The following is a 113,936-nucleotide window of genomic DNA, read 5'->3' on the forward strand; positions in this document are numbered from 1 at the left end:
GCTTCTCCGAACTCCGCCACCACGTCTACGAACAGATCCAGCTCGCCAAGAAGGGCTTCCGCCCCGAGGATGCCATCGCCCGGTAGGGCTACGCCGACCACACCAACCGGGACAGTGTGCCCCGGCGGCCGCGACGCACGACGGTGCTGCGGTTGCCGGGGCGCACTGCGTGGTCAATCAATCCGGACACCGGCCCCGCCGTCGGCCGGGCCGTCAGTCGGCGTCGCGCTGCCGGTGGTGAAGACGTCTCCTTCGGCACCCAGGACGAACTGGTCGCCGGGCACGGCGTTGCGGAGGACCTGCACGACGGTGTCCGTATCCGTGGACACGCAACCCCACGACTCCGCCATGCCGGCGTGCAGGAAGATCGCGAAGGAGAGGCCGGGCCGGGCCTCGGTGTCCGGGGGCCGGTTGAAGTTGACCACGACGGCCTGCTCGTAGAGCCCTTCCTCCATCAGCTCCCACAGGCCTTCGTCCGGCCACTGGCCCTCACCCTCGAAGTACTGGTTGAAGTGCGGTCCCGGCCGGCCGCCCCAGTGGCTGTCGGGCGACAGCTCGTGGTATTCCAGCTCCGTTCCCGGGTCCACTCGTCCGAACCCCTCGGTCATCGTGTAGGACCCCGTCGGGGTCTGCAGGGTATTGACCTGGGTCGTGTCCACGGGGCCGAACCCACCGGAGCCGATCCTGGCCGGCCGGACCCATTCCTCCGCGTATCCGCCCTGCACTCGATGGCAGCTCGTCAGGGTCGCCTCGGTGGTCTCGCGCTGGTGGCCGAGGGCGAACACCACGCGTTGGGCGTCCCCGGTGTCGAAGCGGACCTCCCCGTCCGAGAGGCGGCGGCACGGTCCCGAGGTGGCCGGCGTCGGCTCCATCGGCTCCTTCGATGCCGGCGCCGTGGGCCCACCGGACGGTCCACCGGCCGGCGGGGGCGCCACCATGCAACCGGCGACGGTCGCGGCGATCGCCACGGCGATCATCACGACTGCGGTCGGCGCCGTGACCGATGTGGTGCGCCGGTTCCGGCGCAGGGGGCCCTTCATGCCTCCATTATGGGCCGCGCCGAAGCCACCCGACGCCGCCCGAAGCTGCCCGACGCCGTCCCGGTTCCGGATCGGCCGCCTCGACACCGTCCCGAGCGCAGGAGCCTCCTTCGCACCCTCGCGAGGCGGTCGCCTCCCGTGGTCCGTCCACATTCCCCTCTGACTGGGCTATCCAGGTCCCGGTGGAGGAACCCGACTCATCGGTCCGAGGGTTACCCGCCAGTAGATCTCTGAAGTCCACGTGGAGATCGGGTACCGGACAGGTGAAGAACCAGTAGACCGTATGCATACGGTCTTAGAGGGCAGCACGTGCCCACCGGCCGCTATCCCGTAACGCTCCTGTTACCGGCCGGTGGGTACGCACATGCGGGGCACGGGTCTGCATGCCTCCGGACCGTCGAGCGGTCCCACGACAGGCCGAAGAGACCGGGGATGAGGAATCACCCCGTACCGACTCATGGGGGAAAATTGTCGCAGGACCACCGAAATGCCACGGCGAACGATGAACCGACCCCGACGACCTCGGGTGGGGGACGCGGCAACGCCGTCCTGACGGCCGAGACCGAACACGGTCGTACGCAGGATCCGGCCCTCACGGACGACCTGGCCTGCTACTCCGGTGGGCCGGCCGCCGCACCCCGGACCCTCGTCGACATCCTGCGGGAGACCATCGCCAGCTACCCGGGGGCCCAGGCCGTAGACGACGGCACCACCGCCCTCAGCTACGCCGAGTTCGGTGAACGGGTGGACGAGATGGCCCGGCGACTGTGGTCCATGGACATCGGCGCGGGAGACCGCGTGGGAATCCGTGTGCCCTCCGGCAGTATCGACCTCTACGTGGCGATCCTCGGGACCCTCACGGCCGGTGCCGCCTACGTGCCCGTCGACGCGGACGAGCCGGACGAGCGCGCCGGCACGGTCTGGGCCGAGGCCGGGGTGTGCGCCGTCGTGACCGAGGGCCTGACGATCGCGGCCCGGCCGGGCGTGGCCACGGTGGGCGGGGCCCCCGAGCCGCATCCGGAGGACGACGCGTGGATCATCTTCACCTCGGGCTCCACGGGCAAGCCCAAGGGCGTGGCCATCACCCACCGGTCCGCTGCGGCCTGGGCCGACGCCGAGGCGCAGATGTTCCTCCAGGGCGAGCCGCTGACGCGGGGGGACCGGGTGCTGGCCGGACTGTCGGTGGCGTTCGACGCCTCCTGTGAGGAGATGTGGCTGGCCTGGCGCAACGGTGCCTGCCTGGTGCCGGCACCACGCTCGCTCGTCCGTTCCGGTGAGGATCTCGGCCCCTGGCTGGCCGAGCGGCGCATCACCGCTGTCTCCACTGTGCCCACCCTGGCGGCGATGTGGCCGCAGGAGGCCCTGGACAACATCCGCCTGCTGATCTTCGGCGGCGAGGCCCTGCCGGGTGAACTCGTGACGCGGCTGGCCGGACCGGGGCGGGAACTGTGGAACACCTATGGCCCGACCGAGGCAACCGTCATCGCCTGCGGCGCCGCGCTGGATGGGAGCGGCCCGGTGTCGATCGGGCTGCCGTTGCGGGGATGGGAGCTGGCCGTCGTCGACCCCCAGGGCAATCCGGTCCGGTGGGGCGAGACCGGTGAGCTCATCATCGGCGGCGTCGGGCTGGGACGGTACCTGGACGCGGACAAGGACGCCGAGAAGTACGCCCCGATGCCGGCCCTGGGTTGGGAGCGCGCCTACCGCAGCGGCGACCTCGTGGTCGCCGAACCCGACGGTCTGCTCTTCGCCGGTCGCGTGGACGACCAGATCAAGCTCGGTGGCCGCCGCATTGAACTCGGTGAGATCGATGACACCCTGAGCCGTCTGCCCGGCGTGGCCGCCGGCGCCGCCGCCGTGCAGTCCACCCCGAGCGGGAACAAGGTTCTGGCCGGCTACCTGTTGCCTGAGCCGGGAACCACCCTGGACCTGGGTGCATTGCGGCGCCGTCTGGCCGAGCAGCTTCCGGCCCAATTGGTGCCGGCGCTGGCTGTCATGGACGAGTTGCCGCTGAAGACCTCCGGCAAGGTGGACCGCAAGGCCCTGCCCTGGCCGGTGCAGCAGGCCGACGGCTCGGGGCACCAGCTGAGCGGGACCGAGGGCTGGATCGCCGACCTGTGGGCTGAGCTGCTCGGCCCGCTCCCACTGGACGGGGACAGCGACTTCTTCGCCTCGGGAGGAGCCAGCCTGGCGGCGGCCCACCTCGTCGGGAAGCTGCGCGCCCAGTACCCGGACGTGTCCATCGCGGACATCTACGCCCACCCCACCCTGGGAGCGCTTGCTGCGCACCTGGAAGGCCTGGAGTCCGGCGAGGATGAGGAGCGCGAGCGTGAACCCACCCCGTGGTGGACGGGGCTGGTCCAGCTTCCCGTCATCCTGGGTCTCTACGGGATCACCGGTCTGCGGTACCTGACCGGCATCGGCATCGTGTGCTGGTTCCTGTTCAACGTGGCACCCTTCCCGACCCTGTGGGTGCCCAATCCGCCGGTGTGGATCCTGATCACCGCGTGGGTCGTGCTGTTCAGCCTGCCCTCGCGGATCCTGTTCGCCGCAGGGGCATCGCGGCTGCTGACCGCCGGGATCGCGCCCGGGACCTATCCGCGGGGCGGAGCGGTCCACCTGAGGATCTGGGCCGCCGAACGGATCGTGACCTTCGGCAAGCTGGAACCGATCATGGGGACCTCCTGGGGCATCACCTACGCCCGTCTGCTCGGCAACCGGATCGGGCGGGACGTCCACCTGGATGCCATGCCGCCGGTCACCGGCCTGATGAGCGTCGGCGCCTGCGCATCGATCGAGTATGAAGTCGACCTGGGCGGGCATTGGCTGGACGGTGACCACCTCCACGTCGGCGCGCTGGAGATCGGCACGGGAACCCGCGTGGGCACCCGATCCGTGCTCATGGACGGCGCGTGCCTGGAGGAGAACGCCGAGGTCGATCCCGGGACCGTGGTCTCCGGCCGGGTCCCGGCCGGTGAACGCTGGGCGGGCTCGCAGATGGAGTACATCGGCGAGGCCGGTGACGAGTGGCCGGTGTCCGGCCGGCCCCATCACGGGCGCCGTGGGGTCCAGCTGCTCTTCCCGCTGTCCCTGTTCGGCATGGGCCTGCTGCCGATGGTGTCGGTGGTGCCGGGATCCCTCGTGGTGATGTGGACCGTTCAGTTCCAGCAGCTGACACTGCTCTCCGACGTGCTGTGGGCCCTGGCCGCGGTGGTCCCCGTGTTCGCCGTGATCACGGTGCTGACCTTCCTGTCCCTGATCGCAGGGGCGGTCCGATTGCTGTCCCGGCTGATCGTTCCCGGAATGCACCCGTTGCATTCGGCGGCCGGCTGGGCGGTGTGGCTCAGCAACCTGTTGCTGGCCAAGACCCTCATTGCGGTCTATCCGATCTACGCCAGCGTCCTGACCCCGCTGTGGTTCCGACTCCTCGGTGCCCGGGTGGGACGCCACGTGGAGATCTCGACGATGGAGTCGATCCCGCACCTGACCGTCCTGGGCGACCGGTCCTTCATGGCCGACCACTCGATGGGCACCTCCGCACGGGTTCGCCGGGGGTGGATGCACGTGGGTCCGTCCTCCGTGGGGAGCCGGTCCTTCGTCGGCAACTCGGCCGTCATCGGTCCGGACCGCCACGTTCCGGACCGCTCCCTCGTGGCCGTGCTCTCCTCGGCGCCGCGGGACATGCCGGAGGCCTCCAACTTCTTCGGACGCCCCCCCGTCGAGCTGCCCCGGCCGGTCGACGGCGCAGACTCCGGGTTGACCTATGACCCTCCCACGAAGCTCGTCGCCGCCCGTGCGGCCGTGGAAACCTTCCGCCTCCTGCCGTTCATGATCGCCGCCTGGCTGGCCCTGGCCGCCGTCTGGGTCATCTCCGAGATCCTGGACAACGGCGGGTTCTGGGCTGCGGTGGCACTGTCAGGGCTGGTGATGCTCGCCAGCAGCACCGTGGCCTGCATCATCGCCCTGGTGGCCAAGTGGGCCCTGGTCGGGCGGTTCAAACCCGGCCGGCACGCCCTGTGGACGAGCTTCATCTGGCGGAACGAGCTCGCGGACGTGTTCTCCGAGTCCCTGGCGGTGCCCGGGCTGGTCAGGATGAGCCTGGGCACACCGATGCTCAACATCTGGCTGCGGCTCATGGGGGCGAAGGTCGGCCGCCGCGTGTGGTGCGAGACCTGGTGGCTGCCGGAGTTCGACGTCATCGAGATCGGCCACGGGGTCAGCATCAATCGGGGCACCGTGCTCCAGACCCATCTGTTCCACGATCGCATCATGCGGATCGATCCTGTCCGGATGGAGGATCGTTCCACCTTGGGCCCGAACAGCGTGCTGCTGCCCGGAAGCGTCGTCGAAGACGGTGCGACCGTGGGTCCCGGCTCGTTGGTCATGGCCCAGGAGACCGTCCCGGCCCACGGACGCTGGGCCGGTAATCCCATCAGCCGCTGGGACCGGAAGTGGACCGCGTCAGCCGGCCCATCCGTGGCCGTTCCCGCCCCGTCCGGCTCCCTTGGCACCGATCCGATCAACCGCACCACCACGACTGAAGGGCAAGCACGATGAGTATGGTTCCCGACAGGTTCGACACCGACTCGACCACCGCCAACGCCCCGAACGCGGCCTCCGCTGCGTTCGGCCGGGTCATCACCGCCATGGTGACGCCGTTCGACCACGCCGGCCGGCTGGACGAACGGGGCACGGAATGGCTGGCGGCGTGTCTGACCCGCGACGGCTGGAACGATTCCGTGGTGGTCAACGGCACCACCGGTGAGTCCATCTCCACCACCGACCGGGAGAAGTCCCGGGCCATCCGCGCCGCCAAGCGGGGTGTCGCAGCCCACGGCGGCAAGGTGATCGCCGGCGTCGGGGCCGGGAGTACGGCCCACAGCATCAAACTGGCCAAGGAGGCGGCCTCGGCCGGGGCTGACGGGCTGCTCGTCGTGGCACCCTATTATTCCTGCCCGGGCCAGACCGGACTGCTGAAGCACCTGCTGGCCGTGGCCGATGCCACCAAGCTTCCGGTGATGATCTACGACATCCCCAAGCGCACCGGCATCGCGATCGAGACCGAGACGGTCCTGGCCGCCGCGCGGCACCCACGCATCCTGGCCGTCAAGGAGGCCAAGGGTGACCTCGAGGGGGCCACCGAGGTCATGGGGCAGACACACCTGGCGTACTACTCGGGTGACGATGCGCTGAACCTGCCCTGGCTGTCCGTGGGGGCCACCGGTTTCGTGTCGGTGGTCGGCCACGTGGTGGGTGACCAGCTCACCCAGCTGTTGCAGCATCACGTCCACGGCCGGAACGCGGAGGCCCTGGCGCTGCACCGCCACCTCATGCCGATCTTCCGCGGGATGTTCTGGGCCCCCGGTGCCGCGTCGGCCAAGGCTGCCCTCGGTGACCTGGGGCTACCCGGCGGACCGGTGCGCCTGCCACTGGTCGATCTGACCGAGGAGCAGCGGCGCGAGCTGCGCCATGTCCTGGCCGGAACGGTCACCGAGATGGGCGCGCCGGCGGATCCCGCCCGGGTGCCCACCGGCTGGCTTCCCGCCGAGGCCGCGGCCGGACAGGTCGGCCGGTGACCCCGACGGACGGACCAGCGGATCGCCTCGGCACCCAGGACGGGGCCGTGGCTGCCGTGCCACGCCGGTCGAGGCGGATCGTCGGCCTCGACGCCGCCCGCGGGCTCGCGCTGATCGGCATGATCTCCATCCACGTCCTGCCTGAGATCACCGAGGCCGGGGAGCCCACCCTGATCTGGGAGATCGGCTCGGGCATCTCGGCCGCCTTGTTCACGTTCCTGGCCGGCGTCTCCCTGGCGCTGATGACCGGCGGCAACAAGCCGGTGACCGGCGAGGCCCTGGCGGCCAAGCGGGTCGGCATCGCCATCCGGGCCGTGGTGCTCATCGTCATCGGGCTGATGCTGGCGATCCTCGACCCGCCGGCCGGCATCATCCTGACCTACTACGGTGTCATGTTCCTCATGGCCATACCTCTGCTCGGGGCGCCAGCGCCGATGATCGCCACCGTGGCCGGCGTGTTCGCGCTGGCGGGAACGTTGTTCATCCACCTCGTCGGCAACGCGATGCCGAACCTGGACGGTTACGACCCATCACTCGGGTCCCTCGTCGCCCAGCCGGACGGCACGATCGCCGCACTGCTGGTCACCGGCACGTACCCCGTCCTGGCGTGGTCCGCCTTCCTCTTCGCCGGCCTCGCCGTCGGACGGTTCAACCTGACCCTGCGGGACACCCACCTCAGGCTGATGGTGGTGGGTCTGACCATGGCACTGGCCACCTGGCTGGTCTCATGGTTGTCCATCGAGGTCCTCGGCGGGTTCGACCGGGTCCTCGCGACCACGCCCGGGCTGACGGAGGACGAGCTGGTGCGGTCACTGACCTGGGGGCTGGAGTTCACCACCCCGGACATCAACTCGGGCTGGTGGCTGCTGATGCTGTCACCGTACTCGGAGACCCCCGTGGAAGTCCTCAATACCCTCGGCTGGGCCCTGGCCTGTCTGGGAGCCATGCTCTGGCTGGGTCAGCGGATCGGGCAGTGGCTCCGGCCGTTGGCCCTGGTCGGCTCCATGACGCTCACGCTCTACGTGGTCCACCTGATCTTCCTGGCGACCGGACTGCTGCAGGAGACCCCGTACATCTCGTTCTGGCTGCAACTGAGCCTGGCTCTGCTGTTCGTGGTCCTCTGGCGCAATGTCACGGAGCGGTCCCAGGGCCCGCTGGAATGGATGACCACCACGGCCTCGACCGCTGGGCAGCGGTGGTACCGGAGTCGAAAGTCCTGACGGTCCTGAGCGGAAAGCCGGCCGCAGGGGCTAAAATCGAGATGTGACCATTGATTTCGCAGCCCGGGAGCAGGCCGGCCGTGCGCTCTACGAGCAGCGGATGTCGTTGCTGCCTGGACTGGGCCAGCCGCCGGCGCCGGCCTGGGAGGACCTGTCGGACGGCGAACGCGAACGCTGGTGCCGCCACACTGACGGTCCGGTGCCGGGCCCCGGCCCGACGCGCACCCGGCCCGTGACGCGGCCACCGGGTGTCATGGCCGACGGCGTGGACGGTGCCCGCGTGGACGACGCGACGCTGGCGCGCGGAGCGCAGGGCGGACGCCGATCTCGGTAGGCTCGCACCATGACGGAGAGCCCCCGAAGCAGGCGGTCGGAAGGGGACAGCACCCTGGACCGGCTGATCCGGATCCTCGGCGCCTTTGACGCCGAGCGATCCACCCTCTCGATTGCGGCCCTCGCCCGCCGCGCGGCCATCCCCCTGCCCACCGCCTACCGCTGGGTGGATCGGCTCACCGCGGCCGGACTGCTGGAACGCTCGGGCGGTGACGTCCGTCCCGGGATGAAACTGTGGGAACTGGCCTCGCGCTCCTCGCCCGGGACCTCGCTGCGCCAGGCCGCCATGCCGTACATGGACGACGTCCAGGCGGTGCTGCGACAACACACGCAGATCGCGGTGCTGGACGCCCACGGGGTGCTGGTCCTCGAGCGGCTCTCCGCGCGCGGCGCCGTGCCCAACCAGGCCACCGTCGCCGGCCGCATGCCCACGTTCACCACCTCGCTTGGGCTCGTGCTGCTGGCCTTCGCCCGGCGCCACGTCACGGAATCCCTCCTCGCTGACCACGCCGCGGAACTCGGCGCCCCGGTGGCTGGTCCGGGACACGATGCCGGCCCCGGCAACGCCCGCGGGGTGGTCAACCCCACCGAGCCCGTGCTGCGCCAGCAACTGGCGGAGACCCGCCGCCGGGGTTGGGCCTCGGTGGACGGGCAGATCGACTCGGAGTCCACCGGCGTCGCCGTGCCGGTCCTCTCGCCAGAGGGCCATGCCGTGGCGGCACTCGGTGTGGTGGTGCCCCGCTCCTCGGAATTCCGGCCCGGCCTGGCTCCGATGCTGCTCGCCGCGGCTCGCGGTATCAGCCGCGCGTTGGGCCCCCAGGCGGCCATGCCGGCGTCGGACACGGTGTTCCCGCAGCACCCGCCAGTGGCGCTGCCGGGCACCGGGGGGTGACCTGCATCGCGGTCAGCCTTCTCACTCAGTGAGAATCGATCCGTCAAACGTCTGTACGCTCCATCACACTGGTGGCAGAAGGCCCGGCTCTGCAGCCTGCGGCCGTGACGACATCCCCGCGCGTTGAGGCCAGGCCCACCCGCGGAGCCCGCACCACGAAGGAGTTGGAATGGCAGCCAGCGCAGACAGGGCAGATACACCACAGCTCACCCGGACGAAGGTGGGCATCGTCGGAGGCGGCCCCGCCGGGCTCCTGCTCTCCCACCTGCTCTCGAAGCAGGGCATCGATAACGTGGTCATCGAACTGCGGGACCACGAGACCATCAAGAACACCCACCGCGCGGGAATCCTGGAACAGCAGGCCGTCAAGATGCTGACGGAGTCCGGCGTGGACGGCCGCGTGCTGGCTCACGGTGACGAGCACGAGGGCATCGACCTGCGCTTCAACGGGGAGTCCCACCCGCTGAACTTCCCGGACCTCGTGGACGCCACGGTCACCCTGTACGCCCAGAACGAGGTGTTCATCGACCTGGCCGCGGCCCGGAAGCGGGACGGCGGTGACATCCGCTACGAATCCGAGGTCATCGAGGCGGCTGACCTGAAGTCGGACACCCCGAAGATCCGCTACAAGGACGTCTCCGCCGGTGCCGACCCGGACGTCGTCCACGAGGTCCACTGCGACGTCCTCGTGGGCGCTGACGGCTCCCGCTCCTTCTGCCGCCGCGCCGTGGGCCAGGAACAGGGCCACCAGGACTTCAAGATCGAGTACCCCTTCGCCTGGTTCGGCATCCTGACCGAGGCCCCGAAGTCCTCGCCGGAACTGATCTACGCGAACTCCCCGCACGGCTTCGCCCTGATCTCCCAGCGCTCCGCGAACGTCCAGCGGATGTACTTCCAGTGCGATCCGGCGGAGAAGACCGAGGACTGGTCCGACGACCGGATCTGGTCGGAGCTGCAGAAGCGCGTGGACGGCCCGGACGGCTTCCAGCTCAAGACCGGCCCGATCTTCGACAAGACGGTGCTCGGCTTCCGCTCCTTCGTCCGCGAGCCCATGAGCCACGGCAACATGTTCCTGGCCGGTGACGCCGCGCACACCGTCCCGCCGACCGGGGCCAAGGGCCTGAACCTGGCGTTCGCCGACATCAAGGTGCTGTTCGAGGCCCTGGACTCGTTCTACGCCACCGGCTCCCGCGAGCTGCTGGACGGTTACTCCGAGACCGCCCTGAAGCGCGTCTGGAAGGCCCAGAACTTCTCCTACTGGATGACGTCCATGCTCCACACCCGCAAGGACGCCCACCCGTTCGAGACCAAGCGCGCCCTCGGCGAGCTCGAGACCGTCACCTCATCACGCTACGGCCAGCAGTACCTGGCCGAGTCGTACACCGGCTGGCCGCACGCCTGACCGGTGCCCGACGCCGGCCCGCAGGCCGGCGCTGGAGGGGACCGGCCGACGTCGGGCCCGGTCTCCTCACCGCACCACCGTCCATCAACCGCCCACTGCAGAACCCAGAACCGTAGAAAGGAGCAGCCCGTGAGCAATGACATCACCGAGAACACCGGACCCGTCGTCGAGGACGACGAGACCTTTGACAACAGCCACGTGCTCGACCCCGCCGCGACGCAGGACTCCCAGGAGACCATCAGCGCCGAGATCAAGGACATCCACGACTCGGCGTCCGGGGAGACCCAGCCGCGCGTGAACTTCCCGCCGTACCGCAGCTCCCTGCTGCGCCACCCCACCAAGGACATGCACCACACCGACCCGGAGACCATCGAGCTGTGGTCCCCGGCCTTCGGCCACCGGGACGTCCACACCCTGGAATCCGACCTGACCGTCCAGGGCAACGGCGAGCCGCTGGGCGAGCGCATGGTGGTCCGCGGCCGGGTGCTGGACGGCGACGGTCGCCCGGTGCGCAACCAGCTGGTGGAGATCTGGCAGGCCAACGCCTCCGGCCGCTACGTGCACAAGCGCGATCAGCACCCGGCGCCGCTGGACCCCAACTTCACCGGTGTGGGCCGTACCATCACCGATGACAAGGGCTTCTACGAGTTCACCACCATCAAGCCGGCGCCGTACCCGTGGAAGAACCACCACAACGCGTGGCGTCCGGCGCACATCCACTTCTCGCTGTTCGGCACGGACTTCACCCAGCGCATGATCACCCAGATGTACTTCCCGGGCGATCCGCTGTTCAGCCTGGACCCGATCTACCAGTCGATCACGGACCAGAAGGCCCGCGACCGCCTGGTCGCTACGTACGACCACAACGTCTCCACGCACGAGTGGAACACCGGCTACTACTGGGACATCGTCCTGACCGGCAGCAACCGCACCTGGATGGAGGGCGACACCGATGCGCATTGATCAGAACCAGTTGGCCGCGGCACGCGACGGGAGCGAGAAGCTGGTGGCGACCCCGGGCCAGACCATCGGCCCGTTCTTCGGCTACGCCTCCGGGTACGAGAACGTGCACATCCCCTTCCGGGACGGCCAGCACCTGGTGAACCCGGCCAGCCCGAAGGCCGTGCGCCTGACCGGCACCGTCTACGACGGCGCCGGGGACCCGATCCCGGACGCCATGATCGAGATCTGGCAGGCCGACGAGAACGGGCAGATCCCCCAGGAGACCGGCTCGCTGGTCCGCGACGGCTGGACCTTCACCGGCTGGGGACGGGCCACCGCGGACAACGTGGGCACCTACACCTTCTCCACCGTCAACCCGGGGCCGACGGAGGAGGGCAAGGCGCCGTTCATCCACGTGGTGGTCTTCGCCCGCGGCCTGATGAACAAGCTGCACACCCGGATCTACCTGCCGGAGGACACCGCCGCCCTCGAGAAGGACGCGCTGCTCTCCTCCGTGGAGGCGGACCGCCGCCAGACGCTGATCGCCGAGCGCGAGGCCGATGGCACCCTGCGGTTCGACATCCACCTGCAGGGCGAGACGGAGACCGTCTTCCTGCAGTTCCCCGGCATCGAGTACCCGGTGCACGACTGATCCGGTTCTGCGGATGAGTGCCGGCACCACCCGGCACACCGCCGCCTGATGGCCCGGCGGGACCTGCGCCTCCGTGAAGAGAACGGACGCAAAGGCCCGCCGGGCCATCCGTGCGGATAGCCTAGAAACAACCCCACCACCCCAGGAGAGCGCCCACCGATGTCCACGCCCGCGTCGCCGTCAGAACACCAGGCCACCGCGTCCGGTTCAGCCGGCCCAGCCGGTTCAATTGGTCTGGCCGGGTTGTCCGGAGTGCCGGGGCTGACGGCGCTGGCCGTGGAGGCCGACGCCGGCCTGCTGGACCCCCTGTCCTCCGGCACCGCCGCAGTGCTCCAGTCCTCGGACGCGAACTACCTGCTCCACCTGCTGCAGGTCGAGGCCGCGTGGACCGCCGTCCTCGCCGAGCACGGGATGGCCACCGCCGGCCAGGCCGAGGCCGCCGCCGAAGCCGCCGACCCGCGCCACCTCGCCGACTACGACCTGATCGGGCTCGCCCACGCCGGCCAGAACGGCGGAAACGTCCTGATCCCGGCGCTGAAGGCCATGCGGGCCCGGGCCGCGCAGGCCGCCCCCGCCGAGCCCGGGGTCTCCTCCGCCATCCACGTGGGTGCCACCAGCCAGGACATCATGGACACCGCCATGATGCGGATGGCCGCCCAGGTCGCCGGGACGATCCTGGCGGACCTGCGCGCCGCCGTCGGGTCCCTGGCCGCGATGGCCACCGAGCACCGGGCGACCCCCATGGTGGCCCGCTCGCTTGCGCAGCACTCCCTGCCCTCCACCTTCGGCCTGCGGGCCGCCGGCTGGATGTCCGGACTGGCCCAGGCTGGCCGCCGGCTCGAGGCCGCCACCGCGGAACTGCCGATCCAGTGGGGCGGCGCCGCGGGCACCATGGCCGCCCTGGCCGGCCGCGTGGCCACAGCACGGGCTGACGGAACGCTGGACGCCGGCACCGATGCCTTCACCCTCGTCGAGGAGCTGGCGCAGCGACTGGGCCTGAAGGCCCCCGTCGGACCGTGGCAGACCAACCGCATGCCCATCACCGGGCTGGCCGCCGCGCTGGCCGATGTGGTGGCGGCCTGCGGGAAGATCGCCAATGACGTGCTGATCTCCGCCCGGATCGAGAACGGCGAACTCGGCGAGCCGCTGGTCGCCGGCCGCGGCGGGTCCTCCGCGATGCCGCACAAGCAGAACCCCGTGCTGTCCGTGATGATCCACGCCGGCGCCCTCGGTGCCCCCGGCGCGCTCGCACAGGTCCTCACCGCCGCCGGCGCCGCCAACGAGGAACGCCCGGACGGGGCCTGGCACGCCGAGTGGCCCGCCCTGCGCCAGCTGATGCGCACCGCCGGGGGAGCCGCCGCCCGGACGGCGGAACTCGTCTCCGGCCTGCGCGTCAACACGGACCGCATGGCCGAGAACCTGAATCGCGTGGGGCCTCTGCTGGTCTCCGAGCGGCTCATGGCCGAGCTCGCCCCGCTCCTCGAGGAGAGTGGCCCAGAGAGCGGCGGCAAGGCCGGCTCCGGCCAGGCAGGTTCGGGCAAAGAGCGGTTGCAGGAGATTGTGGACCGCAGCCTGGAGTCGCAGGTCGGCCAGCAGGATGGCCAGCAGCAGGTGAGCGACTTCCGGAGCCTGCTGCGCGCCGCCCTGCCGGACACCGTCTCGGACGCCGAGCTGGACGGCCTGCTGGACCCGGCCAACTACACCGGCGAGGCCACCACCCTGGTGGACCGCCTTGTCGCCGAGTACCGCAATTTCGCAGAATGGAGCACCACGTGAGCACACCAGAGATCACCGCCATCCGCCTCGCCGGCGAGGGCGAGGCCGCCCCGGACAAGGACGTCCTGTTCGTGGGGGCCGGCCTGGGCACCGGAGTCCAGGCCCTCTGGGCGGAGGCCGCCAACGAGCTGGCGGACCGCTTCCAGGTCATCGGCTGGGACCTGCCCGGCCACGGCCAGTCCCCGGCCCACAACGAGCCGATCGCCATGGCGGACCTGGCCAACGCCGTGGCCGACCTGGTGAAGGCCCAGCACGCGGCCGGGACCATCCCGGCCGGGGCCAAGGTCTACTACGCCGGCGTCTCCATCAACGGTGCGGTCGCCCTGCAGCTCGGCCTGGACCACGGTGACCTGTTCGACGGCATCGCCGTGATCTGCTCCGCCGCGAAGATCGGCCAGACCGAGGCCTGGCAGGAGCGCGCCACCTTCGTGGAGGCCGCCGGCACCCCGTCCATGGTGGCCGGCTCCGCCGAGAAGTGGTTCGCCCAGGGGTTCATCGAGCAGCACGCCGAGCGCACCACCCGCCTGCTGCACACCCTGCAGGAGGCCGACCGCTTCTCCTACGCCCGGCTGTGCGAGGCCCTCGGCGGCTTCGACGTGCGTGAGCGCCTCGGGGAGATCACCGTCCCGATCGTGGCCCTCCACGGGGCCGAGGACGGGGTCTGCCCGCCGGCCGACGGCGAGGCGATCGCGGCCGGCGTCGCCTCCGGTCAGGCCCATGTGCTGGAGCACGTGGCGCACCAGGCGCCGATCGAGAAGCCCGCCGAGACCGCAACCATCCTGAAGGAGGCCTTCACCGCATGAGCGAGAACCAGACCGGTCAGCCGGTGGGTCACCAGATGGACCGCACCTCCCAGGAGGTCTACGACGCCGGCATGGCCGTGCGCCGCGAGGTCCTCGGCACCGCCCACGTGGACCGGGCCGAGGCCAACAAGGACGAGACCACCGAGGACTTCCAGAACCTCATCACGCGCTACGCCTGGGGGACCATCTGGACCCGCCCGGGCCTGGACCGCAGGATGCGTTCGGCCGTCACCATCTCCGCGATGGTCTCGGGCGGATACTGGGACGAGGCCGCCATGCACCTCCGCGCGGCCCTGCGCAACGGCCTGACGCGGGAGGAGATCAAGGAGATCCTGCTGCAGACCGCCATCTACTCCTCTGTCCCCGCCGCCAACATCGCCTTCAAGCTGGCCCAGGAGGTCTTCGCCCAAGTGGACGAGGACCTGGCCGCCGGCAAGGACCTCTGAAAGGACCCCGCATGAGCACCCAGTACCAGGACGCCTACCTCTACGATGCCGTCCGCACCCCCTTCGGCAAGGTCGGCGGCGCCCTCGCCAAGACCCGCCCGGACGACCTCGCCGCCCTCGTGGTGGCCGAGTCCGTCAAGCGCGCTCCGAAGCTGGCCGCCGCAGGCGCGTCCGGCGCCGAGAAGATCGACGAGGTCGTCTTCGGCAACGCCAACGGCGCCGGCGAGGAGAACCGCAACGTCGCCCGCATGGCCACCCTGCTGGCCGGCCTGCCCACCTCGATTCCCGGCACCACCGTGAACCGCCTGTGCGGCTCCTCGCTGGACGCCGCCATCATCGCCTCCCGCCAGATCAACGTGGGCGAGGCCGACGTCATGCTCATCGGCGGCGTCGAGTCCATGTCCCGCGCTCCCTGGGTGCTGCCCAAGACCGAGCGCCCGTTCCCCATGCACAACCTCGAGCTGGCCAACACCACCCTCGGCTGGCGCCTGATCAACAAGAACATGCCCCAGGAGTGGACCGTCTCCCTCGGCGAGGCCACCGAGCAACTGCGAGAGAAGTACGGCATCACCCGCGAGCGCATGGACGAGTTCGCCGCGAACTCCCACCAGCTGGCCGCGAAGGCCTGGGACGAGGGCAAGTATGACAACCTGACGGTGCAGGTCCCGGACGTGGACCTGACCCGGGACGAGACCATCCGGCCCGACTCCACCGCCGAGTCCCTGTCCGGCCTGCGCACCGTGTTCCGCAAGGAGAACGGCATGGTCACCGCCGGCAACGCCTCCCCGATGAATGACGGTGCCTCCGCCGCCTGGCTCGGCTCGGAGAAGGCCTCGGACATCCTCGGCCTGCAGCCGCTCGCCCGCATCGCCGGCCGTGCCGCCGCCGCCAACGAGCCGCAGTACTTCGGCTACGCGCCGGTGGACGCCGTCAACCAGGCGATCAAGCGCGCCGGCATCACGTGGGAGGACATCGCGGCCGTGGAGCTCAACGAGGCCTTCGCCGCCCAGTCGCTGGCCTGCACGGACGCCTGGGGCGTGGACCTGGACATTGTCAACACGTGGGGCGGGGCCATCGCCATCGGCCACCCGCTCGGAGCCTCCGGCGCCCGCGTGCTCGGCACCCTGGCCCGCCGCCTCGAGGCCTCCGGCGACCGCTGGGGCGTCGCCGCCCTGTGCATCGGCGTGGGTCAGGGCCTCGCCGTGGTCCTCGAGAACGTCAACGCCCGCTGACCCCACCCCCTCACGTTTTCAGTCGACTTGGGGTGGGTCTGGGAGCCCAACACCCACCCCAAGTCGACTGAAGACCACACCCGCCGGCACGACGCCGGACCGGCACCTTCCGCGAGGAGGGCACCGGCCGGCGTCGTGCGCCAGGCCCGGTCCTGCCAACGCAGACCAGGCCTGACAGAAGAACCCCTCTCATCCCCGCTACAAGGAGGAACGATGCTTGAGTTCGTGGACTCGGCCGCCCAGGCCGTCTCCCGGATCACCGACGGCGCCACGGTGCTGATCGGTGGATTCGGCAATGCCGGCCAGCCGATGGAGCTGATCGACGCCCTGATGGATTCCGGCGCCACCGGGCTGACCGTGGTGAACAACAACGCCGGGCAGGCCGACGCCGGCCTGGCCCTGCTGATCAAGGAGCGGCGGGTCGCCAAGATCATCTGCTCGTTCCCGCGCCAGTCCGATTCCTGGCACTTCGACGAGGCCTACCGTGCCGGTGAGATCGAGCTCGAGCTCGTCCCGCAGGGCAACTTGGCCGAACGTATGCGGGCCGCCGGTGCCGGCATCGGCGGCTTCTTCAGCCCCACCGGCTACGGCACCCAGCTGGCCGAGGGCAAGGAGGTCCGCGAGATCGACGGCAGGCACTACGTGCTGGAGTCCCCGATCCGCGGCGACTTCGCCCTGATCAAGGCCTACGCGGCGGACCCCTCCGGCAACCTCGTGTACCGCAAGACCGCCCGCAACTTCGGCCCGGTCATGGCCACCGCCGCCGCCCACACGATCGTGCAGGTGGACGAGGTCCTCGAGGAGTCGCTGAACCCCGAGCACGTGGTGACGCCGGGCATCTACGTGGACACCGTCGTCGGGATCCCGACCGAGTCCGGCGTCAAGGAGCGCGAGGAGCGCGCAGCCCTCGCCGCCGGCCAACCCAAGCCCTGCCTGGCCACCAAGACCGCGGCCGAGCTGGCCGCCGAGAAGTGAGGATGAGCGAGATGAGCGAGTTCCGCAGCACCGACGCCCCGTTGACCCAGGACGAACTGGCCCAGGTCATCGCCGAGGACATCCAGCCCGGGTCCTTCGTGAACCTCGGCATCGGCCAGCCGACCACCGTGTCCAACTACCTCTCCCCGGAGAAGAAGGTCACGCTGCACACCGAGAACGGCATGCTCGGCTTCGGCCCGCAGGCCACCGGGGACCAGATCGACGGGGACCTGATCAATGCCGGCAAGATCCCCGTGACCGAGCTGCCGGGCGCGAGCTATTTCCACCACGCCGACTCCTTCGCCATGATGCGCGGCGGCCACCTGGACGTCTGCGTGCTGGGCGCCTATCAGGTCTCCGCCCGGGGCGACCTGGCCAACTGGTCCACCGGCAAGCCCGGCGCCATCCCGGCCGTGGGTGGCGCCATGGACCTGGCCATCGGGGCCAAGGACACCTACGTGATGATGGACCTCTTCACCAAGAAGGGCGACGTCAAGCTGCTGCCCGAGTGCACCTTCCCCCTGACCGGGGTGGGCTGCGTGTCCCGCATCTACTCGGACAAGGCCGTGCTGCTGCTGGACTCCTCCGGCATCGTCAAGGTTCGCGAGCTGCACGGCATCACCCTCGAGGAGCTCCGCGAGGCGCACCCCGAGGTCACCTTCGAGACGGTCGGGGCCTGATCCGCCACTCCTGATCTCGCCGGTTTGGCCTGATCTGTCGATGATCTCGGCACCTGTCACATCCAGAGGACATTGCCCCCGTGGGACCCGCGGGGGCAATGTCCTCTCGGCGTAGGTGGCTGTTTATCCACAGTTCGGACCGCCCCGCCTCCACGGCCCGTCGCCGAACGCCACGATGGAACAATGCGATCAACTACCATCGAATCCGAGCTCCTGCTCCGGGCAGAGGAGCATGACGGCGGCCGGAGCTCACGGGCACTGGCCCGCATGGCCCAACGCGGGGAGCTGGTCCGGGTGGCACCGGGCACCTATGTCTCCACCGTGCAGTGGTTCTGCCTGCCGGGGTATGACCGCCAACTCCTCGCGGTGGTCGCCCTGGCCCAATCACGACGCCGGCCGGTCACCTTTTGCGGTGCCACGGCCTTGCGCTTGCATGGGCTGCCGGACATCCGGTCCAAGCCGGTTCTGGATGTGCGGGCTGCCACCAGGAACCAGACCGGGACGCGGCTTCAGGTTTCACCGTTCGTCAACACGAAAGCGTCCCTGCGCATCATGACGGAGCTGCAGGCTCAGGGGCGCCTCGCGAGCAATGGCAGGAACGTGCCGATGCTGCCTCCGATCCGCAACCATTGGCTGCCGGGCGATGAACCGGGCGAGGACGTCGAGCTGACCGTCCGGCTCAGTGACGGCAGCCAGGTGGGCAGGATCCGGGCGGTGCCACTGGTTTCGGCGATGGCCACCGTCTTCGGCAACGAGGGCTTGGAGGTGGGGACGGCCGCCGCCGATGCCCTTCACCGATGGGCGGTGGATCCCCTGCTCAACCGAGGGCAGGTCCGGGCCGTCCGCTCGCAGCGGGGTCCGGACGGCCGGACCAGCCGAAACGGCGGAGGCGGGGGTTCGAGGACCGGTGGAGGGAGGGCGGATTCCGGCAGGGGAGACATCAGGAAGATCTCGCCGGAACGCCTCTCGGCAGAGCTCGGCCTTCTGCGCGATGACGCCGCCGCTCTGCAAGAGCTCGTCGAGGCGTCCAGGGCTCGGGTGAAGACGAAGGCCGCCGGGATCCGCTTCGACCGGCAATGGACGTTCGCCGATGGGCGAGCTGAATCGCCGGGGGAGTCCTTGACCCGGGCAGTGATTCACTGCTTGGGTTTCGAGGTTCCGGACCTGCAGTATCCTGTGCATGACCAGCACGGAGAGTTCCTTGGACGAGTCGATTTCTGGTGGCCGTCCATTCGCCTGGTGGGGGAGTTTGACGGTCATATCAAGTACGGCGGGACACTCGGAGCTGCGGAAGACTCCGGGAGTGCGGGACGGAACGCGGTGACGGAGGAGAAACGCCGCGAGGATGCCATTCGCCGTGAAGTGGACGGGTTTGCCCGGTGGATGTGGTCCGACGTCCGCAACACGAAACTCTTTGCCCAACTGCTCGAGGAGTTCCGAGTCCCCCGGCGCCCGTGAGCGGAGGGTGAGAGGGGATCGCCGCTTTTCAGCCCCCGGGTAGGCGAGCTTCCCCGCGACGGCTATTCACTTGTCACCATCACAGGACATTGCCCCCGTAGGACCCACGGGGGCAATGTCCTGTGGAACCAGATGATGGAGCGAAGGCAGCGTCAGCTGGGGATCAGTGCTCGTGGGTGGTGAGGTCGTGGTCCTTGGACTCGCGGGTCAGCACGAGGGCGATGATGGAGACCACGGCCATGGCACCCAGGAACGCGGCCACCGGCACGATCGAGGTGCCGCCGCCGGGGCCCGCATACAGGGTGGCCAGGATGGTGGGTGTGAAACCGGCGCCGAGCAGGGTCGCCAGCTGGTAGCCCAGGGAGGCGCCGGTGTAGCGCGATCCGGTGCCGAACTGCTCGGCGATGAAGGCGGCCAGCGGGCCGTAGATCATGCCGTGCAGGCCCAGGGCGATGGTGAAGGCCAGCAGCAGCACAAACCAGTTCGTGGAGGTGAGCATGCCGAACAGCGGGAACAGGAACCCGACGAACAGGATGAGTCCGGCGATCATGACCGGGCGGCGGCCGAAGCGGTCGGAGAGGTGCCCGAACCAGACCACGAAGAAGATCGAGAAGATCGAGGCCAGGGCGAAGGCGTAGAGCACCGAGGAGCGCTCGGTTCCTGCATCCGTGGAGTACTGGACGGCGAAGGTGGACAGCAGCACCTGCAGCCCGAACCCGCTGGCACCGGCGAACATGGTCAGCAGCAGGGCCTTGGGGCGGCGCAGGACCTCCCAGATCGGCAGCTTCCGCTTCTCGCCGGAGGCCTCGGCCTGGGCCGCGGCGGCCTCGAAGATCGGGGACTCGGTGATCTTGGCGCGGATGACCATGCCGACGACCAGCAGGGCGAAGGACAGCAGGAACGGCACCCGCCAGCCCCAGGACAGGAACTCGTCCTGCGGGAGGACGGCGGAGAACGTGCCGAGGACGAAGGTGCCCAGGGCGGCGCCGGTGGGGGCGCCGGCGTTGGTGAAGGAGGCCGCGAAGCCGCGCTTGCCGCCCTCGGAGTGCTCCAGGGCCATCAGGGCGGCCCCGCCCCACTCACCGCCGACCGCGATGCCCTGGCAGACGCGCAGGAAGACCAGCATGACCGCGCCCCAGCCGCCGATCGTCGCGGCGCCGGGCACCAGGCCGATCAGGGTGGAGGCCACGCCCATGATGAGCATGGACAGCACGAGCATCTTCTTGCGGCCGAGCTTGTCCCCGAAGTGGCCGAAGATCGCCCCGCCGAGTGGGCGGGCGAGGTAGCCGGCGGCGAAGGTGCCGTAGGAGGCAATGGCGCCGGCCAACGGATCCAGGCCGGTGAAGAAGACCGTGGGGAACACCAGCGCCGAGGCGGAGGCATAGAGCAGGAAGTCGTAGAACTCGATCGTCGAGCCGAGATAGCTCGAGAGGATGACGCGGCGGGACTCTCGGCGCTTGGTGGCCGGGTCGAGCGACGCCAGGTCCGGCGCGGCGGCCGTGGTGGTGTCGGTGGACATGGGGTGCTCCAGTCTGGGCGGGGAAGTGCGGTTCGTGCTGGACGGTGTCCCGGCTCTGCTGTGACCTGTAGCACGATACGTATATGAAACACATTTCGCTTGAGAAAGTCAACCATTGAGTTGTTCACGCCTTCGACGTGCTGACATTTTCGGTGCGGGCCCTGGTCGGGGGCCCTGGCGACGCCCCGCTCTGCTGGCGCAGGCTCGGGGCGCTGTCTTCCCGGAAGGCGCGCCCAGGGCGACGTCGGCTGCGCACCGGGTGTGCAGCCGACGTCGTGAGGTGGGGAAAAGGGGTGGGGCGGTGGCTCTGCGGGGCTGGTGGCCCGGCCGGATTGCTAGAAGGCGATCTTGAGCAACAGGGAGCGCAACTGCTTGCGCTCGCGAGGGGACAGGGTGGAGAGGGTGTAGTCCTCCGAGTCCTCAAGGATCTGCAGGGCCCGGGCGTGGAGGTCGCGGCCGGCATCCGTGGCGACGATGATCTTGGAGCGGCGGTCCCGGGGATCGGTCTCCCGCAGGACGGCGCCGCGCTGCTCCAGGTTGTCCACGAGGGCGACGATCTGGCTGGGGTCCAGGGCCAGGAACTCGCCCATCTCACGCTGGGACGGGTTCTGCCCACTGGCGGCGAGGGACAGGACGGAGAACTGGCGGACCTTCAGGTCCAGCCCCTCCAGCTGGTGATTGGCGTGGCTGATGCCGCGGCCGCGGGCGCGCGAGGTCAGGAAGTGGATCTGCTCGGCCACCTTGGAGCACAGGAAGCGCTCGATCCCGTCCGTCACTTCGCCAACAGTGTCACCAGCGCCAAGGCCGCCCTCTGGCGTCGACGCAGTGGGGGCGGCGGTTGCGGCGGCGGCGCTAGCCGTAGCGGCAGAGCCGTGGGGGGCCTTGTCAGTGGAAGTAGACATGCGTTTCTCGCAACCGTTCGTCACATCGTTGATTTGTTCAAGTGTAGCGGCGCAACCCCGGTGGCGGCCGGATCCAGAGTGCTGCTAGTGAATGTACATCATTGACTTTCTCAACGGTATGGGCTGTCATGGTCTCCAGAAGCGCCGACGGGCGCTTGCACCGAAGTACTCGAGCATCGTTCCGATCCGCCGATCTGAACCCCCACCACGCAAGGAGAACCCATGTCCCTGAACGGCAAGGTAGCCATCGTCACCGGATCCGGAGCAGGCCTCGGCCTCGCCTACGCGCAGGAACTGGCTCGCCAGGGCGCGTCGGTGATCATCAATGACGTGAACCAGGAGATCGCCGACTCCGCCGTCGCCTCGATCACCGAGGCCGGGGGCAAGGCTGCAGCTGTGGTGGCCCCCGTCGGCTCCTCCGAGACCGCCGATCTGCTGGTCAAGACCGCCGTGGACACCTTCGGGGGCCTGGACATCCTGGTCACCAACGCCGGCATCCTGCGGGACAAGTCCCTGCTGAAGATGACCGACGAGGATTTCGACCTGGTCATCAACGTGCACGTCAAGGGCACCTTCACGTGTGTTCGCTCCGCCTACGCCTACTTCAAGGAGAACGGCGTCGCCGGCCGCATCGTCGCGATCGGCTCCCCGACCGGCCAGCGCGGCAACTTCGGACAGACCAACTACGCCGCCGCCAAGGCCGGGATCGTGGGCATGGTCCGCACCTGGGCGATGGAGATGAAGAAGGCCGGCGTCTCCGTGAACGCCGTCATCCCGGTGGCCGCCACCGCCATGACCAAGACCATGCCGTTCTTCAAGGCGGCCGTCGAGGCGGACGAGCGCGGCGAGGCCATGCCGGAGTTCTTCCGCAAGGAGCTCGGCTTCGGGCCGGCCCAGGACGTGGCCGGCGTCATCGCCTTCCTGTCCTCGGAGGAGGCAGCCGGCATCACCGGCCAGGCCATCGGCGTCGGCGGCGACCGCCTGCAGGTCTGGTCCCACCCGGAGCCCGTGGCCACCGAGTTCCACGAGGGCGGCTGGGACTACGGGACCATGCTCGCCGAGGGCAAGGCGCTCATCGAGGCCCACCTGCAGTCCGTGGGCGAGAAGATGCCGGACCTGCCGGCCGAGCTGCAGCCCGAGACCGCGAAGTGAGCGCCGGCATGAGCGCCAACACCGGGAGCGACGGGACGTCCGTTCGCTACGAGTGCCGGGTGGATGTCGGGGCGGTGACCGCCATCGACATGCACGTGCACCTGGAAGTGGACGATTGCGGCCACGTGTCCATGCCCGAGGACATCATGGAAGCCTCCTCGAAGTACTTCAAGGCCGAGGAGCGCACCCCGTCGATCGACCGGATCGGTGAGATCTACCGCGAGCAGAAGATGGCCGCGGTGGTCTTCACCGTGGATGCCAGCACCCAGATGGGCCACGCGCCGAACTCCATCGACGACCTGGTGGCCGGCTGCGCCCGGAACAATGACGTGCTTATCCCGTTCGGTTCCGTGGACCCCCGAAAGGGTCCGGCGGCGCTGGTCGAGGCCCGCCGCCAGGCCGACGTGCTGGGGGTGCGCGGCTTCAAATTCCACCCCTCCGTCCAGGGCTTCGACCCCTCGGACGAGCAGTTCCGCCCCCTGTGGGCCGAGCTCGAGCAGATCGGGCTGCCGTGCATCTTCCACACCGGCCAGAACGGCATGGGCGCCGGACTCCCGGGAGGCCGCGGCATCAAGCTGAAGTACTCGAACCCGCTGCTGCTGGACGAGGTGGCGGCGGACCACCCGAACCTGCCGATCATCATGGCCCACCCCTCGGTGCCGTGGCAGGACGAGGCCAACTCGATCGCCACCCACAAGGCGAACGTGTACATCGACCTCTCCGGCTGGTCGCCGAAGTACTTCCCGGAGTCACTCGTGCGCCAGTCCAACAACGTGCTGTCCCGCAAGGTGCTGTTCGGCACCGACTTCCCGCTCATCACGGCGGAGAAGTGGATGCGGGCCTTCGCGGATCTGCCCCTGAAGGACGAGGTCCGGCCGCTGATCCTCAAGGACAACGCCGTTCGGCTGCTCGGTCTGGGCTCCGCCGCAGACTCCACCGCAGGGGCCCAGGATGCGTGAACCCGTGACCGGGACGGTGACCCCGTCTGACCTGTATGGCTTCGCCGAGCGCCTCACCGAGGCGGAGCGGTCCGTACTGTCAGAGTTGGTCACCGTCCTGGACGAGCAGGTCAAGCCGCACCTCAACGAGCACTGGGACGCGGCGACGTTCCCGGACGAGATCCGCCAGCCGCTGAGGGACCTGAAGCTGATGGACCCGCCGGCACTGAAGGCCGTCGGCGAGCCCATCAGGGACATCCTCACGGGCTTCCGGAACTTCGAGCTCGCGCGGACCGACCTGAACGTCTGCACCTACTTCAACGCGCAAGCCGGGCTGTTCCGCACCGCGGTGCGCCTGGGCGGCTCCGCGGAGCAGGTGGCGCAGCTGGATCCGAAGATCGTGGACTACTCCCTGACCGGAGTCTTCGCCCTCACCGAGCCGGACCACGGCTCGGACGTGGCCGGCGGGCTGGCCACATCGGCGAGGCGCCAGCAGGACGGGTCCTGGCTGATCAACGGCGCCAAGCGCTGGATCGGCGGGGCCTTCGAGTCGGACGTCATGGCCACCTTCGCCCGGGACGAGGCGGACGGTGAGGTCAAGTGCTTCCTCGTCCCGCGTGAGGCAGAGGGCGTGACGCTGGAGCTGATCCGGAACAAGGCCAGCCTGCGCATCATGCAGAACGCGCACATCACCTACACAGACGTGCGGGTGGAGGAGACGGACCGGCTCCAGGGGATCAACTCCTTCAAGGACGTCAGCCGATGCCTGCGCAGCATGCGCTCGGATGTGGCGTGGATGGCCACCGGCGCCCAGGCCGGCGCCTTCGAGGCCGCCCTGCGCTACGTCCGCTCGCGGGAGCAGTTCGGCCGGCCGATCGCCGGGTTCCAGCTGATCCAGGAGAAGCTGGCGACGATGCTCGGCAACCTCACCGCCTCCCTCGGCATGGTGGTGCAGTTGACCGAGCAGCAGGCTGCAGGCACCTACCGGGACGAGAACTCGGCGCTGGCGAAGATGTTCACCGCCCTGCGGCTGCGGGAGACCGTGGCCCTGGCCCGCGAGGTCTGCGGCGGCAACGGCATCACCCTGGACACCGACGTCGCCCGTTTCCATGCGGATGCGGAGGCCGTCTACTCCTACGAGGGCACTCACGAGGTCAACGCCCTGATCGTCGGGCGCGCCGTCACCGGCGTCGGGGCCTTCGTCTAGCCGCACTGGCCGGAGTACACGTCACGAATCCATCACCGATGAGCCGAGACCATTGCACTTTCCAACTATTGTGATGTAGAACACAGTTCAAAGGAGAAACACCATGAGCGAAACCACCACCGCCAAGACCGTCGTCCCCTTCGACGAGGTCAAGAACCTCGCCGGGGCGGACCTGGGTGTCACCGAGTGGCGCGAGGTCACCCAGCAGATGGTCGACACCTTCGCCGATGCCACCGATGACCATCAGTGGATCCACACCGACCCCGAGCGCGCCAAGGACGGCCCCTTCGGTGCCCCGATCGCGCACGGTTTCCTCACCCTGTCCCTGATCATCCCGTTCTGGTCCGAGCTGTTCGACGTCTCCGGCGTCAAGACCAAGGTCAACTACGGCCTCGACAAGGTCCGCTTCACCTCTCCGGTGAAGGTCGGTTCCCGCATCCGCATGCAGATCACCGTCAAGGAGGTCTCCGAGGTCAAGGGCAACGGCCTGCACCTGGTGGCTGACGGCACCATCGAGATCGAAGGCCAGGAGCGCCCCGCGGTCGTCGCGACGTTCCTGTCCCGCTTCTACGCCTGAGGCACCCGCGCTCAGGCTCTCGCAGCCCGGCACCCCCGCCGGGCACGAACCCAGGAGTAATCCATGAACAAGAAGTTCGCATCCCTCATGGCCACCGCCGCCGTGGCGGGCCTGGCCCTCACCGGCTGTGGTTCGGGCTCGCCGACCGGTGAGGGTGGCGGTTCGACGTCGGCCGGTGCCTCCGAGGGCGGCGCTGCCTCCGGAGAGCTCACCCCGGTGACGGTCGGCGTGCTACCGATCGCCCCCTCGGTGGGTGTCCAGTACGGCATCGAGAACGGCATCTTCGAGGAGCACGGCTTCGAGGTCGAGCTCTCGACCCAGAACGCCGGTGCTGCCATGTTGCCCGCCGTCTCCAACCAGCAGATCACCTTCGGCGTGGGCAACCCGCTGTCCGTGATGACCGCTGTGGACCAGGGCCTGGACATGCGTATCGCCGCCGGGTACTCCAACTCGCTGGCCGAGGGCGATGACATCGCCGGGGTGGTCACGCGGGCTGACAGCGGCATCGAGGACTATGCGGACCTCGAGGGCAAGGTCACCTCCGTCAACGCCCTGCGGACCTTGGGGGACCTGACCATCATGAACGACGCCGAGGAGGCCGGGGCAGACCCGGAGGCCCTGGAGTTCAACGAGATGCCGTTCCCGGACATGCCGGCCCAGTTGGAACAGGGCAATGTGGACGCCATCTGGGTGCCGGAGCCGTTCCTGACCAGTGTGCTCGCCGATGATGCCAACTCACTCGTCGGCTACTCCTTCCAGGACGCCATCCCCGGCATGCCCACCATGGTGACCTTCACCTCGGGGGACTATGCCGAGGAGAACCCGGAGATCGTGGCGGACTTCGCGGCCGCGATGACCGAGGCCCTGGCCGCCTCTGAGGAGGACCCGGAGGGCACCCGTGCCCTGCTGCCGGAGTTCATCGATCTGCCGGAAGAGGTTGCCCAGAATCTCAAGATGGAGGAGCTCAGCGGAGAGATCCGCACCGATCAGCTCAACAAGACGGCCGAGCTGGCCGTGAAGTACGGCTTCATCGGTGAGGCTCCGGATCCCGCGAAGCTGTTCATCCAGTAGCACCTGTGGCGGGTCCGACGCCGGCCCCTCGCCTTCACGGCGCAGCGCCCCGGACCGTGTGGTCCGGGGCGCTGTGCTGTGCTGTGAGGTCTGGCCGGGTCCGCCTCAGGCGGAGTGCTCGGCGAGGACGCGTTCCAGTAGCCCCATCAACTGCTCGCACTCGGTCTCGGTCAGCGGCGTGAAGAGCCGGCGGTTGACCTCGAGGGCCGGCCCGTACAGCTCCTGAAGCAGGTCGTGTCCGGCGTCGGTCAGGGTGGCCACGCGGCGGCGGCCGTCCCGGGCATCGCGGTGCACGCTGACCAGTCCGCGGGAGGCCATGCGGCTGACGAGCTCGGTCAGGGAGGCCTTGTCCACGGCGAGCTGGGCGGCGATCTCGGTCTGGCTGAGACCGGACTCCGAACGGGCGAGACAGAGCAGGAGACCGAACTGGATGCTCGTGTTCTCCGTGGAGACGTGCTCGGTCCAGAGCTGGCCGTGCAGGCTCAGCAGGCGGCGCACGGCGAGGCTGCGGAACACCTGGGGAGGGGCCAGTTCGGTCTCGGTTCCGTTCATCGTCGAGCCTCCTGGCACGCCACGATCTGGGTGACGAACAATATTGTTGACAAAATCATGAAAATCTCTTGTCTGCCGGGATCACGGCTGACTAGGCTGTGTCTCACATTACAGGCATCCGTCCACCCCCGGCCGGTGCCATCTCGCACTTTGCCCTCCAGGAGCACCATCATGATGAGGAAACTTCGCGTGGCTGCCGTCAGCGCCGCCGCCCTGCTGGCCCTGACCGCCTGCGGTTCGGGTTCGCCCACCGAGGGTGGCACCACCACCGCCCCCGCCGAGGGATCCGAGCCGGCCGCCTCCGGCGAGCTGACCCCCATCGAGGTCGGGGTCATCCCGATCGTCGATGTCGCCCCGATCTACCTGGGCGTGGAGGAGGGAATCTTCGAGAAGCACGGCTTGGATGTCACGCTGACCCTGGCCCAGGGTGGTGCGGCGATCGTGCCGGCGGTGCAGTCGGGGCAGATGGACTTCGGATTCTCCAATGTCACCTCCCTGATCATCGGGCGCGACGCCGGCCTGCCGCTGAAGGTCGTGGCCACCGGCCCGCAGACCACCGGTGACGGTGAGGACGACTTCGCCCACGTCATGGTCCCGGCGGACTCCGATGCGACCAGCCTGGCCGATCTCGAGGGCAAGCGGATCGCCGTGAACACCCTGAACAACATCAACGATTCCGTGATCTCCGAGGGCATGAAACAGGAGGGTGGGGACCCGGAGTCCATCGAGTATGTCGAGATGGCCTTCCCGGACATGGTCGCCCAGCTGGAGGCCGGCAACGTGGACGCCATCGGCGCCGTGGAGCCGTTCGTGACCCTGGCTGAGGCCGCCGGCGCCCAGCGCGTCTACGGCCAGTACGCCGAGCCCGTGCCGGATCTCTCGATCGCCGCCTACTTCACCACGGACCAGAAGATCGAGCAGGACCCGGAGCTGGTGGACGCGTTCACCGCCGCGATGAAGGAGTCCCAGCAGTTCGCCACGGACAACCCGGACCTGGCAAAGGCCGTGCTGCCGAGCTATACCTCGCTCGAGCAGGATGTGATCGACGAACTGACGATGCCGCGCTTCCCCCAGGAGCATGACATCGCCTCCCTCGAGAAGATCGCCGAACTGTCCCTGGACTCCGGCCTGATCGACGCCATCCCGGCGACCGAGGACCTGATCGTCCAGTAGCCCGGCGCCCTTCGCGCCGTTGTACGACGCTGGCCCCGTACCGTTCTCCGGACGGGGCCGGCGTCGTTCGCCGTGACGCGAGGCACGGTGTCACATGTTGTCGACAATCGTTGAATTACTCAACGAAAAGGCGCACAATGAGGGTGAGTGTGGTCCGCCGCACAACAGCTGTACGCCATACCGCCGCGAGGAGTAGGAACGCATGATCAACCGTGGAATCGGAGACTGGATCCACCGCCGCCGCATCAAGTCGGCCGGGAACGTCGCCGTCATCAGCGCCGCCGGCGAACTGACGTATGACGACTGGGCCGTCCGCATCGACCGCCTGGCCGACGCGCTCTCGCGGCGCGGCGTGCGGCAGGGCGATCGCGTGGCCTACCTCGGCGAGAACCACCCCTCGTTCCTCGAGTCGCTGTTCGCCGTCGGCTCCCTCGGTGCGGTGTTCGTGCCCCTCAACACCCGCCTGGCGCCTCCGGAGATCACCTTCGCCCTCAATGACTCGGGCTCCACCGTGCTCCTGGCCTCGGCGACCATGGAGCCGCTGGCGGTCGCGGGAAGCCGGGGGACCGGCGTCGGGCTCCTGGCCCTGGTGCAGGACGGCACCCCGGTACCGGCCGAGCGCCGGGACGGCGACCTGGAGGCGGTCGACTACGAGCAGCTGCTGGCCGGCGGCGAACCCGTCCGAGCGGACGTGGCCGTGGGTCTCGACGACCTGGCGATCATCCTCTACACCTCCGGCACGACCGGCAAGCCCAAGGGCGCCATGCTCACCCACGGCAACCTGACGTGGAACTCCTTCAACGTCATCACGGACATGGACATCATGTCCGACTCGGTGTCCCTGATGATCGCGCCGATGTTCCACGTGGCCTCGCTGGGCATGGGCGCGCTGCCGACCCTGCTCAAGGGTGGCACCCTGGTCCTGGAGCCGCGGTTCGAGCCCGGCCGTGTCCTCGAGCTGATCGAGAAGCACCGGGCCACCTTCATCTCGGGGGTGCCGACCACGTACCAGCTGCTGGCCGAACACCCGGACTGGGAGTCGGCGGACATCTCCTCGCTGGGCAACCTGACCTGTGGCGGTTCCGCCGTGCCGCTGCGCGTGCTGGAGGCCTACGAGAAGAAGGGGCTGTCCTTCACCAACGGCTACGGGATGACCGAGACGTCCCCGGGGGCCACCACCCTGCCGGCACGGTACTCCCGGCCCAAGCAGGGTTCCTCCGGGCTGCAGCAATTCCACACCTTCGTGCGGATCGTGGACCCCATGGGTCAGGTCTGCCCTCCCGGCGAGGTCGGCGAGATCCAGGTTCAGGGTCCCAATGTCATCAAGGCCTATTGGAACCGTGAGGACGCCACGGCGGACTCCTTCGTGGAAGCCGAGGACGGCAGCTGGCTGAAGACCGGGGACATGGGCTACCGGGATGAGGAGGGGTTCGTATTCATCTCCGACCGCCTCAAGGACATGATCATCTCCGGCGGCGAGAACATCTATCCCGCCCAGGTGGAGCAGGAGATCTCCCAGTTGGAGGCGGTGGCGGCGGCGGCCGTGATCGGCGTCCCGGACGAGAAGTGGGGCGAGGTGCCCAAGGCCGTGATCGTGGTCCGTGAGGGGCACGAGCTGACCGAGGAGCAGGTCATCGGGCACCTCAACGGCAGGCTGGCCCGCTACAAGATCCCCAAGTCCGTGGTGTTCACCGAGGAGATGCCCCGCACCGCCTCCGGCAAGATCCGCAAGCCTGACCTGCGCCGGCAGTTCGGCTGACCACCCGCGGCCCCGAGCCGGTAACCTGCCGGCGCCGGGGCGCTTCTCCTTTCAAGGGGAACACCGGTTTCGCTGGCCGGCCGTCGTGGCTAGGTTGGACGCACCGGCCTCGTGGAACCCCTGACGACTGTCTGTGGGATCGAGGCCCGTCCCCATCGGGAGGATCATCACGATGTCACAGACCGAAGCCACCGAATCACTCGCCCAGGCCATCGAACGGACCGGAAGCCCCCTCGAGTTCCTGCGCAACCAGGATTGGCCGTCCATCACGTTCCCCATCACCCCGGAGTTCACCAATTGGCGCGACGAACAACGGGCCTGGCGGACCACCGTGGCGCTGATGGACCAGTCCCACCACATGACCCAGCTGTTCCTGGGCGGGGCCGATCTCCTGCCGCTGCTGGCGTCCATCTCCCCGAACACGTTCGCCACCTTCCGGCCGGGGGTGGCCAAACAGCTGATCTCCGTCAACCAGGACGGGTACCTGATCGGGGACGGCATCCTGTTCTACCACTCTGAGGGGCACGAGGGCCTGGTGCTCGTGGGGCACCACATCCTGATCGACTGGGTGCGGTTCACCGTGGAGAAGGCGCAGGCCGCCGGCCGGGACGTGCACCACCGGCTGGACCCGAACTCGAACATGCGCTCCGGCCCGCCCACCCTCTACCGCTATGAACTCCAGGGTCCGGAGGCGGACCGGGTCATGGAGAAGGTGTTCGGTGGCCCCGTGCCGGAGGTGAAGTTCTTCCACATCGCCGAGGTGCAGATCGCCGGCCGCACGGTGAAGGCCCTGCGCCACGGGATGGCCGGCCAGCCCGGCTTCGAGTTCTACGGGCCCTGGGAGGACCATGAGGCCGTCCACGCGGCGTTGGTGGAGGCCGGTCAGGAGTTCGGTCTCCGCCTGGTCGGAGCCAAGGCCTATTCGAGCTCGCCCCTGGAGTCCGGCTGGATCCCCACACCGTTCCCCGCGATCTTCAGTGACGACTTCGCCGAATACCGGCAGTGGCTGCCCGCGGCTCGGGCTGGCTCGATCGGCGGCTCTCTCCACTCCGGGAATGTGGAGGACTACTACGCCACGCCCTATGACTTCGGGCTGGGCCGCTCGGTGCGGTTCGACCACGACTTCCATGGCCGCGAGGCCCTGGAGCGGCATGCCGAGAACCAGACCCGGCGCAAGGTCACGCTGCTGTGGAACGCGGATGACGTGGCCGGCGTCGTGAGGTCCCAGCTGGAGGAGGGGACCCCGGCCAAGTACCTGGACTTCCCGAAGGCACGGTACGGCTTCTACCAGATGGACGAGGTGGTGCGGGGCTCGCAGCGGGTGGGCATCTCCACGGACGCCGGCTACGTGGCCTTCCCCCAGCTGTACATGTCCCTGGCCACCCTGGACGCGACCATCGCGGACGGCGAGGAGGTCGAGGTCGTCTGGGGCGAGGATCCGGTCTCCCGCAAGCCCCAGGTGGACCAGGGCCACCGGCAGGTGCGGATCCGCGCCACCGTGGCCCCGGCCCCCTATCAGGAGTACGCGCGGACCCGGTACCGGGACAACGGCTGAGGAGCATCCCGGTGCCGGCCTGCCGCTGCCACCACGAGAGGACATTGCCCCCGGGGGTGCCAGTGGGGCAATGTCCTCTCGTGGTGGACAACCAGTTCAGGGTGCGGTGACTAGGCGTCTTGGGTGCTCAGGGCGCCCAGTTCGTCCTGAGCATCCAGGTCGTCCAACTCGTCCAGGAGCTTCAGTCCACGCTCGGCCCAGGCGATCTCCACGTCCGCGCGGTCCACGAGGCCCTCGTAGGTGAACCTCTTGAAGGCGGTGGTGCGGCGGTGCTGGGAGGCGGGGACGATCTCGAGCCGGCGGTTCAGGGTCTCCGAGGTGCCGGCGATGACCTCGTCGATCTGCTGCTGCCATTGACCGCGGAGTTGCAGGATGTGCTCCCGGTAGGCCGTCAACTGGTCGCGGGCGCGGTCCGGGGTGGCGTATTCGAAGTAGGCGGCCCGCAGGTGCATGGGGTCTCGGTCCCGGGTCCACTGCAGGTCTGAGTCCATCCACTCGCCGAAGGCCACGCGGCCCTGCTCGGTGATGGTGTACTCGATCTTCCGTCCCTTGCGGCCCCAGGGGACCTCCTCGGACTCCAGCAGCCCGTCCTGCATCATCCGGCGCAGTTCCGGGTAGATCTGGGAATCGGGGGCGTGCCACACGTTGCCCACGGAGGAGCCGAAGCGCTTGGCCAGGTCATAGCCGGTCATGGGCTCCACGGTGAGCAGGGCCAGCAGCGCATTGCGCAGGGACATGTGGTCATCCTTCCTGCCGGACGCCCGGCTGTGGTCTGCTGCCCCGGGCGAATCGGTGATCCGCACCACTGTAACGGGCCGCGAGTCATATACCTATGTCCATAGGGCTGCGGAGCACCAGGTGACGCCCGCACGTCACACCGGAGGGCAGTCACGGTGCACCGCAGGGCCTGGGTCACGGGTTGCCCGGGAGTGCTCCGTTGAGCACCGGGGCCAGGCGGCGAACGCCCTCGCGCAGCGCCTCCGGTGCCACGAAGGAGAAGGCGAGCCGGAAGTGGGGGTGGGGGCCGGCGTCGGGCGTGAAGGCGCCGCCCGGGACGAACACGACTCCGGCCTCCGCCGCCGCGTGCATCAGGGGGAGTGTGTCCAGCCCGTCCGGCATCCGCGACCAGACGAAGAAGCCGCCGGCCGGCCGGGTCCACGTCACGCGCGGATCCAGGGACTGCTCCATCTCGTCCACCAGGGCGTCGCAGCGGAGGGCGTACTCGGCGGCGCAGCGGGCCACGTGGGCCTGCCAGTCGAAGCGGGTGAGGAACGCCGTGGAGAGCATCTGGCTGAACACCGGCGGGCAGACGAAGGCCGATTCCGCCGAGAGGTAGAACTCGCGCAGCAGCGCCGGCGGCACCAGCGCCCAGCCGATGCGCACGCCGGGGGAGAAGATCTTGGAGACGGTGCCGAGGTAGATGACCTGGTCGCGGTGGGCCGCGGCGATCGGGGCCACGGGGCCGTCCTCGAAGCCGAGCTGTCCGTAGGCGTTGTCTTCCACGATGAGGACGTCCTCCTCGCGGCAGATCCGGGCGACCTCCTCTCGCCGCTCGGCCGGCATGAGCGCCCCGGAGGGGTTCGCGTAGGAGGGGATCGTATAGAGGAAGGCGACCCGCCGCCCGGCTGCGCGCAGCTGCTGCAGGGTGGTGTGCAGCAGCGCGGGGATCAGGCCCTCCTCATCGGTGGGGGTGGAGACGGCGTCCAGTTCCCACGTGTTGAAGGTGTTCAGAGCGCCCACGAACGTGGGGTCCTCCACCACGACGACGTCCCCCGGGTTCCCGAGCATGCGCGCCGCAGTGTCGATGGCCGCTTGGGATCCGGGCGTGATGACCACGTGCTCCGGATCCGCGCCCGCGATCCCGTCCGCAGCCATCACCGAACAGACCGCGTCACGCAACTCCGGGGTGCCCTGGCCGGCGCCGTACTGGAGGCTGAGATGGCCCTGCCGGGCGACGAGTTCATCGGCGATGGTGCCGAGGTCGGCCAAGGGCAGGTCGTCCAGCCAGGGATTGCCCCCGGCCAGGGAGATGACCCCGGGGGTCATGGCGAGGTCGAAGACATCCCGCACCGCCGACTGCTTCACGCCGCGCGCGCGGTCTGAAAGGAATGCTGAAGGGCCGGCCATGGGGCCGAGGCTAACAACGGTGCGAGCCGCGGCGGAAGGGATGGCGGCAGGCCGGAGCAGGACTTCACCATGCTGGGTCAGCTCGGGATCAACCCCGCAACAGTTCGGATCAGTCCAGATCAGCCCTGAGTGCCGTTGAGTTGGCTGGGGTCGCCGATCTCGTCCAGTTCGTCGGTCTCGCCGGTTCCGTCAGTGCCGAACGATCCCTCAGCGGGCGCCGGCTCGTCCGCGGGAGTGGTGAACTCCTCGCCCAACTCCAGCTCGGGCAGGCCGAGGACCTCCTCGATCCGGACGCCGTCCACCAGGATCTCCGCGTTCTCCACCCCGGCCGCCGCTGCGGCAGTGCGGTTGAGCTGGGCCCGGATGCGGAATGACTCGCACTGGCTGCGGGTCACCACGTCCCCGGTCAGCTCCACCGTCACGGTGTCGCCCTCCACGCGGCTGGAGGAGTAGAGCAGTCCGTCCTCGGACGGGTCCAGGGAATTGGTGATGGCCGGGTCGCCGTGGCTGTACTGCTCGTCATCGATCAGGAAGCCGACCGCGGTACCCACCCGGTCCTCGGTCTTGACCGGCACGGACGAGGCGCGGACCAGCAGGTCCTGGCAGGCGACGTCCCGGCCCGTGGTCGCCGGGGGGAAGTCCCCGCTCAGCGCCACGAAGTACAGCGGCAGTTCCGCATAGCCATTCGCGTTCGCCTCGGGGAGAGCTGCGCCGTCCTGGTCGGTCGGTGTCTCATTCGAAGTAGGGAAGATCGAGCACCCGGCGAGCACGACGGCGGCCAAAGCGGCGGTCAATCCCGCGGCGGTCCGGCGCAGGGCCGGGTGGCCGGACGCGTGGTCCGGTCGGCGTCGCGAGGTCATGGAACTCCTGAACGGCAGGGTTAAGGCGGGGAATCCTGACTATCGTACTCCGCCGTACCCGCCTCGCCGCTGCCACGTTGCCGCACCCACGCGAGGACGTCATCGGGGTGGATCCGCCGGTGCGTCCCCCGGTACGTCACCGGGATCTCTCCCCGGTCCGCCAGTTGACGCAGATAGGTGTTGGAGACCCCGGCCAGCCGTGCCGCCTGGGAGGTGTTCAGCCACCGGTCCTGCTCGGACACGGTCACCGCGGCGCCCGAGGCGAGCCGGCCGAGCAGCTCGAGCACCGCCGCGGTGGCCGCCGGCCCGAGCCGCACCGTGGTGCCGTCCAGCACCACGGTTGCGTCCGGCGTCGGGACCGGCCGTCCGGCGGGTGCAGCGGAGCCGGCGCGCGCAGGGGTGCCGGCCGCCGCGGGACCGGGGCTACCGCGGAGGCCGGTCAGGATCTTCCGCTCGGCCTCGTCGAGCGGTCCGACGGTGAAGCTGCGGGTGAGGATCGGGATCTCTTCGGCCATGAGCCCAACCCTAGTCAGGCTTACCCGGGGCGTCGGGCGCGCGGGTAGGCTGGGATCCATGCCCTTGCGTAACCGTCGTGCCGCCGCCCTGCCCGCCAAGTTGAGCCGTTCCTGGCTGCTGGTGAACGCGGCGAAGCCGGAGGATTTCGCTCCGGGGCTCGCCTCCGAGGCGGACTCGGTGCTGTTCGACATGGAGGCCGCGGTCCCGGCCGACCAGAAGGACACCGCGCGCGCCAACGTGGTGGAGGCCCTCAACGGCGGCATGTCCGCGTGGGTCAGGATCAACGGGATCGACACCGATGACTGGCAGCAGGACCTGGATGCCCTGTCCGGCGCCGAAGGGCTGCGCGGCGTGATGCTGGCCCTGGCTGAGGAGCCCGAGCAGGTCACGCTGACCGCCATGCGCCTGCGCGCCGGGACCCCCGTGATCGCCCTGATCGAGACGGCCGTCGGCCTGGACAACGCCACCGCCGTGGCCAAGGCCCCCGGGACGTTCCGCCTGGCCTTCGGCACCAATGACTTCCGCAAGGACACCGGCATCTCGGACGACCCGATGGCCATGGCCTATGCGCGCTCGCGGCTGGTCATCGCCTCCCGCGTGGGCAAGCTGCCCGGCGCGATCGACGGCCCTCCCGGCGCGGCGGACAACAACGCCACGGTGGTCGAGTCCTCCCGCACCACCCAGTCCATGGGCATGACCGGGCGGCTGTGCCTCAACCGCGAGCAGGTCGAATCCATCAACCTGGCCCTGTCCCCGTCCGAGGACGAGGTCACCTGGGCCGTGGACATGCTGCAGGCCCATCAGGCCGGGGCCTCCGTGGGCGATGGCTCCTACCTGCCCCGCCTGGCCCGCGCCCAGAAGATCGCCGACCTGGCCGATTCCTACGGACTCTGGAACGCCTGAGACCTCCAGCCTGGCGTCACGCTTCGTCACCGGCGAACATCGAACACGCCGCACCCGGTCCTGGGGCGGGTAGATTCTCTCCCGAGAGCACCGGTGTGATCCCCTCCACCCCGGCCGGCCGCACCCGCAAAGGAACACCATGAACAACACCCCTGAATCCACTGAGCCCACCGAGTCCTCCATCGGTTCCTACACCTCAGAGCCCTCCACCCCGGCCCCGGGCTCCATCGCCGATTCCGGACAGGGCTCGCCCCGCACCGGCACCGCCCGCGTGAAGCGCGGCCTGGCGGACATGCTCAAGGGCGGCGTGATCATGGACGTGGTCACCGCCGAGCAGGCCAAGATCGCGGAGGACGCCGGCGCCGTGGCCGTCATGGCCCTCGAACGGGTCCCCGCGGACATCCGCGCCCAGGGCGGGGTGGCCCGCATGTCCGATCCGGACCTGATCGACGGGATCATCGAGGCCGTCTCCATCCCGGTCATGGCCAAGGCCCGCATCGGCCACTTCGTGGAGGCCCAGGTCCTGGAGGCGCTCAAGGTCGACTACATCGACGAGTCCGAGGTCCTCTCCCCGGCCGACTACATCAACCACATCGACAAGTGGGACTACACCGTCCCCTTCGTCTGCGGCGCCACCAACCTCGGCGAGGCCCTGCGCCGCATCACCGAGGGCGCGGCCATGATCCGCTCCAAGGGGGAGGCCGGCACCGGGGATGTCTCCGAGGCCGTCAAGCACATCCGCACCATCCGTGGCGAGATCGCGAAGCTGTCCGCGTTGAGCAAGGACGAGCTGTACGTGGCCGCCAAGGAGCTGCAGGCGCCCTACGAGCTGGTGGCCGAGGTCGCCCGCGAGGGCACGCTGCCCGTGGTGCTCTTCACCGCCGGCGGCGTGGCCACGCCCGCCGATGCCGCGCTGATGATGCAGCTCGGCGCGGACGGCGTCTTCGTGGGCTCGGGCATCTTCAAGTCCGGCAACCCCGCGGCACGGGCCGCCGCGATCGTGCGCGCCACGGCCCAGTACAACGACGCCGGCGCGGTCGCCGAGGCCTCCCGCGGTCTCGGTGAGGCGATGGTCGGCATCAACGTCGGCGACCTGCCCGCCCCGCATCGCCTCGCCGACCGCGGTTGGTGACCACTCACCCGACCAGGGGCCGTGCCGTGGGCCGGAGGATGCACCGGTGACCGGTGGGCACAACACAGGGAGCCTCGTCGGGGTCTTCGCCCTCCAGGGGGATGTGGCCGAACACGTGCGGGTGCTGACCGCGCTCGGCGCCCGGGTCCGTCCGGTGCGCTCGGCCGCGGACCTGGCCGGGCTGGACGGCCTGGTCATCCCCGGCGGGGAGTCCTCCGTGATGGACAAGCTCTCCCGGCTGCTCGGCGTGGCCCCGGCCATCCGGCAGGCGATCGGGGAGGGACTGCCCGTCTACGGCACGTGCGCCGGGATGATCATGCTGGCCGAGTCGATCGCCAACCCGATCGCGGGGCAGCAGAGCTTCGGCGGTCTGGACATCACCGTGCAGCGCAATGCCTTCGGCGGGCAGGTGGAGTCCTTCGAGACCGCCCTCGAGGTGCCGGAGGTCTCCGGGGACCCCGTGCACGCCGTCTTCATCAGGGCCCCCGCGGTGCTGCGCGCGGGACCGGACGTGCAGGTGCTGGCGACCGTGCCGGCGTCGCGCTCAGGAAATCCGGAGCGCCCGGCCGGGGATGTCCCCGTGGCCGTCCGGCAGGGCCGCCTGCTGGCCACGAGCTTCCACCCGGAGGTCACCGGCGACTGGTCCTTCCACCGCTACTTCCTGGAACACGTGATCCGCTGACCTGAGCCCACTCCCTCAGCCCCGTCCCGTGCTCAGGAGCCCTTCTGGCTCATGGCCTCCTGGATCGGGGTGCCGTCGAGGAGGATGTCGGCGGTGTCGACGCCGGCATTGGCCAGGGCGGTGTTCTCCAGCTGGGCGATGATGCGCGGATCGTCGCAGGTGCCGGCGGAGATCGGGGTGCCGGTCAGGTCCACGGTCACGGTGTCGCCGGAGATGGAGACCTCCGTGACCTCGAGCTCGGACTGGTAGAGCGAGTTGGTCAGCCCGGAGCCGACCTCGTACTCGGTCTGGTCCAGCAGCACCTGGAGGCCGGCTTCCACGAAGGACGGGTCACCCACGGCTCCGGCGCCCGAGACCGGGGCGGTGGACTCCATCAGGCTGCTGTCTCCACACCCCGGGAACTCGATGCCCTCGAGGTTGTCCATCGCCACCCAGTACACGGTGGCCTCCGTGGCGCCCTGGGCGGTCTCCGAGGCGGACGGTGAAGCGGAGGGCGAACCGGACGGGGCGGAACTGGCCGAGGGGGACCCGGTGGCAGAATCGCTCGGCGACGCTGACTCCGTGACCGGCATCGACTCAGTGGCCGACGCGCTGGCGCTGGCGGTGTCACTCGGGGCGGCGGTGGGGCTCTCGGGGGCCTCTTCGCCGCCTGGTCCGCAGGCGGTCAGGCCGAGGGACAGCACGGCGGTCAGGGCCGCAGTGGCAAGGATCGGGCGTCGGGCGGTTCGCGTCTGACTCATACCCCTGAGCCTAGACGAGGCTGGCGCCTAGACTTGCCCCATGATGGACTGGATCGCCTCCCTGCCGCTGGTCTGGGCCATCCTCCTGTTCTGGGGCGGCGCCCTGTGCCGCTCCACCGCCACCTACGCCCTCGGCCGGGGGATCGCCGCCGGGGCCGAACACACCGCTCTGCGCCGCTACATGTCCGGCCCGGTCTACCTGCGCGCCATGCGGTTCATCGACCGCTGGGGGCCCTGGGCCATCCCCTTCTGCTTCCTGACCGTCGGCATCCAGACCGCTGTCATCGGCACGGCCGGCGTGACCCGGATGCGGTGGCGCCGGTTCCTTCCCGCCGCCCTGCTCGGATCCCTGATCTGGGGCATCATCTACGGGACCATCGGCATGGCCGTCGTCTGGGCGGTCATCACCACGGCCCTGGCGAGCCCGGTGGCGCTGCTTGCGCTGGTCCTGGTGCTGGCCGGCGTCGTGGTGCTGATCCTGTGGCGCACGGGTGGCCCCGCCCGGTTGCGCGCCTCGCGTGCCCAGCGCAGGGCCCGCCAGACGGCCCAGGTTCAGGCGGACACCACGTCCGACGCCGGCCGGTAGTCCAACTGCGGGTCCAGCCCCAGCGGTCCGGACACGGCGTCGGTGACCCCTTGATGGGTGAGGACGCCCTCGTGGGCGTTCAGCCCGGACAGCAGCCCCTCGTCCGCGGCGAGGGCCTCACGCCAGCCGTGGTCGGCGATCTGCAGGAGGTAGGGCAGCGTGGCGTTGGTGAGGGCCGCCGTCGAGGTCTGGGGGACGGCCCCGGGGATGTTGGCCACGCAGTAGTAGATCTGCTCACCCACCCGGAAGGTCGGTTCCTGGTGGGTGGTGGGCCGGGAGTTCTCGAAGCAGCCGCCCTGGTCGATCGCGATGTCCACGAGTACCGAGCCGGGGCGCATGGACGCCACCATGTCCGCGGTGACCAGCTTGGGGGCGGCCGCACCGGGGATGAGCACCGAGCCGATCACCAGGTCGGCATCCGCCACGGTCTCGGCGATGTGCATCTTCGAGGAGGCCAGCGTGTGCAACCGCCCCTGGTGCGCGGTGTCCAGCTCGGTGAGGCGGTTGAGGTTGATGTCCAGCACCGTCACGTCGGCGCCCATGCCGGCGGCGACCACGGCGGCGGCCTCTCCGGCGACGCCGGCCCCGATCACCGCCACGCGCGCCCGCCGGGTTCCGGGCACGCCGCTCATGAGGATGCCGGAGCCGCCCTGGGCCTGGGTCAGATGGTATGCACCGGCCAGGGGAGCGAGGCGTCCGGCGACCTGGCTCATGGGGGCCAGCAGCGGCAGGGCGGGGCCGCGGGTGACGGTCTCGTAGGCGATGGCCGTGGTGCCGGAGTCGAGCACGGCGTGAGTGAGCTTCGGATCGGCGGCCAGATGCAGGTAGGTGAACAGCGTCTGTCCCCGGCGCATCAGCTGCCATTCCGGGCCCACCGGCTCCTTGACCTTGAGCACCAGGTCGGCCTGGTCCCAGATCTCCTCGGCCGAGGGCACGATGCGGGCTCCGGCCCGCCGGTAGTCCTCGTCCGGGGTGCCCGAGCCGAGGCCAGCCCCCGACTGGACCATGACCTGGTGCTGGTGGTGGACAAGCTCCGTGACGCCGACGGGGGTGAGGCCGACGCGGAACTCGTTGTTCTTGATTTCAGTGGGGACGCCGATGAGCATGATTCGACGTTAGCCTGCTGGGCCCGTTTCGGGGAGGGGCGGTGCCGGCACCATACTGGGCACGTGGACTACGAGATCATCACCACCGTCATCGCCGGGCTGCTGTTGGTCGTGGCCGTGCTCGGCACCATCATCCCGATCCTGCCCGGTTCCGTCCTGACCGTACTCACGCTCATCGGCTGGGCCTGGATCCTCGGCTCGCCCGCCGCCTGGACCGCCGCGATCATCGGTTCGGGTCTGGCCATCGCCGGCCTGAGCGCGTCAGCAGTACTGACCGGCCGGAAGATGAAGCGCGAGCAGATTCCGAGCGGTCCCGTCCTGGTGGGGGTGGTGTGTGCGATCGTGGGAATGTTCGTGATCCCCGTGGTCGGACTTTTCGTCGGCTTCGCCGTGGGCCTGCTGGCTGCGGAGTTCGCCCGGCGCCGGGATCTGAAGGCCGCCGCGCGGTCTTCCTGGGCGGCGCTGAAGTCCATGGGACTCGGCATCCTCGTGGAGTTCGGCTGCGCCTCGCTAGCCGCCTCGTCCTTCGCCATCGGCACCCTGGTGCACTTCCTCAACCGCTGACCCACCGGGCGATGCCCGGCCATGGCGATCGGCCGGCGTCGGGCCTAGCCTTGCTCCATGGGAGTGATCGGTGGTTTCCCCATCCTCGCCACGGCCGACCTGCCGCGGTTGGAGGCTTTCTACCGGAGTGCGCTCGGCGCCGATCGCACCTTCGCGTTCCCGGATGGGCGTGGCGCGGAAGACTACGTCTCGCTTGACTTCGACGGGTCGAAGCTCGGCATCGGCCGGGTGGACGTGGTTCCCCCGGAGGCGGGCTCCATCTCGCTCTGGTTCTATGTGGATGACCTGGACGACGCCTACCGCAGGGTGCTGGCGGCCGGGGGTTCCTCCGTGGCACCTCCCCGGCCCACCCCCTGGGGGGAGCGTGTGGCCGAGGTGCGTGACCCGGACGGGTTCCTGCTGTACCTCGCCACCCCGCCGGACTGAACCGGCGCACCGGCCGGAGGGAACGGGCCGGAATGCACGACGGCGGCACGTCACCTTCCGCAGGTGACGCGCCGCCGTCGTTCATTCGCTTTCAGGGCGGAGATCACTGGTGATGTCCGCCCGCAAAGCGCTGGGGTGGGCCGGTCAGATGATCGGGCGGCCCGCCTTCTTGGACTCCGAGACGTCGCGGAAGAAGCCGCGCGCGATGAAGAACAGGACGAAGGCCACGATCACGGGCCACATCAGTACGTACACAGTCAGCAGAACTGTTGTCATGGTGGTTCCTTTCTGGTTCGTCGCGGCTGGTCAGTCGCGCTGGGAATCGGTCGAGGTGGATCCGCCGGAGGTCTCCGACGCCTTGGCGGCAGCGGCTGCCGCCACGATCTGCTCGGCTGTCTGCGGGGTGTCCGGATCGAAGTCGCCGGTGATGTCCTTGATGACGTCGAAGTCGAAGTTCTGCTTCGACCGGACCGACATCAGGTAGCAGACCAGGAAGGACACCGCGTAGGCGACCAGCGAGGCGGAGAGCACCGTGTAGTCGCGCAGGCCGCCGGTGAAGATCCCGGCGAACGTGAAGGGCGCGGCCGCCACGGTGGCGATCCCGCCGACCCAGATCGCCGGCTTCAGGCCGAAGAAACCGAAGGACATGATGCCCAGCACCACGCCGATGCCGACCGTGGCCAACAGCTCGACGCTGAAGCCGAGGGCACCGGTGAACGGGATCCACTCGAAGCGCACCGGCAGGAACGCCACGAGGGCGGCGAGCACCGAGACGGAGAAGGCCGCGTTGGTGACCTTCGGCCAGTAGAACGAGGCGATGACCGGGAACACCAGGCAGCCCCACAGGGCACCGACGAAGACCAGCAGATCGAGGATGTTGAACTGCGCCGTGGCGAAGTACAACCCTGCGCCCGTGGCCACGATCATGCTGATGCGGCCGACCAGCAGCATGGTCTTCGGGTTGGCCTTCTTCTTGCCGACGGACTGGCCGTAGATGTCCGCCATGACGATGGAGGACAGGGCGGCCAGGTCCGAGTCGGCGGTGGAGGACAGGGCGCCGATGATCATGATGAACGCCAGGGCCAGCAGGATCGGGCCGAGGTACGTACCGGCCATCTGCGGGATGAGGTTGTTGACGTCACCGTTCATGGGCTCAACACCCAGGTACAGCGCCATCACGCCGAGCATGCCGATGCCGATCACGGCACCGCCGTAGCCGATGGTGGCGGTCACGAAGGTCGGCTTGATGAGATCCTCCCGCACGGCGAACAGGCGCTGGGCAATGGTCTGGTTGCCGATGGCGTAGGCCAGGACGGCTGCGATGTACGGGGCGCCCTGGTTCATGAAGGCGTCAGAGGAGAAGAAGTTCTCCTGCTGCGGCGTGACGTTGCCGGCAGCCACGCCGGCCTCGAACATGCCCGGTCCACCGGCCACGAAGAAGATCACCGGGATGATGATGACGGCCGCGCCGAGCATGAACATCACCTGGGCGAAGTCGGTCAGCACCGACGCGCGGAAGCCGGACCATAGGGTGTACATCAGCACGCCAGCGGCCACGATGACGATGCCCGCGCCGAAGCTCAGCGGGGACAGCATCGAGATGAGGGCGCCGCCGGCGATGAAGTTGGAGGTCAGCGAGATCAGTGAGCCCAGGACGTTGGATCCGGCCAGCATCAGCTGGGAGGACCGTCCGTGGCGTGCGTACATGACCTCGGCCAGGGTATGGGCCTTCGGGGCAACCTTGCGGATGCGCTTGCCGAAGGGGTAGATGAAGAGGATCATCAGGGCTCCCCAGAGCCCGTAGTGGATGGGGCCGGAGATGCCGTACGTGTAGCCCGCGGTGGCGGAGGCGTACATGGACGAGGCCCAGATCCAGGTGGCGGTCATCGATGCCGCGGAGATGCCGAATCCGATGTTGTTGCCGGCGGTCATGTAGCCGTCGGCATTCTCCTTCTTCCGGCTGATGCCCACGGACATCCACATGGTTCCGCCGTAGAAGAGGACCAGCAGCAACACCACTGCCAAAATTCCTAATTGATTGAACTCCTGAGCGGGTGGCATCCCGGTCCTTTCATCTCGGCGACAATGACAGCGGCCCGCGATGTCGTTCCTCGCGGACCGTGGTAGGTACCCGTCTCCGGCTACCGGCGGCCCCCTCGGGCCGCTTGCGATGGCCCCGTTCGGGCCTCGCGGCGACCTTTCAGGCCGCCTCCGGCGGGAGCCATGTCAGCGGGTCTGCATGTCGTGTCCATGCACCCTGCTGGGCTCTCTCGTACCGGTGTTGGAAATGATGCCAACCGCTGAAGTCTCTCATGTTTGCAACCGCAATACCAGTTCGGATGGCTGATCTTGAAGTAAAGCGCCTTGTCAGAAAGGTGTTTCCAGCGTCTTCACAGGCGGTCACGGGCTGGCTCTGGGTTGGTCCCAGGAGGGCGTGGGCGCGCGGTGTCTCTAGCGAATTCGAAGGGTGGCCAGTGACGGAGTATGATGGCTGAGCGCCTTCCGGCGATGCGTCGGGATCCGCGGGGCCTTAGCTCAGTTGGTAGAGCGTTTCGTTCGCAATGAAGAGGTCAGGGGTTCGATTCCCCTAGGCTCCACAGAAGTGATGAGTCGAGACGGGGGTTACACCTGAGTCGAGTCATCAGTGAAAGAAGAACGGGAGTCCGGCCATCGGCCGGGCTCCCGTTTCTCATGACATGAGCGTCTCGAACGCACGTCTGGGCGAACGGCGAACCAGTCAGGAATCGAGAAGCGCCCCGGGCGGCACCGCCGTTAGTGTGATCGGCACCAACCAGGTGAGACCGAGGAGAAGCGACGATGACGACCAAGGGTGACACTTCAGGAGGATTCTCCGTGCAGGAGCGGGCCGCGATGAAGGAGCGCGCTGCAGAGCTGAAGACGGACGCCAAACGGGCCAAAGGAGCGAAGAAGGCGGCTGCGGACGAGGCGGACCTTCTCGCCAAGATCGCGCAGATGCCCGAGGGTGACCGCGGGATGGCCGAACGGCTGCACTCGATCGTCGCCGCCGTTGCCCCCGATTTGGCGCCCAAGCTCTACTACGGTCAGCCCGGGTACAACCGGGATGGGAAGGTCGTGGTCTTCTTCCGCAGTGGGCAGATGGACAAAGAGCGCTACTCGACCTTCGGTGTCAGTTCGAAGGCGGCCCTCGACGAGGCTGATGGCTTCTGGCCGACCTCCTACGCCCTCATCGATCCGACCGAGGAGGCCTGGGAGCGGCTCGCCGATGTCGTCCGGCGCGCGGCGGCACCGGAATAGCAGGCCCTATTTCGCCGCCAGCTCCGGGTGGAACTTCGCGGTGACCTTCGGATGCGCGCGGACGAAGCCCTTGAGCATGTTGGAGCCGAACGAGGCCAGCATGGGGTTGTCCGGATCGTCGGAGACGCCGCGGGCCTCGGCGGCCAGTTCGGCCGGCAGTTCTACGGGGTCGATCACGGCGTCCAGGCGCGGGGAGTAGAAGAACGGCACGGAATAGCGGTCCACGCCCTCGTCCGGGGCGACGGCCCGGTGGATGGTGGCCATGAGGTAGCCGTTGGTGGCCACCTCGAGCATCTCGCCGAGGTTGACGACCAGGGCGCCGTGGATCGGCTCGACGGGCAGCCACTCGTCCTGCCCGTAGGGGCGCACCTCAAGGCCCCCCACCAGGTCCTGCAGCAACAGGGTGATGAAGCCGTAGTCGGCATGCAGGCCGACGCCCTGAGTACCGGCCTCCTTCACGCCGCCGACGTAGTGGGCCAGTTTGCCCATCCACGCGCGGTCACCGCTGAACGGCTCAGAGAAATGGTTCTCGTCCAAGCCGAGGGAGACGCACAGCGCCTTCAGCAGGTCCTCGCCGACGCGATCCATGAGACCGGTCCAGTCCATGGCCGCCCGCTCGAGTTCGGGCATGTCCGCCGGCCACTGGTTGGGGCCCTGCAGGTGCCAGTACTCCTCGCCGGGCTTGATCTGCTCGGCCGGGACCGGGGCGCGGTCCGGGGAGAAGTCGATCTGCTCGCGCGAATCCGGGCGTCCCTGGGTGCGCTCGGAGCCCACCGAGGAGTAGCCGCGGTAGTGCGGGGAATTCTGGTTGTGCAGGGCCAGCTTCTGCTCGTCCGGCCGGGCGAAGAACTCGGCGGTGACGCGGAACAGGTCGTCCACCTGGCCGGCGGCGGCGCCGTAGTTGACGATCTGGAAGAAGCCCACGTGGTGGGCGGCATGGCGCAACCGGTCCAGGAAGTCCGGGGCGAACGAGCCGCTCGGCGCCCGCATGGTGGACAGGTCCAGGACCGGGATGTCCAACGGTGCACCGGTGGTGGTGGAGTCGTCAGAGAGCGCAGAAGTCATGGAACCAGTCAACGACGCCGGCCGGCGCCCACGCTTCTACGTTGCCTTGCGCTACCCCGGGTGACGGCATTTCGTCACATGGTGGCGTTCGGCGCGCCAGTGGTCTTTAATGCCCACTCCAGGAAGGCCTGCCCGGCTTCCTCATGCCGGCCCTCGGCCGTCCCGAAGCCCTCGGCGGCCAGGTCCTCACTGGTCATCACCGGGTACGGGGTCTCCGGGATGCCGTCCTCATGCCGGACATCCACGTGCACCACCGGCGCCCCGCGTGCCTGCAGCCAGTCAGCCATGGCGTAGTCCGTGCGGGAGTCCCCGCAGGTGAACCAGCGCATCGGCAGTTCCCCGTCGGCAGCGATCAGAGCCCAGGAGCGCTCCGCACCCCGGTCCTTGCCACTGGAGGCATGCTCGACGTCCGAGGAGATGATGGTCGAGTCCAGCTGGAACGCGTCGGCGGTTCGATCCTCGGCGAGGAGGTCGGCCACGCGAGCCTCGAAGTCGCGCTGACCTGCCCGGTAGCGCTCCGGGGACTCGCCCACGTTCATCTCGGCCGAGAACATCGCCAGCTTGGTGTCGTCGTAGAACATGGTGTCCGTGTAGTCGCCCACCAGCCGGACCAAGCGGGACTCCAGGTCCGCTGGGAGCCTCATGCCGGCGTCGACCTCCATCCATGCGGGCACCCCGTGGCCGCGTGTGGCCCGGGGCAGGCCGGCGTCGGGACCCCCACCGGTGGCACCCCGACCGCTCTCGCCGCTCAGCGGGCTTGCGGAGGCCGGAGCGGCGAGGTCGGCCAGAGAGGCGAAGGAGAAGTGGACCGCGCCCTTCTCGCACACCGCATGGAACCGGGCGTCGCCGGGCAGTCCGGCGGCCAGGAGCGGGGTGGCCGCGTGCTGCAGCACGAAGTCGGCGGACCGGCCGGTGTTGAACACCACGGGGATGCCTTGGCCCGCCAGGGACACCAGTGCCGTGACGATGCCGTCCGGCACCCGGCGGGTCTCGGGAGAGGCGATGGGACCGTCGACGTCCAGGAGCAGTCCAATCGGGGGCACAGTGCGCATGCCACCAGAGTAGGGGGTGGGCCGGATGCCAGACCGTGGTCCGTCGCCTAATGTGGTGCGGACTACAGTCCACGCGCACCGAAGGGGGCCCCGTGTCCCACCCTCAGTTGCCTCCGGACGTGGACCCGCGCCAGGAGCCGGATGGGCGGCGGATCTTCACGGAGCACGATCTCGGCCGGTATTTCGGGGTGGTGGACCCGAAGGTCCTGCAGCGGGACCGCCGCCGGCGTCACCGGCGGCACGGGATCGTCCTGCTGATCGTCGCTCTCCTGGTCTCCGGGGTGACCGTCACGGCGTACCAGGTGCTGCAGGGGACCTGGAGCATCCCGGGATGGGAGGCGGCCCCGCCGGAGGAGCCCCTCCTGTGCCCGGCGGGGGAGTTCGACTACTCGACCGAGTCCACGGTGACGGTCTACAACGGCACCACCATCGGCGGGCTGGCCGGGGACGTGGCCAACGCGCTCGAAGAGCGTGAGTTCGTGATCGGCGGGGTCGGCAACAAGGGGTTCACCACCTCCAACATGGTGGCCGTCATCATCTCCGGCCCGGACGCGCGGGACACGTCCCTGGCGGTGCAGCGGAACATCGAGGGCTCGGTCTACCTTCCGGACGCCCGCGAGGAGGCCACAGTAGACGTCATCATGGGCACCCAGTACGAGGGCCTCGTACCGGCGGACGGGGTCAACACCGCATCCGGTCCGCTGGACTGCCAGCGGCTCGAGACCGAGGCCCCGACGGCGGCGCTCGGCTGAGCGCTCGGCTCACCGGCCCGGTGCGTCTGACCGTGGTGGGGTAGGTCCCCGTAGTCCGATCCGTCGCACTGCACTCGGCTCAATAAACAAGGCAGAAGTACACATTCGACCGGTATTGATATGTTCAGGGTTCTAATATGGCCCGAACTGGTCTTTCACTTGTGAGTCATGCCATCCCTACGCTGGATCGACCACGCCGCGCTCACCGAGCGTGGCGCAGAGCGGGCCGGCCCGGCCCAGGATGGCATCGGAGAGGGGGTGGCGTAGTGGACCTGCGCCAGATGCGCTATTTCGTGGCCGTTGCCGAGGAACGGCATTTCGGGCGGGCGGCCGAGCGGCTGCACATGGCCCAACCGCCGCTCTCGCAGCAGATCAAGCAGCTGGAGACCACGCTGGGCACCCAGCTCTTCGAGCGCACCACCCGCCGGGTGGACCTCACCGATGCCGGGCAGCTCATGCTGGAGCGGGCCCGGCAGATCCTGGCCGATGTCGAGGCCCTGGCCAAGGACGTCCGCGAGGTCGGTGCCGGCGCTGCGGGCGTGCTGCGCGTCGGATTCGTCGGCTCGGCCACCTACCGGGTCATGCCTGCGGTAGTGCAGCTGGCCCGGCGCGAGCTGCCCGGGGTCCGGCTGCATGTGATGGGGGAGATGCTCACCCCGCAGATCGAGCAGGGGTTGCTGGAGAACCGGCTCGATGTCGCCGTCCTGCGCCCGCCGGTGCAGTCCTCGGAACTGTTGCTCGACGCCCTCGAGGGGGACAGTCTCGTGGTCGCCCTCCCGGCCCACCACCGGCTGGCCACCGCCGGCGGCCCCGTGCCGCTGGCCGAACTCGCCGGGGAGGACTTCGTGAGCTACCCGCAGGGGTCAGCCGTCGCCACCATCACGTCCGAGGCCTGCCGACAGGCGGGCTTTCGCCCGCGCGTCGTGCAGGAGGCCACGGAGACCTCGACCCTGCTGGCCTTCGTGGGTGCGGGCATGGGCCTGGCCCTGGTGCCCGACGGCGCCCGGCGGGCCGCGGCGTCCCCCATCGCCTACCGCGAACTCGAGAGTGCGCCCGAGGTCGGACTCGCCATCGCCTGGAAGCACGGCAGCCGCTCCGGACTCATCCCGCCCTTTCGGGCCCTCGCCCACCGTGCCGTGGGCGAGGTGCGCCACGGCCAGCCCAGCCTCGTCCATCCTCCGTCCCCTGACCAGCAGGAGCGTCCATGAAGATCACCGGCATCGAAGCCATCCCCTACGCCATCCCGTACAGCCACCCGTTGAAGTTCGCCTCCGGTGCCGTGGAGACCGCGGACCACGTGCTGGTGCGGATCCACACCGATGAGGGAATCACCGGGCTGGCCGATGCCCCGCCGCGGCCCTACACCTACGGTGAGACGCAGGTGTCCATCAAGAACATCGTCGAGGAGGTCTTCGCCCCGCAGGTCATCGGGCTGGATCCCTTCGACCGGGAGAAGGTCCACGCCGTGATGCGCCGGACCATCAACAACCAGGTCGCCAAGGGCACCGTGGACATCGCCCTGTGGGACCTGGCCGGCAGGACGCTGGGACGGCCGGTGCACCAACTGCTGGGCGGGTGGACCGATTCGATGCGGGTCTCCCACATGCTCGGCTTCAAGCCGGCCCAGGAGCTGCTGGACGAGGCGCTGCGCTTCGGCGAGGAGTACGGCATCACCACCTTCAAGCTGAAGATCGGCCGCCGCCCGCTGTCCCTGGACATCGAGGCCTGCCACGTGCTCCGCGAGGGCCTGGGGCCGGACGTGGAGCTCTACCTGGACGCCAACCGCGGCTGGACCGCCAACGAGGCCATGCAGGTGCTGCAGCAGACCGAAGGGCTCGGCCTGACCCTGCTGGAGGAGCCCTGCGACGCCAAGGAGGCCATGAGCCGCCGCCGCCTGGTCGAGAAGTCGCCGATCCCCGTGGTGGGGGACGAGTCCGTGCCCACAGCTGGAGATGCCTCCCGCGAGCTTCTCTCGGGCGGCTGCAACGCGATCTGCATCAAGACCGCCCGCTCCGGCTTCACCGAGGCCACCGAGATCCTGGGGCTGTGCACCGGCCTCGGCGTGGACGTGACCATGGGCAACCAGATCGACACCCAGGTCGGCTCACTCGCCACCGTGACCTTCGGCGCGGCTCACGAGGCCACCAGCCGCCGGGCGGGCGAGCTGTCCAACTTCCTGGACATGTCCGACGACCTGCTGGCCGAGCCGATCGCCATCGCGGACGGACGTATCTCCGTGCGGGACGTGCCGGGAGTCGGTGCGGAGATCGACGGCGAGAAGCTGTCGAGGTACCGCACCGACCGCTGAGGTCAGTTGCCGCTGACGAGCGGCCGGATGCCGCACAGGCGCATGGCCTGACCGTAGGTCTCGACCATCTGGTCCTCGAGTTCCTCCGGCGTGAACTTCCGGTTGGCGCTCTGGGCGTGCAGCGCGGGCGCGTTGAAGACCTTGATGGCCTTCGCCGAGAGCACCGAGCCGCCGATGGTGGAGGAGAACGCCTTGATGAGCTTCTGGGACTCGCCACCGTGGGCGATGATGGCCACCACGCGGGGAACGCGCTTGAGGAAGCGGTTGAAGGGCTTCACGCCTGCGGCGATCCGCTCTTTCGTGAGGTTCAGGGCGTAGTCCTCCTGGGTCCAGGGGTGGACCAGCCAGGGGATGGTGTACTTCGGGTCCAGGCCCGCCGAGGAGAAGACGCGGAGCAGGCGCTCGGAGGCGTCGTCGTCATTCTCATGGGACAGGAAGCCGGACGCGGTGCCGGGTCCCGGGGCGGAGGTGAGGACCAGGATGCGGGCCTCGTCCACGTCAAGGGCGGGGTCCACGTAGGGGATGGGACCCTTGTCCGTGTCCTCCAGGGAATCGCAGAGCTGGGTGATCGGTTCGATGTTCTCGCCGTGGAGGCGGTCTTGGCTTTCGGAGACGTAGGCGGGATCGGACATTCGGCGCATGGGTGCTGTCCCTCAGTGTTGATGTGTGGTGCTCCGGTCAGTTCAGACCGGTCTGCTGTCCCCCAGTCTACGAGGCGGTTCTCACCCGCACGGAGGACCACTCCCCGGACAGCGGGATGTTGGCGTTCAGCGTGTGCCCACGGGCCTCGATGTCCTTCCAGATGGTGTCCCGGTTGATGTCCGAGCGGCCACCCTTCGGATAGCCGATCCACAGCACCCGGGCGCCGAGCGCGGGCTCCAGCCAATCGTCCAGCACCCCGTCCAGGGACCTCTGGTCCTGGGCGAAGAGCACGACGGCGGTGGCCTCCGTGATCTCGTCCGTCAGCCTCACGCCCTCGGGCAGGGGATCCAGGAGCGCGTGCAGGCCCTGGTGCCCGCCGGCCAGGTGCAGGGTGTCGGTGGGCTTGATGAAGAGCTTCTGCGCGGTGGTCTTCTGAGGTGCGGCGGGGGTGGGAGGCGCGGTATAGGCGGCGGGGGTGGCGGGCTGTTCCGGGGTCGTGGCCATGACACCATTCTGCCCGGCCGCCCCGCTCGGCGGGCAATGCCAACCGGCGGGGATTGCCCGCAGAGTGACGGGGCGGCGAGGAGATCAGTCCTGGCGGGTGGGCTCCACCCGGCCTTCGCTGCCTTCGGCACCGTAGGTCAGGCGCAGCACGCGCCCGTCGGCCTCGAGCTGGTCTCGGGCCTTCTTCATCTTCTCCACCTTGACGGTGTCCCGCGGCGGGAGCTGGATCATCTCCTCGGCCCGGATGCCGGCCTGCAGCTGCCGTGCGCGTTCCACCTCCGCATCCACCTCCGCGCCGAGCAGCAGCACGATGTTGAAGATCCAGAGCACGAAGAGCAGGGCCATCACGGTGCCGATGGCTCCGTAGGAGCTGTAGCCGGCGAACTGCGTCAGGTAGATGGACAGGGCCACACCGGCGATGGCGATGCCGACGAGCGCCACGATCGAGCCGATGCCGATCCAGGTGAACTTGGGCTGCTTCACGTTGGGCGCGAAGTAGTACAGCAGGGCGATCATGGTGATCACGAGCGCCAGGATGACCGGCCACTTGACCCAGGCCCAGATCGGCAGGAACGTCTCGGTCAGGAACGTCAGGGTGTCATTGAGGCCGAGTGGTTCTGCGATGGGGCCCAGCACCCCGGTCACCAGGGTCTGGCTCAAGGCCAGCGAGACCAGGATGAGCACCACCCCGAGCAGCAGGCTGAGGGTGGTCAGCAGCATGGTGCCGAGCTGCTTGACCAGGCCCCTGCCCTCCTCCACGCCGTAGACGGTGTTCAGGCAGCGGGAGAAGGCCTTGACGTAGGCGGAGGCGGACCACAGGGCGGTCGCGATACCGATCACCAACGCGATTACGCCGCCGGTGGCGGAGTTCATCATCGTCTCGACCAGGTTGACCACGAGCGCCTGGTAGTCGGAGGGCACGTACTGCTGGACGAGGTCGTCCACGAGCGAGGTCACCGTTCCGGCGTTGTTGGCCAGCACCAGGGTGATGATCGAGAAGATCGCCAGCAATGCCGGGGCCAGGGAGAGGACCATGTAGTAGGTGAGCATGGCGGCCAAGTCGGTGCCGCCATCGGTCCCGAATTCCTTCAGCGCCCGCTTGAGGGCGTACTTCCAGCTGGCTCCCTTGAGCTTGGGCGGATCATCGGGCTTGGTGCCGTGGTCCGGCTCCGGAGAGTCGGCCGCGTCGAGCGTTGCGTCTATCGGATCCTTGATGGGCACGGGATGTCCTCTCCTCTGCGTCTGCGCGGGTGCGCTGAACCTCGACTCGAGGCCCATGGTGCCACCGATCAGTGAGCCGGCTGCACCGTTCTGGTTCTCCTGCCTGCCATCCTGTCCTGTCTGCGGCGGATCTGAAAGCATCGGCGGAGGATTAAACGGGCCGCGCATGCTCTGGGACCCTGCCGGTACAGTCGAGTTGTTGTGTCGATCGGGCGTCTAGGGCCCTATGGATCCCAGTGCAGGAGGGTGTGGTGGCCGGATCGCTGACCCTGAGGCAGGGGATGCTGGCCGCGCTCCTGACCGCCACCGCGGGTTTCGTGGACGGCCTGGCCTTCATCCACCTCGGCGGATACTTCGTCTCCTTCATGTCCGGGAACTCCACCCGGGCCGGGGCAGACCTGGCCACGGGCGACCTGCTGGGCTGGGCCAAGGCGATGGGCCTGGTCGGCTTCTTCGTGGCCGGCGTGGTGGCCTCCTCCCTGGCCGTGCACCTCCGGACCAGCCGGGCCGGCGTCCGCGAGTCGGCCGGGCCCCGCTCGACCGCCGTCTGGGTCTCCCTCCTGCTGATCCTGGCGGCCGCCGTCTTCGCCTCGGTCCCGGCGCTCCAGGCGGCCGTCCCGCCCGCGATCGCTGCCGGGATGGGGGCCGTGAACGGCACGTTCACACGCGGCGGTGAGGTGACGGTCGGGTTGACGTACATGACGGGCACCCTCGTGAAGACCGGCCAGCACCTGGCCCACGCGCTGACCGGCGGGAACCGGACCGTCTGGCTGCGGTACCTGGCGCTGTGGGCGGCGATCGCCATCGGCTCCATCGCCGGGGCCATGACCTACCGGTGGCTTGGGCTCGGATCCCTGTGGGCCGCCGTCGTGCTGTTGCTGGTGCCCGCCGTACTCCTGGGCGCCCGCCTGCGCCGGCCGGCCTGAGCCCTCTGGGGCACAACGTCGGTTAGGTTCGATGCATGATCAAGTACCTGGGCTCCAAGCGGTTGTTGGTGCCCGTGCTGGGTGCCATGGCGTCAGCGGCCGGTGCCCGCACCGCCGTCGATCTCTTCTCCGGCACCACCCGGGTGGCCCAGGAATTCAAGCGCCGGGGCATCCGCACCACGGCCTCGGACCGGGCCACCTACACCGGCGTGCTGGCCGGCTGCTACATCGCCACCGACGCGCGGGACATCGACCGCGCCGGGCTCGCCGCCATCCTGGCGGACCTGCAGGGAACGACGCCGGCCCGCGGCTATGTGACGGCGACGTTCTGCGAGCAGGCACGCTACTTCCAACCCCAGAACGGCATGCGGATCGATGCGATCCGACAGCGGATCGAGGACGAGTACGCCGGTACGCCATGGTATCCGATCCTGCTGACGTCCCTGCTGGAGGCCGCCGACCGGGTGGACTCCACCACGGGCATCCAGATGGCGTACCTGAAGTCCTGGGCGCGGCGAAGCGGGCGGGACCTGGAACTGCGGGTGCCCACGTTGCTGGACGGGCCGGGGGCCGTGGTGGTCGGGGATGTCATGGAGACCGTGGACACCCTGCCGGAGGCCGACCTCTACTACGTGGATCCGCCGTACAACCAGCACCGTTACTACGCCAACTATCACGTGTGGGAGACCCTGGTGCGTTGGGATGAGCCGGAGCACTACGGGGTGGCCTGCAAGCGGGTGGACGTCCGCGACGAGGACACCCGCAGCGTCTTCAACTCCAAGAGGACCATGCCGGCGGCGCTCGCGGACGTGCTCACCCGGATCCGGTCCGAGCTGGTCATCGTGTCCTACAACGACGAATCCTGGATCACTGCGGACGCCATGGAGCAGTCCCTGCGGGAAGCCGGCCATGAGGCGGTGGCCGTGCTGGGCTTCGACTCGAAGCGATACGTCGGGGCGAGCATCGGCATCCATTCGCCGACGGGGGAGAAGGTGGGGAAGGTGTCCCACCTGCGCAACACGGAGCTGATCTTCATGGCCGGGCCGGCCGAGAAGGTCGAGGCGGCGCAGGAGGTGGCGGGCAGGAGTTCCACCACAAGAAGTCTGAGAGACAGGAGTGACCGTGTCCGCGCCATATGAGATCGAGATGGACCTGCGCTGGTCCGACCAGGACGCGCAGGGCCACGTCAACAATGCCAAGATCGTGACCCTGGCCGAGGAGGCGCGGATCCGGTTCCACGCGTTTCTGGCGTCCCAGCGCCAGGGCAGTGGCGAGGGAGGCAGCATCGTGGTGGCCCGCCAGGAGATCGACTACCACGCCGAGACCCGGTACGCTCCCGCCATCACCCTGCAGGTGTCCGTGGTGAGGATCGGCACCAAGTCCTACACGCTGCGTCAACAGGGAATTCAGGACGGCCGCCCGGTCTTCACGGTGGACTCCATCCTGGTCTGGTTGGACGGTGCGGGCTCCTCGCGGGCGCTGACGGAGGGCGAGCGCGCGGAGTTGGAGGCCTGGTCGCTGCCGGAGGCTGAGTCGTAGGCCACAGCGCCCGCTTCCGGGGAATACCGCCCGCGAGCCCCACGGTTATGCACTCCTGGTGCCCCTTCCGACGAAGGTGCGGCGCCGCCGTCGACCCGAAGGAGAGAGACCGTGACCGAGACCGTGCTGAACCCCGAGGCCGCCCCGATGGAGCCCGTGGACCCGAAGGCGCTGGACCAGCTGTTCCATGACGCCCGCACGGCCAACACCTTCTCGGACGAGCCGGTCTCCGCGGAGACCCTGCGGGCCATCTACGAGCTCACCAAGATGGGCCCGACCATGATGAACCTGCAGTCACTGCGCATCACCTGGGTCCAGTCGGCGGAGCAGCGGGCCCGGCTCGTGGCCCACGGCGGCGGCAACGCGCCCAAGACCGAGGCCGCGCCGGCCGTGGCCGTGCTGTCCTGGGATGCTGACTGGCACGAGAACTTCCCGGTGTTCTTCCCGCACGCACCCGAGCGCAGGGAAATGTTCACGGACGCGGACGCCCGCGCGCTGATCGCCCGCCAAAACGCCTGGCTGGCGGCCGGCTACTTCATGCTCGCCGTCCGGGCGCAGGGGCTGGCCGCCGGACCGATGACCGGCTGGGACTTCCCCGGCGTGGACGCCGACTTCAACGCCGGGACCACCTGGAACGCCTTCATGGTGGTCAATGTCGGCAAGCCCGGCGCCGACGCCTGGTTCCCGCGCCTGCCCCGCCTGGACGAGGAGCTCGCGGTCCAGACCGTCTGACCCCTTCAACTGCAGGTCGAAAGTGGCCCGAATACTCATGGGTAACCCCGAGAATCGGGCCGCTTTCGACCTCCAGGTTCAGTAGTTCGAGGGCGGATCCGAGGCGGGGAAGGATTCGTCCTCCCACTCGTCGGCCCGCTCGTCGTCATGCCGGTGTGCGGCGGCCGCCGCCGCGGCCACTGGATCTTCGGCATCCTCGGCGGCCACGGCCTCCGATTCCTCCAGGCGGTCTTCCTCGGGCACTTCCGGGTTCTCGTGGTCCATGACGACTCCTTCGGGGGCGGGCTCCCAGTCTGGCCACCTCCCGGCGGGCGCGGCAAGTGCTCAGGCTCCCCGCCGGCGGGCCGTGACGGACAGGACCAGGTAGACCAGCGCGCCGGCGAGGAAACCCCAGAACGGCGCGGCGATGCCTGCCACGGTCAGCCCGGAGGCCGTCACGGCCAAGGTCACGACGCCGGCCTCGAGACCCGCGGCGCCGCGTCGCCCGCCGTTGGTGGGCACCCTGACCGCGCCGACCGCTGCTGCATCCGCCGTGACCACGTCCGTCAGGGCCCCCTGCAGCGCTCCGATCAGGGCGACCCCCGCGGCGGCCGTGACCAGCTGTTCGGGGACCGCGCCCAGCAGCTCCACGATGTTCTGGCCGGCGAAGCCGAAGGCCACGAAGAAGACGCCGCAGGAGATCCCGGCCACATAGCGGCGGGCCGGGTCCTCGTGGGCCTCCCGGCCGCAGCAGATCCCGGCGGTGATGGCCGCCAGGTTGATGGAGTGGGCCCCGAAGGGCGCGAAGAGCACCGAGCCGGCCCCCGCGGCGCCGAGGAGCAGCCGGTCGTTCGCGGCATAGCCGTTCGAGTGCATCATGGCGAGGCCGGGGCCGTTCTGCCCGGCCATCGTCACGATCAACAGCGGCAGTGAGATCCCGATGATCGCCTGCAGGTCGAACGTCGGGGTGGTCCACAGCGGCACGGTGAGGCCGGCACTCAGGTGCGGGGCCGTCGTCGTGCCCGTGGCGAAGGCCAGCGTGACCCCCGCCGCCAGCGCCACCAGCACCGCGTACCGGGGCAGGAACCGGCGGCCGAGGACGTAGGCCAGCACGAGGCCGCCGGCCACGATCGGTGCCTCGGCGGACGCGCCCGCGGCATCGAGAACGAACGGCAGCAGCACGCCGGCCAGGACCCCGGCCATGATCGGCCGGGGCAGCGCCCGCATCAGCCGGCCGAACCATCCCGTGACCCCGAGGACGACGGTCAGCACGCCCGTCACGATGAAGGCGCCGATCGCGTCGGAGTACGCGTAGTCGCCGAGGGTGGTGATGAGCAGTGCGGCCCCCGGAACGGACCAGGCCACCACCACGGGCTGACGCGTCACCAGGCTCATGCTCACGCAGATGATGCCGCTGCCCACGGAGATGGCCCAGACCCAGGAAGCCGTCTGGCCAGGGTCGAGTCCGGCCCGTTGGGCGGCACCCAGGACCACGAGCAGCGGCCCGGCATAGGAGATGGCGACCGCCACCAGTCCCGCGACCACGGCGGATACGGACACGTGCCGCCACGCCGGGCGGCCGGCGGTGGTGAGAGGGGGTTCGGTGAGCTGGGTCACGGAGGTCACCGTACGGCCCCGATGTCAGCTCGCGCCAATAGGCAGATCGCGCTCATTGAGACGAGAACCAGGAGTAATCCACCCCCTGGGTCAGCCCTAGGGGAATGCCTGATGTGACTGGAGTCACCGATCTTCAGACTGGCTGGATACGCATCTGGGGAAGCCTCCCGGCCGCCACATTCCACGGGCCGGTGCCGTCCCTCCCCGTCCAGAAGGAGAACGACATGACCGAGAACCTGACTCACGTCCGGGACGTCCTCACGGACGCCGTGGTGGATGATCGCGAGAAGGGCATCATCCGGGCCAAGCGGGAGATCTTCACCGACGAGGAGGTCTTCGAGCTCGAGATGAAGCACCTCTTCGAGGGCAACTGGGTGTATTTGGCGCACGAGTCCCAGATCCCGAACATCGGCGACTACTTCACCACCTACATCGGCCGCACCCCCGTGATGATCACCCGGGACAAGGACGAGAACCTCAACTGCATCGTCAACGCCTGCTCGCACCGCGGGGCCATGCTGTGCCGGCGCAAGACGGACAACCGCACCACCTTCACGTGCCCGTTCCACGGCTGGACGTTCAAGAACTCCGGTGAACTGCTCAAGGTCAAGGACGGCCGCAACGGCGGCTACCCGGAGGGCTTCAACACCAACGGCTCCCACGACCTCACCAAGGTGGCCCGCTTCGAGTCCTACCGCGGCTTCCTCTTCGGCTCCCTCAAGGCAGACGTCCTCCCGCTTCAGGAGCACCTGGGGGATGCGACCACGGTGATCGACTCGATCGTGGACCAGTCCCCCGAAGGGCTCGAGGTGCTGCGCGGCGCCTCCACCTACACCTATGACGGGAACTGGAAGGTCCAGGCCGAGAACGGCGCGGACGGGTACCACGTGACCTCCGTGCACTGGAACTACGCGGCCACCACCGCCCGCCGCACGGCCGGCGACTCCGCGAACAAGACCAAGGCCATGGATGCCGGCAAGTGGGGCAAGGTCAAGGGCGGGTTCTACTCCTACCCGCACGGCCACCTGCTGCTCTGGCAGGAGTGGACCAACCCGCAGGACCGCCCGCTGTGGGACCGCCGCGAGGAGCTGGTCCAGAAGTACGGGGAGGAGATGGCGAACTTCATGATCAACATCTCGCGCAACCTGTGCCTCTACCCGAACGTGTACATCATGGACCAGTTCTCCTCGCAGATCCGCCACTTCCGGCCGATCTCCGCGGACCAGACCGAGGTGACCATCTACTGCATCGCCCCGAAGGGCGAGTCGGCGGAGAACCGCGCCAAGCGCATCCGCCAGTACGAGGACTTCTTCAACGCCACCGGCATGGCCACCCCGGACGACCTGGAGGAGTTCCGCTCCTGCAACAAGACCTACTGGGCCACGAGCGCCAAGTGGAATGACATGACCCGAGGTTCCACCCACCAGATCGACGGCCCGGACGAGCAGGCCGCGGCGCTGGGCATGACCGAGGTCATCGCCTCCGGGGCCCGCACCGAGGACGAGGGCCTCTACCCCATCCAGCACCAGTACTGGCACGGGGTCATGGAGCAGGCGGTCGCCGCAGAGGAGTCCGCCGCCGAGAAAGCCGCCACTGGCGTCCAGACAGCTGACGCCGAGACCGCCGCTGAACCGGCCTTGGCCTAACCAAGACCACCACGAACTGCGAGGAGCTGCTTTCATGACCACCACTGCCACCGCGGTGTCCACTGTCAAGACCACTGAGGACATCATCACCCTCGAAACCGTCCGCGCCTTCCTCTACAGGGAGGCCCGGCTGCTGGACGACCGGCAGTTCGACGAGTGGCTCGAGTGCTACCACCCGGACTCCGAGTTCTGGATGCCGGCCTGGGACGACAACGACGAGCTGACCGAGGACCCCCAGTCCGAGATCTCCCTGATCTACTACGAGAACCGGGGCGGGATCGAGGACCGGGTCTTCCGCATCAAGACCGACCGCTCCTCCGCCACGTCCATGCCGGACCCGCGCACCGGGCACAACATCACGGACGTGGAGCTGATGGAGCGGGACGGGGACACCGTGAAGGTCCGGTTCAACTGGTTCACGCTGTACTACCGCTACCAGTCCACGGACACGTACTTCGGGACCAGCCACTACACGATCGACCTCTCGGGACCCGAGCCGGTCATCCTCGCCAAGAAGGTCGTCCTGAAGAACGACTACATCCACCACGTGGTGGACATCTACATGATCTGATCGGTCCGGCCGCACACCGGATGTCAGACACCCACCACCAGATTCAACCGGATCCACCCAGGAGGACACCATGGGCCATCAAGTAGCCCTCAGCTTCGAGGACGGCGTGACCAAGGTCGTCAAGGTCGGCGACTTCGAGACCATCATGGACGCCGCGTACAAGGCACGCATCAATATCCCCTCGGACTGCCGTGACGGGGCCTGCGGGACGTGCAAATCCTTCTGCGACTCCGGGACCTTCGACCCGGGCGACTTCATCGAGGATGCCCTGACGGACGACGAGCTGGAGAAGGGCTACCTGCTGACCTGCCAGGCCGTCCCGGAATCGGACATGATGATCCAGGTCCCGGCCACCGCCGAGTCCGCCAAGACCTCGGCCGCCGCGTTCACCTCGACCCTGAGCCGGCTGGACAAGCACTCCGAGTCCACCATCTCCTTCACCCTGGACGTGCAGGACCGAGACGAGTTGGCGTACCTTCCGGGGCAGTACGTGAACATCAAGGTGCCCGGCACGGACGCCGAGCGCTCCTACTCCTTCAGCACCGGACCGGACGAGGACCACTCCTCCTTCATGGTGCGCATCACCCCGCAGGGGGCCATGTCCGAGTTCCTGCGGGACCGCGCTGCGGTGGGGGACACCATCGAGTTCACCGGGCCCTACGGCTCGTTCTTCCTGCGCGAGCCCCAGCGTCCGCTGCTGCTGCTGGCCGGCGGCACCGGCCTGGCGCCGCTGATGTCCATCCTGGAGAAGCTCAGCGCCAACCCGCCGGCCCACCCCGTGCACCTCATCTACGGAGTGAGCCGGGAGGCGGACATCGTGGGCCTGGAGTGGCTGCGCGCCTACGAGGAGAGGCTGCCGCAGTTCACCTGGGACCTCATCGCCTCCGAGGAGGGCACTTCCGCGCCCCACACCGGCTACGTCACCCAGATCATCGAGCCGGAACACCTGAACGACGGCGACGTGGACGTCTATCTCTGCGGTCCGCCGCCCATGGTCAACGCCGTCGCGAAATGGCTGGAGACCGAGGGCGTGGAACCGGCGAACTTCTACTTCGAGCGTTTCGCGCCCAAGGAGGCCACCGGCGGCGACGCCGAGACCGGCGCCCCGGCGTCCGCGGAGCAGGTCGAGTCCGCCGGGGACACCCTGTCCCGCTCCGAGGCCGTCTCCTCGATGACCACCGGGCGGCTGTCCTTCCGCAAGGAGGACAGCTACGCGCAGCTGGACGCCCGGATGGGCCTCGAGCTGGCCATCACGGAGCTGATGTTCGGCCGGCTCACGGACGAGCAGCTGCAGCAGTTCCGCCGGCTGGCCGAGGCCACCGCGGCCTGCGTGGGGGAAGGAACGGTCACGGACCCGGAGGAGTACGTGAAGACCAACGAGGCCTTCCACGAGTACCTCTTCACCATCTCGGACAACCCGGTCCTGCTGGAGTCCTACCGCCGGCTGGACCTCAGCGAGCAGATGTTCGCCACGTTCGAGCAGGGCACGGAGATCTTCGCCCGGGTGTCCCAGGACCACGTGGACATGGTCCAGGCTTTCGAGGACGGGGGCCAGGAGGACAAGGAGAGAGCCCGCGAGATCGTCATGGCCCACGCCAAGGACGCCAAGGGCACCATGGCCACGGCCATCGATGCCGTCGAGTCCGGTCCCGGTGCAGACCGGGGGCACGACGCCGGCCAGGCGCCTGCCGCGGCAGCCGCGGCCTCCCGGGCGGTCGCCTGATGGCCGCCCCCTACGCGGGTCAGTTCATCACCCCGGGGCGCTTCGCCGGCAAGGTCGCGGTGGTCACCGGGGCAGGCCAGGGGATCGGCCGGAAGGTGGCCGAGCGGATCGCCGCGGAGGGCGGCACCGTGGTGCTCGTGGACCGCGCCGAGCTGGTCCACGAGGTGGCTGCCGGGATCTCCGAGCGCGAGGAGTCCACCGGGTCCGGGGGATCGGCCACCGCCGTCACGGCCGACCTGGAGTCGTTCGACGGGGCCCAGTCGGCCGTGGACGTGGTGCTGGCCACGCACGGGCGGGTGGACGTGCTGGTGAACAACGTGGGCGGGGCCATCTGGATGCGCCCGTTCGAGACGTTCAGTGCCGAACAGATCCAGCGCGAGGTCACCCGGTCCCTGTTCCCCACCCTGTGGATGTGCCGGGCCGTGCTGCCCTCCATGCTCGAGGCGGGCCAGGGCACCATGGTCAACGTCTCCTCCAATGCCACCCGCGGCATCAACCGGGTGCCCTACTCCGCGGCCAAGGGCGGGGTGAACGGCATCACCCAGGCGCTCGCCATGGAGACCGCGGCGCGCGGAATCCGGGTGGTGGCCACGGCCCCCGGCGGCACCCAGGCCCCGCCCCGCACCGTCCAGCGCGGCCCCGGCCCGGACGGCGAACGGGAGGAGCGGTGGGTCCGGGACGTGGTGGACCAGGTGACCGAGTCATCGTTCATGAAGCGCTACGGCACCCTGGACGAGCAGGCCGCCCCGATCGTCTTCCTGGCCTCGGACGAGGCGTCCTATGCCACCGGGAGCATCCTGCCGGTGGCCGGCGGCGATCTCGGCTGAGCCCGGCTCGGAACGGCCGGCCGGCAGAGGCGTTGTCCCACCGAGCCCGCGGGGGACGGCTCAGTAGACTCGCGCCCATGATCACTGGCCATCACGCCGGTGCCGAGTTGCCGCTCGTCGGCCGGGCCCCGGTCCTCGAGGGATTGACCGCGGCGCTGGACCTGGCGCGAGGGGGGACCGTGCGGACGGTGGTGCTCAGCGGCCCCACCGGTTCCGGGAAGACCGCCACGCTGGACCACTTCCTGCAGCACTGCCGGGCCGTGGTGCCGGACGTGCAGCAGATGACCGCGGCCGGGGATGTGTGGGAGAGCGCGTTGCCCCTGTCCGGGTATTCGCAGTTGATGCACCGGGAGCCGCTGCGTTCCTCCAAGGGCGTCGAGGGGGCCGTGCTGCCCCGGCCGGAGTCCGGGATGGACCTCACCCCGGCACGGGCCGCCAACTTCGCCGACACCCTGGCCGCGCACATCACGGCCCTGCAGTCCCGCTCCTGCGTGGTGGTGGCCATCGACGACGTGCACCTGCTGGACGAGCAGAGCCTGCGGGTGCTGCTGTTCGCCCTGCGCCGCACGCACCGGCAGAGAGTCCTGTTCGTGCTCACCCTGGACCATGCCCGCGCCCACGGCGTTCCCCCGGGGCTGCTGGACCTGTTGAACAGCCATCGGGTCGGGCACCTCCAGCTGGAGCCGTTGGACGCCGAGGACGTGCGGGAGCTCGCGCGCCGGCGGTTCTCCATCGACCTCGGGGCCACCGCCGCCCACGGTCTGGTCCGCCACACCCGGGGGATGCCCCGGGCAATCGTGGAGCTGCTGGCCGAGTTGCCGAGGGAGACGTGGCAGTCCTGGTTTCCGAGCCTGCCCGCCAGCTCGCGGATGCTGGCCCGGGTCCGGGGACTCCTCGAGACCGCCTCGGAGGACCTGGTCCGTGTGGCCGAGGCGGTGGCGGTCCTGGGCGGGGCCGCCACCACGGATGCGGTCGCGCATGTCAGCGGCGTGGAGGCCCTGATGGACGCCCTGGATGAGGGGCACCGGGTGCGGCTGCTGCGCCTGGCCGTCGACCCGACCACGGCTCGGGTGGAGTTCATGGAGCCGGGCGCCGCCGAGGCTGTCTATGGCCAGCTGGCACCCAGCCGCGGCCAGGCACTGCACTGCCGTGCGGCCGGCGTCGTGCCCCAGGAACGGGACCGACTCGGTCACCGGGCGGCCGCCACCCTGGGGGTGGACGAGGGCCTGGCGAGGGAGCTCGAGGAGTTCGTGCGCCGGCGGGCGTTGGTGGGTGCCTGGAGTGACGTGGCCATCTCCCTGTTCGCCGCGTCCCGGTTGTCCGCGGATCCCCGGTCGCGGAGCGAGCGGCTGCTGCGGGGTGTGGACGCGCTCGTGGCTTCGGGGAACATCGCCGAGGCCCAGATGTGGTCCTCGGCTGTGGAGGACATGCCCCCGTCCTCCCTGCGATCCTCCGTGCTGGGCTACCTGTCCACCGCCTCCGGACACAACAACGGTGCCCGGACGCAACTGGAGCCTGGGCGGACAGCGACCCCGAGCGGGAGCCCGCCGCTGCGGCCGCCGTGGCCCAGCGGATGGTGCTGCACGGGGTGGCGTCCTGGGACGGGCCCACGATGGGCCTCTGGGCCGAGCGGGCCATGGCCCTGACCGCGCCCGGCACCCCGGCACACATCGAGTCCGAGGCGATCTACGGCTTGGGTCTCTACGCTCAGGGGCGCACGGTCGAGGCGGAGCGCAGCTATGAGCGGGCCTTCGGGCATGTGGCCGAGAACGCCCAGAAGCAGCGGATCCAGATGGGCTCGGCCTGGCTGGCGTTGCGGACGGACCAGGTGGAGACCGCCCTGGTGAACTTCGAGGCGGCCGTGCCCACGGAGCAGCGTGGCGGATCGCTGCGGATCTCCCTGTGGGCCGAGGCCTGGCTGGCACGGACCCAGCTCACCTTGGGCGATTGGGACGCCGCGGCCGCCACGGTCTCCCGCGCCGCGGTGCGGCTGGAGACCTCACGGATGCCGTTGATCCGCCCCCTCCTCTACTGGACCGCCGCCGAGCTGTGGTCCATGCGGGGGGATTGGGAGCGGGCCCGGCGTTACGTGTCCCTGGCCGGGGTGCAACCGGGGACCTATCGGGCCATGCAGGTGCCCTCCATCCTGGCGCGGGCGCGCTTCCACGAGGCGCGCGCGGACTATGCCAGCGCCCTGGACGCCCTGGAGTCACTCGTGGAGATCGACCCGTGGACCGAGGACCGCGTGTCCTTCTGGCCCTGGCAGGACACCTACGTCAATGCTCTCGTCATGACCAACAGGGTCGACGAGGCGGACCGGTTCCTCACCGGTTTCGAGGCCATCCGCCGGGAGAAACCGGTGCCGTCCGACCTGGCCCGGATGGCCTGGGCCCGGGGCCGGATCACGGCCGCGCAAGGCGATCCGGACGAGGCCCGTGAGCACTTCGAGGCCGCGCTCGGGCACCTGCGCGGTCTGCAGCGGCCGTACCTGCGCGCCCGCGTCAGCTTCGCCTTCGGCCAGAGCATGCGCCGTGCCGGCAAGCGCGGCCTGGCCTCCTCAGTGCTGCACTCCGCCCGGACCCTGTATGACAGCCTGGGTGCCATCACCTACGTGGAACGGTGCGACCGGGAGCTGCAGGCCAGTGGTGTGGACGTCGGTCTCATGGGGGAACCTTCGGTTGCCGGGACTGCCGGGGCCGGTGGTCCCACGTGGTTCGAGCCCGGCGGTTCCACCGGAGCCGAGCGCACTTCCGTGGAGTTGACCGCGCAGGAGCGGGCCGTGGCCGGGCTGGTGGCCTCCGGGGCCACCAACCGGGAGGCGGCCCAGACGCTCTTCCTCGCCGAGAAGACCGTCCAGTACCACCTGACGCGGATCTACCGGAAGCTCGGCATCCGCTCCCGCAGCGCGCTCGCCGCGCGCTACCGCCCCAGCGGCTGAGCCGGCTGACCCTACTGAGCCGGCTGGTCCTACTGCGTCGGCTGAGCCGGTTGCACCGGTTGAGCCGGCCGTACCGTGGGGCCGGGGCGACCGTCGTCGGGCGCTCCTGCCATTGCGGAGGCGACCGCCGGGCACGCGGCCCGCTCCAGGGTGCGCTGACGCGGGACGGCCAGGGTGACGAGCGCCCCGAAGAGGGCGACGCCCCCGAAGATGTAGAACGCGGATCCGCCGCCGATGCCGAGTGCGGCCAGCCAGCCGCCCACCAGAGGGCCGAGGACGCCGCCGATCCGGCCGAAACCGGCCACCCAGGACACCCCCGCGGCACGGGCGTTGGTGGTGTAGTAGTTCGAGCTGAAGCCGTAGATGAGGACCTGGGTTCCCAGCGTGCCGACCCCGGCCACGGCGATGAACAGGAACAGCACGGGGGCGGGGAAGGCGAAGGTCATCAAGACCAGGGTGATGGCGGCCAGGACGAACGTGGTGGCCACGATCCGCTGAGCGCCGAGCCGGTCTGCCGCCGTGGAGGCGATGATGCCGCCGAGCACGGCACCGCAGTTGAGGATCAGCAGGAACGAGAGTGAGTAGTTGGTGCCGAAGCCGTAGCCCTCCATGATGCGGGGCAGCCAGGTGTTCAGTCCGTAGGTCAGCAGCAGCCCGGAGAAGGACATGAAGCCCAACAGGATCGTGGCCACGAGGAACCGGCGCGAGAAGATGGCCGCGAAGCCGCGCCGCGCAGGGGCCGCCCCCTCTTGCTGGACGACCTGCTCCTCCAGGAGGGGGATACCGGTCTGGGCCGAGGCGGCGTGTGCCTGTTCGGTCCGGCCGCGGGAGAGCAGCCAGCGGGGGGACTCGGGCAGCTTGAACCAGGCCAGGGGCAGCAGGAAGAGGAGGGGGGTGGCGCCGAGCATGAAGAGCCCCCGCCAGCCCAGGGGCTCGAGCAACAGGATGCCCAGCAGGGCGGCGATCACGCCGCCGGCCGGGATGCCGGAGTAGACCACGGCGTTGTAGAAGTTGCGGCGCCCGGCCGGAGCGAATTCCGCCATGGCGGCCCCCGCCGTGGCGAGGATGACACCGAGGCCGAGTCCGGTGAGCAGGCGCATCGCGCCGAAAGCGGGCACGGTGGTGGTCAGGGCGGTGATGAACATGCCGACGGAGAACCAGGCGATGCCCCCGAGGATCAACCGGCGGCGTCCGAAGTGGTCTCCCAGGAAGCCGCAGGTGAGTGAGCCGACGAGGACGCCGATCAGGGCGAGGGAGCCCAGGGTCCCGGCTGCGGCCGCATCGAGGGTCCCGATCTGGCCGGGGTCGTCCAGGAGGGTGGAGAGCACGGCACCGTAGATGGTGAGGTCGAAGCCGTCGAAGACGAGGGCCATGCAGACGATGGCGGCCACCCAGTTCGCGGTGCGCCTCTCCTTACGCTCGTTGGGTGTTCTCGGGTCGTGTGAGGTGCTGCCGGGGGCGGGTGAAGGCAGGGTCATGACCGATTCCTCTCGGGTCAACGCTGGGGGACAACGGGCCAGGGCCCAGCGTTGCAGCACGTGAGGTAGATCACATCAGGGGAATGCCCGGGTACACGTCAGGGGGGCGCTCCGGGGGGTCAGGCGACCAGGTCGGCTGGCGTCTGGATCGCCGTCGGATGCGTCTGGACCAGGGGTGCCTTCCGGTGGCGAGGCTCACAGCCGCCTCGCTAGGGTGAGCCCATGATCAATCCCGCACGCCTGCACTCCGACCAGTCGCGGCTGGCTCGCGAGACTGCCATGCTCCTGGCCACCGTCGACTCTCTTTCCGAGGACGAACTGGCCGCGCCCTCGCTCTGCGAGGGCTGGAGCCGGGCCGACGTCGTGGCCCATCTGGCCTCCAACGCCCGCGCCCTGGTGCGTATGGTGGATTGGGCGGTCACGGGGGAGGAGCAGCAGGTCTACCCCTCGCGGGAGGCTCGCGCCGAGGAGATCGCCCGGATTGCGGCGATGCCCCGGAAGGAACTCATCTCCGAACTGGGTGAGGCGTCCCGGTTCTTCGCCGAGCAGTCGGAGCGGCTGGCCGGTGATCTCCGGGCGGAGGAGGTCCGGATCGGGGAGATGCCGGTTCCCGCCACCTCTCTCGTGGCAGTGCGCATCTCGGAGGTGGTGGTCCATCACGGCGACCTGGATACCGCCTGGACCATCGAGGAGGCCGATCCGGACTCTCTGCTCAACGCGGTGGAGGCGGCGGTCCGGGCCATGCGGGTCCGCAACGCGCCGGGCCTGACGCTGAGGACCGAAGAGCGTGATGAGTGGGTCACCGGTGATGGCGCCCTGACGGTCGAATCGGACCGGGAGGGCCTGCTGGCCTGGCTGGCCCGCGGTGAGACGGAAGGCGTCGAGGCCGAAGGGCCGCTGCCGGAGCTGCCGGCCTGGTAGAGATGTACCGCCCGAGCCTGGGCGAGCTGTCCGTGGAGCCCGTGGGACGGCCCCGCCGGGGACTCAGCGAGGCGGCATCTGCTGCAGCGACCAGGTGTTGCCGTCCGGATCGGCGAAGTAGACGAACCGGCCCCAGTCCTGTTCGTCCACGCCGCTGCACTCCACCCCGCGGCCGGACAGTTCGGCGAGGGCTGCATCCGCGTCCTCGATGACCATCTGAAGGCCCTTCTGCGAGCCGGGCGCCATCTCGGTGATGCCCACACCCAGCACGATCGAGCAGGCCGATCCCGGCGGGGTGAGCTGGACGAAGCGCAGCTCGGGGGAGAGGACGTAGTCGTGGTCGGCGTTGAAGCCGACCTGGTCCACGTAGAAGGATTTCGCCCGGTCAACGTCGGTGACCGGGATCGCCACCAGCTCGATCTTCATGTCCATGACGGCCACGGTAGAACCGCGTCGGTGCCAGGACCAGGTCCTGGCACCGCCGCGATCGAGACTCAGGCCGTGGTGCCCGCCATGACCTGCCGGGCCGGGGCCTGGGCCGAGAGGAACTTCCGGTAGGCCGGCAGGGTGAGGAAGTCCGGGTACTCCTCGGCCAGGGCGGAACCGGCGAAGACCTCGAGGGCGTCGTCGAAGCGGTCATTCTCAGACCGTTCGATGCGCGCGAACTCCTCGTCCATCAACTCCTGCACCCACTTGCGGGTCACGGTCCTGGTGCCGCCCCCGGTCACCTCGGCGGAGGACCCGGCGTTGATCCACTGCCAGATCTGGGACCGCGAGATCTCCGCGGTGGCGGCGTCCTCCATGAGGTTGTGGATGGCTGCGGCGCCGTTGCCCCGCAGCCAGGACTCCACGTAGCGGATGCCGACCTCGATGTTCATCCGCACGCCGGCCTCCGTGATGGAGCCTGGGGTCTCGGACACCGTCAGCAGCGCGGCGCCATCGGGGACCACGTCCTCGCGGCGGTTGGCGCGGATCTGGTTCTGACGGTCGGCCAGCACCGCGTCGAAGACCTCCATGGCCACCGGCACCAGGTCCGGGTGAGCCACCCAGGAGCCGTCGAAGCCATCCGATGCCTCACGGGTCTTGTCCGCCCGCACCTTCTCGAGTGCCGCTGCGTTGGCCTCGGGGTCGCGACGGTTCGGGATGAAGGCCGCCATGCCGCCGATCGCCGAGGCGCCGCGCCGGTGGCAGGCGCGCACGAGCTGATCGGTATAGGCCCGCATCATCGGGGCGGTCATGGTCACGTCGGCACGGTCCGGCAGCACGAACGCCTCACCGCGGTCCCGGAAGTTCTTGATGATGGAGAAGATGTAGTCCCAGCGCCCGGCGTTCAGGCCCGCGGCGTGGTTGCGCAGCTGGTAGAGGATCTCCTCCATCTCGAAGGCCGCGGTGATGGTCTCGATCAGCACGGTGGCGCGCACGGTGCCCTGGGGGATCCCGAGGTGGTCCTGGGCCACCACGAAGATGCAGTTCCACAGGCGGGCCTCGAGGTGGTTCTCGGTCTTCGGCAGGTAGAAGTACGGTCCGCGGCCGCGGCGCAGAAGTTCCTTGGCGTTGTGGAAGAAGTACAGGCCGAAGTCCACCAGGGCGCCGGCCATCGGCTCGCCGTCCACCACCAGGTGGTCCTCATCCAGGTGCCAGCCGCGGGGGCGGACGATGATGGTCGGGCGGTCCACGAGCTGCACGCCGCCGAGCGCGTAGTCCTTGCCCTCGGGGGAGGTGAAGTCTATCTGGCGGCGGATGGCGTCCCGCAGGTTGACCTGGCCGTTCAGCATGTTCTCCCAGGACGGCGAGGAGGAGTCCTCGAAGTCGGCGAGCCAGCATTTGGCACCGGAGTTCATCGCATTGATGGTCATCTTCCGGTCCACCGGGCCGGTGATCTCCACACGGCGGTCCTTCAGACCGGGCGCGAGCGGGGCCACCCGCCAGGAGCCGTCCTCACGGATGGTGCGGGTCTCCGGCAGGAAATCCAGGGTGGCGCCGCCGGAGATCCGCTGGCGGGTCTCCTCACGCTTGGCCAGCAACTCGAGTCGGCGCCCGTTGAATTGACGGTGCAGGCTGGCCAGGAAGTCGAGGGCGTCCGGGGTGAGGATCTCCTCCTGCCGGGGCAGGTGCGGTCCGGTGATCGTCACGCCGTTGAGGGTGATGGGCTGGTCGGTGGGGTACATGGGAGCCTCCTCGGGGAGTCGTCCGCGCCCGCCGAGATGACGGTGACGCGGTGCGCGTTCTGAAGAACGCGCGGTGTCAGGAAAGTCGATGGAAGAGCCCCAGGGTGTGGTGCGGGGTGTGATGGGCGACGTCGGCCTTCAAGGTGGGCGCCGGCGTCGGGATAGCTGATGGTGGGGTGGAAGGACGGGCGGCGCCCGGACCATGTGGGGTCCGGGCGCCACCCGCCTTCCGTCCGGCTCAAGGCTTGGCCTGAGCCGACTGGATCAGAACTGGCCGGCCTCGGTGGACCCGCTGAGGGCCAGGGTGGAGGCATCCGGGTTCAGAGCGGTGGAGATGGCATCGAAGTAGCCGGTGCCGACCTCGCGCTGGTGCTTGGTGGCGGTGTAGCCGCGGGCCTCGTCGGCGAATTCGCGCTCCTGAAGCTCCACGTAGGCGGACATCTGGCGCTCCTGGTAGCCCTTGGCCAGGTCGAACATGGAGTGGTTCAGGGCGTGGAAGCCGGCCAGGGTGATGAACTGGAAGGTGTAGCCCATGGCACCGAGCTCGCGCTGGAACTTGGCGATGGTGGCATCGTCCAGGTTCTTCTTCCAGTTGAAGGACGGCGAGCAGTTGTAGGAGAGCATCTGGTCCGGGAACTCGGACTTGACGGCCTCGGCGAACTTCTTGGCCAGCTCCAGGTCCGGGGTGCCGGTCTCCATCCAGATGAGGTCGGAGTACGGGGCGTAGGCCTTGGCGCGGGCGATGCAGGGCTCGATCCCGTTGCGAACCTTGTAGAAGCCCTCGGCGGTGCGCTCGCCGGTGATGAAGTCAGCGTCGCGCTCGTCCACATCCGAGGTGATCAGGGTGGCGGCCTCGGCGTCGGTGCGGGCGATGACCACGGAGGGGACGTCGGCGACGTCGGCCGCGAGGCGGGCCGCGTTCAGGGTGCGGATGTGCTGGCCGGTCGGGATGAGGACCTTGCCGCCCAGATGGCCGCACTTCTTCTCGGAGGCCAGCTGATCCTCCCAGTGCACGCCGGAGGCGCCCGAGGTGATCATGGACTTCATCAGCTCGTAGGCGTTCAGCGGTCCGCCGAAGCCGGCCTCGGCGTCGGCGACGATCGGGACCAGGTAGTCCTCCACGGTCTGGACACCTTCGGCGAACTCGATTTGGTCGGCGCGCATCAGCGCGTTGTTGATACGGCGGACGACCTGCGGCACCGAGTTGGCCGGGTACAGGGACTGGTCCGGGTAGGTGTGGCCGGAGAGGTTGGCGTCGGCGGCGACCTGCCAGCCGGAGAGGTAGATGGCGCGCAGCCCGGCCTTGACCTGCTGGACGGCCTGGTTGCCGGTGAGGGCGCCCAGGGCGTTGGTGTAGGAGCCCTCGGCGTGCTCACTGGTCAGCTGCTCCCACAGCTTCTCGGAGCCGCGGCGGGCCAGGGTGTGCTCCTCCTGGACGCGGCCGCGGAGCTTGACGACGTCCTCGGCGGTGTAGGTGCGTTCAGTGGTGGCCCAGCGGGAGTTGTGGTCCCAGTCGTGCTGGATCTGCTCGGCGCTGGCCGGGGTGTGCTGGGTGTTCTGCTCGGTCATGGCAGTCTCCTCGGGTCTGGACTGACGGATCTGGGGTGTCGAAGCGGTGTATCGCTGCTTCGTTGTGATCCAGTCTTGACTTCGGCAAGGCACCGAAGTGCAGAACCTGAGGAAAAGTTATGGACAATCGGCAGTCTCGTCAAAAACTTCCGAGTTTGCGGCAGTAATCCGTTAGATCGAGGGCCAGTTCTGGGACCGCGATGTATATCTCCATAAATTGAGCCATGGGGTCTTCGCGGGGAAAGCGTCACTGCACGTTGCGGCGTCTCTCGGCCGCTGCCCGTGCCCCGGCGAGGCCCAGCGCGTAGTCCGCGTCGCCACGGAAATCCCTGGCCGTGCTGGGCGGCCCCGGCACGAAGGTCGGACGAACGGTCTCAAGGGTGCCGCTGCCCGAGAGGGCCTCGTCCACGGACCGCGCTGTCAGCAGCGTGCGGAACTGTGCCCAGGTTGGTGGCATGAGCCGGTGCCGCCCCTCCCGGAAGTCCTCCAGGGCGGCGGCCGCCGTCGTCCACCGGCTGTCGATCCCCTCGAAGGAGAGGGCGCCGGGCCGTTGTCCGGGTGGGATCGCGGCGGCGAAGAAGTAGGTGTCGTAACGGCGGGCCGCGCCTTCGGGGGTGATCCACCGGGAGAGGGGCTGCATGCAGGTCACCTCTGGGTGCAGGTCCAAGTCGGTCAGGAGGGTCCCGAAGTCCAGCTCGTGCCGCTCCACGCGGACCCGGGTGTCGACCGGCAGCCCGTCGAGCAGGGCCGCGTCCACGGGCGTGCCGTCCCGGTGCCGTGCCAGGAGGATCCCGGCCTCTTCGAAGGTCTCCCGCACGACGCCGGCAAGCAGTCGTCCGGCATCGACCGGTTCCAGCCCTAGCCGCCGACCCCAGGCCGCCAGGTCGGTGCCGCTCCAGAGCGGTGCCGGCAGGTCGTCGGCCTCGTCGATGCGGCCCCCGGGAAAGGCCGAGACTCCGGCGCTGAAGGCCAGGGCCTTGGACCGGGTGATGGTGAAGATCTCGGGCGCGGGTGCCACAGGGTTCACTGGTGCCGTGCCCGGGCGTAGCAGCAGGACGGTGGCCGCCAGGGGTGGGTACGTGGTCATGTCATGCTCGGTGCGCCGAGACCCACGTGGCGGGGGTCCGGGCGGTGCAACGTCGGCAGCATGGGCCCACCGTATCGGGATCGAGCCGATGGAGGGTCACTGTCCGAGCAATTGCCTCGCGGCCAGCTCCCGGTGATGGCTGGGGGTTCCGAACAGCACCTCGTTGCTCTTGGCGCGGCGGAAGTACAGGTGGGCCGGGTGCTCCCAGGTGAAGCCGATGCCTCCGTGGATCTGGATCGTCTCGTAGGCGGCTTGGACATAGGCCTCTGACGTCAGTGCGTGGGCCATGGCGGACTCGAGGGGGAGGACATCGGGATCGTGGTCCGCGGCCCGGGCGACCTGGTGGGCCGCGGCGCGTGCCAGCTCAACCTGGAGGAGGACGTCGGCAATCTTCTGCTTGATGGCCTGATAGCCACCGATGACCTTGCCGAATTGTTCACGGGTCCGTGCATAGTCTGCTGAGAGCTCGATGAGTCGCAGCGCCCCGCCGGCATTCTCTGAACTCAAGGAGACGGAGGCCAGCCGCAGCGTGGAGGACAGCGGCTCCGCGCCCCGTCCCTCCTCGCCCACGAGGCGGGCGGGGGTGCCGTCGAACGTGATCTGCGCCTGCGGCCGGGTGAGGTCCAGCGTATCCTGCTGCTCCACGGCCATCCCTGCGGCGCCGGCCTTGACCTCGAAGATGCTGGTTCCGCGGTCGGTCCGGGCCGAGACCAGCAAATGGTCCGCCGTGCCGCCGTCGAGCACGTTCACCTTGGTGCCCTGGAGGGTCCACTGACCCCCTGACTCGGACCCGGCGGTCGAGAGGTCCTCGTCGAATCGTCCCGCCGGCTCAATGAAGGCGACCGTGGCGGTTGTGCTCCCGTCGACGATGCCGGGCAGCAGGGACTGATTGAGCTCAGCGTCGGACAGGGCGGACAGCAGGTTCGAGGCGAGGACCACGGTGGAGAAGAACGGGGAGACGGCCAGTGCCCTGCCGAGTTCCTCCACCACGATGTTGAGCTCGACCTGGCCGGCCCCGGAGCCGCCGAACTCCTCGGCCACGGCGATGCCCGTCAGTCCCATCTCCTGCGCCATGCGGGTCCATAACTCGGGGTCGAACCCGGCTCCGGATTCCATGGTCTGGCGTACGGCGGACTCGGGAAAGTGGGTGTCGCAGAAGTCGCGCACCATGTGCCGGAGGGCTGTCTGTTCCTCGGTGAAGACGGCGGTCATGTCATCCTTCTTTCTGGCATCGACAAGGTCCGGGGACCGTTGCGCATTGAAATCAACTGTGGTGTCCATCACGATCTTGGGTTCCAGGCGGCTCCGAATGGTGCGGTTTTTCGCTGGCTGAAATTCACCCCCGGCAACCCCTTGGCATATGTGAGCTTGGTCATACCAATCCAGAACTGAGGAGGTTCTTCATGGCCGAGGCCAGTACGGCACCGCCTGACCAGCGGGTACCCGAGTCCATCCAGCACAGCGTGTTGGCCGAATTCGCGGCCGGAGTGTGCCGCGACATCGCCGGAGGCCTGTTGTCGACCACCGGAGATGACCTCGTGCCCTTTCTGGAGCGGGAGGTCGGACGGCTGCGGCAGGCCCTGGAGGACCCCTTCGCCCTGGGCGAGGGCTCGGAGCCGCGGCATCCGCCGGTGTTCGATCGCCGCGGCCGGATCGCGGTGGCGACGAATCCCGTGGTGAGCCACCGGAATGCCATTGCGCCGCCGATGAAGCTTGTTCGATCCGGCGATGAATGTGAATTCACGGTGGAGCTGCCCCTCCAGTACCAGGGCCCTCCCAGCAAGCTGCACGGAGGTTACTCCGCCGTGCTCCTCGACGAGGCCCTCTGGAAGGCGGTGCGTGTCAACGTTTCCGCCATCAGCTTCACCCGTGAGCTGACTATCGGCTACGAGCGGCCTGTGCCGCTGTTCGAGCCCGTGACGGTCCTGGCCCGCGTGACCGAGGTTGACGGCCGGAAGACCTTCGCAGAGGGGGAGATCTTGGCCGGCGGTGAGGTGTGCTCGCGTGCGCATGGCCTCTGGATATCCCCCCGTCCCCGCGAGTGATGCGGCGAGTGGTTTCGTTCTTCGAAAGGCAGGGATGTGATGAGGATCATAGCTGCGACGATGGTAAAAGCCCCGGGCTGTGAAGCGGTATTGATTTCAACGGAAAGGATGTGCGCGACATGACTGAATCATCAATCCTCATCATCGGTGCCGGCCATGCGGGAGTGCAGACGGCCGTTCGCCTGCGCGAGCTTGATTGGTCAGGGCGCGTCGTCCTGATCGATCCGGACATCGGGACTCCCTATGAGCGGCCGCCGTTGTCCAAGGAACTCCTCAAGCTGGACACCACCGAAGAGGTGATCCCGCTCCGGAAGGACACCTTCTACGAGGGTCAGGCCATCGAGCGCATCAGTGGCACCGTCTCAGCCATCGATGCCGTCAACCACGCCGTGGAACTGGCCGATGGCACCCGGCTCGACTACACCACGCTCATGCTGGCTCCGGGGTCCCAGGCACGCAAGCTGACGTGCCCGGGTTCCGACCTGCCCGGGGTCCTGTCCCTCAAGACCCGCGAGGACGCCCGGGGTATCAAGGCCGTGCTCACCCGGGGTGCACGCATCGCGATCGTGGGGGCCGGATACATCGGCCTGGAGGTCGCCGCGGCCGCCGCGGCCGCCGGATGCGAGACCACCATCTTGGAGTTCCAGGACCGGGTCATGAGCAGGGTCACGTCTGAACCCGTGTCCCGGTTCTTCGAGGGCCTCCATGCCGAGCAGGGGACCAGTCTGGTCTTCGGCGCCGCCGTCACCGAGATCACCGGCGACGGAAAGGTCGAAGGTGTCGTCACCGCCGACGGACAGACCTACGCTGCCGACGCCGTCGTGGTCGGCATCGGCGTGGTGCCGATGCACGCGCTCGCTACGGAAGCGGGGCTGAAGGCCGAGGACGGGATCATCGTGGATGCGGACAGCCGGACCTCCGATCCGGACATCTACGCCGCCGGGGATGCCACCCGCTTGGTGTGGCCCGAAGCGGGGATCAACCGTCGCCTGGAGAGCATCCAGAGCGCCGTAGCCCAGGCCGTCAACGCGGCGAACCACATCATGGGCGTAACGACGACCAAGCGCGAGGTGCCGTGGTTCTGGACGGTGCAGCACGGCGTGCGGCTGCAGACGGCAGGCCTACGGACCCCGGAGGACGACATCGTGGTGCGGGGCGATGCCCAGACGGCGCCGTTCTCGGTGCTCTATCTGCGCGACGGGAAACTGGCGGCCATCGACACGATCGGCTCGCTCAAGGACTTCACCGCCGGGAAGAAACTCATCGCGGCGGCGGCGGCCATCGACCAGGATGCCGCCCGAGACATGAACATCAAGCTCTCGGAGGCCGTCCGCGAACTCGCCTCCGAGGCCCAGTGAAGGAGTTGAACCAACCATGACGAAGGCCACCACCATGACAAAGCTCAATGTCACCGACCGCGAGGGCGTGACCACGGACGTCGACTGGGAGCCGGGTCAGTCCCTGATGGAGGCATTGCGGGACAACGACTTTCCCGTCCTCGCCTCCTGCGGCGGCACCGCCTCGTGCGCGACCTGCCATGTGTTCCTGCCCGAGACCGTCGTAGAGCAGCTCGGCGAACGCAGTGAGGACGAGGCGGAACTCCTCGAGGATGCCGACCACTTCGACGAGGCGCGCTCCCGTCTCTCCTGCCAAGTCAAGCAGGACGAGTCCCTCGACGGCCTAGCGGTCGAGATCGCACCCGAAGAGGACTGACGCCTGACCGGCCCCAGCTGGGCCGCGCCACACCGGCACGGTCCGCAGGGCCTCTCAATCAACCTGGCCGAACGCCGACAAGCACGATGGAGAGTTGGAAAGCACATGGGAATTCTGGACGGGAAAGTGGCCGTGGTCACTGGCGCCAGCCGGGGAATCGGGGCGGAGATTGCCGCCACCTTCGCCCGGGAGGGGGCCACCGTGGTGGTGACGGCCCGGTCGACCAGTGAGTCCCCGGGGCGACTGGACGGCACGTTGGATGAAACGGTGACGAAGATCGAGGCAGCCGGGGGAACCGCACTGGCGGTCGCCGCCGACCTGACGAAGCCCGAAGAGCGTGAGCGGATCGTGAAGACGGCAACTGAGCACTTCGGCAAGGTCGACATCCTCGTCAACAACGCGGCGCTGACCTACTTCACCCCGTTGACCGATATCTCCCTCAAGCGGGTCGGATTGATGTTCGAGATCCAGGTCCAGGCTCCCCTGCACCTCAGCCAGTTGGTGCTTCCGGGCATGCGTGAGCGTGGCGCCGGATGGATCGTCAACATCTCCTCACTGGAGGCGGAGGACCCGCAGATGCCGCCGTCGCGTTTCAACGCCAAGGGGACCACGAGCGCGTACGGGATGTGCAAGGCGGCGCTGGAGCGCATTACCAGCGGATTGGCCGCCGAGGGCTACAACCACGGTGTGGCTGTCACGGCACTCCGGCCGGGAGGTCTGGTGCCGACCCCCGGCATCGTGTTCCACGGTGTAATCTCCGCGGACGATCCGAACGCTGAATCACCCGAGGTGATGGCCGGTGCGGCGCTGTTGCTGGCCGGGCCGGAAGCCCTGCAGCTCACCGGTGAAGTGTACGAGTCGACCTCGCTGGTGCAGGCCAACGGCCGCCAGCTGACGGAAGGGGCAAACCTTGCCTGATACACAGCAGAGCACCGTGGGCGGTCTGGGCGCCCAACCCCAGGTAGGCGACGTCTCGTGGCTCCAGGGCGTCCGCGTCGTCGAGGTCACCACCGCCGTCTCGGCACCCCTCATCGGCCGGGTGCTGGGGGAGTTGGGGGCCGAGGTCATCAAAGTGGAGTCGAGGGCCAAGATCGACGTGAACCGGGCCCGCGTGCCCCGCCCATCGGACCCGGAAGGCTTCCCCGCCCACGAGGCGTTCCAGCTGCTCCACGAAGCCAACGCCGGCAAGCGCAGTGTCACCCTGAACCTCAAGACCGACCACGGCCGGGAACTGTTCCTGGAACTGCTGGGCGATGCCGACGTCTTCATCGAGAACTTCGTCCCCGGATGGTTGGACCGGCTCGGTCTGTCCATCGAGGGGCTCCGAGAGCGCTTTCCGCGGCTCATCATCGTCTCTGCCAGCGGGTACGGCCAGACCGGCCCCCTGCGCACCCAGCGGGCCTATGCCCCTGTGATGACCGCGCTCGCCGGCGTCGAGGGACTGATCGGCTATGAGGACGGCGAGGTCATGGGCTGCTCGTCGCTGGCGCTGGCAGATCTGAACTGCTCCTTCAGCGGAGTCCACCTGGTGATGTCGGCCCTCGTGGGACGGCAGGCCAGCGATGAGGGAACCCACATTGACCTGTCCCAGATCGAGGCGGCATCCATCCTGGCCGGTGAGGCGTTCGTGGAGCACCAGCTGTCCGGCGAGACGCCCGGCCCGGTCGGCAACTCGGATCCGGGCGGCGGCCGGTGGTCCCTGATCCAGGACCCCGAGACCGAGACCTGGACCGGGGCCCGCGGAAGCCGCAACGGTGCGGGCCCGGAGCGGCCGAGCACCGGGAAGATCCTCGAGACCCTGCGCCACCGCGGGGTGGAGGTCGCCCCGATCCTGACCCCGGCCCAGGTGGCCGCCGATGAGAACTACCTCTCGCGCGGCTTCATCCAGTCCGTCGACCATCCGCTGGAGGCGATCGGAACTCTACAGGTCACGAGCGTTCCGTGGCGGCTGGAGGGCACTGTTCCGGAGGTCAGCGCGGTTGCGCCGTGCATCGGCTCTGCCAACCCCGAGGTCCTGGGGCGTTACGTCTCGGAGGACCAGCTGGCGGAACTTGAGAATGAGGGAGCCTTGAAATGACCAACGCACTGATGGCCGGAAAGCTCGTCGTGGAGATCGGCCGGACCCGTGCCGCAGCCTTCGCCGGCAAGCAGCTGAGGGACACCGGGGCCGACGTCGTCGCCCTGCAGGATGACCTCCGCGTGGCCGAGATGACCCCCGGCGCCCGCCTGTACATGGATGCTGGCAAGAGTGTGGCCGTCTGGCGGCAGGGGGACGACCGGGAGATATTGGAGGACCTCATCGCGCATGCCGATGCCGTGGTGACCGACCTCCCTGCCGAGGAGCTCCGCAGCAGGGGCCTCGACTGGGAGAGCCTGCACGAACGCTTTCCCCGGCTGTCCTACGTCGCCCTGTCATCGCTCGGGTGGGACACCGGTGAGGAGGGCGAGGCCGGCGAACTGTCCATGCAGGCGCTGAGCGGACTGATGCACATGGTCGGCCACCCCGACCGCGAGCCGCTGTCCCTTCCCTATGGCATGGGCTCCCTGCAACTGGGGCTGCATGGCGCCGGTGCCGTGGCCACGGCGCTCTACGCGGCCGCCGAATCAGCTCAGGGACGTCTGGTAGAGATCTCCGGCGTGGACGTCCTGGCCTCCTACGTCCGCATTTACGGAGCCGTAGCGAACTACTACTCGATCCCCCTGACCAGGGACGGGCGACGTGCGCCGGGATCCGGCGGCCGCTACCCGTTCGGGTTCTTCCCGTGCAAGGACGGCTACGTCGCGATGATCACCCGCAGCGACCGCGAATGGGCCAGCCTGCTGGCCATGATGGGCAATCCGGAGTGGTCCACGCAGGACCGCTACCGGAACCTCTACGGCATCGCCATGGAGTACCCCGACGAGGTCGATGCCCTGATCGCCCCGTGGCTGCAGGAACACACGCGGGACGAACTGCTGGCCCTGGCCCAGGAGTATGCGGTGCCCGTGGCTCCCGTGCGGACGGTGGAGGAGGTCGCCCAGGATCCGCAGCTGCGGGAGTTCCGGAAGTTCTTCGACACGATCGTCACGGCCCAGGGCGAAGAGATCCTGGTGCCAGGCCGGCCGTGGGCCACGCCGGAGCGTACCTCGCGCGAAGCGCAGGCGGCATCCGTGTCCATCACCACCGAAGGCTTGGGTCGGCCCTCGCACCGTCCCCTTTCCCCGACAGCATCCCTGGAGGTCTGATGAGTGACACCGAAGCACCGGTCCTGATTGAGCGGAGCGGGCCCATCGGCCGCCTCGTGTTCAACCGGGCCGACAAGAGCAATGCCCTGACCTTCGACGATGCCCAATACCTGGTGAAGTGCCTCCGGGAACTCGAGGAGGATGACTCGATCAAGGTCATCATCCTCAAGGGGAAGGGCAAATCGTTCTGTGCCGGTCACGACTTCGACGACGTGGTCGAGGTCTATGGACTGAACAAGAAGTTGCCTGACGGACGTCCGTACCGGATGAGCGTGCGCGAGCGGCTCGTCATCGACAAGCGGCTGGCCGACGAGTACATGGCCTTCCAGTATTCCCAGAAGCCGGTGATCGCCCAGGTCCAGGGCGCTGCGGTGGGATTCGGCATGTACCTGACGGAACTGGTCGACCTCGTCATCTGCGCCGAGGATGCCCGGTTCAGCCACGCCGAACAGCGGCTGGGCTTCGCCGGGAACACGTGGCACCTGAACATGCAGATCCTCACCTACGGACCGAAGCGCACCCGGGAGATGCTCCTGCTCGGTTCGCAGTTCGACGGCAACGACGCCGTGCGGATCGGCCTGGCCAATGCGACCGTGCCGTTGGCGGAGCTGGAGGCCACCACGGAGAAATGGGCCGAACGTGTGGCGAGGAATCCCAAGGATGCCCTCATCACCGGCAAGGCCGTTCACAACATGGCCCTTGACTCCCTGGGCGGCACGCAGCAGTTCATGCGGGGGGCCGTCGGCCACACCCTGGGCACGCTGCTGTCCTTCGAGGACGACGAGTTCAACTTCTTCCGCGAGCGTCGGGACAAGGGGACCAAGGCCGCGTACCAGAACCGCGATGCCGCCTACGAAGAGTCCAACGCCCCCGCGGGCGAATAGCCACACCACGCCAGTGGAGCATCACGACGCTCCGCAGAAATCGAGGAACAGCAGATGTACGACATCCTGAACTACCAAGACAAGACCTGCGTGGTGACCGGCGCAGCTTCCGGAATGGGCAAGGCCACGGCTACCCTGCTGACCCAGCTCGGAGCCCGTGTCTATGCACTGGACATCAACGAGCCGGACATCCCGGTCGAGAAGTACGTCAAGATCAACCTGGGCAGCAAGGAATCCATCGAGGCGGCACTGGCCGAGTTGCCCGACGCCATCGACCATGTGTTCAGCTGCGCCGGCATCGCCGGAGCCATCTACAGCGGCCGGAACTTCTCGGAGCTGGATGTGCTGACGATCAACTTCATCGGCACGCGTCACCTTGTGGACGCCCTGATCGAACGGCTGCCGGAGAACGGTTCCGCCGCGGTCATCGCCTCCACGGGCGGCATGCGGTGGCAGCTGCGGCAGGACCTGCACCTGGAGTTCGCCAAGACCGAGGGCTTTGAGGCGGGACAGCAGTGGTTCGAAGCCCACCGGGATGAACTCGAGTCCAACTTCACCGGGGTCAACTTCGCCTACATGATGTCGAAGGAGGCGCTGATCGTCTGGATGAAGCATCGGGCGTACGAGCTGTCGGGCAAGCATATCCGCCTCAACTCGATCTCCCCGGCGGCCACGGACACCCCCATGGCCGAGGACTTCTCCAAGAATGCTAATGGGCTGCGCGGATCCCACGTCTCCGAGGTGGGCCGCGCCTCGACGCCGGAGGACCAGGCCCGCGCCTTGGTCTTCCTGAACAGCGGTCTGGCCACGTACGTCAGCGGGCAGGACCTCCAGGTGGACTACGCCTTCACCGTCAAGGGCCTCCACGGCCTGGCCTGATCTTCCGACCGACCTGCAGACAGAAAGCACCGAGGAGAACTGAAAATGACCATCACCAACATCGACCGCGAGGCGACAGCCTTGGAGCACGAGGTCGTGTCCAGCACCCCCCGCGATCTGTTCATCGCCGGCCAGTGGGTTCCCGCCGCGGGGCGCAAGACCTTCGACGTCTCGGATCCGGCCACGGAGAAGGTCTTCACGCAGGTCGCGGATGCCTCTCCTGAGGATGGGCGCCGCGCCCTGGATGCCGCGGTGGCAGCCCAAGCCGATTTCGCCGCCACCACGCCGGCCTTCCGCGCCGGGGTCCTCCGACGGGTCGCCGAGATCCTGCGACGGGACATGGAGAAGAACATCCGAATCCTGGCCTGGGAGGCCGGTAAGCCCCTGGCGCAGGGCAGGGCTGAGATCAACAGCGGCATCGACTTCATCGAGCACTTCGCCGAGGAGGCCGTCCGTACCGAGGGCAACTACCAGATGAATCCCGTCTCCGGCGGGCGCATGATCGTCGTCAAGCAGCCGATCGGGCCGTCGATCCTGATCACGCCGTGGAACTTCCCGTTCTCCCAGGCGGCCCGCAAGCTGGCCCCCGCGATCGCGGCCGGTTGCACGGTCGTGGTCAAGCCGGCGAAGGAGACCCCGCTGATTCTCCTGGCCTTCGCCCGGGCCTTCCAGGAGGCAGGCGTGCCAGACGGCGTCGTGAACGTGGTGACGACGAGCGACTCGAACGGGGTCATGGAACCGTTGATCCGTTCGGGCGATGCCCGGAAGCTGTCCTTCACCGGTTCCACGCCGGTGGGCGTCAAGCTGTTGGAGCAGGCCGCGGAGCAGGTGCTGAGCGCCTCGATGGAACTCGGGGGGAACGCGCCGTTCATCGTCTTCGACGACGCGGACCTCCAGGTCGCCATCGATTCGTTGATGCTGAACAAGATGTGGAACACGGGCCAGACCTGCACCGCCGCGAACCGGATTTTCGTGCACAGCTCGATCATCGACGAGTTCCAAAGCCGCCTCGTGGAGCGGATGAAATCCTACGTCCAGGGACGTGGCTTCGATGAGGGCGTCAACCTCGGCCCGCTCATCAACGCGAAGCAGCTGGCCTCCGTGGAGGCCATGGTGAAGGACGCCGTCGGCAAGGGCGCCGCGCTCGTGCTCGGGGGGGAGCGCCTGAACCGTGAGGGCTTCTTCTACAAGCCCACCGTCCTGAGAGACGTCCCGGCCGAAGCCGAGCTGAACCGTGAGGAGGTCTTCGGCCCGGTGGCGCCCCTGATCTCCTTCGAGACGGAGGTTGAGGTCGTCGCCAAGGCGAATGACACCCACTACGGACTCGTCTCGTACGTCTTCACGGAGGACCTCCGGCGGGCCGTCAGGGTCTCCGAGGCCCTGGAAGCGGGCAACGTTGGCCTGAACCGGGGCACGGTGGCCTACGCCGCAGCACCGTTCGGCGGGGTCAAGAAGTCCGGTCTGGGCCGTGAGGGCTCCAAGGAAGGCCTGGACGAGTTCATGGAGACCAAGTTCATCGCATTGCAGATGTGAAGCCCGCCAGTCGGCGCCGAGGGAAACAGTCGCGTGGTGGATCATCACGTGGCTGTCCTCGTGCGCCACGATGCAGACGGCCTGTATCGGAGACGGCCACGGGAAGGACCAAGGGAATGGTTGAGGTGCAATGGTCGGGGGTTCTGAGGACGTGGCGCTTCAGCCGTTCGAAAGCAGTCCTATCCCTGCTGCTCGGAACCCTTCTGGCCGTTTCCGGTTGTGCCGAATCAGCCAGGGACGCCAGTGGGACAGACGATGGCATCACCCTGCGGTATGCGGATTTCACCGCCCCGTCGTCAGGCGTCCACTTCACAGAGTTCACCGATCAGGTCAGCGAGCGGACCAACGGCGACGTGTCCTTCAGGTCCTTCTGGTCCGGCAGCCTCCTCAAGGGGGAGGAGATCGGGTTCGGCATCCGCGGCGGAATCGCCGATATGGGGACGTTGCCCGCCTCCTACAACCCGAGCGAGTATCCCCTGGCCAACTGGATCGCGGGCTTGGCCAGTACAGTCCCAGACGAGGGTTGGCCCAACAACTCGATGATCGCCTGGGCCGCCAACGCCGACTACGTCCTCAACGAGGGGTCCATGTCCCGTGCCTTCGAGGACGATGGACTGAAGCTGCTCATCCCCCGGTTTCCCATGCACGAGATCAACGTCATCTGCCGTACCCCGGTCACCGACCTCGGCGAGGCCGCTGGCAAGAGGATCCGGACGACGGGGCCCAGCTGGGACTCCGAGGTGAGGGAACTGGGCATGGTTCCGGTCTCCATGCCGGTGTCTGAGGTGTACGAGGCCCTCCAGCGGGGCGTCATCGACTGTGCAGCCGCCTCCCCCAAGATCGTGACCGCCTTCGGTCTCTGGGAAGTCGCCAAGCACTACACCTCACTCCAGCTCTCTGGCCAGAACACGGAGTTCGTCGTGATGAACCTCAAGACCTGGAACAACCTGTCCGAGGAGCAGCAGCGGGCGATCCTGGACGCGCGAGTGGCGTGGATGTCCAGCCAGATGCAGGGCGAGAGCATCGATCTCGCGGTGAAGCTCCGGGAGGAGGGACCGCGGGACCACGGCTTGGAATTCCACGAACCCTCCCCGGAGATGGCCGGCAGGCTCTCGCAATTCCAGCGACAGGTCATCGATGACCTGCCGGCGACGGCTCCAGACCGTGTCGAGGATCCCGATGCCTATATCAGTGGCTACCGGAAGTCCATGACCGAATGGCAGGGACGTCTCCATGAACTCGGCTACGAGGAAGGTGAGAGCAGTGATCTCACTGCGTTCGATGACGCCTTGGCCGAACGCCTGTCCAACTGATCGTGAAGTCATGAAGGGTGCCTCTCATGAGCCCGTCACGTAGTAGTCCGGTCTTTGAATGGTCTGGCAGGTTGTCAGCGGTCATCGTCTGCGTGCTGATGTTGCATATCGTCTTTGACGTGGTCGCCCGGAACATCATCGGCCTCACGGCTCCGGGGACCACCGAGCTCTCCGGGCACTGGTGGATGCCGTTGCTGATATTCCTCGGCCTGTCCCATGCGGAGGCCCGCGACGAGCACATCAAGACCACGTTGTTGGCGCGGTTCATGTCGCCTCAGGGAGCGAAGATCGCGAACCTCGCCAATTCGGGCTTCGCCCTGCTGGCGGCATGCCTGCTGGCCATCGGAGCCGGCGACGCGACGGTCCGGGCGATCGCGCTCAACCTGGCACTCTTCGGCGGTATCACGTTGCCGTTGTGGCCCATCAAAGTGATCGTCCTACTCAGCACGCTAGCTTTCGCCTGGGCGATCTTCACCACGCTGACCCGGGACCTCCGGACCTCCTGGGCAGGCCAGCACGATGCTGAGAACGATGAGCCGTTCTCACTCGAAGGAACAACACATGTCTGAGATGGCAACACTGCCCGATCCTCGTTCGGCCGCTACGGAGTTGCCCAGCCCCTCCACGCCCGGCGGACCGACGCGGCGCGGCGGCGATATTGCCGCCATGGCCCTCTGGGCCGTGGTGATCGCAGCGGTAGTGCTCCTCTTCGCCGTGCCTACGCCGGAGATCAAGGGTGCCCTGACCATTGCGCTGTCGGTCGTCCTGATTCTCCTGGGATTGCATGTCGGACTGGCGCTGTTGCTGGCGGGTCTGGGCGGCATCGTGGCGTTGGCCGGCCTCAACGCCGGAATGGTGTCGTTGGCCGAAACGCCCTTCAACACGTCGGCCTCATGGTCCTTGACGGTCATACCCCTGTTCGTGCTGATGGGAACGGCCTTGTCCCGTTTCGGCCTCATGGACAGGCTCTTCAAGGTGGCCCAAGCCTGGCTTGCCTGGTTGCCTGGAGGCCTCGGCGTGGCAACGAACTTTGCGGGAGCCGGTTTGGCCGCCACGAGCGGCAGTTCCATCGGGATCTCGTACACGCTGGCCCGGGCCGCGGTTCCCGGAATGCTGCGGGCCAACTATCGTCCCGCCATGGCCGTTGGCGTAGTGGCCGTCGCCGGAACCCTGGGTCAACTGATTCCGCCCAGCGTGATGATGGTCGTCTATGCGGGAGTGGCTGAGACCCCTGTCGGTCCGCAGCTACTCGCTGGACTCATGCCGGGGCTCATCACGGCCCTGGCCTTCGCGGCCGTCATCGTCGTCATGTCGATCGTCAAGCCACCGGCCCCGGCGGAGGGCGGCGTACCCACGTGGTCGATGCGGGAACGCCTCGCTGTCCTGCCGGGGATACTCCCCGTCCTGATCATCTCGATCGTGGTTATCGGCGGCATCTTCGCCGGCCTCTTCACTCCTACCGAGGCGGGGGCCGTCGGTGCCTTGGTCGCCATCCTCCTGGGATGGGTTGCCTTGCCCGACAAGCGGCCGACGCGGTTCCTGAAGACCCTGATGACGTGCCTGTTGGAGGCTGCTGGCGCGACGGCGGCCATCTTCCTGCTCTTGATCGGCGTCCATTTCCTCACCCGCGTCGTGGTGCTCTCCGGCCTCGCGGAGTCACTGACCACCTTCGCGACGGAGTCGGGGCTCTCGAGTGTGACCTTCCTGCTTCTGTTGGCGGTGGTGTTCATCGTGGTGGGCATGTTCATGGACGGAATGGCCATGATTCTGATCTCTGTTCCCGTCCTCATGCCGATTCTCACCACACTGGACATCGATCTCCTGTGGTTCGGAGTCTTCCTGGTCATCCTCGTTGAGGTCGCGCTCGTGACGCCGCCCGTCGGGATCCTGAGCTTCGTCGTCCACAAGGTCGTGCAGGACCCCGAGGTGAACCTCGGGCACACCATCACCATCGTGGACGTCTTCAAGGGAGCCGTCCCCTTCATCGCGGTGATGTTGGTCCTTCTGGTGACCCTCATCTTTGTTCCCGACATCGCCACCTGGCTCCCCAGCGTCTCCGGCGCTGAGTGACGCTCGGACGCCCCCTGCCGGCCCTGACCGACAGCGGTGGCGGGGCTGACCCGGGCCTGGCTGGTTGGTGAGGGGCGCCCGCCCCAAGATCTGGGACGGGCGCCGCACACCCTGTCACGTGACAGGAGTGCTGTCAGTGGTCAGTCCGACATGAGCTCAGAGATGCTCTGCCTTCTGAGCGACCGGTGCGTCGGCGGCCTGGATGATCGTCGGGACTGGATGGTTGGTGGCCTCGCGATCGACGTGGAGGCTTTCACCGGAAGACGTTACGTCCATGGCCCTGGCATTGGGCAGCCCCTTCCATGCGACCAGGAATCCGACGATGGCGAATGCGACGGCATAGTAGGCGGGCGCGATGTGACCGAAGTTCGAGGACAGCGACGTGGCGACGAAGGGCATCGTCCCGCCGAAGACGGAGAACGCCAGCGAATAGGCGAGGCCGCTGGCGCTGGAGCGGACATCCACTGGGAAGAGCTCCACCAGTGCGCAGCCTGCCGAGATCATGGTCGCGTACTGGAACGTTGAGAAGATGCCCAATGCGACGGCTGCCACCACCGGCCCGATCGAGAGCGAGAAGAAGGTCGGGATGAGGAGGACGGCCAAGCACCCGGACAGGAGCATCCCGAACTGCTTGCGGCTGAACTTGTCCGCCAACCGCCCCATGAAGACCTGACCGACCGCGGCCATCAACTGGGCGCAGACCAGGATCATCAGCGCGGAGAGCTGATCGTATCCCTCGAAGGACACCAGATGGGAGACCATGTAGCCCACCACCATGTAGCCGCAGACGGCGACCAGGGAGACCCATAGGAACAGAGTGAGCATCTGCTTTCCGGACGTGCGGAAGGCCCGCCTGAGAGGTGATTCCTTGGCTGCCGGCCTGGCCGACGCGGAGCGTGCGGGAGCCTTGGTGGCCTCCTTGAAGGCGTCCGATTCTCCGATCCGCGCGCGGAGGATGAGGCCCACGATTCCCAGGGGAAGAGCGACGAAGAAGGGCAGGCGCCACGCGTATTCGATCATGGCCTCGTCTGAGAAGACGAGGGAGATGCCGGCCGAGAGTGACGCGGCCACCGCAGCGCCGAGGATCGTCGTGATCACCAGTGGGGCGGCGTTGCGGCCCCGTCGGCCGACGGGCGACTGCTCGACGACCATCACGAAGGCACCCGTAGACTCGCCACCCACGGAGAATCCCTGAGCCAGCCGGCAGACCAGCAACAGGAGCGGAGCGAGGATTCCCACCGATTCGTAGGTGGGGAGAATGCCGATGGCTGCCGTTGAGACACTCATCAGAAGAATGGCGTAGATGAGTTGGCGCTTGCGGCCGAAACGGTCGCCGACGTAGCCGAAGACGATGCCGCCCACGGGACGGATGAAGAAGGCGACGCCGAAGATCGCGAACGTGGCCAGTAGGTTGGCCACTGGGTCTCCAGGGGGGAAGAAGAGTGCCGCGATGGTGACCGCAAAGTAGGCATAGAGGGCATTGTCGAAATACTCGATGAAGTTGCCGATGGCGCCGGCCCTGCGAATGCGGGCCATTTTCTGTGCGGCGGCTGGGTCGATGGTTTCCACGGAGTCTCCTGGGTTGGGGTGGACGGTGCCATGGTCATGCAGAGGGAAGTCGGCGCGGACCGCCTGTTCGTCAAGATCCCTGAGGAACACCTTCATCAATGGTTAGAGAATATGCATGGTAGGACCATTAAGTATGGTGTGTGACGCAGATCTCATTGTCAAGGGGTGTGGACTCGAACCCCTCGCCCGTTCCCGGTCGATCGGAGTCTGGGCGGCTAGCGGACCATGCACAGGCCGCCGTTGACGGAGATCATCTGGCCGGTGATGAACCGGGAGTCGTCGCTGGCCAGGAACACCATCACCGGAGCCAGGTCCGCGTCCGGTTCCCCGAGGTCTCCGCCGAGCGGGACGCTGGAGTACACGGCGCCGCGCTCTCCGCGGCCCTGGGTGGTCATGGGGGTCTTGATGGCCGGGACCACCGTGTTGACCCTGATGCCCGACGGCCCGAACTCCCCGGCCAAGCTCCGGGTCCATGCCATGATGCCGCCCTTGGTGGCCGAGTAGACGCTGATGTTCTTCATCGGGACCAGCCCGCTGTCTGAGCCGAAGTTGAGGATCACCCCCTGCCCGGCGGGTTCCATGTGAGCCAACGCTGCTTGGTTGGTGATCATGGTCCCCACCAGGTTGGTCCGGACGAGGAAGTCGATGTCCTCGTCGGTGAACTCCAGAGTCGGCTTCGAGCGCTGGACGCCGGCCACATGGGCGAGCACGTCCAGTCCGCCGAGGAACTCCACGGCGGCGGACATGGCCGCCGTGACTGAGGCGCGCCGGGTGACGTCAACGGCGATGAACTTCGCCCGTGCGGCCAGCTCCTCCGGGAGGGAGTCGACCATGGCTTGGCCCTGGTCCTGTTTGAGGTCCATGGACACCACCACGGCGCCGGCCTCGAGATAGGCGCGCACGGTCGACTCACCCATGCCCTGCGCGCCTCCGGTGACCACGATCCTCTTGTCCTGCAGTCGCATACCTGTTCCTTTCCGTTGACTTCTCCCAGGGGTAGGGGGATAGGAGGCCCTGGGATCAGGCGGTACCTTTTCGAGGGGTGGTGTCCAGCCGGAGGGCGATGAACTTGGTCTCGAGGTACTCCTCAAGGCCTTCTTTGCCTCCCTCGCGGCCCAGTCCGGACATCTTGGTCCCCCCGAAGGGTGCGGCGGCATTGGAGACAGAGCCCTGGTTGAGGCCGACGAGACCGGAGTCGATCGACTCGGAGACCCTGAGCGCGGTCTCAAGGTTCTCGGTGAAGACGTAAGAAGACAGCCCGAACTCCGTGTCGTTGGCCTTGTCGACGACCTCCGCCTCGGTGTCGAAGGGGATGATCGGGGCAACGGGGCCGAAGATCTCCTCCCGCAGGATCCGGGCATCCTCGGGGAGGTCGGTGAGGACCGTGGGCTGAAGGAAGTGTCCCGTCGTGCCGTGGCGCTCACCGCCCAGCGACACCCTGGCGCCCTTCGCGACGGCGTCGTCGATGAGGTCCTGCACGGTGGCCAACTGCTTGGAGTTGATGAGTGGGCCGAGGGTCACCTCGGGGTCGAGGCCGTGTCCCAGGGTGAAGCCCCTCATCCGGTCCACCACCCGGGAGGTGAACTCGTCGATGATGCTCCGGTGGACGTAGACGCGGTTGGCCGCCGTGCAGGTCTCACCGTTTCCCCGCATCTTCGTGGCCATGAGGCCTTCCACGGCCTGGTCCATATCCGCATCGGCGAAGACGATGAACGGCGCGTTGCCGCCCAACTCCATGGACATCTTCATGATGTTGGCCGCGGCCTGCTCCACGAGCTTGATGCCCACCGGCGTGGACCCGGTGAAGGACAGCTTGCGGGCCTTGCCGGACCGGATCACCGGTTCCATGGTCTGGCTGGACGTGCTGGTGGTGACGACGTTCAGCACCCCGTCCGGCAGGCCCGCCTCCTGAAGCATCTGGGCGAAGGCCAGCATGGTCAACGGGGTCTCCTTGGCTGGTTTGACGACGAGCGTGCATCCGGCCGCGAGGGCCGGGGCGATCTTGCGGGCCGCCATCGACATCGGGAAATTCCACGGGGTGATGAGTACTGCGGTTCCGACGGGCCGTTTGGTGACGATCATCCGGCCGCCGCCGTTGGGATTCACCTGGTAGGAGCCCTCGATGCGGAGCGCCTCTTCGGCGAAGTACTGGATGAAGGAGCATGCGAGGTCGATCTCCGCCCCGGACTCGGCGACCGGTTTGCCGGCCTCCATGGTCATCATCGCGGCCAGATCCGCGCGCCGCTCCTGGATGATGCCCATGAGTGACATGAGGATCCCGTACCGCTGCCGACCGGTGGACTTTCCCCAGGTGCGTTGCGCCTCGGCCGCAGCGTCCAGGGCCGCCAAGGCCTCCTCACTGGAGGCGTCGCTCACGGAGCACAGGGACTCTTCGGTGGCCGGATCGAAGACGTCGAACGTCTTGCCGGAGGCGCTGTCAACCCAAGCGCCTCCGATGAGGAGCTGCTTGGGGATCTGATCCAGAAACTGCAGTTGCAGGCCGGCGGCGAGGGTGGTCATGGGTGGCTCCTTGGGTAGATGGATCCGTTGGTCAGTAGAGGCCGGAGTACGCCCCTTCCCCGGCCCGTGGGTACCGGGGCCGGGGAAGGGTGCCGGGGAGGGCCGTTAACGGCCTTCCCCCGGGCATGGTCCGGTGTTATCGGGTGGTGGCCATGTCGTTTCCCTCGAGACGTGTGGTGAGCGGGGTGGACGGTTCGGCGACCTCGTCGTCTTGGAGGCCCTGGTGCCCCCACTTGGTCACGGTGAAGATGGCGGCGACGGCGGCCAGGAGACACAGGCCGCCGGCGTACAGGGCAACGAGGTACCAACCGTCGGGATTGGCCACGATGATGGCCGAGGCGATCAGCGGGCCGAACCCGCTGAGCGCGCCGCCCAGCTGCTGGCCCAGGGACACCGCGGTTGAACGCACCTCAACGGGGAACAGTTCGGTGAACAGGGCCGCCTGGATGCCGTTGACGATGCCGTGGCCGAAGACCAGGACGAGCAGCATGCCCAGAAGGATCATGACCGGGTCCGCGGTGCCCATCAGCATGAAGTAGACGAAGGTGAACATGGCTTCCGCAATGAGGCCGATGACGATTAGCTTGCGGCGGTCCACGCGGTCCGAGAGGCCGCCCCACAGCGGAACCGAGATGGCCAGCACCGCCGAGGAGATGGACACGAGGATCAGCATGGTGGTCTGGGCGACGCCATACGTGGTCACCGCATAGGTGATGCCGAAGACGCTCACGATGTAGTAGACGGTGTTCGGGGCCGCGGCGATGATGGTGGCCAGGAGGACGTCCTTCTTGTGCTGGCGCGCAACCTGCAGGACGGGGAAGCGTTCCGTGTTGCCCTCGGCCCGGGCCCGCTCGGCGACCGGGGGCTCCGGGATATGGCGGCGAACGAGGTAGGTGATGACGAGGAGGACGCCGCTGGCCAGGAACGGCATGCGCCAGCCCCAGCTCATGAACGCCTCCTCGGGCAACATGGACACGAGGGCGAAGGCCCCGGTGGCCAGGACCATTCCGACGAATCCGCCAGCGTAGGTGAAGGAGCTGTAGAACCCGCGACGCTTTCGGGGCGAGCTCTCCATGGTCAGGGTGGCGGCATTGCCCATCTCGCCGCCGAGACCGAGCCCCTGGATGAGGCGGAGCAGCACCAGCAGGACTGCCGCCCAGTCTCCGAGGATGGCCGTGGTCGGCAGGACGCCGATGAGGACCGTGGCGGCGCCCATCGTCATGAGGGTGCCCATGAGCGCGGTGCGGCGACCGTAGCGGTCGCCGATGTGACCGAAGACGATGGCGCCCAGGGGGCGGACAACATAGCCGACGGCGAGGGTCGCGAACGCGGCCAGCGTGCCGATGGCGGGCGACAGCCCAGAGAAGAACAGGACATTGAGGACCACGGCAGAGGCGGTGCCGTAGATGAAGAAGTCGTAGAACTCGATGGCTCCGCCGAAAAATCCGGCGGCCGCGGCGCGGCGCGGTGAGACCTTCTGCGTGGTTTTCAAGATCACTCCTCGGTGCGGCCCAACGACTGCCGGCATGCGGCACCAGTCGGGGTGGATAGGGGACGGGATCCTCCCGGAAGGCGGAGGACGTATCCAGAAAATGATGGTCGAACCATTGTGAGAATAGTCGCGGTCAACGTGAGCCCCATCACAGTTTTTACTGGTTGAAAGGGGGGTTCTCATGTTCGCCCGAGACTGCTATTAAGGCGTGCTCCTGGCGCCTGATTTCGAACAATGAAAAGAGCAATCGTGCCTTGGGTCACACCTGCCAAGCTGGCCGAAGGCAGTCCAGACGACGTCACCGCGGCACTGCCGTTGACCAGAACTCGAACGCGAGGGCGGTGACGTGGCCGAGGCCGGCGCGTCGCCCAGAACCATCGAAAGGACCCACCATGACAACCACTTCAGAGGCTGCAGAGGCCACGGTGCCCGGCGAACAGCTCCCGTACTCGCACGAATTGGAATGGCCGGAGGGGCTCGCACCGTGGACTGTCATCGATGACACGGGGCACCAGGTCGAGCCCTATGCGCACTTCGAATGGATGCGGGAGCACCACCCGGTACTCCGCGTGCAGCACCCCGAGGCCGATGTCTACTTCGTCTCCCGCCATGCCGACGTCCGCAAAGGCATGCGCAACGCGAAGGTGTACCGCAATCAGGTCAACGACGAATCGCCCTTTGCCTTTCCGACGCTGCTCGACGGCGCTGCTCATATGAAGATCCGCAAGGTCGTGGCGTCGGCCTTCATCCCCAAAGCGATCGACCAGGTGGCAGACCGGGTTCTCGAGGTCGCTACCGGCCTGGCCGATGATTTCGTGGCCAAGGGTGGCGGCGAGGTCACCAGTGAACTGACCCGTCCGCTGACCATGGCGACCATCAGCGGAATCCTCGGCGTCCCCTACAAGGAAGTCGAGCAATTCGACACCTGGACCGAGTCCGTGTGGGCGTGGTTTGCCCGTGTCTCCCGGATGGCTCCGGGGATGCCGGGCGACGAGGAGCAGGCGCAGAAACTGTTCACCTATCTCGGCGGCATTCTGGAACGCCTGTACGAGGAGGAGAGCGAGGCGGTGGCGGGCCACATCGCCCGGGCCTGGAAGGACGAGGGAATCCTGACGCGTCAGGAGGCCATTGAGCTCTGCGTGTTCGTGTTCATCGCCGGTTTCGACACCACCACGCGCCTCATGGGGAACGCCTTCCTGGTCTTCCAGGACTTTCCCGAGACGCTCGGGCAACTCCGCGAGCGTCCGGAGTCCGTGGACAACTTCGTGGAAGAGCTCGTCCGGTTCCGCGGACCGGTGCACAAGGCGCCGCGTCGGTTGGCGAAGGAGGTCGAGGTGGCCGGCGTGACCATCCCGGAGGGGTCGATTGTCCGACTGCTACTGGCCTCCGCGAACAGGGACAAGGAGCACTGGGGCGAGGATGCCGACAGATTCAACATCGATCGTGAGGCCGAGGGGCACTTCGGGTTCGGGCATGGCGTACATTCCTGCCTGGGGGCCCCGCTGGCGCGACTCGAGGCCAAGACCATGTTCCGGCTCCTGGCTGATCGCGTTGACTCCGTGTCGTTCGACGTGGACACGGAGGTGGTGTTCCTGAAGGGGAATAGTTTGACGAACGGCGTGGAGACGCTGCGCACCGCTGTGGTGCTGCATTCCTGAAATTTTCCAACATCTCCCGAGACGCAGTGACTGTGAGAGTCAAGAGAGGGCCGGCCCCGCTGGGGCCGGTCCTCGTGGCGCGTGGTGATGCAGGTGCTCCAGACCCACGACTCCGTGCGGGTCCGGGAGGGTGGCCCGGCCTATTCGGTCCAGCGTCTGCTGGGATGGGACCTGCCTCTCGGAGTCGCGCCGAGCGCCATCGAAATGCCGAAGGCTGCAGTCTGCAGCGCCGGAATGGCGGTCGCCGGGTCTTCTGAGCCCATTGGGGCGACGGTGCTCAGGGCTGCCACCATGGAGTTGTTGGCGCCGAACACCGGGACGGCCATGCCGGTCCACCCCGGCGTTCCGATCCCGGCGACGATCGAGTGGCGTTTCTTGCGGACCTCGCTGAGCATCCGCCGGAGAATTGCCGGATCCGTGACGGTGCGTTCCGTGTATCGGGGCAGCGGACGGGACAGGAACTCCTCCTGGAATTCCGGATCAGCATAGGCCAGCAGCACCATGCCGGAAGATGCGCCGTGCAAGGGGTGCCGTTGGGCGACGTGCGCCCGGTCGACGGTGAAGTCCTCCGGTGCCAGGCGCTCCAGGTAGAGGACGGTTCCGTGGTTGAGCACGGAGAGGCTGACCATCAGGTGCAGGTGCTCGTGGAGGTCCTCCAGGTACGGCAGGGCCGTGTCCCTCAGGGAGAGGGTGTCGTTACCCCGGGTGGACAGCTCCCACAGGCGCATCCCAATCCGGATGTCCTTCTCCTCGTCCCGTTCAAGGAGTCCGTAGTGGATCAACTCCGTGACCAGGCGATAGGTGGTCGGTACCGGGAGCCCGGCGCGCTGTGCCAACGTCGTCAGGGGCATGGACCGTTGGTGCCTGTCGAACGCGGAAAGGATCTGGGAAACGCGTCCGATCACGGAGCGGCGATGTGATTCTTGGGTCGATGGCATGACCTCTCCTTGCGGCCGCGCGCCCAGTGGCGATCGGCGTCGCGCCGTCCGGTGGGGGGTGCGTCTCGCTGTCTCAACAGGATGGTGTGGTGAACGGTGGTGTATCGAACTGTCCCGGTCAGGCTGCGGGTGGGCCGACGTCGTTCATCGGTCGCCCATAGGTGTGACGCCTTCTCGGTTGGTCGAACCATTCTAGCCCGAAGGTGTGATGCGATGCACATTTGCGTGGCTGGTTTTGCGGGCCGCCACAGCAACCACCGGACGCTGTCCCCAACGTTGCAGAACCACGAGGCCGCACAAGGCCAAGAGCGCCCCCATGATCGTCGACCACGCCGGGAGGATGGGCTCGTCCACGGGCCAGGCGACGTCGAGCACGATCGATCCCAGGAGCTGTCCGGTGACCATGCCCAGGGTGAACAGCAGCGGACCGATGTGCCTGACGATGATCGCGGAGACCATCACGATGGCCGGTCCGATGATCCCCAAGGCCACGTACCAGGGCCTGACATTGGCCAAGGCCCGCAGATTGCCGGTCCCTGTCAGCAGAAGAACCACGGACACCAGGACCAACACCGCGGTTCCGGCGATGTAGGTCGCCAGAACGGAAGCCTCGGGCCGGCCCACCACGGTGGTGACGCGTCCGTTGAAGGCCATGTGGGCTGAGACGCCGAGCCCGGCCACGAAGACCAGGGCCAGGGCACCCAGCGCCTCTGGTCTGGTGACGTCGAGTCCGGAGCCCGAGGCCATGACCACGCCGGCGAGGGCGACGATCAGGGCTCCGACACCCACACACGTCAGCTTCCGGCGCAGTCCCAGGGACCAGCCGAAATGGTCGATGGCGGAACTGGAGACCATCTGGCCGACCACGAAAGACAGGGAGAACAGGGCCACACCGATCACCTGGACAGCGGTGGTCTGGGCCAGGATCCCCATGACACCGCCGACACCGCCCAACAGGAGATGCCAGGGCAGAGCCCCGGTGCGGAATTGTGTCCAGGCGAGACCGACGCTGCGGCGGGAGTTCTTGTTGGCGACCACGACGACAGCCACGGTGACTCCGCCCGTGATGAAGACGAAGGCCGCGGCCGCAAAGCTGTCTCCGAGGTCGGTTGACACGAAGGAGTTGATCCTCGCCTGCAGGGACAGCAGCGTTCCGGCCAGGAAGGACAGAATGAGGTAGGGCCATCCGGATGTTCGTGTCATGTCAGTCCATCACGAGCACGGCCCGCCCGGACACGCGCCCGGCGTCCAGAGCGTCGAAGGCCGAGACTGCCTCCTGGAATGGATACCGCTGGAGGTCGATGCCGATGCGCCCGGCGCGGGCCAGCTCGACCACGTCGACGAGGTCCTGATAGGTCCCGCTGTACGGACGGTTGATCGTGGTGCCCCGGGGGATCGACGTGGTGGTCCGATCCGTCTCGAAGGTGAACGTGCCGTTGCTCTGTCCGGGAACCCGGACGGTTCCGTAGGGGGCGACCACGGCGGTGGCCAGGTCCAGAGTCTGCGTGCTGCCGACCAGGTCCAGGACGACATCGGGACCGTATCCCCCGGCCGCCTCAAGGATCCTCTGCTCAATGTCTGGAACGGCTGAGTTGAACACGACGTCGGCACTGTCCCGGACGGCGTCCAAGGCACTGTCGCGGTTGTCCACGGCGATGATGCGCACGGGGGAGACGGCGGAGAGGATCGAGACGGCGTACTGGCCCAGCCCTCCGATGCCGATCACCAGGGCTGATGCACCCTCGGTCAGAAGTGAAGCGGCGTCGTGGATGGAGTGGTAGGGGACCAGGGCGGCGTCTGGCAAGACCGCCGCGGCCACCGGGTCGATTCCCGATGTCGCCACCAGGGCACGGGCCGGCGCCACGACGAACTCCGCCATGCCGCCGTCGTACCTGGTTCCCGGCCCATGGGCCGGCTTCAGCCGGCCACCCGTGCTCAGGCAGGCGTTCTGCCGGCCTGCCGAACACTGCCGGCAGCTGCCGCAGGACCACACGGTGTGTACCGTGACGGGTGTGCCTGGCGAGAAGCCCTGGACGCAGTCGCCGAGGCGGGACACCGTGCCGGAGATCTCATGGCCCAGGGTCAGTCCGGGCGTTAGGGCCAACTCGGGATTGTTCCGGAACGAGGTGTCGGTATGGCAGACGCCGCAGGCCGCCACCTTGATCAAGACCTCGCCCCGGACCGGATCGGGGATCGGCACATCGCGGAAACCGATGTCCCCGGGGCCAAGATATTTAAGGGCTTTCACAGTGGTCCTCTCTGGTGGCAACTCGTGCACAGGTTAAATGGCTCCCCGGCCTCAACCCAGGACCTGGCAGACACGTCGAGGCCGGTCCTCCCGGCCCGCGGGCCCATAGATCGCGAAACTCGGGAAGCTACGCGTGAGCGTCGATCAGAGTGCGCCGCAGCGACCGGGATAGATTCGCGACATCAGCCACCCATGACGACAGCCCGACGGCGCTGTCGGCGGCGAGGATCGCCTCCGCGCATTCCGTGGCGTGGGCTGCGAGTCTGGGAGAGACCTCCTCTTGGCTCTCGTCCAGTCCACACATTCCCAGAAACTTTTGAACCAGGGCCTCGTTCGAGAGCAAGGTCGACTCTGACCAGGGATCGCCGAGTGCGTTGTCGGCTGTTGCCACAAATCGGGTTCCACGGGCGACGACTTCCACACCGCCTGGGATGCCGCGCCATTGGCCGCCCCCCATCCACTTGGCGATGTTCGCGGAGCTCGGCTCAGGCTCGACGGTTACTCTCTCACGGAAGGAGACCATGTGGGGAGCTGTCATTGCTTCCTGCTCATACCAGCGAGGACCTGACGGAATTCCATACGCCATGGAAGCCATGGCGTGGGCATGGCTAAATTCGGCGGTCAATGGGTCCGCCGGTTGCTGTGACCGGAATATTTCCGACAAGGCAAGCGGGTTTGCCCTGACGACGATGCTCTCGATCTCCTCCGCCTTCAGCCCATGCTCGTCGATCAGCCGGGAGAAGGCCGTTAGCGGATGGTGTATCCACCGGCAGCAGGGCCATGGTTTGTAGGTGGTATTGAGTATCTGCCAGTCAGAGCCCAACCCGTTGATCAGGAGATCATCCTCGTGGGTGGGCGATCCATAGAATCGCCAGAAGGCATTGTCTCCGTCCAGGATGTCCAGGAATCCTGTGCTGCCCAGTCTTGCGAGCAAAGCTGCCGAGACACCGGTGTCGGCGCACCAGCCGGCGTCGGCATACTTGTACATCGGTTGGATCGGGGCTTCCGCCCATTTGCGAATGGTGGGCTGGGGAGAGTTTGCCCCCGCCAGTCCGAACGCATGATTTGCCTGCACGGAATCGAGCCGAGCAGAGCTGGCAGCTGCGCCGACGGCAGCCCATGTCACGGTTGCCGGCGGCCCTCCCAGTTCGTTCCACCCCACAACTTCACCGTCCCTGACTTGGAATGGGGCGCCCATCCAGCTTCCGATTCTGGCGCCAACATCGAAACCAACGGCGATTGCTGTCAGAAGGTCGTGATCGCTGCCGTCGAATTGTTCGTTGAGTGCGAGGGCCGAAAAGACGGTGGCGTTGCCGAAGTGCGTCGACGTCGGAAACGTATCGTCTGCGTCCAGCACATTGGCCAGGCGTGCATTGGCGTAGGCGGCATTCGTGGCAGATGTCTTGCTGTCCAGCCCCAGGACAGTTGCGTTGGGGCTGCCGCCGAGCGACTCAACATGCTGGAGGGCGATCCTCCCGCTGGGTGTGTTGATGGCACCCAACGCACAACCGACTGTGTCCAGAAGCAGTCGTCTGCTTTCTTCCTCCACCTCTACCGGCAGGTCTTCATAGCGTGTTGCGGCAACAAACTCGGCTAATTGCTGGGTCAGGTCTACCTGAGTATCGTGCATGCTTGGGTCCCTTCATCGAGATTTTTCTCCGGAATCCGTGCCGCTGACTCGGCTGCACGGGAGGCGTGGTCAACTCACTGAAGCTCCTTTGGGGTCGGCAGGTTCGTCCTCCAGGTTCTTATTCGTATCCGTGGAGACCACTGCCATTTCGCGGGCGTTCGGCAGGCCGAACAGTGCCACCCCGATGCCGATGATCGCGATGATCGTGACGTAGTAGGCCACCGCCATGGAGGAGAAGGAGGCGGTGAGCCATGTCGCGACATAGGGGGCGCTGCCACCGAAGACCGCGAACGCTAGTTGGTAGGGCAGGGCGCTGGCGGTGGCCCGGACATCAACGCGGAACAGCTCTACGACGGCGAAACCTGCCACCAGGTTCATCGGGTACATGATGATGATCCAACCGGTGATGGCCACGGTTGCCCCGACTGGTCCCTGGCCGATCAGGAGGAAGGCAGGAACCGCCCATATGACGAGAGCCGCCGCGTTGAGGCCCGCGAAGGTCTTGCGAGAGACTCGGTCGGACCAGCGGCAAATACCCATGACGGCGGGGATGCCAAGGAGGAATCCGAGGGCCATGATGCCTAGAGCAGATGACATCTCGTAGCCCTCGAACTGGACAAGCAGGGTCACCATGAAGCCAATGAGGATGTATCCACAGAGCGACACGAGCGCGACCCAGCCAAAGAGGACAAGCATTTCCTTCTTGACGGTGCGGAAAGCCTGTACGAGGGGAACGTGCCGTTCTTCGGATTTTGAGACTTCAGCGACTGCTGCTTTGAAGACATCGGATTCCTGCAGTTTGAGCCGTAGATAGAGTCCCAGGAGACCCAACGGTGCCGCCACCAGGAACGGCACACGCCAACCCCAGGCGGTCATCTGATCCGCGGTGGTCAAGGCTTCCATGAGCAAAGAGAGCAAGATGCCGCTGACCACGCCGCCCATGACCGCGACGACTAGCCATGATCCATGGCGGCCGCGTTGCTTGACAGGGGACTGCTCCAGGACCAACACGTAGGAGTTGCTCTGCTCGCCACCGGCCGAGAATGCCTGGGTCAAGCGACACAGTGACAACAGGGCTGGGGCAACTACACCTATCTGGGCGTAGGTCGGCAGGACACCGATCAGGGTCGTCGACAGACTCATCAGGATGATGGCGAGGATGAGTGCGCGGCGGCGGCCAACTCGGTCGGCGACGTGGCCAAACACGATGGCACCGACGGGGCGCATCACGAAAGCCCCGCCATACACGGCAAACGTAGCCAGGAGGGCTGCCACTGGGCTGATAGTCGGGAAGAACTGCTGGGAGATCATGACTGCGAAAAACCCGTAGAGGCTGAAGTCAAAGAATTCAATAAAGTTGCCGATGGCTCCGGCCCGGGTCACTTCCACGCGGCTGCGGCGCAGCTGCCTCTCGTCCAATGAGACCGTGGTGCTCAAAAAGTACCTCCAATGTAGGTGACCTGCCAGTGCCGATGACAGGTGAAACTGCTGACACCGCAGGGCCGGTTGACTCAATCGGACAGTGCCGGGAAGGTCGACCCTGAAGCCCGGGTCTATAGGTATTACCATTAGGTTCGCCGCTCGACGGTGTGATGTCAAGCACAATAAAAGGGCGGTGCGGCCTGCGCATTCAGCCCTCTACTGCTCCACCCGGAGCATGAACTCTTGCGCGCACCAGGGCGGCACCAGCTGCGACAGGTGCGAGGATTTCGGCTCTGCCGTCGACCAGACGATTCGCGAGGAGACGTGCTGTCCTGCAGGGGAGGAAGGGCGCTGATGCTCGCGCGCGGGGCCCCGGCCGTACTGTTCGCCGTCTGGGACGGGGCCTGGGTCAGAAACTCTGGAATGAGGGCCGAACGGCCATATTTCTGTCGTCGGGCCCCGCGGGGCGGTGGATGCTGTCTGCCGCGATCGGCCGTGATCACCCGCCGTAGGCGGAAGCAAGCTGCGCGGTGTCGAAGTACTCCTCAAATGCCTTGACCTTGCCGTCCGTGAAGCGGAAGATCTGCACGTACCGCCCCTGATAGGTGGGGTGGACTCCGCCGAATACACCGTCGGCCTGGACATCGACGTCCGAGTGCGTCCGCGTGATGATGACGTTGGGATCCTCGCCCGCGATGACCTCGTCAATGTACCAGTCGAACTTCCCGTGCATGTCGTCATGGATCGGATCCCAGAACGCCTTGACAGCGTCCCAGCCCTCGTGTGCCGTGACTTGAATATTGCCGATGTCGCCGGTCACATAAGGAGTAATCACTGCGGGGTTCTCTTCGACCCATAAGGAATAGAAGCGTTCCTTGTCCTTGAGGTACAGGGAGAAGAATTCGACCACGGCGTCGATGTTCCGCCGAGCGGTCTCGTTGTTGGCCGTGATAGGGGAGAGCAGGGTGACGCCATTGATGATGGTTTCCATGTCGGTACTCCTTCTACTCAACGTATGAGCGGATTACTGCTGAACGTGTGAGGGGATGCCCTCGAGGATGACGGTCTTGTTCTCAAGGAACGGCCGCAGACCGTCCACGCCGCCCTCACGGCCGATTCCAGACCGTTTGAAGCCGCCGAATCCAATGCGCATATCGCTGCGGAAGACGTTGTGACCCACGGTTCCCGAACGAAGCTGGCGCGCGATCTGGTAGGCACGGTCGGCGTCGTTCGTGAAAACCGAGTTGTTGAGCCCGAAGACGGTGTCGTTGGCCAGTTCGATGGCATGCGCCTCGTCGTCGGCCGGGATGACGGTGAGGACGGGTCCGAAGATCTCCTCCTGGGCAACGGTCGCCTGATTGTCGACCCCGGCAAGCACGGTCGGCTCGATGAACCACCCTCGATCGAGTCCTGCCGGACGTCGGCCCCCGAAGGCCAGGGTGGCTCCCTCGGCCACGCCGAGCTTCGTGTAGTGTTCCACCTTCTCGAGCTGGCGGCGCGTGGCGATGGGCCCCATTCCGATTGATGGGTCGAAGGGGTCTCCGATCTTGACTTCAGCGAAGGTGGCGCTCAGTGCCTCCACAAGGGCGTCGTGGCGATCCCTGGTGACAATCACCCGGGACAGGGCCGAGCAGACCTGGCCCGTGAGGAAGCACGCGTAGCCGGCGATCGACTGGGCGGCGGTTTCGAGATCGTAGTCATCAAGTACGACGGCGGCGGATTTGCCTCCCAGCTCCAGCGTCACACGCGCGATCCGTTCCGCAGCTATGCCAGCGATGCGCTGACCGGCCGCGAGCGATCCGGTGAACGTGATCTTGTCGACTCCTGCATGGCGGACAAGACGCTCGGAAGCTTCCCTGTCCGCGGTGACGACGTTGAGGACACCCGGCGGAAGTCCGATTGCATCCGCGATCTCCGCCATGACGTACCCTGCGCCGGGAGCCTCGGGGGAGTTCTTCAAGACCACAGTGCAGCCAGCGAGCAGTGCCGGGGCAATCTTGTAGGCCATGATGTTGATCGATGCGTTCCAGGGGACGATGGCGCCTACGACCCCGACCGGTTCACGAACGATGAGTGCGAGCTCGCCGCCGCCCGGCGGCTGATCGAATCGCTCCTCGAAGGGGAAGGAATCGGCAAGTCCGGCGTAGTACTCGTAGACGCCGCCGATCGTTCCGGCGAAGGCATGTGCGACGGCGTGGGTGCTGCCCATCTCGCTGGGCCAGATGCGGGCCACGTCGTCGATGCGGGCATCGAGGTGCTGGCCCATTCGGCGCAGATAGTCCGCGCGCTCGGCATGGGAGAGGTGGGCCCAGGGGCCATTGTCGAAGGCTTCGCGCGCCGCCGCTACGGCGCGGTCGATGTCGGCCTCGTTGGCCTCTGCCACGCTGACGAATACCTCCTCGGTGGCCGGGTTGACGACGTTGATCGTCGTTCCGGACGTTGCCTCGACCCACTGTCCGTTGATGTACAGGCGGTCAGGATGGCTTATGGGGGCCGTTCGGTCGATCAACTGCTGGCTCACGGTTGGTTCCTCTCGATTTCTGCTGCAGTAGTTGTTTGTTGATTGTTGTTCGTGGGTTCCGGCCGCGGCCCGTCATTGCGGCCGAGGGTTCCGAGCCTCTGGCGTGTGCGGTCGGTGTCGTAGCCGGCATCGAGATTGGCGTGAGAACTGGACGTCGGATCAGGCGCCGGCCTGCTCCACGAACGAGGTGTCGATGATGTCGTCGATGACGAGGTCTGGTTCCTCGACGAGGCCGTCCTCACGGAAGGTCTGCAGGTCATCCGCCAGGCCTTCCGTGTTCATGCCTCCGTCCGCGCTGATGGCCGGGAAATAGACGCCTCGGAGAAGGTCCTCGTCCATCTCGGTGTACTCGGACAGGATCCCGACGATCTCGTCGGCGTCCTCGCCTTTCAACTGTCCGCCGACGATGTTCTCGTTGAAGTCCTCGACCCCGCGCAGCCAACCCTTCATGAAGGCGACGGCCTCGTCGGGGGAGTTCTGCGAGAACTCGGTGCCGTACATCATGGTTCCCAGCTGGAGCTCGGGATAGAAGTCCGCTCCCACGGCGAAGCGGACGGCGTCGCCGCTCTCGATGACCTTTGACGCATACGGCTCGGCCAGGGTGGCGGCATCGATGGCACCGCTCTCGAGGCTGATCGCCTGATCGGGACCGGACAGGTAGTTGGCGGTGACGTCGGAGCGGTCCAGTCCGGCTTCGTCCAGGGCGCGGTCGAACCACAGGGTGGTGGAGGTCCCATCCGCGTAGAGCCCCATACGCAGCCCCTTCAGATCCTCGAGTTCGGAGAACTGGCCGCTGTCGACCAGCTCCTTGCGCACGATGAGCGACGAGTACTTGTTGTCGTCGTCCAGGTGGCCGGTGTCTCCGACGAGACGTACGCCGAGGTCCCGGCCGACCGCGTTGAAGATGCCGGCACCCGGCGCACCCGTGCCGGCATCAAGGTCCCCCGAGGACAGGGGGGCGACCATGTCGCCGCCGGACTTGAAGGCCTGGAGATCGACCTCGAGCCCCTCGTCCTCGAAGTACCCGCGCTCGATGGCGATGTACAGCGGGACGTTCGTCAGTCCGGAGGCATGCCCGACGGAGACCGTCGTGAGTCCGGAATCCGCCGCTCCGCTACAGGCGCTCAGGGAGATCATGGCTGTCAGGCCGGTGAGGGCTGCGGTGATGCGCCGGCGACGGTTCTTGGATGAGGAGGGAGTCTTGCTCATGCTGCTGGAGCCTTTCAGGGTGTCATTCAGGGCGGTGTCTGTGCACGGTCCGGTGGCGGGGCTATCGGTCGTGTTGGCTCCACGGGGTCAGGAGGCGCCCGACCTCGGCCAGGACGAAGGTCATCACAACGCCGAGCACGGAGATGACCACCAGCGCGACGTACATGGTTTCGACCTGGAAGGTCGACCAGGAGTTCCAGATCAGGAAGCCGAGGCCGTCGGTGCCACCCAGCATCTCGGCGACCACGATGAGCATCAGGGACATCCCGACGCCGAGCTTCATGCCGGCGATGATCAGGGGAGTGGCTCCGGGCAGGGCGATGGTGCGGAAGACCTGCAGCCGGCTGGCGCCGAAGTTCTTCCCGACCTCGTGGTGGATCCTGCCGATGCCCATCACCCCGGCCGCGGTGTTGACGACCACGGGAAAGAACACGCCGATGGCCACGACGGCGATCTTCGACGACTCGCCCAATCCGAAGATGATCAGGAGCAGGGGGAAGATGGCCGTCTTGGGGATCGGGTATGTCGCGGCGATGATGGGTTCGGCGATGGTCCGAACCCAACGGTTCAGGCCCATGATGATGCCGATCACGACGCCCGGCACGGCGCCGATGACAAAGCCGATGGAGAGCCGACGGACGCTGATCCAGGTGGCCTCGAAGAGTTCACCGGTCGAGATCATCTCGGCGGCCTTGAGGGCGATCGTGGTGGGTGCCGGGAAGAACTGTGGATTGATGAGGCCAAATCGTGAGGCGATCTCCCAGAGGACCAGGAGACCGAGGGGCGTGACGATGGCGGCGATCCGCTCACCGCCGACGTTCTTCCACACCGACCTGCGCCGGCGGGCCATGGACCGTTCGGGCGGGGACTGAGACTGGCTCACGGGCCGGTTCGCTGTCGCGGTCATAACTGTGCTCCCTGGACTTCTTCCTTGAGCGAATCCCAGATGTCGTAGACGAGTTCCCCGTACTTTGGTTCCCGCCGGAGTTCGAGGACGCTGCGCGGACGCTCGAACGGGACGTCGATGAGTGCCTTCACCTTTCCCGGGCGAGCGGTCATGACCAGCACCTGGTCACCCAGGGTGACCGCCTCGTCCACGGAGTGGGTGATGAAGACGACGGTCTTGCGGCTCTCCTCCCAGATGCGCAGGAGCTCCTCCTGGAGGATCGTCTTGTTCTGCTCGTCCAGGGCGGAGAACGGCTCGTCCATGTAGAACACGTCCGGGTCATTGGCGAAGGCCCTGGCGATGGAGACTCGCTGGCGCATACCGCCGGAGAGTTGGTGCGGGTAGGCCTTGGCGAAAGGTGTCAGCCCCGTCTTGTTGAGGAAGTGCCCGACGCGGTCCCTGATCTCCGGCTTCGGCGCGTGCCGCATCGCCAGTCCGTAGGCCGCGTTGTCCCACACGTTCAGCCAGGGGAAGAGCGAATCGCCCTGAAAGACCATCGAGTTCGTGACCTCGCCGGCATGGTCGGCGGCCACGTCGATCCGACCCGACGTCGGCTTCTCGAGGCCGGCGAGGATCCTCACAATGGTGGTCTTGCCGCAGCCGCTGGGGCCGACGATCGTGAAGAAGGATCCCTCCGGCACGTGCAGGTTTACATGGTCGATCGCTGTCATGCCTGCGCCGCCGGTGTCAAAGGTCTTCACCAGATCCGTGACGGTGATCCCGGTGGTTTTCGGCCTGGCGGCCGTGGTGCCTGTTGCGGTCCCTGGCATGTGGTCCCTCTTCCGTGAGATGCGGCCGTGCGAAGCAGCTGGTGTGTGAGCCATCTCACTCAGTATTGGTCGAATCGACAGGTTGGTCAACAGGTAGGACCATTGAGATTTGGGCGAATGTTCGCGAGATCCGGACCTGGGCGTGCACCAACGGAGCCCCGGAGCGGTGAGTCATCCCGTCTATGCGTGTGAGTCCGTATGGCCTATCGGTCGACTGTCTGACCTGCGTGCTCGTGAGATGAGACGAATCCGCGGACGACGGCCGCCAGCTCCTGCGGCATCAGGTGGGGCGCCGCGTGTGTGCCGCCCTCGAGCGGGACCAGCGGAGCACCGGTGCGCTGCGCGATCTCGAGGGCACCGCGGCGGTGGCGCTCATCCGTTGCCGTTCCATAGCTGACCAGGAGGGGAACAGTGAGGTCCTCGGCCTGGAACGGGGCGCCGTCGAGACTCGCATCCTGCAACTCGGACGCCCAGGCCGGAGCCCAGCCCAGGAACAGCTCCCGGCGTTCTACGTTCCAGGACTCCCATCGTTCCGTACCCATCAACCGGTGGAGAAACGCCTCAGCGGTCTGGCGGACCTCCGCCTCGGACGCTGAGGAGCGTGAGGGCAGCGCGGGCGCCGGCCACCAATCGGTCCAGGGCAGGGGAGCCTCATAGACCATGACGCCGAGAAACGACCGGGCCGCGTGGGCCGCGGCGGTCAAGGTCACGGCGCCACCGAGGCTGTGGCCGAGCACGTAGGCAGGCCGGTCTCCGAGGACGGCGAGCAGGTCGTTCACGTGATCGCGGAACCGCGGTGCCGGAGCACTGGGGAGCAGGTTGTCCCCATAGCCGCGCCGGTCGTAGCGGAGTACTTCGAACTCTCCCAGGTTCCGAGCCAGGCCTGCGAAGCTCCGTGAGGTGTCCATGGAACCGTGGACGATCACCACCCGCGGGGCGCCCTCCTCCGAGGGTCGGTGCCTCACGACGGTGAGTCCGGAGACGTCGAGCTGATCCTCGTTGCCCTCCACCGTCAGCACCCTTTCCGTGTCCGGTGTCGCGGCACCCCTGCGTCGGTCATGATTCTCGGGGGAGCCCGAGCACCTTTTCGGCGAGTGAGTTGCGCACGATCTCATTGGTGCCCGCGAAGATGTGCACGCCCGGCTCGCCCAGCACGAGGGAATTCCAGCTGAAGGTGCCCCACTCGCCGTTGTCGGCGGCCAGACGGGGACCGACGACCTCGCCGACGAGGTGTGATGCGCTGCGGAGATTGCTGCCGAGGGCCAGCTTGCTCACCAGGGGAGTGGGATCGGACCGGTAACCGGGGGCACCCGGGCGGTCCGAACCGTGGGAGGTCAACTGCTTGGCGGACCAGAAGCCGCTGATCGTCTTGACCAGTTCCTGCCGGATCAGCGGATCGTCCTCGGCGCCCATGGCGCGCACCAGAGCCGTGAGCCGGGTCCCGTTGGCGAGGCCGGAGCCTCCCTGCACCAAGCCGGCGCCGATTCCGGCTCGTTCACGGGCGAGGATCTCCCGGGTGACGTCCCACCCCTCACCCACCTGCCCGACGACGTGGTCGTCGGGCACGAAGGCATTGTCGAGGTACACCTCGTTGAATGCCGCCCCGCCGGTCATCTGGCGCAGGGGCACTACGGTGACGCCGGTCTGATCCATGTCGAGCAGGAAGCTGGTGAAGTCATGCTTCCCGGTTCCGGTGCCGGTGCGGGCGAAGACGACACCGAGGTCCGCCAGGTGGGCGTCGGAGGTCCACACCTTCTGACCGTTGAGGAGCCAGCCGCTTTCGGTCCTCGTCGCCTTGGTGCGGGCGGAGAACAGATCGGACCCCGCGTCCGGTTCGCTGAACAACTCGCAACCCATCACGTCACCGCGGTGGAGGTCGCGGGGCAGGGTGGACCTGATGCTCTCGCCGGCCCGGTCGATGAGTACCGGGGATAGGACACGGTCGAGCTTGAAGTACGAGTCACTTGGCGTCTGATAGTTCCGCTCCAGCCGGCGGTAGGCCCGCTGGAACTCCTTGGACATCCCTGCCCCACCCAGCTCGCGCGGACCGTCCAGCCAGCCGAACCCGGCGTCGAAGCGCTTGCGCCGCCAGGCGCGGGCCTCGGACAGGCGGTTGCGCTCCTCCTCGGAGTCCGGCTCCTCCCACAATTTGACGCCGATGTCCTCGCCCTCGCCCCATACGAAGGCGGTCCTGCCTGGCTTGGGCGGCAGGTTCTCGTCCAGGAAGGCCCGGGCGCGGTCGGTGAACGACTCCAGGTCCTCGTCGACGTGGCCGGAATCGGACTGCTTCTCTAGCGATGCGCTGAGCATGGGTGGACCTCATACTTTCTGGTCGGGGGTGTCGGTGTGGTCTGTCTGTGGTCAAGGCCCGGGGAGAAGGCCGACATCGGCCCCGTCCCGCATGGCTTCGTCGATGCGGTCCTGAGGCCAGTCCAGGCCCCGGAGCACTTCCTCGGTGTCGTGCCCCGGGAGCGGCCGGGGCCGCGGAGCGGACGGTGTCCTGCTGAACTGCGGAGTCGGCGCGGGCTCCGGGAAGCCGTCGACGTTGATGAAGGCCTCCGGTCGGCCGTGGACGGGGTGATCGACCGCCTCGGCAGGGGACAGGACGGGGGAGAAGCAGGCCTCCACTCCGTCGAAGGCACGTACCCACTCGTCTCGCGTCCGCGTGGCAAAGACGTCGGCGATCCGGCGGCGCCGTTCCGGCCAGGCGTCGCGGTCATTCTGGGGGCGCATGGTCTCGTGGTCGAGCCCCAGGACGGGCAGCAGTGCAGAATAGAACTTCGGTTCGATAGCGCCGATGGCCACGTGCCGGTCATCTGAAGTCCGATATACGCCGTAGTAGGGCGCCCCTCCGTCGAAGAGATTGCTGCCCCGTTCATCCCGCCACTGGCCCGCCGAGCGCATGTGGTGGACCACGGACATCAGCAGGGAGGCCCCGTCCACGCAGGAGGCATCCACGACCTGTCCCTGACCGGTGCCGCGGGACTCTAGGAGGGCGGCGAGGATGCCCATGGTCAGGGTCATCGCGCCACCACCGAAGTCCCCGACCATGGCCAACGGCTGGACGGGGTCGGCTCCCGGACCGCCCAGCGGATCCAGGGCCCCGGCCAGGGCGATGTAATTGATGTCGTGTCCGGCCGACTGGGCGAGGTCGCCCGACTGTCCCCAGCCGGACAACCGGGCGTAGACCAAGGCGGGATGGGTTGCGTGGAGTATCTCCGGCCCGAGGCCGAGCCGTTCCATGACGCCGGGGCGGAACCCCTCGATCAGGACGTCGGCCCGCGCGGCGAGATCCAGGACGGCCTCCCGTCCCAAAGGCTCCTTGAGGTCGAGGCGCACGGATTTTCGCCCCCGCCCGAAGGTGTCCCTCAAGCGGAGCTCTTCGGGAGTACCTGAACTGGTGCGGGGCCGTTCCACGCGGATGACCTCCGCCCCCATGTCCGCCAGCAGCATGGCGGCGAAGGGGACGGGGCCCATGCCCTCGATCTCCACGACGGTGGTTCCGTTGAGCGGTCCTGGCATGATCGGTCTCAGGCCTCGTGGAAGGTTTCGCCGCCGCGGCCGGTCCAGTCGGCGATCAGCTGCTTCTTGTTCAGCTTGCCGATGTCCGTCATCGGCAAGCTGTCACGGCGGATCCACCAGCTGTCCGGCATCTCGTACCGTGCCAGGTATTCTCGGCACAGGGCGGCCAGCTCGTCGAGGGTGGGGACGGGGGCCCCCGGCTTGATCACGACGGCGGCGCCCACCTTCTCGCCCAGGTCCGGGTCCGGGAGGGCCACCACACCGGCATCGGCGACGTCCTGGTGGCGCAGCAGCGCGTTCTCGATGTTCGCCGAGGCGATGTTCTCTCCGGCGCGGATGATGATCTCCTTGGCGCGACCGGTGACGTAGAGGTAGCCCTCCTCGTCGATGCGGCCGAGATCGCCGGTGGCGATCCAGCCGTCCTGGTCCTCGACGGGGCCTTCGCCGATGACCTCCTCCGGGGCATTCGGCGTGCGGCCCATGATCTCTCCCTCGCCGGTCTCGTCCGGATTCGCGATCCTGACCTCGGTGACGGGTAGCGGCTTGCCCACGCGACTGGGATGCCCGGTGATCTCCCCACCGGACCCCGCGGCCAGCGGACCGCCGGTCTCGGTCAAGCCGTAGAGGCTCCCGATGCGCTTCTTGACGCTGGGGAAGACCTCGGCGATCCGCTGTCGCAGCTCGTCGGGTACTGCCGCCCCGCCCAGGGGCACGGAGGCCAGGCTGGAGATGTCACGGGTCCTGATGTCCGGGTGCTCCAGGACGCGCGAGACCATGGTCGGGATGGCACCCCAGGACCGGACCTTCTCCTCCTCGATCAACCGGAGGACCTCGGCCGGATCGAACTTCCCATCGAGCATCACCAGCTTGCCGCCCTGCAGCAGGGTGGCACAGCTGACCTGGACGCCGGCCAGATGGAACATGGGGACGGACTGGAGGCTGGTGGTGCCGCGGTAGTCGTCCGGGAGCTCGTTCGGCAACCGATTGGTCATCCCGAGCACATTGTGCATGTTTCCCACCACGGAGCGCTGCGAGACCAGGATGCCCTTGGGCAGGCCGGTGGTGCCGGAGCTGAACATGACGACGGCGTCGGCGTCCTCGGAGACATCGGCCAGCCGCAGCTCCGCCGGGTCCCCGCTGTCGACAAGGGTGCGGAGCTCCTGCAAGGAGACGCGCGAGACCTGGTGCACCTCGCGGTCGGTGAGGGCGAGCTTGGGCTGAACCTTGGCCACCAGCTGCTCGACCTCGTGGTCGCTCCACCAGGGATTGCCCAGGACGGCGACGGCCCCGAGGCTGTGGACGGCCCAGAAGGAGACATACCACTCGATGGAGTTGAAGCCGAGGAGCATGACCCGATCCCCCAGGGTGATCCCATAGGCGGACAGCCGGTTGGCCACCCTGGCGACCGCGGCCTCATGGTCCGCGTAGGTGAGACGTCGGTCGCCCTGGACCAGCAGTTCCTGGCTGCCCCAGCGGCGGGCCTCGAGGAGGAACTGGTTCACGGCGGTGGGGCGTTCCTTGTACATGCGTGAGGGGCGGCCGTGGACCGTGCCTTCAACGACCTCCCGGCCCCAGACGATTGCGGTGGATTCTGTGGTGGTGGCGACCAACGTGAGTACTCCTTGACAGTGGGTGGTGGATGCTTCGAGGGATGCGGACCGGGTTAGCCGACGGCCGAGACGAGCGCGGGATTGATGATGCCGCGCTGCACCAGGTCGTCGATCTCGGTCTGGCTGAGTCCCGTCTCCAGCAGGACCTCGTTGGTGTGCTCGCCGAGCCCCGGCGCATAGCCGCGCGGCCCGGTGGCGGCCCGCTCGAAGCGGAGGGGGTTGTTCGGGACCTTGTAGGTTCCGAAGCGTGGGTGTTCCAACTCGGTGATCGATTCATTCGCGACCACCTGGGGGTCCTCCAGGGCCTCTTCGAAGCGGTGGATGGAACTGCACGGCACTCCGGCCTCCTCCAATCGCGAGATCCAGTACTCCGCCGGCTGGGTCGCGAAGATCTCCTCCAGCCGGGAACACAGTTCGACGCGGTGCTCCACGCGGCCGGAGTTCGATTCGAAGCGGGGGTCCTCGAAGTCCCCGAACTCCTGCAGGAATGGAAGCAGCGCGTTCCAGAACCGGTCGTTCAGGCACGCAAGGATGAAGTACCTGCCATCGGACCCGAGGAAGGGCTGGTAGGGAACGAGCTGCGGGTGGCCACCGCCTTGGGGGCGGAAGGGCACCTTTGTCTTGTCGTAGGCCGTGACGTAGTTGGCGAAGGCGGCGATCTGTCCATCGAGGAGGTTGATGGTGAGCTTGTCCCCCCGGCCGGTCTGGTCACGCTGCCGTAGGGCCGCCGTGACGCCGAAGCCCAGGAAGAAGGAACCCACGAAGTCCGCGATGGGGACCCCGACCTTGACCGGTCCCCCGCCGACCTCCCCGGTGACGCCCATCATGCCGCTCAGTGCCTGGGCCAGGATGTCCATGCCCGGCTGCGTGGCGCGTGGCCCCGTCTCACCGAAGGCCGTGATGGAGGCATAGATGAGCCGGTCGTTGACCGCGCTGAGCGTCTCGAAGTCCAGGCCCATCCGCTGGACAGCGTCCGGTCGGAAGGCGATGACGAACACGTCCGCCTCCTTCACCAGGCGCATCAGCGTGCGGTACCCCTCCGGGTCCTTGAGGTTGAGCGCCACGGACCGCTTGCTCCGGTTCACTCCGTAGAAGTAGGCGCTCTCGCCGGGGGCGTAGGCGTTGTCCACATAGCGGAAACTGTCGCCGTGGATGGGCTCGACCTTGATGACGTCGGCGCCCAGATCCCCCAGGAGGGAAGTGCCGTACGGCCCAGCGCCGATCTGTGAGAGATCGACGATCCGGACGCCACTCAGGGGCAGGATGTCGCGTCCCGCCGGGGTGCTCCCGGCAGGTTCGGGGTGGAGGCGGTGGTTCACAATGAGCCGTCCTTCTCTGAGTTGTCCTCGGTCCGGCGAACTGCCAAAGTCACCGATTCTATAGGTTCTACCATTTGACCCACGCCGCGCGGTGTTGTCAATGCCGGCCGACTGGCCCACCCGCTACGGTTCGTTTGGATAAATGGTTTGACCTGAAGCGAATTGAGTGGTTGGTTTGGGGGTGTGATGCAAATCATCTTGGCGTCATCCAGGAACTCAAGGAGGCCGAATTTTGGCTAGTGAAATCCGCTCCGGATATGTAGACGTTGACGGTCTGCGCACCTATCAGGCTGTCCCGGACAACGACGGCCGGCCCCCGACCGGGGGGATGCTCCTGTTGCCTATGATCACGGGCATCGGGGAGCAGGTTCGTCTCTTCGCCGACCAGATCGCCCGGGAGACGGGGGTAGTGGCCGTGACGTGGGACCCCTGGCATGGCCCCAGCTCAGACGACACCGAGCACGCTGAGCTCAGCCGCCTCCTCGCGGAACTCGATGACCGCGCGGTCGTGGAAGAGCAGGAACGGCTCCTGGCCCACATGCGATCGGCCCTGGGCGTGCAGCACGTCGGGGTCATCGGATGGTGCCTGGGGGGCCGGTTCGCCTTCATCCTCGGCGGGCGGGACCCGGAACTGGCCAACGTGATCGCCTACCACCCCACGGTGACCATCCCGCCGGCCGAGAACCATTCCATCGACGCCATCGAGCAGATCCGGTGCACCACCGCGCCGGTGATGATGGCCTACCCGGGCAAGGACTCCATCGTCTCCCGGGAGAGTTTCGACCGGATGCAGGAGGCGCTCCTCCATCGCGACGGAGCCCCGAGCATGGTGCACGTGTATCCAGACGCCAAGCACGGGTTCAGCGACGCCCGCCGTCACGGCGAGGCGCCCAACGCCGAGGCGTTCAACCTGTCCTGGCCCCAGGCTCTGGCGCTGATCCGCGCCACCACCGTGGCTGTCTGAAACGGCCGACTGAATTTTCGTACTGAACCGCACACACGAGCAAGGGGAGTCCCATGGACCTCAAGACTACAAAGTACACCGTGGACGAGGACGGTATCGCCACCGTCTGGTTCCACCGTCCAGGACGGGGTAATTCCTGGACCAACAGGATGCACGCTGAGTACCGATGGATCATGGAGACGCTGGACCGCGATCCGGCGGTCCGCGTGGTCGTGGTCACCGGGACCGGGAATCAGTTCTGCGTGGGTGCGGATGCCAAGGCACTGAGCTTCTACACGACCAGTGAGGACGACTACTCGGAGAGTGTCGCGGTGGGACGTGAGGCTAGCCCCGGTTCGGGGGTGAACCCGGAGTTCGAGACGGATCTGATCTGGCATTGGGGGTTAAGGGTCCCGGTCATCGCCGCGATCAACGGTGCCTGTGCCGGGATCGCCGCCGCGTTGGTGAGCTTCTGTGACCTGCGGTTTGCGGCCGAGGGCGCCAAGTACACCATCTCGACACCTCGACTCGGACTCCCGGCCGAATACGGGCTGTCCTGGGTCTTGCCGCGCATCGTGGGGACCACGCATGCCGCGGACATCTTGTTCACGGGGCGCGTCATCCTGCCGGAGGAACTCCTGGCCATGGGCTACCTGAACGGTGTCTACCCGGCCGGCGACGAGTTCCTGGAGAACGTCTACACAACGGCCCGGATGATCGCCCGGCAGGTGTCGCCGGCCTCGGTGACCAGCGCCAAGCGGCAGATGTACGCGGACCTGCTCCACCACCATCCGGGACGGTCGATCGACGACTCGAAAGGCCTCATCGGTGGTTTCATGAAGAGCCCAGACTTCCAGGAGGGGGTCAAGGCTCTCCAGGAGAAGAGGTCGCCCCGGTTCCCGGATCCGCAACTGCCGCCACGGACAGAGGCGGACAACCGGGATCCGTCCCTGGCATGAGGCTGGACCAGTCCATCACGATCACCGGCCGGGTGCAGAAGGACGCCTGGGCGAACAAGGTGCTTCCCCCGGTCGAGGAGGTGCGGGCGGGCTTTTGGTCCATCCCCGTGCCCTTCCCCCGGCACCCCATGCGCTACACCCTGAGCTACCTCGCCACAGGGCCCCGCGACGCCATCCTCGTCGACCCTGGATGGTCCAGCGAGGAGGGCTGGCAGCACCTGCTGGAAGGCCTCAAGCGGACCGGCGTCGGCATCCGGGGTGTCACGGGCATCGTGGTGACGCATCGTCATGGGGACCATCTCGGCCTGGCCGAGAGGGCACGGCAAGCCTCCGGTGCCTGGGTGGGTCTGGGACGCAACGAGACCTTGGGCCTGCCGGAGAGCGGCGGGGATGACGCGTGGATCGGGGCGGACCGTGCCCTGCTCCACAGCTGGGGCGTGCCCGCCTCTCGGGTCGGGGAGATCGTCTACGGCGAACAATGGTTGAGTGCCGAGCGCGTCTTGGCCCGTCCGGATGTGAGGTTCGCCGATGGGGAGCACCTTCAGGGCGAGGGAATGGACCTCGAGATGGTGGCGACCCCCGGACACACCGAAGGCCACATCTGCTTGATCGACCACGTACACGGGCTCCTGCTCAGCGGGGACCACGTCCTCCCGCGGATCACCCCCAACGTCTCCCTCCAACGAGGGGGCCCCGAGAATCCACTCCGCGACTACTGCAGGTCCCTGGAGCGCATGCGCTGCCATGAGGACATGGAGGTCTGCCCAGCCCATGAGTACCGGTTCCAGGGAATCGGAGGCCGGGTCGACGAGCTGCTCTCGGATGCCCGGTCGCGGTCGGACGAGGTCCTGGAGATCATCGACGCTCGTGACGCGCAGTCCGTGTGGGACATCGCTCGGAATCTGACCTGGTCGCGGGGCTGGGATTCGTTGGTCGGGCCGCCTCTACGCCTCGCACTGGCGGAGACCGCGAGCCACGTGGCC

104 protein-coding genes and 1 tRNA gene (1 of these 105 running past the window's edge) are annotated in these 113,936 nt (G+C 67.8%); 61 read left to right on the top strand and 44 right to left on the bottom strand.

Annotated features, from left to right (window positions below; all coding sequences use genetic code 11):
* Positions 1-173 precede the first annotated feature (173 nt).
* Complete coding sequence (locus ACFFIO_RS14115) at positions 174-1,040, bottom strand: hypothetical protein (RefSeq protein ID WP_378042754.1); 867 nt, start codon at positions 1,038-1,040, stop codon at positions 174-176.
* A gap of 603 nt (positions 1,041-1,643) precedes the next feature.
* Here ACFFIO_RS14115 and ACFFIO_RS14120 point away from each other — a divergent pair.
* From ACFFIO_RS14120 to ACFFIO_RS14190, 15 genes are all read left to right on the top strand, one after another.
* On the top strand, positions 1,644-5,597 hold the full coding sequence (locus ACFFIO_RS14120) for a Pls/PosA family non-ribosomal peptide synthetase (RefSeq protein WP_446681846.1): 3,954 nt from the start codon (positions 1,644-1,646) through the stop codon (positions 5,595-5,597).
* On the top strand, positions 5,594-6,616 hold the full coding sequence (gene dapA, locus ACFFIO_RS14125; RefSeq protein ID WP_378042758.1) for a 4-hydroxy-tetrahydrodipicolinate synthase: 1,023 nt from the start codon (positions 5,594-5,596) through the stop codon (positions 6,614-6,616). Before ACFFIO_RS14120 ends, dapA begins: the two co-directional genes overlap by 4 nt.
* Positions 6,613-7,836, top strand: a complete 1,224-nt coding sequence (locus tag ACFFIO_RS14130; protein WP_378042760.1) for a heparan-alpha-glucosaminide N-acetyltransferase domain-containing protein — start codon at positions 6,613-6,615, stop codon at positions 7,834-7,836. Before dapA ends, ACFFIO_RS14130 begins: the two co-directional genes overlap by 4 nt.
* Before the next feature lie 43 nt (positions 7,837-7,879).
* Positions 7,880-8,170, top strand: coding sequence for a hypothetical protein (locus ACFFIO_RS14135; RefSeq protein WP_378042761.1), 291 nt, complete (start codon positions 7,880-7,882; stop codon positions 8,168-8,170).
* A gap of 9 nt (positions 8,171-8,179) precedes the next feature.
* The gene (locus tag ACFFIO_RS14140; protein WP_378042762.1) at positions 8,180-9,061 is read left to right on the top strand and encodes an IclR family transcriptional regulator; all 882 of its coding nucleotides are present in this window, start codon (positions 8,180-8,182) and stop codon (positions 9,059-9,061) included.
* Between the two features lie 169 nt (positions 9,062-9,230).
* Positions 9,231-10,463 (top strand): 4-hydroxybenzoate 3-monooxygenase, encoded by a 1,233-nt coding sequence (locus tag ACFFIO_RS14145; RefSeq protein WP_378042764.1) that lies wholly within the window; start codon positions 9,231-9,233, stop codon positions 10,461-10,463.
* A 198-nt stretch (positions 10,464-10,661) separates the two neighbouring features.
* A complete protein-coding gene (gene pcaH / locus ACFFIO_RS14150) occupies positions 10,662-11,426 on the top strand; it encodes a protocatechuate 3,4-dioxygenase subunit beta (protein ID WP_159555139.1) in 765 nt (254 codons plus the stop codon).
* A complete protein-coding gene (gene pcaG, locus ACFFIO_RS14155; protein WP_378042766.1) occupies positions 11,416-12,057 on the top strand; it encodes a protocatechuate 3,4-dioxygenase subunit alpha in 642 nt (213 codons plus the stop codon). The genes pcaH and pcaG overlap by 11 nt, the downstream gene beginning before the upstream one ends.
* Before the next feature lie 159 nt (positions 12,058-12,216).
* A complete protein-coding gene (locus ACFFIO_RS14160; protein WP_378042768.1) occupies positions 12,217-13,833 on the top strand; it encodes a lyase family protein in 1,617 nt (538 codons plus the stop codon).
* The gene (locus tag ACFFIO_RS14165) at positions 13,830-14,636 is read left to right on the top strand and encodes an alpha/beta fold hydrolase (RefSeq protein ID WP_378042770.1); all 807 of its coding nucleotides are present in this window, start codon (positions 13,830-13,832) and stop codon (positions 14,634-14,636) included. The genes ACFFIO_RS14160 and ACFFIO_RS14165 overlap by 4 nt, the downstream gene beginning before the upstream one ends.
* Positions 14,633-15,082 (top strand): 4-carboxymuconolactone decarboxylase, encoded by a 450-nt coding sequence (pcaC, locus tag ACFFIO_RS14170; RefSeq protein WP_378042772.1) that lies wholly within the window; start codon positions 14,633-14,635, stop codon positions 15,080-15,082. Before ACFFIO_RS14165 ends, pcaC begins: the two co-directional genes overlap by 4 nt.
* A gap of 11 nt (positions 15,083-15,093) precedes the next feature.
* Entirely contained in the window at positions 15,094-16,314 is a 1,221-nt protein-coding gene (locus ACFFIO_RS14175; protein ID WP_378042773.1) for a thiolase family protein, read from the top strand.
* 213 nt (positions 16,315-16,527) lie between these two features.
* A complete protein-coding gene (locus tag ACFFIO_RS14180) occupies positions 16,528-17,289 on the top strand; it encodes a 3-oxoacid CoA-transferase subunit A (protein WP_378042775.1) in 762 nt (253 codons plus the stop codon).
* Between the two features lie 2 nt (positions 17,290-17,291).
* Complete coding sequence (locus ACFFIO_RS14185) at positions 17,292-17,969, top strand: 3-oxoacid CoA-transferase subunit B (RefSeq protein WP_378042777.1); 678 nt, start codon at positions 17,292-17,294, stop codon at positions 17,967-17,969.
* Between the two features lie 183 nt (positions 17,970-18,152).
* On the top strand, positions 18,153-19,427 hold the full coding sequence (locus ACFFIO_RS14190; RefSeq protein WP_378042778.1) for a hypothetical protein: 1,275 nt from the start codon (positions 18,153-18,155) through the stop codon (positions 19,425-19,427).
* A gap of 163 nt (positions 19,428-19,590) precedes the next feature.
* On the opposite strand, the gene ACFFIO_RS14195 is transcribed toward ACFFIO_RS14190, so the two are convergent.
* Both ACFFIO_RS14195 and ACFFIO_RS14200 read right to left on the bottom strand, forming a co-directional pair.
* Positions 19,591-20,946, bottom strand: coding sequence for an MFS transporter (locus ACFFIO_RS14195; protein ID WP_378042780.1), 1,356 nt, complete (start codon positions 20,944-20,946; stop codon positions 19,591-19,593).
* A 335-nt stretch (positions 20,947-21,281) separates the two neighbouring features.
* Complete coding sequence (locus ACFFIO_RS14200) at positions 21,282-21,848, bottom strand: MarR family winged helix-turn-helix transcriptional regulator (protein ID WP_378042782.1); 567 nt, start codon at positions 21,846-21,848, stop codon at positions 21,282-21,284.
* A 222-nt stretch (positions 21,849-22,070) separates the two neighbouring features.
* Between ACFFIO_RS14200 and ACFFIO_RS14205 the strand changes: the two genes are divergently transcribed.
* The 5 genes from ACFFIO_RS14205 (at position 22,071) to ACFFIO_RS14225 (ending at position 26,793) form a co-directional block, all read left to right on the top strand.
* Positions 22,071-23,000, top strand: a complete 930-nt coding sequence (locus ACFFIO_RS14205; RefSeq protein WP_378042784.1) for an SDR family NAD(P)-dependent oxidoreductase — start codon at positions 22,071-22,073, stop codon at positions 22,998-23,000.
* A gap of 8 nt (positions 23,001-23,008) precedes the next feature.
* Positions 23,009-23,959, top strand: a complete 951-nt coding sequence (locus ACFFIO_RS14210) for an amidohydrolase family protein (RefSeq protein ID WP_378042785.1) — start codon at positions 23,009-23,011, stop codon at positions 23,957-23,959.
* Positions 23,952-25,145 carry an acyl-CoA dehydrogenase family protein gene (locus ACFFIO_RS14215; protein ID WP_378042787.1) on the top strand — a complete coding sequence of 398 codons (1,194 nt, stop codon included), beginning with the start codon at positions 23,952-23,954 and terminating at the stop codon, positions 25,143-25,145. The genes ACFFIO_RS14210 and ACFFIO_RS14215 overlap by 8 nt, the downstream gene beginning before the upstream one ends.
* A 103-nt stretch (positions 25,146-25,248) precedes the next feature.
* Positions 25,249-25,722 carry a MaoC family dehydratase gene (locus tag ACFFIO_RS14220; protein ID WP_378042789.1) on the top strand — a complete coding sequence of 158 codons (474 nt, stop codon included), beginning with the start codon at positions 25,249-25,251 and terminating at the stop codon, positions 25,720-25,722.
* 63 nt (positions 25,723-25,785) lie between these two features.
* On the top strand, positions 25,786-26,793 hold the full coding sequence (locus ACFFIO_RS14225) for an ABC transporter substrate-binding protein (protein WP_378042791.1): 1,008 nt from the start codon (positions 25,786-25,788) through the stop codon (positions 26,791-26,793).
* A gap of 105 nt (positions 26,794-26,898) precedes the next feature.
* Here ACFFIO_RS14225 and ACFFIO_RS14230 read toward each other — a convergent pair whose 3' ends face one another.
* On the bottom strand, positions 26,899-27,345 hold the full coding sequence (locus ACFFIO_RS14230) for a MarR family winged helix-turn-helix transcriptional regulator (protein ID WP_378042793.1): 447 nt from the start codon (positions 27,343-27,345) through the stop codon (positions 26,899-26,901).
* Positions 27,346-27,516: 171 nt separating this feature from the next.
* Between ACFFIO_RS14230 and ACFFIO_RS14235 the strand changes: the two genes are divergently transcribed.
* From ACFFIO_RS14235 to ACFFIO_RS14245, 3 genes are all read left to right on the top strand, one after another.
* The gene (locus ACFFIO_RS14235; RefSeq protein ID WP_378042794.1) at positions 27,517-28,518 is read left to right on the top strand and encodes an ABC transporter substrate-binding protein; all 1,002 of its coding nucleotides are present in this window, start codon (positions 27,517-27,519) and stop codon (positions 28,516-28,518) included.
* Positions 28,519-28,720: 202 nt separating this feature from the next.
* Positions 28,721-30,277, top strand: coding sequence for an acyl-CoA synthetase (locus ACFFIO_RS14240; protein ID WP_378042795.1), 1,557 nt, complete (start codon positions 28,721-28,723; stop codon positions 30,275-30,277).
* 172 nt (positions 30,278-30,449) lie between these two features.
* Complete coding sequence (locus ACFFIO_RS14245) at positions 30,450-31,832, top strand: aminomethyl transferase family protein (protein WP_378042797.1); 1,383 nt, start codon at positions 30,450-30,452, stop codon at positions 31,830-31,832.
* A gap of 110 nt (positions 31,833-31,942) precedes the next feature.
* Here the strand turns inward: ACFFIO_RS14245 and ACFFIO_RS14250 are convergent, their stop codons facing one another.
* From ACFFIO_RS14250 to ACFFIO_RS14265, 4 genes are all read right to left on the bottom strand, one after another.
* Entirely contained in the window at positions 31,943-32,569 is a 627-nt protein-coding gene (locus ACFFIO_RS14250) for a PadR family transcriptional regulator (protein WP_378042798.1), read from the bottom strand.
* 175 nt (positions 32,570-32,744) lie between these two features.
* Entirely contained in the window at positions 32,745-33,959 is a 1,215-nt protein-coding gene (locus tag ACFFIO_RS14255) for an aminotransferase-like domain-containing protein (protein ID WP_378042800.1), read from the bottom strand.
* Between the two features lie 119 nt (positions 33,960-34,078).
* Positions 34,079-34,819, bottom strand: a complete 741-nt coding sequence (locus ACFFIO_RS14260; RefSeq protein WP_378042802.1) for a hypothetical protein — start codon at positions 34,817-34,819, stop codon at positions 34,079-34,081.
* 20 nt (positions 34,820-34,839) lie between these two features.
* A complete protein-coding gene (locus tag ACFFIO_RS14265) occupies positions 34,840-35,334 on the bottom strand; it encodes a helix-turn-helix domain-containing protein (protein WP_378042804.1) in 495 nt (164 codons plus the stop codon).
* A gap of 58 nt (positions 35,335-35,392) precedes the next feature.
* Here ACFFIO_RS14265 and ACFFIO_RS14270 point away from each other — a divergent pair, with 58 nt between their 5' ends.
* The 3 genes from ACFFIO_RS14270 to pdxT all read left to right on the top strand — a co-directional run bounded on the left by ACFFIO_RS14270 (position 35,393) and on the right by pdxT (position 38,052).
* Positions 35,393-36,238: an HpcH/HpaI aldolase/citrate lyase family protein gene (locus ACFFIO_RS14270; RefSeq protein ID WP_378042806.1), complete on the top strand. Its 846-nt coding sequence runs from the start codon at positions 35,393-35,395 to the stop codon at positions 36,236-36,238.
* Between the two features lie 139 nt (positions 36,239-36,377).
* Positions 36,378-37,370, top strand: coding sequence for a pyridoxal 5'-phosphate synthase lyase subunit PdxS (pdxS, locus tag ACFFIO_RS14275; RefSeq protein ID WP_378042808.1), 993 nt, complete (start codon positions 36,378-36,380; stop codon positions 37,368-37,370).
* 46 nt (positions 37,371-37,416) lie between these two features.
* Positions 37,417-38,052, top strand: coding sequence for a pyridoxal 5'-phosphate synthase glutaminase subunit PdxT (pdxT, locus tag ACFFIO_RS14280; protein WP_378042809.1), 636 nt, complete (start codon positions 37,417-37,419; stop codon positions 38,050-38,052).
* A 32-nt stretch (positions 38,053-38,084) separates the two neighbouring features.
* On the opposite strand, the gene ACFFIO_RS14285 is transcribed toward pdxT, so the two are convergent.
* Positions 38,085-38,792, bottom strand: a complete 708-nt coding sequence (locus ACFFIO_RS14285) for a GerMN domain-containing protein (protein ID WP_378042811.1) — start codon at positions 38,790-38,792, stop codon at positions 38,085-38,087.
* A gap of 40 nt (positions 38,793-38,832) precedes the next feature.
* On the opposite strand from ACFFIO_RS14285, the gene ACFFIO_RS14290 reads away from it, so the two are divergent.
* The gene (locus ACFFIO_RS14290; RefSeq protein WP_378042813.1) at positions 38,833-39,378 is read left to right on the top strand and encodes a DedA family protein; all 546 of its coding nucleotides are present in this window, start codon (positions 38,833-38,835) and stop codon (positions 39,376-39,378) included.
* Here the strand turns inward: ACFFIO_RS14290 and ald are convergent.
* Positions 39,345-40,484 carry an alanine dehydrogenase gene (gene ald / locus ACFFIO_RS14295; RefSeq protein WP_378042815.1) on the bottom strand — a complete coding sequence of 380 codons (1,140 nt, stop codon included), beginning with the start codon at positions 40,482-40,484 and terminating at the stop codon, positions 39,345-39,347. The two genes, ACFFIO_RS14290 and ald, sit on opposite strands and share 34 nt — an antisense overlap.
* A gap of 63 nt (positions 40,485-40,547) precedes the next feature.
* Between ald and ACFFIO_RS14300 the strand changes: the two genes are divergently transcribed.
* Complete coding sequence (locus ACFFIO_RS14300) at positions 40,548-41,048, top strand: DUF456 domain-containing protein (protein ID WP_378042817.1); 501 nt, start codon at positions 40,548-40,550, stop codon at positions 41,046-41,048.
* Positions 41,049-41,105: 57 nt separating this feature from the next.
* Positions 41,106-41,474: a VOC family protein gene (locus ACFFIO_RS14305; protein WP_378042818.1), complete on the top strand. Its 369-nt coding sequence runs from the start codon at positions 41,106-41,108 to the stop codon at positions 41,472-41,474.
* Between the two features lie 144 nt (positions 41,475-41,618).
* Here ACFFIO_RS14305 and ACFFIO_RS14310 read toward each other — a convergent pair whose 3' ends face one another.
* On the bottom strand, positions 41,619-41,750 hold the full coding sequence (locus ACFFIO_RS14310; protein WP_366217944.1) for a putative transporter small subunit: 132 nt from the start codon (positions 41,748-41,750) through the stop codon (positions 41,619-41,621).
* A gap of 30 nt (positions 41,751-41,780) precedes the next feature.
* Positions 41,781-43,535 carry a sodium:solute symporter family protein gene (locus tag ACFFIO_RS14315; RefSeq protein ID WP_378042820.1) on the bottom strand — a complete coding sequence of 585 codons (1,755 nt, stop codon included), beginning with the start codon at positions 43,533-43,535 and terminating at the stop codon, positions 41,781-41,783.
* Positions 43,536-43,998: 463 nt separating this feature from the next.
* Here ACFFIO_RS14315 and ACFFIO_RS14320 point away from each other — a divergent pair.
* Positions 43,999-44,071 (top strand) — tRNA-Ala (locus ACFFIO_RS14320).
* Between the two features lie 220 nt (positions 44,072-44,291).
* Positions 44,292-44,750: a DUF1801 domain-containing protein gene (locus ACFFIO_RS14325; RefSeq protein ID WP_378042821.1), complete on the top strand. Its 459-nt coding sequence runs from the start codon at positions 44,292-44,294 to the stop codon at positions 44,748-44,750.
* 6 nt (positions 44,751-44,756) lie between these two features.
* On the opposite strand, the gene ACFFIO_RS14330 is transcribed toward ACFFIO_RS14325, so the two are convergent.
* Positions 44,757-45,815 (bottom strand): isopenicillin N synthase family dioxygenase, encoded by a 1,059-nt coding sequence (locus tag ACFFIO_RS14330; protein WP_378042823.1) that lies wholly within the window; start codon positions 45,813-45,815, stop codon positions 44,757-44,759.
* Positions 45,816-45,889: 74 nt separating this feature from the next.
* Positions 45,890-46,867 (bottom strand): HAD family hydrolase, encoded by a 978-nt coding sequence (locus ACFFIO_RS14335; RefSeq protein WP_378042825.1) that lies wholly within the window; start codon positions 46,865-46,867, stop codon positions 45,890-45,892.
* 92 nt (positions 46,868-46,959) lie between these two features.
* Here ACFFIO_RS14335 and ACFFIO_RS14340 point away from each other — a divergent pair, with 92 nt between their 5' ends.
* The 3 genes from ACFFIO_RS14340 to ACFFIO_RS14350 all read left to right on the top strand — a co-directional run bounded on the left by ACFFIO_RS14340 (position 46,960) and on the right by ACFFIO_RS14350 (position 49,927).
* On the top strand, positions 46,960-47,619 hold the full coding sequence (locus ACFFIO_RS14340; protein WP_378042826.1) for a LytR C-terminal domain-containing protein: 660 nt from the start codon (positions 46,960-46,962) through the stop codon (positions 47,617-47,619).
* Positions 47,620-47,885: 266 nt separating this feature from the next.
* Entirely contained in the window at positions 47,886-48,827 is a 942-nt protein-coding gene (locus ACFFIO_RS14345; RefSeq protein WP_378042828.1) for a LysR substrate-binding domain-containing protein, read from the top strand.
* Positions 48,824-49,927, top strand: coding sequence for an enolase C-terminal domain-like protein (locus ACFFIO_RS14350; RefSeq protein WP_378042829.1), 1,104 nt, complete (start codon positions 48,824-48,826; stop codon positions 49,925-49,927). Before ACFFIO_RS14345 ends, ACFFIO_RS14350 begins: the two co-directional genes overlap by 4 nt.
* Before the next feature lie 2 nt (positions 49,928-49,929).
* Here the strand turns inward: ACFFIO_RS14350 and ACFFIO_RS14355 are convergent, their stop codons facing one another.
* The 3 genes from ACFFIO_RS14355 to ACFFIO_RS14365 all read right to left on the bottom strand — a co-directional run bounded on the left by ACFFIO_RS14355 (position 49,930) and on the right by ACFFIO_RS14365 (position 52,435).
* Complete coding sequence (locus ACFFIO_RS14355) at positions 49,930-50,568, bottom strand: uracil-DNA glycosylase family protein (protein ID WP_378042831.1); 639 nt, start codon at positions 50,566-50,568, stop codon at positions 49,930-49,932.
* A gap of 67 nt (positions 50,569-50,635) precedes the next feature.
* Positions 50,636-51,073 (bottom strand): DUF3052 domain-containing protein, encoded by a 438-nt coding sequence (locus tag ACFFIO_RS14360; protein WP_378042832.1) that lies wholly within the window; start codon positions 51,071-51,073, stop codon positions 50,636-50,638.
* Positions 51,074-51,157: 84 nt separating this feature from the next.
* Positions 51,158-52,435: a YihY/virulence factor BrkB family protein gene (locus ACFFIO_RS14365; protein WP_378042834.1), complete on the bottom strand. Its 1,278-nt coding sequence runs from the start codon at positions 52,433-52,435 to the stop codon at positions 51,158-51,160.
* Positions 52,436-52,545: 110 nt separating this feature from the next.
* Between ACFFIO_RS14365 and ACFFIO_RS14370 the strand changes: the two genes are divergently transcribed.
* The 4 genes from ACFFIO_RS14370 to ACFFIO_RS14385 all read left to right on the top strand — a co-directional run bounded on the left by ACFFIO_RS14370 (position 52,546) and on the right by ACFFIO_RS14385 (position 55,491).
* The gene (locus tag ACFFIO_RS14370) at positions 52,546-53,220 is read left to right on the top strand and encodes a YoaK family protein (protein ID WP_378042836.1); all 675 of its coding nucleotides are present in this window, start codon (positions 52,546-52,548) and stop codon (positions 53,218-53,220) included.
* A gap of 35 nt (positions 53,221-53,255) precedes the next feature.
* Positions 53,256-54,359 carry a DNA adenine methylase gene (locus ACFFIO_RS14375; protein ID WP_378042838.1) on the top strand — a complete coding sequence of 368 codons (1,104 nt, stop codon included), beginning with the start codon at positions 53,256-53,258 and terminating at the stop codon, positions 54,357-54,359.
* The gene (locus ACFFIO_RS14380) at positions 54,343-54,759 is read left to right on the top strand and encodes an acyl-CoA thioesterase (protein ID WP_378042839.1); all 417 of its coding nucleotides are present in this window, start codon (positions 54,343-54,345) and stop codon (positions 54,757-54,759) included. Before ACFFIO_RS14375 ends, ACFFIO_RS14380 begins: the two co-directional genes overlap by 17 nt.
* Before the next feature lie 111 nt (positions 54,760-54,870).
* Positions 54,871-55,491: a malonic semialdehyde reductase gene (locus ACFFIO_RS14385; protein WP_378042841.1), complete on the top strand. Its 621-nt coding sequence runs from the start codon at positions 54,871-54,873 to the stop codon at positions 55,489-55,491.
* Between the two features lie 78 nt (positions 55,492-55,569).
* Here the strand turns inward: ACFFIO_RS14385 and ACFFIO_RS14390 are convergent, their stop codons facing one another.
* Both ACFFIO_RS14390 and ACFFIO_RS14395 read right to left on the bottom strand, forming a co-directional pair.
* Positions 55,570-55,755, bottom strand: a complete 186-nt coding sequence (locus ACFFIO_RS14390) for a hypothetical protein (RefSeq protein WP_159548301.1) — start codon at positions 55,753-55,755, stop codon at positions 55,570-55,572.
* Positions 55,756-55,815: 60 nt separating this feature from the next.
* Positions 55,816-57,087: a benzoate/H(+) symporter BenE family transporter gene (locus ACFFIO_RS14395; protein WP_378042842.1), complete on the bottom strand. Its 1,272-nt coding sequence runs from the start codon at positions 57,085-57,087 to the stop codon at positions 55,816-55,818.
* Between the two features lie 224 nt (positions 57,088-57,311).
* On the opposite strand from ACFFIO_RS14395, the gene benA reads away from it, so the two are divergent.
* The 6 genes from benA to ACFFIO_RS14425 all read left to right on the top strand — a co-directional run bounded on the left by benA (position 57,312) and on the right by ACFFIO_RS14425 (position 64,792).
* Positions 57,312-58,733 carry a benzoate 1,2-dioxygenase large subunit gene (gene benA / locus ACFFIO_RS14400; RefSeq protein WP_378042844.1) on the top strand — a complete coding sequence of 474 codons (1,422 nt, stop codon included), beginning with the start codon at positions 57,312-57,314 and terminating at the stop codon, positions 58,731-58,733.
* Positions 58,734-58,767: 34 nt separating this feature from the next.
* Positions 58,768-59,304 carry a benzoate 1,2-dioxygenase small subunit gene (gene benB / locus ACFFIO_RS14405; RefSeq protein WP_378042846.1) on the top strand — a complete coding sequence of 179 codons (537 nt, stop codon included), beginning with the start codon at positions 58,768-58,770 and terminating at the stop codon, positions 59,302-59,304.
* Positions 59,305-59,374: 70 nt separating this feature from the next.
* Positions 59,375-61,027 (top strand): benzoate 1,2-dioxygenase electron transfer component BenC, encoded by a 1,653-nt coding sequence (benC, locus tag ACFFIO_RS14410; RefSeq protein WP_378042848.1) that lies wholly within the window; start codon positions 59,375-59,377, stop codon positions 61,025-61,027.
* A complete protein-coding gene (locus ACFFIO_RS14415) occupies positions 61,027-61,854 on the top strand; it encodes a 1,6-dihydroxycyclohexa-2,4-diene-1-carboxylate dehydrogenase (RefSeq protein WP_378042849.1) in 828 nt (275 codons plus the stop codon). The genes benC and ACFFIO_RS14415 overlap by 1 nt, the downstream gene beginning before the upstream one ends.
* A 77-nt stretch (positions 61,855-61,931) precedes the next feature.
* Positions 61,932-63,500 (top strand): AAA family ATPase, encoded by a 1,569-nt coding sequence (locus tag ACFFIO_RS14420; RefSeq protein WP_378042851.1) that lies wholly within the window; start codon positions 61,932-61,934, stop codon positions 63,498-63,500.
* Positions 63,416-64,792: a LuxR C-terminal-related transcriptional regulator gene (locus ACFFIO_RS14425; protein ID WP_378042852.1), complete on the top strand. Its 1,377-nt coding sequence runs from the start codon at positions 63,416-63,418 to the stop codon at positions 64,790-64,792. The genes ACFFIO_RS14420 and ACFFIO_RS14425 overlap by 85 nt, the downstream gene beginning before the upstream one ends.
* A gap of 29 nt (positions 64,793-64,821) precedes the next feature.
* Here the strand turns inward: ACFFIO_RS14425 and ACFFIO_RS14430 are convergent, their stop codons facing one another.
* Positions 64,822-66,270 (bottom strand): MFS transporter, encoded by a 1,449-nt coding sequence (locus ACFFIO_RS14430; RefSeq protein WP_378042853.1) that lies wholly within the window; start codon positions 66,268-66,270, stop codon positions 64,822-64,824.
* 222 nt (positions 66,271-66,492) lie between these two features.
* Here ACFFIO_RS14430 and ACFFIO_RS14435 point away from each other — a divergent pair, with 222 nt between their 5' ends.
* Positions 66,493-67,191: a maleylpyruvate isomerase family mycothiol-dependent enzyme gene (locus tag ACFFIO_RS14435; RefSeq protein ID WP_378042855.1), complete on the top strand. Its 699-nt coding sequence runs from the start codon at positions 66,493-66,495 to the stop codon at positions 67,189-67,191.
* A gap of 63 nt (positions 67,192-67,254) precedes the next feature.
* Here ACFFIO_RS14435 and ACFFIO_RS14440 read toward each other — a convergent pair whose 3' ends face one another.
* The 5 genes from ACFFIO_RS14440 to ACFFIO_RS14460 form a co-directional block, all read right to left on the bottom strand.
* Positions 67,255-67,623, bottom strand: coding sequence for a VOC family protein (locus ACFFIO_RS14440; RefSeq protein ID WP_378042856.1), 369 nt, complete (start codon positions 67,621-67,623; stop codon positions 67,255-67,257).
* A gap of 62 nt (positions 67,624-67,685) precedes the next feature.
* The gene (gene aceB / locus ACFFIO_RS14445; RefSeq protein WP_378042857.1) at positions 67,686-69,359 is read right to left on the bottom strand and encodes a malate synthase A; all 1,674 of its coding nucleotides are present in this window, start codon (positions 69,357-69,359) and stop codon (positions 67,686-67,688) included.
* 264 nt (positions 69,360-69,623) lie between these two features.
* Positions 69,624-70,928, bottom strand: a complete 1,305-nt coding sequence (gene aceA / locus ACFFIO_RS14450; protein ID WP_378042859.1) for an isocitrate lyase — start codon at positions 70,926-70,928, stop codon at positions 69,624-69,626.
* A 247-nt stretch (positions 70,929-71,175) separates the two neighbouring features.
* Entirely contained in the window at positions 71,176-72,015 is an 840-nt protein-coding gene (locus ACFFIO_RS14455) for an NUDIX hydrolase (RefSeq protein ID WP_378042860.1), read from the bottom strand.
* 96 nt (positions 72,016-72,111) lie between these two features.
* Complete coding sequence (locus ACFFIO_RS14460) at positions 72,112-73,227, bottom strand: acyl-CoA dehydrogenase family protein (RefSeq protein WP_378042862.1); 1,116 nt, start codon at positions 73,225-73,227, stop codon at positions 72,112-72,114.
* Between the two features lie 191 nt (positions 73,228-73,418).
* Between ACFFIO_RS14460 and ACFFIO_RS14465 the strand changes: the two genes are divergently transcribed.
* The 12 genes from ACFFIO_RS14465 to ACFFIO_RS14520 all read left to right on the top strand — a co-directional run bounded on the left by ACFFIO_RS14465 (position 73,419) and on the right by ACFFIO_RS14520 (position 85,677).
* Positions 73,419-74,060, top strand: coding sequence for a PaaI family thioesterase (locus ACFFIO_RS14465; protein WP_378042864.1), 642 nt, complete (start codon positions 73,419-73,421; stop codon positions 74,058-74,060).
* A 119-nt stretch (positions 74,061-74,179) separates the two neighbouring features.
* Positions 74,180-75,418: an NAD(P)/FAD-dependent oxidoreductase gene (locus ACFFIO_RS14470; RefSeq protein ID WP_378042866.1), complete on the top strand. Its 1,239-nt coding sequence runs from the start codon at positions 74,180-74,182 to the stop codon at positions 75,416-75,418.
* Between the two features lie 16 nt (positions 75,419-75,434).
* Positions 75,435-75,773, top strand: coding sequence for a 2Fe-2S iron-sulfur cluster-binding protein (locus ACFFIO_RS14475; protein ID WP_378042867.1), 339 nt, complete (start codon positions 75,435-75,437; stop codon positions 75,771-75,773).
* A 105-nt stretch (positions 75,774-75,878) separates the two neighbouring features.
* Positions 75,879-76,691 (top strand): SDR family NAD(P)-dependent oxidoreductase, encoded by an 813-nt coding sequence (locus tag ACFFIO_RS14480; RefSeq protein ID WP_378042869.1) that lies wholly within the window; start codon positions 75,879-75,881, stop codon positions 76,689-76,691.
* Positions 76,684-77,850, top strand: coding sequence for a CaiB/BaiF CoA transferase family protein (locus ACFFIO_RS14485; RefSeq protein ID WP_378042871.1), 1,167 nt, complete (start codon positions 76,684-76,686; stop codon positions 77,848-77,850). The genes ACFFIO_RS14480 and ACFFIO_RS14485 overlap by 8 nt, the downstream gene beginning before the upstream one ends.
* A complete protein-coding gene (locus ACFFIO_RS14490; RefSeq protein WP_378042873.1) occupies positions 77,847-78,998 on the top strand; it encodes a CoA transferase in 1,152 nt (383 codons plus the stop codon). The genes ACFFIO_RS14485 and ACFFIO_RS14490 overlap by 4 nt, the downstream gene beginning before the upstream one ends.
* A complete protein-coding gene (locus tag ACFFIO_RS14495) occupies positions 78,998-79,882 on the top strand; it encodes an enoyl-CoA hydratase/isomerase family protein (RefSeq protein WP_378042875.1) in 885 nt (294 codons plus the stop codon). The genes ACFFIO_RS14490 and ACFFIO_RS14495 overlap by 1 nt, the downstream gene beginning before the upstream one ends.
* 54 nt (positions 79,883-79,936) lie before the next feature.
* Positions 79,937-80,761: an SDR family oxidoreductase gene (locus tag ACFFIO_RS14500; protein WP_378042877.1), complete on the top strand. Its 825-nt coding sequence runs from the start codon at positions 79,937-79,939 to the stop codon at positions 80,759-80,761.
* Between the two features lie 45 nt (positions 80,762-80,806).
* Entirely contained in the window at positions 80,807-82,294 is a 1,488-nt protein-coding gene (locus ACFFIO_RS14505) for an NAD-dependent succinate-semialdehyde dehydrogenase (protein WP_378042879.1), read from the top strand.
* A gap of 116 nt (positions 82,295-82,410) precedes the next feature.
* Positions 82,411-83,607: a C4-dicarboxylate TRAP transporter substrate-binding protein gene (locus tag ACFFIO_RS14510; RefSeq protein ID WP_378042881.1), complete on the top strand. Its 1,197-nt coding sequence runs from the start codon at positions 82,411-82,413 to the stop codon at positions 83,605-83,607.
* Between the two features lie 71 nt (positions 83,608-83,678).
* The gene (locus ACFFIO_RS14515) at positions 83,679-84,176 is read left to right on the top strand and encodes a TRAP transporter small permease subunit (RefSeq protein WP_378042883.1); all 498 of its coding nucleotides are present in this window, start codon (positions 83,679-83,681) and stop codon (positions 84,174-84,176) included.
* Complete coding sequence (locus tag ACFFIO_RS14520; protein ID WP_378042885.1) at positions 84,169-85,677, top strand: TRAP transporter large permease; 1,509 nt, start codon at positions 84,169-84,171, stop codon at positions 85,675-85,677. The genes ACFFIO_RS14515 and ACFFIO_RS14520 overlap by 8 nt, the downstream gene beginning before the upstream one ends.
* 156 nt (positions 85,678-85,833) lie before the next feature.
* Here the strand turns inward: ACFFIO_RS14520 and ACFFIO_RS14525 are convergent, their stop codons facing one another.
* The 4 genes from ACFFIO_RS14525 to ACFFIO_RS14540 all read right to left on the bottom strand — a co-directional run bounded on the left by ACFFIO_RS14525 (position 85,834) and on the right by ACFFIO_RS14540 (position 91,258).
* Positions 85,834-87,246: an MFS transporter gene (locus ACFFIO_RS14525; RefSeq protein ID WP_378042886.1), complete on the bottom strand. Its 1,413-nt coding sequence runs from the start codon at positions 87,244-87,246 to the stop codon at positions 85,834-85,836.
* Positions 87,247-87,461: 215 nt separating this feature from the next.
* The gene (locus ACFFIO_RS14530) at positions 87,462-88,211 is read right to left on the bottom strand and encodes an SDR family NAD(P)-dependent oxidoreductase (RefSeq protein ID WP_378042888.1); all 750 of its coding nucleotides are present in this window, start codon (positions 88,209-88,211) and stop codon (positions 87,462-87,464) included.
* Positions 88,212-88,266: 55 nt separating this feature from the next.
* The gene (locus tag ACFFIO_RS14535; protein ID WP_378042890.1) at positions 88,267-89,766 is read right to left on the bottom strand and encodes an NAD-dependent succinate-semialdehyde dehydrogenase; all 1,500 of its coding nucleotides are present in this window, start codon (positions 89,764-89,766) and stop codon (positions 88,267-88,269) included.
* Positions 89,767-89,902: 136 nt separating this feature from the next.
* On the bottom strand, positions 89,903-91,258 hold the full coding sequence (locus ACFFIO_RS14540) for an MFS transporter (RefSeq protein ID WP_378042892.1): 1,356 nt from the start codon (positions 91,256-91,258) through the stop codon (positions 89,903-89,905).
* Positions 91,259-91,650: 392 nt separating this feature from the next.
* Here ACFFIO_RS14540 and ACFFIO_RS14545 point away from each other — a divergent pair, with 392 nt between their 5' ends.
* The gene (locus ACFFIO_RS14545; protein ID WP_378042894.1) at positions 91,651-92,916 is read left to right on the top strand and encodes a cytochrome P450; all 1,266 of its coding nucleotides are present in this window, start codon (positions 91,651-91,653) and stop codon (positions 92,914-92,916) included.
* Between the two features lie 140 nt (positions 92,917-93,056).
* Here ACFFIO_RS14545 and ACFFIO_RS14550 read toward each other — a convergent pair whose 3' ends face one another.
* The 15 genes from ACFFIO_RS14550 to ACFFIO_RS14620 all read right to left on the bottom strand — a co-directional run bounded on the left by ACFFIO_RS14550 (position 93,057) and on the right by ACFFIO_RS14620 (position 111,051).
* Entirely contained in the window at positions 93,057-93,854 is a 798-nt protein-coding gene (locus tag ACFFIO_RS14550) for an IclR family transcriptional regulator (protein WP_378042896.1), read from the bottom strand.
* 192 nt (positions 93,855-94,046) lie between these two features.
* A complete protein-coding gene (locus tag ACFFIO_RS14555; RefSeq protein WP_378042898.1) occupies positions 94,047-95,057 on the bottom strand; it encodes a DMT family transporter in 1,011 nt (336 codons plus the stop codon).
* Between the two features lies 1 nt (position 95,058).
* The gene (locus ACFFIO_RS14560) at positions 95,059-96,102 is read right to left on the bottom strand and encodes an alcohol dehydrogenase catalytic domain-containing protein (RefSeq protein ID WP_378042899.1); all 1,044 of its coding nucleotides are present in this window, start codon (positions 96,100-96,102) and stop codon (positions 95,059-95,061) included.
* Between the two features lie 127 nt (positions 96,103-96,229).
* Positions 96,230-97,732 (bottom strand): MmgE/PrpD family protein, encoded by a 1,503-nt coding sequence (locus ACFFIO_RS14565; protein ID WP_378042901.1) that lies wholly within the window; start codon positions 97,730-97,732, stop codon positions 96,230-96,232.
* Positions 97,733-97,801: 69 nt separating this feature from the next.
* Positions 97,802-99,169: an MFS transporter gene (locus ACFFIO_RS14570; RefSeq protein WP_378042902.1), complete on the bottom strand. Its 1,368-nt coding sequence runs from the start codon at positions 99,167-99,169 to the stop codon at positions 97,802-97,804.
* A gap of 484 nt (positions 99,170-99,653) precedes the next feature.
* Entirely contained in the window at positions 99,654-100,145 is a 492-nt protein-coding gene (locus ACFFIO_RS14575) for a nuclear transport factor 2 family protein (RefSeq protein ID WP_378042903.1), read from the bottom strand.
* Positions 100,146-100,178: 33 nt separating this feature from the next.
* Positions 100,179-101,675 carry an aldehyde dehydrogenase gene (locus tag ACFFIO_RS14580; RefSeq protein ID WP_378042904.1) on the bottom strand — a complete coding sequence of 499 codons (1,497 nt, stop codon included), beginning with the start codon at positions 101,673-101,675 and terminating at the stop codon, positions 100,179-100,181.
* A 159-nt stretch (positions 101,676-101,834) separates the two neighbouring features.
* A complete protein-coding gene (locus ACFFIO_RS14585) occupies positions 101,835-102,884 on the bottom strand; it encodes an ABC transporter substrate-binding protein (protein ID WP_378042905.1) in 1,050 nt (349 codons plus the stop codon).
* Between the two features lie 61 nt (positions 102,885-102,945).
* Entirely contained in the window at positions 102,946-103,791 is an 846-nt protein-coding gene (locus ACFFIO_RS14590; protein ID WP_378042907.1) for an ABC transporter permease, read from the bottom strand.
* Positions 103,788-104,600: an ABC transporter ATP-binding protein gene (locus ACFFIO_RS14595; RefSeq protein ID WP_378042909.1), complete on the bottom strand. Its 813-nt coding sequence runs from the start codon at positions 104,598-104,600 to the stop codon at positions 103,788-103,790. The genes ACFFIO_RS14590 and ACFFIO_RS14595 overlap by 4 nt, the downstream gene beginning before the upstream one ends.
* Before the next feature lie 203 nt (positions 104,601-104,803).
* Positions 104,804-105,619, bottom strand: a complete 816-nt coding sequence (locus tag ACFFIO_RS14600) for an alpha/beta fold hydrolase (RefSeq protein ID WP_378042911.1) — start codon at positions 105,617-105,619, stop codon at positions 104,804-104,806.
* 37 nt (positions 105,620-105,656) lie between these two features.
* Positions 105,657-106,910 carry an acyl-CoA dehydrogenase family protein gene (locus ACFFIO_RS14605; RefSeq protein WP_378042913.1) on the bottom strand — a complete coding sequence of 418 codons (1,254 nt, stop codon included), beginning with the start codon at positions 106,908-106,910 and terminating at the stop codon, positions 105,657-105,659.
* A 51-nt stretch (positions 106,911-106,961) separates the two neighbouring features.
* The gene (locus ACFFIO_RS14610) at positions 106,962-108,122 is read right to left on the bottom strand and encodes a CaiB/BaiF CoA transferase family protein (RefSeq protein WP_378042915.1); all 1,161 of its coding nucleotides are present in this window, start codon (positions 108,120-108,122) and stop codon (positions 106,962-106,964) included.
* Between the two features lie 8 nt (positions 108,123-108,130).
* Complete coding sequence (locus tag ACFFIO_RS14615) at positions 108,131-109,732, bottom strand: class I adenylate-forming enzyme family protein (protein ID WP_378042917.1); 1,602 nt, start codon at positions 109,730-109,732, stop codon at positions 108,131-108,133.
* 53 nt (positions 109,733-109,785) lie between these two features.
* Positions 109,786-111,051, bottom strand: coding sequence for a CaiB/BaiF CoA transferase family protein (locus tag ACFFIO_RS14620; RefSeq protein WP_378042919.1), 1,266 nt, complete (start codon positions 111,049-111,051; stop codon positions 109,786-109,788).
* A 232-nt stretch (positions 111,052-111,283) separates the two neighbouring features.
* Here ACFFIO_RS14620 and ACFFIO_RS14625 point away from each other — a divergent pair, with 232 nt between their 5' ends.
* The 3 genes in view from ACFFIO_RS14625 to ACFFIO_RS14635 are tightly spaced (at most 53 nt apart) and all read left to right on the top strand, a layout consistent with a single transcriptional unit that may run on beyond the window.
* The gene (locus tag ACFFIO_RS14625) at positions 111,284-112,015 is read left to right on the top strand and encodes a dienelactone hydrolase family protein (protein ID WP_378042921.1); all 732 of its coding nucleotides are present in this window, start codon (positions 111,284-111,286) and stop codon (positions 112,013-112,015) included.
* 53 nt (positions 112,016-112,068) lie between these two features.
* Positions 112,069-112,953, top strand: coding sequence for an enoyl-CoA hydratase-related protein (locus tag ACFFIO_RS14630; protein WP_378042923.1), 885 nt, complete (start codon positions 112,069-112,071; stop codon positions 112,951-112,953).
* On the top strand, positions 112,950-113,936 hold the 5' portion of the coding sequence (locus tag ACFFIO_RS14635) for an MBL fold metallo-hydrolase (protein WP_378042924.1). Its footprint extends 60 nt past the window's final position; 987 of the gene's 1,047 nt are visible here — the first part of the coding sequence; the start codon lies at positions 112,950-112,952; the stop codon falls past the right edge of the window. The genes ACFFIO_RS14630 and ACFFIO_RS14635 overlap by 4 nt, the downstream gene beginning before the upstream one ends.

The organism is Citricoccus parietis (assembly GCF_042433045.1).
Lineage (GTDB): Bacteria > Actinomycetota > Actinomycetes > Actinomycetales > Micrococcaceae > Citricoccus > Citricoccus parietis.

Bases quoted from the DNA above. Each gene is read 5' to 3' on its own strand.
- ACFFIO_RS14435 (WP_378042855.1), top strand. From the start codon at position 66,493: ATGATCAATCCCGCACGCCTGCACTCCGACCAGTCGCGGCTGGCTCGC.
- ACFFIO_RS14335 (WP_378042825.1), bottom strand. From the start codon at position 46,867: ATGCGCACTGTGCCCCCGATTGGACTGCTCCTGGACGTCGACGGTCCC.
- benC (WP_378042848.1), top strand. From the start codon at position 59,375: ATGGGCCATCAAGTAGCCCTCAGCTTCGAGGACGGCGTGACCAAGGTC.
- ACFFIO_RS14210 (WP_378042785.1), top strand. From the start codon at position 23,009: ATGAGCGCCAACACCGGGAGCGACGGGACGTCCGTTCGCTACGAGTGC.
- ACFFIO_RS14190 (WP_378042778.1), top strand. From the start codon at position 18,153: ATGCGATCAACTACCATCGAATCCGAGCTCCTGCTCCGGGCAGAGGAG.
- ACFFIO_RS14550 (WP_378042896.1), bottom strand. From the start codon at position 93,854: ATGCCATCGACCCAAGAATCACATCGCCGCTCCGTGATCGGACGCGTT.
- ACFFIO_RS14505 (WP_378042879.1), top strand. From the start codon at position 80,807: ATGACCATCACCAACATCGACCGCGAGGCGACAGCCTTGGAGCACGAG.
- ACFFIO_RS14530 (WP_378042888.1), bottom strand. From the start codon at position 88,211: ATGCGACTGCAGGACAAGAGGATCGTGGTCACCGGAGGCGCGCAGGGC.
- ACFFIO_RS14575 (WP_378042903.1), bottom strand. From the start codon at position 100,145: ATGGAAACCATCATCAATGGCGTCACCCTGCTCTCCCCTATCACGGCC.
- ACFFIO_RS14440 (WP_378042856.1), bottom strand. From the start codon at position 67,623: ATGGACATGAAGATCGAGCTGGTGGCGATCCCGGTCACCGACGTTGAC.
- ACFFIO_RS14270 (WP_378042806.1), top strand. From the start codon at position 35,393: ATGCCCTTGCGTAACCGTCGTGCCGCCGCCCTGCCCGCCAAGTTGAGC.
- aceB (WP_378042857.1), bottom strand. From the start codon at position 69,359: ATGTACCCCACCGACCAGCCCATCACCCTCAACGGCGTGACGATCACC.
- pcaC (WP_378042772.1), top strand. From the start codon at position 14,633: ATGAGCGAGAACCAGACCGGTCAGCCGGTGGGTCACCAGATGGACCGC.
- ACFFIO_RS14240 (WP_378042795.1), top strand. From the start codon at position 28,721: ATGATCAACCGTGGAATCGGAGACTGGATCCACCGCCGCCGCATCAAG.
- ACFFIO_RS14545 (WP_378042894.1), top strand. From the start codon at position 91,651: ATGACAACCACTTCAGAGGCTGCAGAGGCCACGGTGCCCGGCGAACAG.
- ACFFIO_RS14460 (WP_378042862.1), bottom strand. From the start codon at position 73,227: ATGACCGCCGTCTTCACCGAGGAACAGACAGCCCTCCGGCACATGGTG.
- aceA (WP_378042859.1), bottom strand. From the start codon at position 70,928: ATGACCGAGCAGAACACCCAGCACACCCCGGCCAGCGCCGAGCAGATC.
- ACFFIO_RS14315 (WP_378042820.1), bottom strand. From the start codon at position 43,535: ATGCCACCCGCTCAGGAGTTCAATCAATTAGGAATTTTGGCAGTGGTG.
- ACFFIO_RS14325 (WP_378042821.1), top strand. From the start codon at position 44,292: ATGACGACCAAGGGTGACACTTCAGGAGGATTCTCCGTGCAGGAGCGG.
- ACFFIO_RS14180 (WP_378042775.1), top strand. From the start codon at position 16,528: ATGCTTGAGTTCGTGGACTCGGCCGCCCAGGCCGTCTCCCGGATCACC.
- ACFFIO_RS14255 (WP_378042800.1), bottom strand. From the start codon at position 33,959: ATGGCCGGCCCTTCAGCATTCCTTTCAGACCGCGCGCGCGGCGTGAAG.
- ACFFIO_RS14200 (WP_378042782.1), bottom strand. From the start codon at position 21,848: ATGTCTACTTCCACTGACAAGGCCCCCCACGGCTCTGCCGCTACGGCT.
- ACFFIO_RS14465 (WP_378042864.1), top strand. From the start codon at position 73,419: ATGGCCGAGGCCAGTACGGCACCGCCTGACCAGCGGGTACCCGAGTCC.
- ACFFIO_RS14555 (WP_378042898.1), bottom strand. From the start codon at position 95,057: ATGACACGAACATCCGGATGGCCCTACCTCATTCTGTCCTTCCTGGCC.
- ACFFIO_RS14510 (WP_378042881.1), top strand. From the start codon at position 82,411: ATGGTTGAGGTGCAATGGTCGGGGGTTCTGAGGACGTGGCGCTTCAGC.
- ACFFIO_RS14475 (WP_378042867.1), top strand. From the start codon at position 75,435: ATGACGAAGGCCACCACCATGACAAAGCTCAATGTCACCGACCGCGAG.
- ACFFIO_RS14520 (WP_378042885.1), top strand. From the start codon at position 84,169: ATGTCTGAGATGGCAACACTGCCCGATCCTCGTTCGGCCGCTACGGAG.
- ald (WP_378042815.1), bottom strand. From the start codon at position 40,484: ATGCTCATCGGCGTCCCCACTGAAATCAAGAACAACGAGTTCCGCGTC.
- ACFFIO_RS14285 (WP_378042811.1), bottom strand. From the start codon at position 38,792: ATGAGTCAGACGCGAACCGCCCGACGCCCGATCCTTGCCACTGCGGCC.
- ACFFIO_RS14455 (WP_378042860.1), bottom strand. From the start codon at position 72,015: ATGACCACGTACCCACCCCTGGCGGCCACCGTCCTGCTGCTACGCCCG.
- ACFFIO_RS14230 (WP_378042793.1), bottom strand. From the start codon at position 27,345: ATGAACGGAACCGAGACCGAACTGGCCCCTCCCCAGGTGTTCCGCAGC.
- ACFFIO_RS14115 (WP_378042754.1), bottom strand. From the start codon at position 1,040: ATGAAGGGCCCCCTGCGCCGGAACCGGCGCACCACATCGGTCACGGCG.
- ACFFIO_RS14140 (WP_378042762.1), top strand. From the start codon at position 8,180: ATGACGGAGAGCCCCCGAAGCAGGCGGTCGGAAGGGGACAGCACCCTG.
- ACFFIO_RS14350 (WP_378042829.1), top strand. From the start codon at position 48,824: ATGAAGATCACCGGCATCGAAGCCATCCCCTACGCCATCCCGTACAGC.
- ACFFIO_RS14250 (WP_378042798.1), bottom strand. From the start codon at position 32,569: ATGTCCCTGCGCAATGCGCTGCTGGCCCTGCTCACCGTGGAGCCCATG.
- ACFFIO_RS14605 (WP_378042913.1), bottom strand. From the start codon at position 106,910: ATGCTCAGCGCATCGCTAGAGAAGCAGTCCGATTCCGGCCACGTCGAC.
- ACFFIO_RS14305 (WP_378042818.1), top strand. From the start codon at position 41,106: ATGGGAGTGATCGGTGGTTTCCCCATCCTCGCCACGGCCGACCTGCCG.
- ACFFIO_RS14430 (WP_378042853.1), bottom strand. From the start codon at position 66,270: ATGACCCTGCCTTCACCCGCCCCCGGCAGCACCTCACACGACCCGAGA.
- benB (WP_378042846.1), top strand. From the start codon at position 58,768: ATGACCACCACTGCCACCGCGGTGTCCACTGTCAAGACCACTGAGGAC.
- ACFFIO_RS14215 (WP_378042787.1), top strand. From the start codon at position 23,952: ATGCGTGAACCCGTGACCGGGACGGTGACCCCGTCTGACCTGTATGGC.
- ACFFIO_RS14145 (WP_378042764.1), top strand. From the start codon at position 9,231: ATGGCAGCCAGCGCAGACAGGGCAGATACACCACAGCTCACCCGGACG.
- pdxS (WP_378042808.1), top strand. From the start codon at position 36,378: ATGAACAACACCCCTGAATCCACTGAGCCCACCGAGTCCTCCATCGGT.
- ACFFIO_RS14225 (WP_378042791.1), top strand. From the start codon at position 25,786: ATGAACAAGAAGTTCGCATCCCTCATGGCCACCGCCGCCGTGGCGGGC.
- ACFFIO_RS14390 (WP_159548301.1), bottom strand. From the start codon at position 55,755: ATGGACCACGAGAACCCGGAAGTGCCCGAGGAAGACCGCCTGGAGGAA.
- dapA (WP_378042758.1), top strand. From the start codon at position 5,594: ATGAGTATGGTTCCCGACAGGTTCGACACCGACTCGACCACCGCCAAC.
- ACFFIO_RS14290 (WP_378042813.1), top strand. From the start codon at position 38,833: ATGATGGACTGGATCGCCTCCCTGCCGCTGGTCTGGGCCATCCTCCTG.
- ACFFIO_RS14245 (WP_378042797.1), top strand. From the start codon at position 30,450: ATGTCACAGACCGAAGCCACCGAATCACTCGCCCAGGCCATCGAACGG.
- ACFFIO_RS14420 (WP_378042851.1), top strand. From the start codon at position 61,932: ATGATCACTGGCCATCACGCCGGTGCCGAGTTGCCGCTCGTCGGCCGG.
- ACFFIO_RS14205 (WP_378042784.1), top strand. From the start codon at position 22,071: ATGTCCCTGAACGGCAAGGTAGCCATCGTCACCGGATCCGGAGCAGGC.
- ACFFIO_RS14500 (WP_378042877.1), top strand. From the start codon at position 79,937: ATGTACGACATCCTGAACTACCAAGACAAGACCTGCGTGGTGACCGGC.
- ACFFIO_RS14265 (WP_378042804.1), bottom strand. From the start codon at position 35,334: ATGGCCGAAGAGATCCCGATCCTCACCCGCAGCTTCACCGTCGGACCG.
- ACFFIO_RS14235 (WP_378042794.1), top strand. From the start codon at position 27,517: ATGATGAGGAAACTTCGCGTGGCTGCCGTCAGCGCCGCCGCCCTGCTG.
- ACFFIO_RS14470 (WP_378042866.1), top strand. From the start codon at position 74,180: ATGACTGAATCATCAATCCTCATCATCGGTGCCGGCCATGCGGGAGTG.
- ACFFIO_RS14630 (WP_378042923.1), top strand. From the start codon at position 112,069: ATGGACCTCAAGACTACAAAGTACACCGTGGACGAGGACGGTATCGCC.
- ACFFIO_RS14610 (WP_378042915.1), bottom strand. From the start codon at position 108,122: ATGCCAGGACCGCTCAACGGAACCACCGTCGTGGAGATCGAGGGCATG.
- ACFFIO_RS14355 (WP_378042831.1), bottom strand. From the start codon at position 50,568: ATGCGCCGAATGTCCGATCCCGCCTACGTCTCCGAAAGCCAAGACCGC.
- ACFFIO_RS14310 (WP_366217944.1), bottom strand. From the start codon at position 41,750: ATGACAACAGTTCTGCTGACTGTGTACGTACTGATGTGGCCCGTGATC.
- ACFFIO_RS14175 (WP_378042773.1), top strand. From the start codon at position 15,094: ATGAGCACCCAGTACCAGGACGCCTACCTCTACGATGCCGTCCGCACC.
- ACFFIO_RS14415 (WP_378042849.1), top strand. From the start codon at position 61,027: ATGGCCGCCCCCTACGCGGGTCAGTTCATCACCCCGGGGCGCTTCGCC.
- ACFFIO_RS14365 (WP_378042834.1), bottom strand. From the start codon at position 52,435: ATGCTTTCAGATCCGCCGCAGACAGGACAGGATGGCAGGCAGGAGAAC.
- pcaG (WP_378042766.1), top strand. From the start codon at position 11,416: ATGCGCATTGATCAGAACCAGTTGGCCGCGGCACGCGACGGGAGCGAG.
- ACFFIO_RS14585 (WP_378042905.1), bottom strand. From the start codon at position 102,884: ATGAGCAAGACTCCCTCCTCATCCAAGAACCGTCGCCGGCGCATCACC.
- ACFFIO_RS14495 (WP_378042875.1), top strand. From the start codon at position 78,998: ATGAGTGACACCGAAGCACCGGTCCTGATTGAGCGGAGCGGGCCCATC.
- ACFFIO_RS14595 (WP_378042909.1), bottom strand. From the start codon at position 104,600: ATGCCAGGGACCGCAACAGGCACCACGGCCGCCAGGCCGAAAACCACC.
- ACFFIO_RS14590 (WP_378042907.1), bottom strand. From the start codon at position 103,791: ATGACCGCGACAGCGAACCGGCCCGTGAGCCAGTCTCAGTCCCCGCCC.
- ACFFIO_RS14375 (WP_378042838.1), top strand. From the start codon at position 53,256: ATGATCAAGTACCTGGGCTCCAAGCGGTTGTTGGTGCCCGTGCTGGGT.
- ACFFIO_RS14565 (WP_378042901.1), bottom strand. From the start codon at position 97,732: ATGCACGATACTCAGGTAGACCTGACCCAGCAATTAGCCGAGTTTGTT.
- ACFFIO_RS14535 (WP_378042890.1), bottom strand. From the start codon at position 89,766: ATGACCACCCTCGCCGCCGGCCTGCAACTGCAGTTTCTGGATCAGATC.
- ACFFIO_RS14220 (WP_378042789.1), top strand. From the start codon at position 25,249: ATGAGCGAAACCACCACCGCCAAGACCGTCGTCCCCTTCGACGAGGTC.
- ACFFIO_RS14480 (WP_378042869.1), top strand. From the start codon at position 75,879: ATGGGAATTCTGGACGGGAAAGTGGCCGTGGTCACTGGCGCCAGCCGG.
- ACFFIO_RS14330 (WP_378042823.1), bottom strand. From the start codon at position 45,815: ATGACTTCTGCGCTCTCTGACGACTCCACCACCACCGGTGCACCGTTG.
- ACFFIO_RS14360 (WP_378042832.1), bottom strand. From the start codon at position 51,073: ATGGCCACGACCCCGGAACAGCCCGCCACCCCCGCCGCCTATACCGCG.
- ACFFIO_RS14160 (WP_378042768.1), top strand. From the start codon at position 12,217: ATGTCCACGCCCGCGTCGCCGTCAGAACACCAGGCCACCGCGTCCGGT.
- benA (WP_378042844.1), top strand. From the start codon at position 57,312: ATGACCGAGAACCTGACTCACGTCCGGGACGTCCTCACGGACGCCGTG.
- ACFFIO_RS14260 (WP_378042802.1), bottom strand. From the start codon at position 34,819: ATGACCTCGCGACGCCGACCGGACCACGCGTCCGGCCACCCGGCCCTG.
- ACFFIO_RS14195 (WP_378042780.1), bottom strand. From the start codon at position 20,946: ATGTCCACCGACACCACCACGGCCGCCGCGCCGGACCTGGCGTCGCTC.
- ACFFIO_RS14490 (WP_378042873.1), top strand. From the start codon at position 77,847: ATGACCAACGCACTGATGGCCGGAAAGCTCGTCGTGGAGATCGGCCGG.
- ACFFIO_RS14185 (WP_378042777.1), top strand. From the start codon at position 17,292: ATGAGCGAGATGAGCGAGTTCCGCAGCACCGACGCCCCGTTGACCCAG.